The sequence below is a fragment of the Micromonospora lutea genome (genome assembly GCF_016863535.1).
GTDB lineage: Bacteria > Actinomycetota > Actinomycetes > Mycobacteriales > Micromonosporaceae > Micromonospora > Micromonospora lutea.
This window is the reverse complement of record NZ_BOPB01000031.1, coordinates 1-112,867: the sequence shown is the minus strand read 5'-3', so window position 1 is coordinate 112,867 and position 112,867 is coordinate 1. Positions and strand designations below refer to the sequence as shown.

The following is a 112,867-nucleotide window of genomic DNA, read 5'->3' as shown; positions in this document are numbered from 1 at the left end:
CGGTCGACTTGCTGGCGAAGTTCACCAACTGGTCGAAGGCGAGCGTGACGAAGTCGGCGAACATGACCTCCGCGATGGCGGTGTCGCCGGCCAGCGCCAGGCCGCCGGCGACACCCACCAGCGCACCTTCACTGATCGGTGTGTTGCGGACCCGGTGGGGATACCGGGTGGAGAGTCCGCGGGTGACCTTGAAGGCACCACCGTAGGGATCGCAGACGTCCTCGCCGAGCAGGATGACCCGCTCGTCCTCGGCGAACAGCCGGTGCAGCGCGGTGTTGAGATCGTTGGCCACCCGGGGGGCGGTCACCGTGGGCTCCAGTCCGTCAGCGGCCGGGCGAGCACCTCGGCGACGACCTGTTCGACGCGCCGCGACTGCTCCGCGTCGATTCGTTCGAACTGCTCAGGGTGTGCGGCGGCGTACCTGAGGGCCCAATCCGCCGCGCGGACCGCGCGCAACTCGGCCGGGGAGCGGGAATCGTCCCCCTTGCTGTGTGGGCCGAGGCGGTGGGTGACGAACTCGACGACGAGCGGCCGTGACATGTGACGCACCTGCTCCACCAGCGGCTGCAGTGCCGCTCGCAGCCGGGTCACATCGGTGTCGGTGAACCGCTCGTACGCGATACCGAAGGCCGCCGCCCGGCCGCGGACGTCGCCGGCCATGTGTTGCCCGGTCGGTGTCGACTGTGCGATGCCGTTGTTCTCCGTGACGACCAGCAGCGGCAGCTCCCACAGGGCGGTGATGTTCAGGGCTTCGTAGACCACGCCCTCACCCCATGTGCCGTCACCGGTGTAGACGCACGCCAGCGCTCCCGGCGTGGACCGCTTCAGATTCCACGCCACCCCCGCGGCCACCGGCAGGCTCTGCCCCTGCACGCCGGTGGAGAGGAACCGTTCGCGGAGCAGGTGCTGGCTACCGCCGACGCCGCCGCAGACCGCACCGGCGCGGCCGAGCAACTCGGCGAGCAGGCCCTCTGCGTCTGCGTACCGGGCCAGGTAGTGGCCGTGGCCGCGGTGATTGCTGAAGACGTGGTCAGCGTCGCCCAGCAGGGACGTCACTGTCACAGGCACGTACTCCTGCCCCAGACAGGTGTGTGTCGTGCCGTGCAGGAATCCCTGCTCGAAAAGCTTGAGCAGGTTCTTCTCGAAGTGCCGAATGAGCAGCATGGACGACAGGTCCGCATCCGACAGTCGGCTCAGCGATGGCGGACCGACGCCCTCGTCGAGCACCGCGGCGCTATTACTCGGCCCAGCATTGTTGATCATGCGCCTTCGTTCCCCCGTCGGCGTTAAGTGATCTGTCGAAGCGCGCGGGACGTCCGATGACAGCGGCTGGATACGTATATCGCCGCCTACCGCGGTGCGGACCGACCGATGCGCGGGCTTCCGGTTGACAATAGCCAGCCCGTCAAGACACCTCGGTGGTCCACTTTGATTTTCCGTGGTCCCGGGGCGTGTAGGGATAGGTGCTTCTCACTGCGCGGGATGCTGGTTGACGATCTGACGCCGATCACGGTTCCATCATCGAGGCGTTGCGACCGACTGTCACAACGTCGCACCGGAGGCTCAACAGAGACAGGTGGCTGCCGTCTTCAGGCGACGCCACACCGGTCGTTCAACGGGGGAATCAAATAGCACACATCGCGTACGCCCATGCCGTCGCACCACAATTGGCGACCGCAACGAGGGCTTGGCCAACAACTGCGCAGAAGTGACTCAAGGTGCGCCGGAGCGCACCCTGACGACATTGTCGTGTGACCTGAACAGACGCCGGGAGACAATTCGCGTCCTCGGTCGCCCTGACACGAAATCACACCCCGACCGCCGTCGGGAACGGTTTGCCGCCGCCTAATGACGCCCTATTCGTGCGGCTGGTGCGCGGTGCGCCTCGACCGGCGGAACAGGAGCACTCGATGAGTCGGTCCACCATTCGTACGCGGCGGCGTTCGCCGTGACGGCCACCCAACTGAATTTCGGCTTCAAGGTCGCGCAGCAGTTGACCAGCTGGTCCGATCTGCAACGGCTCTGGTCCGCCGCGGATGCTGACGACGTCTGGCGGGACGCCTGGCTCTACGACCATTTTCAACCTGTCAACGCCGCGCCCGACGGAAGTTGTCTGGAGGCGTGGACCCTGCTGGCCGCGCTGGCGACCCAGACCGCACGGCTGCGGATCGGCGTCCTCGTGACCGGGAACGTCTACCGGCATCCCGGCGTGCTGGCGCACATGCTCGCCACCGTCGACCACGTCTCCGCCGGGCGGGTCGAATTCGGCTTCGGTGCGGGCTGGCACGCCGAGGAATGCCGACGACTCGGCATACCCCTGCCCGCCCCGGCGGAACGGCTCGCCCGCTGGGACGAGGCATGCGCCGTCGTGCACCGGCTCTGCACCCAGGACACCGTCCACTTCGCCGGCCGGTACTACCAGCTGGAGGGCGCCAGTCTGAACCCGCGCCCGACCACCCGCCCCCGCTTCGTCCTCGGGGCCTCCGGACCGCGCGCCCTGAAGGTCGTGGCCCGGCACGCCGACGTCTGGAACGTGGCCGACGGTCAGGTCAGCACGCTGCGTCGGGGCCGCGACATCCTGGCCAGGCACTGCGTCGACATCGGACGTGACCCCACCGAGATCACGGTGTCGACCCAGCTGCACGTCGCGGCCGGGGATCTGCTCGCGGCCCGGTTCTGGACGGCGCGCCTGGTGGCCGCCGGGGCCCGCCACGTGGTCTTCAGCCTGCCCCCCGAGACGTCACCGGCCCTGTTGCGCCAGCTGGCAACCGAGGTCATCACACCGGTACGGGACCAGTGGCAGGCCACCTCCCGGCCCGACCCGTCGGAGGAGACCCCATGACGACCCGCACCGCGATGCCGGTCCGCGCGCAGCGTGCCTTCGACCGCGCGTCCGAACTCGGTTTTCAGGGTGCTTGCGAGGACCCCGTCGGCCCCCTGCTGGCGACGTTGGCGGCAGCGGTCCCACCCGACGGTCGGATCCTGGAACTGGGCACCGGTACGGGTGTCGGAACCGCCTGGCTGGTCGATGGGCTCGGCCGGCGCGACGACGCCCGGCTGGAAACGGTCGAGCTGGACGAGGTGCTCGCCGCGGCCGTCCGGGCCGACGACTGGCCGACGCACGTCACGATCCACACCGGTGACGCCGAGGCGTTGCTGCCCACGCTTGGCTGGTTCGACCTCATCTTCGCCGACGCCGTGGCCGGCAAGTGGACCGGACTGCACCTGACGATCGACGCCCTGGCCCCCGGTGGGTTGCTCGTCGTCGACGACATGGACCTGGAGCGCTACACCGATCCGGAGCACCGCGCTGCGGTGCGGCGGGTGGAGCGGACGCTGACCGACGACCCCCGGCTCGTCACGGCACGGATCTCGGCCGGCACCGGTCTGATGATCAGCACCCGCCGACACAGCCTGCCGCAGGACAGACGAGATGAGGAGACCTTATGACCATGGCCGTCGCCCCGGCCAGGAGCGCCGGACCGGCCGCGCCGGACCCGGTCGCGATGTTCACCAGCATGGTGCTGATCCGGGTGTTCGAGGAGCGGATGATGGAGCTCCGCACCGCCGGTGAAGTGATCGGGCCGGTGCATCCGTACGTCGGTCAGGAGGCCATCGCCGTCGGCGTGTGCGCGGCGATGGCCCCGGCGGACTTTCTGGTCAGCCATTACCGGGGGCATGGGCACGCGATCGCCCGCGGGGTGGACCTCGACGCGCTCACCGCGGAACTGTTCGGCCGTGCCGGCGGCCTGTGTGGCGGCAAGGCGGCCGCGCTGATCAGTGACAGACGGACCAATCTGCTGATGTCCAGCGGCATCGTCGGCGCTGGCGTACCCGTCGCCGCCGGCGCTGCCATGGCCGCCCAGGTACGCGGTGAGCCGGCGGTCAGCGTGGCGTTCATCGGCGACGGTGCGCTGGGCAGCGGTGTGGTGCACGAGACCCTCACCATCGCCGCCGTGCAACGGCTGCCGTTGGTGCTGGTGTGCGAGCACAACGGATACCAGGCGGGCAACCGCACCGAGGAGGTCTACCCCGAGGTGTCGCTGCTGCGCCTGGCAGAGGCGCACCGGGTCCGTGCGGTGGGGGTCGACGGCAACGACGTGACGGCGGTCGCGGCGGCGGCCCGAGACGCGGTTGAGTTCGCTCGCGGCGGTGGAGGCGCGACGTTCATCGAGGCGCAGACCTACCTGACCCGATTCCACCTGCAGTTCGAGCGCCCTTCGCCGGAGGTGCGGCCGGCCGACGAGATGGCCGCGTGGCGAGCACGGGATCCGATCGACACCGCGCGACAGAGTTCTCCCCTTCGGGACAGGCTCTCCGACGCGGACGTCGAAACCATCTGGGAACAGGCCCGCGAGCGGGTGGAGCACGCCGTCGAGACCGCCCGCAGCTGCGCGTGGCCGGCACCGGAAGACGCGGCGACGCATGTCTGGGCGGAGGAATCGTGAACGAAGTCGGTCTGCTGGATCTCGTCCTCGAGGAGGAGTTCACCCGGGATCCGAACCTGGTTTTCCTGGCCACGAACTCGCCGGCGTCGCTGCGCCGGCGCTTCGGCTCGGACCGGGTACGCATCTGCCCGATCTCCGAACAGGCGATGACCGGCATGGCGGTCGGCGCGGCGATGAGCGGTCTGCGGCCCATCGTCGACCTGAACCGTGCCTCGTTCGCCATGCTGGTGATGGACCAACTCGTCAACCACGCCGGCCGGATGCACTACCTCTCCGGCGGCCAGTACCGGGTGCCGATGATCGTCACGTCGGCGACCCGCGGGCGGCAGCAGCTCGGCCCGCAGAACGAGCAGTGCCCGTACGGCATCTTCATGCAGACACCGGGTCTCGCCGTGGTCGTACCCGGCTCGCTGCGGGACGCGTGCGCGTTGCTCCGTGGCGCGACGCGTTGGCCGGGCCCGGTTCTGTACTTCGTCGCACCGGAGCTGAACCGTCAGCGAGGGTTGAGTGCCGCGCTCGCCGCCGGTCCGCTGCCGTTCGGCGAGGCAGCACACCTGCGCCACGGCGATGCGGCCACGATCGTGGCGATCGGTGGCGCTGTCAAGGTCGCGGCGGACGCGGCCGACGCACTCGCCGCCGACGGTGTGCACTGTGACGTCCTCGACCCCCGTACGCTGGTCCCGCTGGACACCGCGGCGCTGGCCGCATCGGTCCGCCGTACCGGGCGACTGGTGTTCGTCGACGACGGCCCGCGCTCCGGCGCGCCCGCGCAGATCCTGTCCCGGCTGCTCGACGAGCCCGGGGTGGCGGTCGCGGTCGGTGGACGGATCGGCTTCGTCTGCCAACCCGACGTTCCGGTGCCGTCCTCTCCCCCGCTCGAAGAGGCGATGTGGCCGACCGAGGGACGAATTCGCGCCGAGGTACAGCGGGTGCTGGGCGAGCCGGAATGACCGAAGCCCTGCGTACGTTGGCGACTGCGCCGTCGACGTCCCGCATCGCGCCGGCTAAGCCCCCGCTGCACAGCCTGCGGCGGCACTCGGCGTTCGCGGTGCAGCGTCAGGCGGACGAGTTGGCCGCCACCGGCCGAGACGTCATCCATCTCGAACTCGGCGAGCCTGACCTGCCGACGGCGACCCACATCGTGTCGGCCATGGTCAGCAGTGCGCGCGACGGTTGGACGCACTACACGGCGCCCGCCGGTGATCCGGAGGTACGCCAGCACCTCGCCGGACACTACGCGCGGCTGCTGCGGATGCCGGTGGCCGCCGAGCAGGTGCTGCTCGTGCCGGGCAGCAACATGGTCCTGCATTTCGCCCTGCTGACCCTCGTCGCTCCCGGTGACGAGGTGCTGCTTCCGGATCCGGGTTTCCCGGTCTATGCCGAGCTGGTGCGGCTCGCCGGCGGGGTACCTGTCGGCTATCCGTTGCGCAGCGCCGCAGGCTTCGTCCCCGACATCGCTGATCTGGCCGCCCGGGTCACCGCCCGGACCCGCCTGCTGGTCATCAACTCACCGCACAATCCGACCGGGGCCGTCATGCTTCCGCAGACCGCCCGGGAGTTGACGGACCTCGTCCGGCAGCACTCCTTCTACGTGCTGCGCGACGAGGCGTACCGGGGGTTGAACTGGTCCGGTGCGGACACCGATGCGATGCTCGCCGAGCTGCCGCCGGAACGGGTCATCGTCTCCGAGACACTGTCGAAGAGCCACGCGATGTGCGGCTGGCGGGCCGGGATCATGGTGTCGCCCCCGCACCTCGCCGCCGACTTCGCGGTACTCCTGACCAACACGAACTGCTGCATGCCGGCGTTCGTGCAGCGGGCGTTGCCCGCCGCGCTGACCGCGCCCGAGACGGCCGTCTGGTCGGCGAGGTACGCCGCCGAGTACCGCGCCCGTCGTGAACTCACCGTCGCCCGGCTGCTCGACATGCCCGCAGTGCGGCTCACCCCACCATTGGGTGCCTTCTACGCGTTTCCCGACATCAGCGACGCGGGCCTGCCGGACGCGGTCTTCGCACAACGGTTGCTCGCCGAGACGGGAGTCGCCGTCATGCCGGGCAGTAGCTACGGCCGGCACGGCAGCGGCCACGTCCGGCTGTCGTTCACCCAGCCACCGCATCGCCTGGCGGACGCACTCGACCGGATGCACCGGTTCATGGAGACGCTGGCCTGACGTCCGGGCCACGACCGTCTCCCGGTCGTGGTCCGAGGTCGTTCAGCACCCGGCGCCTGCGGCGACCCAGGCCGCGCGACGAACCGCGGGATCGACCGAGAGTCGACCGGTGCTGCCCTCGGTTCGCCGTCCCGTCTCCTCGGCCAGCACCGGGCACTTCGCCCACGCCTGCCGGTCGTCCGGATCGTCCGGTCCGTGGGCACACCGGACGTAGCGGGCGGGTGCGCGCACATCCGTCCGCTCGCCGAGCGCGGCGACGAACGCCTCGTGCAGGTCGCCGACATCACCGACCGGTGGCCCGGCAAGATAACCGACCAACCCGGACCCGATCAGGGCCGGGTCCTCGTCCAGGAAGACCCCGCCCACGGTGCCGTCGGGAAGCAGGTCGCGCCAGAGTGCGCGGGTACCGGCCAGATCGACCCAACCGTCGGGGCCGCGCACCCAGCCCGGGCCGCGCGCGACCGGCGGCACGCCGATGGTTTCGGAGAGCAACTGCGCGCTGAGGTCGTCGGTAGCCGCGGCGATCACCACCCGTTCGATGCCGCGCAGGAGCGCGACGATGTCGTCCGTCGGCACGTACGCGGTGTCACAGAGCATCGACAGCCGGGTCGACGAGCCCGCGGCGGCCACCGTCAGGAACACCCGGGCGTCCATCAGACCCCAACCGCCGGACTCCTCGATCCTCGTCGCGGCGGCGATCCGGCGAAGCGACTGCCCGTCCACCGGGTCGGTTGGCCGGACGGACGAGACACTGTCGCGTACGTCGTTGAAGTAGACGCCGATGCCCAGCACCGCGCCACGGGCGAGGTGCTCCGCGGCCCTCATGCGCCAGGCCGCCTCGGGGTCGTAGTAACCGAACCGGTACGCGCCCACCGCTGCCAGGAAGGTCCGCCGGACGATCCGCGCGAAGGAGTCCTGGGCCAGATCGACCCGGACGACACCGTCTCCGGCGACCGTGCCGACCAGCCGATCCCGCTCCGCGTCGCGGTTGGCGCAGATGAGCTGCACGGGCACCACCTCGTGGCCGGTGTACCGGCCCAACACGAGGGCTTCCGCCGCCAACAGCACCGCCGACGAGGTGACCCGCAGGCGTGCGGCCGCAACGGCGGCGGCGACGGTGACCGCCTCGCTATACATGATCATCCGGCGGAATCGGTGTTCCCCGGTCTCGTGGGTGCGGTAGTCGAAGATGGAGGCGGGGATGCTCCTGAGGACACGGACCCAGTGCCGCAGGGCTGCCGCGCTCGTCGCCTGCCCCGCCGCGGACCGTTCGTACTCGGCCTGGTCGATCGGCTGGCGCTCGGGAAGCGGCGGCCGCCGCCCGGCCAGCAGCTCCGCGAGATCCGCCATGACGAGGTCGGCACCGGTGTGGTCGACCGCCAGGTGGCTGAAGACCATCGCCACGAACCGGGGCCGGTCGTCCTCGGTCAGCACCGCGATCCGTACCGGCCACTCGCGCATCCGAAACGCGAGACCGGCGAGTTCGTACATCCGAGCCCACGCGGCCCCGTCCGCCGAGGCGTCTCCGGCGTTGGACAGCGGCTCCACCGCGACCGGAAGTTCGCCGGCGCCCTGCACCGTCTGCCGCAGCGTCGACCCAGCGGGCTCGAACACGGTCCGCAGGGTCTCGTGCCGGCGGAGCAGCTCACCGAGCGCGTCGGCGACGTCGGTCAGGCCGCACCGCTGCGGCACCGGCAGGACCCGCCCCGCATTGAAGTACGGATCGTGTTCCCCCATGAACTGGATGCAGGACCAGATGGCCCGTTGCCCCCAGGTCGCTTCCGCGTCGACGGTCCGTTGGTCCGCCACCCTGACGACAAAAGAGTTCGGCACTGTTGGTCATCCCCCATACGGCATACGTGGCCTCTTTCGAGACTCGGCGGGCTACCGGTGCCGATCGGCGCGTCGCAGGCCTGGCCTCGCGGCGTTCGCTCGGCGGGCCGGCCCACGTCCGGGTGTCGCGGTCGTCCACCGCGGTCGTCCACCGCGGTCGCGGGCCGGCGGACCGCGGTGGGCCTCATTCGGCCGGCATGAACCGCTTACGGATCCGGCCGAGGGTCCGGAAGTCATCGACGCTCAACTGCTGCAGGTCGATCGAACTGCCGGAGACCTCTTCGAGGAGGTAGACGAAGTCCAGGAAGTCCAGTGAATCGATCAAGCGGGCCTCGATGAGGTCGTCGTCCTCACCGATGTCGCCGGTCAGCGACGGGTTCCTGCTCCGGATCCACTCGCGGATCTCATCCATGTGGGTACTCCTCGGTCGTGTCGGGTTCAGCAGGCCCGGCCACCGCGATCGCCGCGGCCCAGCCGTCCTGATGGGTGATGCTGACCGCGACCGACCGCACGCCGCGGTGCTCGGCATGCCGGCCGGCCCGGCCGGACAGGCGCACCACGGGAGCGCCGTGCGGCAGCCGCAGCACCTCGATGTCGTGCCAGGCCACCAGATCGTCCGGGCGCAACGCCTTGACGATCGCCTCCTTGGCGGCGACCCGGCCGGCAGCCCGTTCGGGAAGATCGCCGCGGACGAGTCGCAACTGTTCCAGTTCGGGTCCGGTGAACATGTCGGCCAGCCAGCGGTCGCCGTGGTGGTCGATCGCGCGGCGGACCCGCTCGACCGCGACCAGGTCGAGCCCGACGTCCGGCGTACCGCCGACCAGCCGGCGAAGCGCCTCGGCGGGCCCGCCGCCCGGACCGCGACCGTCGAGGTCCGGACCCGGCAGACTCCGACGCTCCAGGTCTCGGCCCGCGAGGTCCCCGCCGTGCGGCGGGTCCGGCGGAGCCACGCCGATCACGGCGTACTCCCGATCCGCGCGATGGGCGGGCTGGTGTCCGCCAGACCGGTCAGCCGCGACACGATCTCCGCGGCCGGCTGCACGGCCGTCACCCAGCGCGAACCGGTGCCCGCATAGCGGGCCATCTCAGCGATCCGGCCCTGCGTCTCGACGGTGGGTACGGCGGCGGACCCGCACGGTACCGGCAACCGACGGCCGGTGACCGTGGTCCAGGCGACGAACCGTCCGGCCGGCGGTTCGGCCGCCTGCGTGACGCCCGAGCGCAACACCCGGTGCCGACGACCCGGCCAGCCGATCGCGAACCGGTCGGTGACGGTGGTGGCGTCGTCGTCGGCTTCGACGATGGCGGCCTGGTAGTCCGGATGCGCGGTCGCCTCCGCCGCTACCACGAACGCCGTACCGCACAAGCATCCACTCGCGCCGGCCCGGAGGTGCTCCGCGACCTGGTCGGCACGCTGGATGCCACCGGCGGCCAGCACCGGCACCGGCACACCGCGGTCGAGCACCTCGGCCAGCAACTCGGCCACCGGTTGATCCCCCAGATGGTGTCCGCCGGCCTCGACGCCCTGAAGAGCGAGCACGTCGGCGCCATCGGCCGCAGCCCGCTCCGCGTCGGAAGCGGACCCGACCTGGACGAGAACGGTGTGCCCCGCGTCGTGCACCCGGGGTATCAGCCACGCCGGCGGCAGGCCGTACACGTTGATCACCAGTCTGCGGTCGGCCGCGTCCAGCACCGAGGCGATCTGAGCGGGCAGCGTCGCGCCGGCCACCTCCGGGATCACGTTGACGCCGAAGGTGGCCGAGGTGTTCACCGCCGTGCGACGGACCAGTTCGGCGGCGGTCATGGGGTCGAAGCGGTACAGCGCCACCGTGCCCAACGCACCGGCTTCGGCCACCGCCGCGGCCAGAGCCGGGCCGGTCACCCCGCCCATGCCGGCCTGCACCAGGGGCAGCCGGACGCCGAGCACACCGGCCGTGGCCGGAACGTCAACCACTGGCCCGCTCCGCGACCGCGAGCGCGGCCGGCACCGACCCGTGCGCGCACGCCATCGCGTGGACCCAACGTTCGACACCGAAGGCGGTGCACGAGCTGTACGCGTTGTCGGCACCGACCCGGATGCCGAGCCGCTCACCGAAGAAGTTGCGGTGCCGGTTCACCGAGGCGATGGCGGTGCCGTCCACGGTGACGAACTCGTGCTTGACCGGGTCCAGCATGGCGAGGCGCGCCCGGGAACCGGTTCGGTCGTAGAACGGGTCGTTGGCGGCCTCCACGGTGACCGGCACGCCGAGCCGGTTGGCAAGGTCGAGGATCATCTCGCGGGAGACGGCGAGGTGCTCGGCGGCACCGTCCTGGTCACCGACGAAGAGAATTTCCCGCATGTGGAAGCCCCAGAGCCGGCGCAGGCCCTCGAATCGCTCCTCGTTACGGAAGCAGCGACCGGTCGCGGTCAGCCGCACCGAGGCGTCGAGGCGTACCCCCGTCATGGCGGTGAGCAGCCCGTAGCAGGTCGCGGAGGGAAGGAGGTAGCCGGTCGGCACAGCGGTCAGCGCGGTGGGGTCGGCGCCGGCGGCGGCCTCGGCGGTCGCCTCGGGCGTCAAGCGGGCGGCCAGCACGCCCAGGTGCGGGAAGTTGCGGAAGTAGTCGAGTCGGACGAGATCCGCCACCGGCAGCAGCGGCGGCCCGACGACGGGTGCGGCACCCAACTGATCGGCGACCTCGACGAAGAGCCGGTCGAGGAGGTGGAAGAGCCGCGCCTGGTCGGGATCGAGCACGATCAACCCGGGGCCGGGGTCACGCAGCGGCGGCACCGCACCCGGGCGGGCTGCGGTCGGGCCGGCGGTCATGCCAGCACCCCGATCCGTCGGTAGAAGCTGTACGCGCGCCCCGCGAAGGCGTCGTGCACCGCGCGGCGTCCCGGGTCGGCCAACAGTCGCTGGCGGAAAGCGGCGGGACGGTCGATACCCGCGTCCCGGTAGGCGTCCACGCTGTACATCTGATGCAGTGACGACTCGATGTACCGGGCCACGTACCGGCGGGCCTGCTCGACTTCGGCCGGCTCGCAGGTGGCCCGCAACCGGTCGAACAGGACCCGGACGAGGTGGCAGCCGAACGCGATGTGCCGTGACTCGTCCTGGTGGTGCACCCGGTTGATGGCCCGGATGGTCTCCGGAAGCGTGGTGTCGGCGGCCATCCGGCTGTTGAAGTAGTCGACGATTATCTCGAAGATCAGAATCCGGCTGAAGACGATGAAGTGGTCGACGACCGGGCTGGCCGGCTCCCGTGGGAAGGCCATCGTCCGGTCCGGATAGATCTTCCCGCCGTAGCGCAGGCAGAACTCGGCGAAGAACCACATGTGCTCGTTCTCCTCACCGAGGAAGTGATGGAAGAACGGCGTGGGAATCTCGAACCCGGGGGTGTGGATGCGCGCCACGACCTCCGTCATGAGGTCCCGGATCCCGTGCACGTTGAGGCTGTAGAAGTGGATGCTCTCCCACTTGGCCAGCGCCAGTCGTTGCGCCGACGACAGGTCGGCGGCGGCCTCGGTGCCGTGCACGGTCATCAGGTCGGCACTCATCCACGGGACACCCTCGTCGATGTGGTCCGGCCACTCGAACGTCTGGTACGGGTTGTAGTAGTTCTCCTCGGCGGTGTGCGTGAGGCGGTCCACCACGCTCCGCATCTCGTCGTCCCAGGTCAGTTCGGTCACAGCGGTCATACGGCGCCTCCGGTGGTTGAAGACCTCTGCACGATGTCGGGCGTGTCCTGCGGTGCTCCGGTGGGCGCTTCGCGGCGTACCCAGTCCGGACCGCGGCGGATCCAGCCAGGTCCGCGTCGAATCTCGGTGAGCCCGGTGACCGCGGCGAGGTCGGAGATCCGCAGATCGTCGGCCTCCACCGCGGTGATCAGGGTTTCCTCGGCAGCGCGCAACAGGGCAAACGCCGTTTCGCGCGGCAGGTGTGCGGTGTCCGCGAGCAGGTACAACTGGCCGGTGTCGGGAGCCGCGCCGGTGGCGAAGAACGCCTTGGCGTCCACCTTGGCGTGCGATCCGACCACGAAGGTGCGGGTCTGCGAGCTGAGGCTGCGCGGACCATCGGGTGCGGCCGGCAGCCGGGGCCAGGTGCCGGAGCCTCGGATATCGTTGAAGTACGCAGACAGGTCCATCGGGGCACCCCGGACGGCGCCTGCCTCTTCCCGCAGCTCACGCACGATCGCCGGGTCGTAATGCCCGTACCGGTACGCCGCCATCGCCTGCATGTGGCCCCGCCGCACCGTCTCGGCGAAGGATTCCCCGTCCAGGTCCAGCAGCACCAGTCCGTCCTGGGCGGCCGGGCCGACCATGGTCCGGAACCGCCGGTCGTGCCGGTTGGCGACAATGAGCTGCAGTGCGACGCGGTCGTGGCCGGTGTGGACCCCGAGCAGGGTGCCACACGCCACGGTCAGCACGCTGGCCGTGCTCACCCCCCACCGGTGCGCGAGTTGCGTGGCGGCCACCGCCAGGGCCGGCGACTCCATGCCGACTCGGACGAACCGCAACGTCTCCGGTTCCTGGGACGGGAAGTCGAACAGTGTCCGTGGTGCCTGCGCCAACGTCCGGGCCCAGTACGCGACCGACTCGGCACCCCGGCCGGCGCCGGCACCGTCCCGCTCGAACGCCACCCGGTCCAGCGGCTGTGTCGGCACGTCACCCGGCTCGGTACCGGCGACCAGGGCGGCCCAGTCGTCGGTGAGCACCCGGATCGACCAGGCGTCCACGGCCAGGTGCGACAGGGCCAGCGCCAGCTGGGTGGCCACGCCGTCGCGGAGCACCACCGCGCAGCGGAAGGGCAGCTCCTCGGCGTACCGGAAGGCGCGGGCCGCGAGGTCTGCAGCGACCTGCTGCGCCACCTGTGCCGCGTCGTCCCCGGCTTGGTGCACGTCGACGACCAGCTCACCGGCCGCCACGACGGTCTGCCGGGCTCCGTCCGGGGTGTCCGTGATCGTGGTGCGGAGCGCCTCGTGCCGCTCCACCAGCCGGCGTAGTGCGTCACCGACCCGGTCCAGGTCGGGGCCCCCGACGATCGGCAGTACGTACGGGATGTTGAAGTAGGGGTCATCCTCGTCGAGCCAGCGTACGGTCCGCCAGATCGACTCCTGCCCCCAGCTCAACGCCGCCTCGGCGGTACGGGTGCCGACGAAGGACACAGTCATCGGCGTCATCATGTCGACACCCGCGCCTGCATGCCGAACAGCTCCGCGTACAGACCGCCGCGCGCCATCAGCTCGGCGTGGCTGCCGCTCTCGGCCACCTGGCCACCGTCCAGGACGACGATCAGGTCCGCCATACGTACGGTGGAGAACCGGTGCGAGACGAAGAGCGTGACACCGCCGTCGACGGCACCGACCCGGCCGGCGGAGTCTCGGTACCGCTCGAAGATGGCGTGTTCGGCGGCCGCGTCCAGGGCCGCCGCCGGCTCGTCGAGCACCAGCAGCAACGGTCGGTCCCGCATCATCGTCCGGGCCAGCCCGAGCCGTTGCCACTGACCACCGGAGAGTTCCGCGCCGTCGCCGTACCCCTTTCCGAGCAGGCCGTCCAGCCCTCCGGGTACCGCGGCAACCGCGCCGCCGGCCTCCGCCCGGTCGACGGCGTCGCCGACTGCGGCGCGGTCGTCGACGCGCGCCACGTCGCCGACTCCGACGCTCTCCCGCACCACCAGCTCGAAGCGGGCGAAGTCCTGGAACAGCGGGGCCACCCGCTGTCGCCACTCGTCGTCCGGCACGTCGGTCAGATCGCTGCTGTCCAGCAGGATCCGCCCGGACACCGGCCGGTACAGCCCGCAGAGGAGCTTGACCAACGTGCTCTTGCCGGCGCCGTTCTCACCGACGATGGCAACCGAGCCGCCCGCCGGCAATCGCAGGTTGATGTCGCGGAGCACGAGCCGGTCCGTCCCCGGATAGTGGAAGCTGACGTTCTCCAACACGATGCCGTCGTTCAGACGCTGCGGAACCCCATCCGACGACCCCGCGTTCCCGGTGCTCGCCGCACCGGTCGACTGACGCAACCGGGTCAGCCGGGCCACGGTCCTGCCGACGCCCTGCAACAGCGCGAGCAGGTTGAGAGCGCTCGCCACCTGCACCGCCACCTGCACCGCCAGGGTGATCACCAGGACCACGTCACCCACGTCGGCTCGCCCGTCGCGTACCTGGGAGATGATCAGCACCACTGCGCCGCCGTACGCCAGCGCGAACACCGACTGACCGGCGGAGCGCAGCGTCGCCGCCCGGCGGTGCGCCCGCCACAGCAGTCGGGTCGACGCCGACCAGGCTCGTTCGTGCCGATGCAGCAGTTCCTGTTCGCCGTGGAACAGCCGGACCTCCTTGATCGCGGCCGGAGTGGTGGCCAGTTCCAGCAGGTGCCGTGCCTGGCGGGTGGATTCGGCGGAGTTCTCCTTGGCGCTGTCGATGATCGCCTGGGCCCGCTTGCCGATGAACACCGGCGCGAGCGCCGCGACGGGCAGCAGGAGCAGCCATGGGTTCAGCATCGCCAGCACGACGGTCGTGACGAGAACCTGGAGCAGCAGGCCGGCGAGCTGCAGCACCGCCTCCAGCGCGACGCGGGTGCGAACGAGTTCCTCCTGCACCATCGTCACGCCGTCGGCGAACTCCGGGTCGTCCACCCGTTCCAGGCCATGGCCCGCGTTGACGTGCCGCAGCAGCTCCTCGTTGAGTGCCACCTCGGCCAGCTCACCGACCTCGAAGTACGACAGGTGCGCGAAGTGGCCCAACATCAACTCGAAGGTGAGCAGCACCGCGACGACCAACGCGGCGATGGTGGCCGCCGAGACGTCGCCGCTCAGCGCGGCGTTGGTGAGGTCCCGCAGGCCCAGCGCGATGAACGGGGTCGCGGCGTAACCCAGGAGCATCAACACGCCCGACCGGATGAGCCGGCCACGGTCCAGGCGGGCAGCCAGACCCAGCATGAAACGGGCGGTACGCAGCAGCCCTATCATGCGATCACCTCCACGAGCGGCTCGTCGTCGTCGGAGAAACGCCTCGCCTGGAGGCGGAACAGCTCCGCGTACTGGCCGCCGGCCGCCATCAGCTCGTCGTGGCTGCCCTGCTCGGTGACCCGGCCACCGTCCAGCACGATGATCTGGTCGGCGCGCCGCACGGTCGAGAACCGGTGGGAGATGATCACCGTGGTGAGCCCACGGGTCAATTCGAGGAACCGGTCGTAGAACTCGACCTCGGCGCGGACGTCGAGCTGGGCAGTAGGTTCGTCGAGCACCAGGACGGACGCGCCGTGCCGCACCGCGAACAGCGCCCGCGCCAGGGCGACCCGCTGCCACTGGCCGCCGGACAGGTCGGTGCCGCCCGCGTACTGTCGGGACAGGATCGTGTCCAGGCCGTGCGGCAGGGCGGCGATCACTTGCTCGGCGCCCGCCCGGCGGGCGGCGGCGAGCAGACCTTCCCGGTCGTCGAGGTGGTCGGCCGCACCCAAGCCGATGTTGGCCGCCGCGTCCAGCTCGTAGTGCACGAAGTCCTGGAAGATGACGGCGAGCCGTTGTTGCCAGTCCCGCGTCGAGTACTGACGCAGGTCGACGCCGTCGACCGTGATGGCGCCGCTGGTCGGGTCGTAGAGCCGGGCGAGCAGTTTGACGAGGGTGGTCTTGCCGGCACCGTTGAGCCCCACGATGGCGGTGCTGCGCCCCGCCGGCAGGGTGCAGGAGACGCCGTCGAGAACCGCGCTGCCGGCTTCGCTGTAGCGGAACGCCACGTCGTCGAAGCGGATCCGGCCGACCGGGCCGGCCGGCAGCGGCAGGTCACCGGCGACGTTGGCCCGGCCTTCGGCGGCGGTCCGCTCGAATGTGGTCAGTGCCTGATAGGCCTGCATGCCGTACTGGGTCTGCACGTCCGACTCCGGGAAGAAGACCCCGAACCGGATCGGAATCAGCACACCCTGGATGGCGATACCCAACTGGGTCAGCGTCAGCGTGCCGCTGGCGGCAGCGCCCGCCAGCCAGTACAGCACGATCGCACCACCAACCAGCGCGACGGCGGCGTACGCGAGGAACGGACGCAGCAGGATCCGACGCCGACCGGACCACAGCGGATCCAGGTAGGCGTGTGCGTCGGTCCGATGCCGGCGCTGGTACCAGTCCAGCAGCCCGAACATCCGCATCTCCTTGGCCACCTTGGTGCTGGTACCGAAGGAACGCAGGTACATCACCCGCTGCCGGCTCGCCAGCAGACTGACCCAGAGGGCGCCGAAGCGACCGAGGGAGCCGCGCTGGCCGTACCGGACGATCAACGCGGTCGCCCCGATCAGCAGCGCGGCGGGTACCGAGAGCACGATCCCGACCAGGACGACGGCACCGGCGAGCTGGCTGTACCGTGCGATCAACGCCAACGCGCCCGCGACCGCGTCGCCCGGCGTCGGCAGCACCCGGTCGTAGCCGCCCCGCGCCTCACCGAGCAGGCCGCTGATGTCGGGCCGCTCGAGCACCGCGATCGGGGCTTCGGCAAGGGCCGCGCGACCCAGCCGTCCGGCGCAGAAGCCGTCGACGCGGCGGATCACCACCTCCCCCAGAGCCGACTGGAACGGCACCAGCATCTGCTGGAAGACGAAGGCGGCCACCGCGATCGCCAGGCTGAGCACGACGGTGCGCCAGGCGTCCGGAGCGCCACCGGCGACGGCCGGAAGGTCACCGAGTACCCGACCGGTCCAGATGATGAAGACCATCGGCAGCACACCGATCAGCAGGTTGAGCAGGACCGCAGCGATGATCACTCCGGCACCGGCCCGGGGCAGCAGCCGGAAGATGGCCGACCACCGTTCCCGCGTCGGCCGCGTCCAGACGCGTAGACGTTCGGTCAGGCTGGGAGACACCGCCACCTGCTTTCTGTCGGTCATCGGTGGGCCCGCCGGCCGATGACGGCGGTGCGGTCGGCTGCGGTCGGCCGGCAGTCCACGTAGTCGAACCCGGCCTCGGCGAACATGCCGCGGAGCTCCGCCACGGACCAGCACTTGCCGGGGGTCGAGTGCATGAGCAGCACTGAGTACTCCGCCACCTGCAACGGCCCTGATCGCTCATCATCGATATGCGTGTCGTGCACCACCACCCACCCTCCCGACGGCAGGGCGGCGGCCGAGTTCGCCAGGAGCCGGCGGACCTCGCCGGGTCCCCAGTCGTGCAGCACGTGTGAGTACAGATGGGCGTCGTACTCACCGGGCAGGCCGGTGAACATGTCACCGGAGACGACACCGACCCGTTCGGCGTAGCCGCGCGTGGCCAGCAGGGTGCGGGCGACGTCGTCCACCGGTGGCCGTTCGAAGACGTCGACCCGCAGACCGGGGAGTCGCTCCACCAGCGCGGAGCCGTAGATCCCGGAGCCGCCGCCGAGATCCAGGACCGCGCGTGCGGGTAGGTCCGCGATCGTCTCGGCCAGGGCCGGGCCCAGGTAGGCGCCCCGCGCGTCCATCGCGGCCGTGATCGACGCGGCGAACTCCGGCGACGCCAGCCGATCCGACCACGCCTCCTTGCCTGCGGCGCCGGCCCACGCGGCGGGGCGTCCGGAACGAAGGACCGCGAGCAGATCCTTGCAGGTGGGCCGCTCCCGCAACGAGGCGTAGTAGGCCCGCAGGTCGTACGGCGAACCGGCGACCAGGTGCTCCCGGGCAACCCTGGTCGGCGTGATCCGGTCGCCGACGCGGGCCAGCAACCCACGCGCGACGAGGTAGGTGATCGTCACGTCGGCCGCCCGCGGATCGAGTTGGTGCGCAGCGCACACCTGCTCGACTCCGGCCGGGTCGTCGTGCTCGCGCTCGTACCGGTCGAACCAGGTGAACAGGTCCAGCTCCGCGACGACCACGATGAGCAGGTCGGCGGCGTACACGCCGTCGCGGAGCCGGTACAGCTCGGTGGGATCGGTGACGACCGGTTCGAGACGCACCGTCACTCCGGCTTGCGCGCGATCAGCACGTGCGACGAGGCCCCGGCGATCGGCTCCACCTGAGGCTCGCCGAAGCCGTTGTCAGTAATCAACCGGCTGAGCTCGGCGACGCTGAAGTCCCGTCCGCCCTCCCACAGCACCATCGACGAGACGTTGTGCAGCGCGGAGAAGAGGGGGCCGGTGCGGTCCTCGTTGAGCAGGTTGCCGTTGATGATCAGCCGGCCGCCGGGGGCGAGCGCGCGGTGCGCCCGGCGGAGCATGTCGGCGGCGGTCTCCCGACGCTCGGAGTGCAGCATGTTGGACATGAGCACGGCGGCGAGGCCGGTGCCGTACTCCTCCCGGGTGTAGTCACGCCCGACCACGCTGACCCGGTCTGCCATGCCGTGTTCGGCGATCACCTTGCTGGCCAGTGGCACCGCGTCCGGTAGTTCCCAGATGACGGAGGTGAGCCCGGGATGCCGCCGGCACAGCGCCATCGAGTAGGCACCACAGCCTCCGCCGAGATCGACGAGCGCACCCTCCAGAGGGCCCGGTACGCACCCGGCCAGCTCCTCGGCGAGCCGGGTGGCGTACCGGAAGAAGCCGACCTCCAGATCGGCTAGGTAGGCCGGATCCTCGGTCAGCCGGATGTCGTGACCCAGGGCGGGACCGCCGTTGCGGACCACGTCGGTCAGCCGCGCCCAGGCCCGGGCCCAGCGGCCCATGGTGCGTACCCACTCCACCAGGCAGTCGTCGGTGTCCCCGGTGAGCAGGCGGCTGGACAGCTCGGTGTTGGCGTACACGGCTCCGGTGCGGCTCAGCAACCGCAGTGCCACGCCAGCGTCCAGCACCGCCTCGGTGGCTTCCGGGTGCCAGCCGCGGGCGGTGGCCAGCTCCGCGGCGGTGGCGGGCTGGTCGGCGAGCGCGGCGAAGACGTCCAACTCGGCGAGGGTGTAGAGCACCTCCGCCTGCCAGGTGCCGACGGTCAGCTGCGTCACGTGCCGCATGCCCAGGTCCATGTGTCTCTCCAATCGCTCAGGTCATCCGGCCGCGTCCTGGGCCAGTTGGCCGCCCAGGACGTCCCGCTCCGGCCGGCCGATGAAGTACGCCGACTGTTCGTGGTTGGTGGTGGCCACGAACGCGGCGAAACCCACCTTGTAGTAGAAGGAGGTGACCAGTCGTCGCGGTTCGATCGGCACGGTCTCGCCGCGTCCGATCGCCTCCACCAGGCGCGGCACGTCGAAGTCGAACTCGACCGGCGCGCCACGCAGGAATGCCTCACCGTCGACGTCCACCAACTCCAACCCGGCCGCCTCCGGGCTGCCCGGCTCGGCACAGGTGGGCTGGGTGACGATGTCGTATCGGAACGCCTCGTCCAGGCACTGGCGGGCCGTCTCCGGCACCAGCGGGCGCACCGCCTCCTGCCACCACCGGCTGAGCACCGTCTTGGCGCGTGGGTCGCCGTACATGTAGACCAGTGCCGGACTGACCGCGCCGAACTCGGCGGCGGCGTTGGCGGCCGCCTCCCGCAGCGGCGCCGAGTCGGTGTCGTCCTGGCGTTCCAGCCAGTCGGCGAAGTTCAGCAGCAACGTGGACTGACTGAGCCCGGCGAACACCCGGGCCGGTGCCCACACGTGCCGTAGCACCAGGTTCTCCGCCAGCACCCGGGCGTAGAAGATGAACCGGCGGGCCTCGAGATTCTCCCGCAGCGGCATGGTGTGGTGGGCCAGGACGTACTCGAAGTCGTCGGTGTCGCCACGCACGGTCACGAAACCGTAGGATTCCTTCTTGTCGAAGTACTCGGTGTTCGGCAGCAGCAACATCGGATAGACGGCAATCCGGGACACATGTTCGGCGAGGCGGTCGTAGCCACGCAGGAACGACTGCAGGCTCTCCCCCGGCGCTCCCCAGATCAGCTCCGCGTAGCAGTCCAGTTCCTCCGCCTTGAGCCACTCGACCAGGTCGCGCCAGTCGTTGACTTTCATGTTGCGGCGGTTCATCAGCTTCAGGGCGTCGTCGGAGAGGGTCTGCAGGGCAAGGGTGAACGAGCTGCGCATCCCGGCGTTCTTCATGTCCCGGACGATCTGGTAGAAGACCTTGGACTTGTTCTTGGCCCAGGAGGTCTCCAGCGTGCGCGGGTAACCGTAGCGCTCCCGGATCTCCAGTAGATCCTCGACGAACTCCGCGTCGATCGGCAGCATGCCGAAGTTCGCGTCGCAGAGCACCACGGTGTGCACCTTGTGCTGGGCGAGGAACTCCAGTTCCGCACGGAGACGTTCGCGGGAGAAGGCCCGCACCCGCTGGCCGACCGCGCCGCCCCAGTAGCAGAACGAGCACTTGTACGGGCAGCCCCGGTTGGTCTCCATCAGGGCGACGTCGTACCGGAACTCACCGGCGTCGTCGAGCAGCGGGATGGCCCCGGTCAACAGGGGCGACGGGATGACGTCCAGATCCTCCAGGCGCGGCCGGTCCGGTGTGGTCACCACCGCTCCGTCGGGCCCCTGGTAGGAGATGCCGTCGATGTCGCCCAGCGACCTCGGCGAGCGCCCATCGAGGTAGGCCTTGACCAACTCGGTGAAGACGAACTCGCCCTCACCGTTGACCACCACGTCGACCTCGGGAACCATCGCGAAGGTTCGTTGGGCCCGGTTGGCCACGTGGGTGCCGCCGAAGATGACCCAGCCGTCCGGGCGAAGCTGCTTGAACGTCTCCGCCAGGATGCCGAACTCGCGATAGTTCCAGCCGAGCACGGAGAACGCCAGGACATCGGGTGCCCCGTCCCGAAACAGATCCTGGGAGAGCGCGGAAAGCTTCATCCCGCCGCGGTAGTTGCGTATTTCCACCTCGGTTTCGCGCGCGATCCGTTCGTCGGCGAGCGCGGTGGCCTTGAGGTAACCGGCGGCGAGGGGCATGGATTCCATCGGCGTGTCCCAAACGCCTTGCTGTACGAGCCAAATCTGCCGTTTGGCACTGTCAACGGGCACGCGAACTCCTCATCGGGCACAACTCACAGCCGTTAACCGCGGACCGTACGGCCGAGTCGGCACGACGGTCAGAACGGAGTTGGAGAGTGGGTGGCGCTCACCGACACGGAGGCACGAACACCCGGCCACGAGATCGTCGCGACGCGTCTGCAGCAAGCCCCCGTTGTTCGGCACCGGTCACCTGTTTGCCATCGGCGACCAGCCCATCTGTGCTCACGGTCGTGCGATGGCCGACCGTGGGCACGCTCCCATGGTGGGATAGCGACATGACGCATGTCAATGCTGCCAGCGTTCCCTGACTGCCGACACGCCTCCCACCTGTGGCTCTGCCAGCGCCAAGGTGTCCGCATGCTGGAACGGGACCCGTCCGGATGGACGTCGCGCGGTCCGCACCGGCAAACGCCCGACCCTGATGCGGCAGTCCATCCGATCTCCGAAGGCGGTGGCGCGGAGACGACCACACGAAGGCGCTTAGGCAAAGCAAAGACGCCCGGAAATGCGACACCATTTCGGTTGACCGTACGCGCCGGGTTGGTCTAGCGTCTGTCGCGTGTTCGGGTGGTTCGGGGGAAACACCACGACTTCGCGTTCATAACGGGCGGCCATCTCCTTTGCACCGGCCAGGCGCGCAATCCGCGTCGGTGTCAGGTGCGGCCCAGAAGCTCTGCGTCGATCTCAGCCGGCCAACGCGCCCTGCCCAACTGCGGGCCCATCAGGTCACGCCGTTGAGCCCGTCCGCCGGTCACTGCCCTTCGGCGTCGACGGCATTCACGCACGTCACTGCGGGCAACCGTGTCCGGGACCTCCTTGAGGAGTGTGAGCCTGTGAGCAACGCCGTACTGGACCGCGAGACCACCTCATATCTCAGCCGGCTCGACGAGGGCGGCGTCCTACCAGGCCGGTATCTGCTCATCGACGCGGAAAACGCGACGCTACAGCTGGCGGACCCGACCGGCCGGACCCGGACGTGCACCGACTTCATGTCCGCGTTCGCCGCGGTCAACTTCGGCCATCGCAACCCGGCCATCGTGGAGGCGTTGCGACAGCCGTCGGATCTCGCCGCCCCCTTCCAGACGGCCGACGCCGAACTGGTCGCCCGTTGGCTCTGCCACCGACTCGAGGGCACCGCCGATCGGCGGGTCCTGTTCCAGATCGGTGGCAGTTTCGCGGTCTCCACCGCGTTGGCCCTGGCCCGCCGGCACCGTCCGGGACGGGTGCTGGGCGTACGGGGTGCCTTCCATGGCCTGGGCGTGGACGCGGCCGCCGTCACCACCGTCCAACGGGAGTTCTCCCTGCAGGACACCGGGTTCGTCGAGCTGCTCGACACCGAGGTCGGGCACCTGACTCCCGGCGAGGTGCCCGACGACTGGTCCGGCGTCTCCTGTGTCATCTACGAACCGGTGCAGGGCGCCAACGGGTACGTGCCGCTCGACGTCGACTGGCTGCGCCGGCTCTCCGAGTCGGCGCGCTCCGCCGGCGTGCTGCTGATCGCCGATGAGATTCAGTGCGGCTTCCACCGGCACGGTCCGTTCAGCCCCTCCACCGCCGCCGGCCTCGACCCGGACGTGGTGCTCTTCAGCAAGTCACTGACCAACGGGATGTACCCGCTCTCCGCCGTGGTCTACAAGCAGCACCTGGAGCGCGATGCGGCAGATGTCTATCTGGCGCACACCTTCCAGACCGGGACCATGGGCCCGGCCGCGGCGGTCGCGGTGGCCGCCTACCTCGACAGTCACGACATCGCCGCGATGGCTGCCGCCGTCGAGCGTCCGCTGCGGGAACTGGCCGACCGACTCATCGCCGCCGGGCTCGCCGACGCGGTGCACGTCACCGGCCCGGCGCTGTCCTTCCGGCCGATCGCACGCACCAGCCGTGCGGTGGTGGCGGCCGCCTTCGAGGCGGGCGTACTGGTGTTCGCCGGTGGCCGGCGCGGCGAACGGATCCGGATCGCACCGCCGCTGACGGTGCCGGACGATCAACTGCGCGCTGGCGTGGACACGCTCTGGAACGTACTCAAGGGATGACCGGGAGGCAGCAGATGGAACGAGAACAGTTCTACCGTGAGGTGGTCGGGTTCCTGACCCGAACGGCCTCCGACGCGGGCACGACTGCGCCGCCCGCCGACATCGATCCGGACGACAACCTGTTCGATCTCGGGCTGGTGAACTCCTTCTCGATGATCCGGATGATCGTCTTCGTCGAGGAGACCACCGGCGTGGCGGTCGATCTCGCCGACCACGAGTTGGAGACGTTCTACACCCTCCGCGGCCTGTACGACGTCGTCGCCGGAACGGAAGAACGGGTATGACCGTCACCGAGCAGCGACCCACCGACGAGGAACACATCGACCGGATTCGCCGTCGCTTCGCGACCGTCGGCTGCGCCCAACTCGCGGACGCCGCGCCCGACTTCGTGGTGCCGCTGCGCCTGCCAGCGATGCCACGCAACGGCAGGCCACGCATGTGCGGGCCGGTCTTCCCGGTGGCCACGAACGACGACATGCTCCCGGCGCTACAGGCACTGGCAGAGACACCGCCCGGACACGTGCTGTTCATCCACAACACGGTCACGCCCTCCGAGGCGATCGTCGGCGACATCTTCCTCACCTCCGCGGCGGTGCAGCGGCTCGGCGGGATCGTCGTCGACGGCGCGGTACGTGACCTGACCGACCTCGTCGCCATCGACGTGCCGGTCTTCTCCACGCAGGTGACCTTCGTGTCGGCGCGCACCACCAGCCAGCGCGCCACCGACCTGCCGCAGACCGTCGAGGTGGCCGGCGTGAGCGTGCGCCCCGGCGACTGGCTGTTCGGTGACCCGGACGGTCTCCTGCTGCTTCCCGCCGAACGCGTCGGCGCGGTGTTCGCCGCGGGTGCGGTCCTACGAGACCGCGAAGAGGCGCTGAAGAAGGCCATGCAGCACGACGGAAAGAGCCTCGCCGACCTGACCCACTTGGGCGACTTCCTGGACGGCACCGGCGACCTGGGCTTCACACCCTGAGGAGGCTTCCATGCCGACGGTCGATCTGACCGCCGGGCCGGCCGGTGAACTGAACTTCGCCGACCCGGTCTTCCAGACCAACCCGTGGCCGCTGTACGACTGGCACCGCGAGCACCAACCGGTGTCGTTCGTTCCCGCCCTCGACTCGTACTTCGTGGTCGGGTACGACCTGGTGCGTCGGGTCGTCACCTCGTCGGACTTCACCGTCTACCATCCGTTCCGCACCAGCCGACGGGCGTTCGGGCCGTCCATGCTCGACCAGGAGGGAGCGGCGCACACCCGGGCACGGGCAGCGACGGCCGGGGTTCTGCGTCCGCGGAAGGTGGCCGAGTTCGCCCGCGACATCATCGCTCCGTTGGCCGCGGCCGCTCTGGACGACCTGCTGGCCGACGCCCGCCCGGATCTCGTCGACCGGCTGGCCACTTCCCTGCCGATGCGGGTGGTGTGCCGCTTCATGGGGCTGCCCGACGCGGACGCCGAGTGGCTGCACGAAGCGATGCGGCCCCTCGTCGAGTACGTCGACCACGCGCCGGTGCCGCTGGCGGCGGTGGTGCAGCGGCGGCGGGAGCTCGCCGCGTACTTCCGCAGCCGGATCGCCGCCGGCCCGGATCACGGAGGCATCCTCGCCGTCCTCGCCGCCGAAGAGGTGTTGACGGAAGCCGACGTCGTCAACAACGCGATCCTGCTGCTGGCCGCGGGCACCGAGACGACGGCGGCGGCGATCACCAACCTCTTCGCTCGGCTGGCCGGGGATCCCGCGCTGTACGCCGCGGTCGCCGCCGACCACGCACTGGTCCCGGCGATCGTCGCCGAGACGCTGCGGCACGAGCCGCCGCTGCATGTGACGTTGCGGTTCGCGGCCTCCGACGTCGAGTTGGCCGGGGTACCGATTCCACGGGCAACTCCGGTCCAGGTCTGCCTGGCCGCCGCCAACCGGGACCCGGGCATCTATCCGGATCCGCACCGGTTCGATCACACCCGCCGGGACCGACCGTCCCTGGCCTTCGGCGCTGGCCGACACGTCTGCCTCGGGATGGGTCTCGCCCAGGCCGAGCTGGAGGTCGTGCTGGAGGCGCTGGTGGAGCGGGTGGCGGAGATACATCCCCTCGGTTCCATCCCGCCGGTACGAGGACGCGGCTTCCGCGCCGCCACCGGCCTACGGCTGGACTGCCGGCCCGGAAGCCGACGATGAGCGCTCCGATCGTGACGCCGGCACCGCGGGTGTGGCAGGCGGATGTCCGCCTCACGCCGGACGGCCGGCGATGCTTCGACGATCTGCTTCCCTACTGTCTCGACGAGGCCTGGTCGTGGGAGTGTGATCACGCCGACCAGCTCACCGTGGTCTACCACGTGGACGACAGCGTGGCAGAGAAGGTCGAGCAACGGCTGAGCGAGGCCCTGGAGCGTTCCCGCGTCGTGCCGGCACGGCAGGCCCGGATCGTGTACGACTCCTGGTCCACCGACGTGGCCCCGGTCACCGGTGCCGACAGTGGCCCGGTCCGCTTCACCGTCGGGCCCGGCCTGGCCGTACACGGCCCAGGTTCGGCCCGGCTCGTCCGTGCCCTGGACGGGCTTTTTCTCGATCTGGCCCGGCGCTGGGGGGCCGACGAGTACCTGGTCCCCCACCTGGTGGCCTGGGAAACCATCGAGCGGGCCGGTTACGCCCGCACCTTCCCGCAGCACCTGACCACCTGCGCCGTGGTGGCCTCCGACCTACCGGCGCTGGACCGATTCGCCCGGGCCCGAACCGCCGCCGAGCGCCGGGCCGACCTGCGGGAGGCACCGGTGGCCGTGGCGCCGACCGTGTGCCTGCACCTGTTCGCCGCGCTCAACGGAACCCGGCTCACCGAACCGCTGATCGCCACCGCCCGTCAGTCGTGCGGCCGGTACGAGGCCGGCACCACGACCGAGGCCACCCGGCTCTGGTCCTTCGACATGCGCGAGGTGGTCTACGTGGGTGATCGGGCCGGTGCCCGCCGGTTCCGCGATCGGGCACTCACCGATCTCACCGAGCTGGTCCGGGAACTGGGGCTGCCAGCACGGATCGGTTCGGCCAACGACCCGTTCTTCACCGACAGCCGTGCCGACCTCGCCGGTTACCAGGCCACCTGGGATCTCAAGCAGGAGGTGTGCGGGCGGATGGCGAGCAGCGGTGCGGCAGTCGCGGTCAGCTCGGTCAACCTGCACCAGCAGCACTTCGGTCAGGGCTTCGCGATGACCGAAGCCTCCGGAGCGACGGCGTCGTCCGCGTGCGTCGGCTTCGGCATGGACCGCTGGCTGCACTGGATCCACGGCTACCTCGGCGACGATCCGCAGCAGTGGCCCGCGATCCTGCGGCGCGGTCTGCCCGACACCCGCTGACCGGGGTACGGAACGGGCCGGCGGCGCGGCCGCCGGCCCCGTCCCCGGATGTCAGGAACCCAGTTTGATCCGGACCCGCCGGTTCTGCCGACCCTTGCTCTCGACCTTGGTGACGGTCACCCGCCCGATCTGGCCGGTCGACGCCACATGAGTGCCCCCGTCGGCCTGCACGTCGAGCCCGACGATGTCCACCACCCGCACCTGAGGTAGCTCCGGCGGCGCCTTGAACTGGGTCCGCACCAGGTCGGGAGTCGCGTTCGCCTCCTCTCGGGTGAGCATCCGAACAACGATCTTGCGATCTGCGGCGATTTCAGCATTCACCGCATCCTCCAGGCTCTGTTTGAAGCCCGGCGGAACTTCCGGCAGGTTGAAATCCATGCGGGCCTCGCCGGGCTCCATGTTGCTACCGGTCACCAGGACGTTGAAATCGCGGAAGACGGTGCCACAGAGCACGTGCAAACCCGAATGGGTACGCATGAGCGAGGTACGGCGGTCGTCGTCGATCGCACCGGTCACCGTGGTGCCGACCGGTGGCACCGGATCCCCGGGCGCCGGCAACAGATAGAGGTCGTCGCCCTTGCGGGTGCCGACGATCCGCGTCTGCACGCCCTGCCAGATCAGCACGCCGTGGTCCGGCGGCTGACCGCCACCACCGGGGTAGAACGCGGACCGATCCAGCACGATGCCCTGGTCGGGATCCGCTGGATCCGACCACAGCACCGTGCAGTCCCATTCGCGAAGCGTGACGTCTGCCCAGTCCAGGCGTTGAGTCCGGCCATGGTGATCAATACCCATAGGTAAATGGGGAGGGCGTCCGTTGGCGGCCCGCCACTCCGTCCCCCTTCAGCGATCGTGTGGTCATCTGCACCACGATTATTCGTGCGCTGGACACCGAGAACAAACACCCGGGTGGCGCTAAAAACGACCGGCAATAGGACGGTGGAGGCGAGCCGGTTCCTGGCCGAGGGCGGCAAGGCGGAGGTCGCGCTAAGTGATCAGACGCAGCACGGCGGCGGTGCCGGCGCCGAGGGCGACGACCAGCAAGAATGGTGCCCGCAGCAACGCCGCGACCAAGGCGACGGCGAATCCGGCGGCGCGCGCGTCGATCACCAGATCATGGCCGGCGGCGAAGGTCTGCACCGCCACCAGGGCAGCCAGCAACGCCACCGGCAGCAACGCCGAAGCCTCCTGCACCTGCGGCTGTTCCAACACCGACTTGGGCACGCAGAGCCCGACGAGCTTGAGCAGGTAGACCCCGAGGGTGCCGAGCAGGATCGCGGTCCACATCAGCGGTCACCAGCCCGACGGACGGCGAACGCCGCGACGATGGCGGTCAGCCCGGCCACCAGCACCGGCATCCCAGCGGGCAACAACGGCACCATGATCAGCGCGATCACCGCCGCGGCGACGGCGAGTGCCCAGAGCCGCCGGCCACGCAGCCGCGGTAGCAGCAGGGCGACGAACGCCGCCGGTGCGGCCACGTCGAGTCCGAGTGCTTCCGGGTCGGGCAGCACGTGTGCGCCGAGCGCACCAGCCAGCGTGGCGATGTTCCACAGGACGAAGACCGAGATGCCGGTGGCCCAGAACGCCAGACGGGCCTCGCGAGGGTCAGTACGGGCCATCGCCATCGCCGAACTCTCGTCGAGCACCAGGTGCGCGCCGACCAGACGCCGCGCTCCACGTAGCCGCAACAGGGACGCCAGATTCAGGCCGTAGAGGCTGTTCCGCACCCCCAGCAGGGTGGCCGTGGCCGCGCCGGTCAGTGCCCCACCCCCGGCACCCATCACCCCGATCACGGCGAACTGCGACGCGCCGGAGAACATCAGCAGCGACAGCGCACAGGTCTGCGCGACGGTGAAGCCGGCCAGGACCGAGAGCGCGCCGAAGGAGAGCCCCAGCGCGCCGACGGCCACGCCCACCCCGACGGCGTCGCGCAGGACAGCGGCACGCGCCTGCGGCCAACTTCGATCCGTGATCGTGCCTGTCGTACTCACGTCGGCATCCCTCCGCGTACCTGCTCGCGCAGCTCGGTCATCCCTTCGCCGCGCCGGCTCGTGTGCCTGACGACAGCGGGCACGGTGGATAGTCGGCGACGCCGAGGGTTCGGAAGACCCGCACCTCACCGGGCAGTTCGGCGCAGCGGGCGAGGGCGGCAGTGGTCCGCTCCTCACCCTCTCGGTGTTCGCCGAGCAGGATACCGAGGTAGGTACCGCTGTGCGCGATCGCCAGCCCCAGGCCGCCGACCTCATGGCACAGCCGACGCATCTGGGCGAAATCGGCACGAGGATGCCGTTGCACGTGCAACTCGGCGCTACGGGTGGCAATTCGGCCGACCGTGGCCAGGTCACCGGTGCGCACGGCGGCGCTCATCTCGTCGAGGAGCGTCCGGTACTCGTGACGGACCCGCATCGGGGGCAGAGCGGTCGACCGGTTGAACCGGATCGTGTCGACCATGCCGCCGACGTCGTGCGCCAGGATGGTGAGCGGCGGCAGGAATCCGAGCTCTTCCCGCACCCGGACCTCTCGATGGTGGTAGCTGACGATGCCGGGATACATCACCCCGTCGGAGGGTTCCACGTCACGTAGGAGACACTCGATCGCCGCGGCGTCGAGGAAGATGCCGATGGCGTCGGCGATGGCCCGGGCGGTGGCCACCAGGTCCGCCGAGGAACTGGCCAGGCCCTTTCCCTCCGGCAGCGCACCGTCGAGTTCCACCATGCCGCCGCCGGATATCCCGTACGTGCGCAGCAGGCGCGTCGCCAGCCGGCGGGCCTTGGTCTTGTGTGACGGCCGTACCGCCACCTCCGGACTGTCCGGGAGGTAGTGGAACGCCGCGTGTGCCCAGCCCGCGATCGGGAGGGTCACCAGGAAGTGGCGTTCCTCCTCCGGCAGGACACCCTGCAGCAATTCCCCGAACGTTCCGTTGGCTGTCCCGAAGCCCGTAACCTTCCCCAGATACATCGAGCCCCCGTTTGAATGATGTCAATTGTCGGTGGATTGGAGAATGGGCGGTCGGTCGACGCCGGAAGGGGCGGCCCTGACCACTAGTGCGGCGTCACCGCCTGGTCCGCTTCCGAATGGTGAAGGCGAGACTCTCGTGCTCGTGGAACCAGGGCCGGTATCCGGCATGCGGCGGCTCCGTCCAGCGCAGCAGTTCCACCGTGGCGACCTCGTCGCTGACCCCACCGGCCTCCAGATACGCCGTCAGATCGTCGCGGTCGTAGAACTTGCAGTAAAAGCCGGCGTGGTCGAGGTACTCCTTGGGCCCGGTCTCGACCATTCCAGGATCGGTGACCTGGCAGTCGTTCATGGTCCACATGTTCGCGACGATGTGTCCGCCGGGTCGGCAGATCCGGTACAGCTCCTGGAGCGCCTTGACCGGCTCGGTGAGGTGGCCCAGCAGATCCCAGCAGAAGATGCCGTCGACGGCGTCGTCGGGCATGCCGGTGGCGAAGACGTCCACCGCGCGGAGGACGACATTGTCGGCGTTGGCTTTGGCGATCACCCGTCGGGCGAGGTTCATCGCGTTGACGGAGGTGTCGCCACCGATCACCACCGTTGCCGCCTGCGCCAACGGGGACAGATTCCGTCCGTCGCCACACGGCAGGTCCAGCACGACCATCGCGTCGTGGTCGGCGAAGAGTTTTGCCGCGTTCACCACGTACGGCACCGGCGGATCACCCCAGAGGTTGGGGTGCCCATCGAGCTGATACGCGTCGTTCCACTGGTGCTTGGCAGCCTCGTCGGCCTCGGCCAGAGTGCTCATGACTGCAGTCCTTTCTGCTGGTGGAACATTTCCGCGACGCAGCGGTGCGCGTCGACGAATGCGCGGGAGTATCCCGGGGTCGGGATCAGGTGGTTGTAGAAGGTGGGGCCCTCACACAGCGGACCGATCAACCAGAGACGCGGATCGCTACCGTCCGCACCCACCGGATGCAGATTCGCGTCGACGTCGGCGGCGTGCACCACGGCGCTGCCGGGTGCGTGCCGGCGGAGCCGTCCTCGCCGGTACAACGAGCGCACCAAAGGGCTGGCTGAGGAGTGCACGGCGGGCCAGGGTGAACTGCCGGCGCAGAGCCAGTCGGCGTGTTCGCGGTGCACCCTGGCCAGGCGGGTGGAGGTCAGTTCCCAGCGACCCGTACGGGGGTCGAAGGCGGTGCGCGGCGCGGGTCCCAGGGGAAACCGGATCAGACCGGCCTCCGCCAGGGTGACCAACTCGTGGTGGCGATCCTTCTGCGGGCCGACGACGGCCCGGTTCATCAGGGGCACGACCCGCCCGAAGAAGTGCTCCCGGCAGCCTGGCGTGAGGCCGTGGGCAGCGACCGCGTCGCGCAGGAAATCCCGGACGTCGCGGATCGCCTCCAAGGCGGCCTTGACCGGGCTCCCCAGCACTCCCCGGTCGGCCTCGTCGAGGTCGGCCCGGATGGTGGCCAGCAACCAACGCTGGTACGTGTCGCTGTCCTCCAGGCGCGCGGCTGCTGCGTTGTCCCAGAGTTCGGCGGGATCGATTCCGCCCTGCAGCCGGTCGAGTGAGTCCACCGCAGCGACCAGCGTGCCCTCAGCCTCAGCCTTGGCCAGATCGGCGGCCAATTGCTGCTGCGCGTCCGGTCCGTCCCTGAGCAGGGTGCGGCACCGGTGGTAGGCAATCCGCATCTCGATCATCAACAGGGGCAGAATCGCCTGGTCGACGTCGATCGGCCCGGCGTCGCGCAGCCGGCGTACCGCGGCCCGGGTGAGCGCGATCGGTGGGAAGGCGGTGGAGATCTCGGCCCGGTCCGGCCGTGCCCGGAACGGCATGCCGGATCGGGAGTACAGCAGGATTCGCGGTTCGGCACCGCTCGACCGGTACCGCAGAGCACCGCCCTGCCGCTCGAACCTCCCGCCGCGTCCGACCGTGAGGGTGGCGATGACGTCCATCGCCGACAGTCCGAAGCCGGCCACGGCGACGGTCTCCTCCGCGCCGATCACGTCCAGCCGCCGGGGCAGCGGGTACGGGTCGATGATCCGACGGTCCGCCCCGGCATCGTGGGCACCCTCCGGCGGCGGTTCGTTGCTGGTGTGTCCGATCGTCAGGAAGGCGTAGTCGGTGCGGACGTGGGAGCCGTCCGCCAGGGTGATGGTCACGCCACCGCGCTGGTTGGAGTCGAGGTCCACGGCGGCGGAACGATGCACCGTGACCTGCATGCCGGCGGGCACGCCACGGCGTACCTCCGCAAAGAACCAGCGCAGGTATTCACCGAGGACGCGTCGGGGAAGGAAGTCGGTGGGTCGGATCGGTCGGCCGGCGGGCCCGAGGGTGTGTCCGTCCTCGGCCAGCCGCAGGCCGCGCTCGGTCACCCAGCTGTGCAGATCCGGGCCGACCGGCCCACAGTACGACCCGACCGACTCGTCGTCGGGATACATGGAGATTTCACCGCAGAGCGTATTGAGCAGCAGGTAATCCGGCTGGTCGATGTCGTGCAGGCCCTGCCCGCCGGATAGCGGGTCGATAATCTCCACCCGGGTGGGCGCACCAGGTACACCGAGCCGGGCCAGCGCGACGATACGTTCGAATACGCTGCACCCTCTCGAACCCAGACCAACAATTGCCACCGCGTACTCGGACGGCATTCGGCACTTCCCCCGTGACACGAAACGATGATCGCCACCATCACGATGTTCAAAAAGGACTCGCTGCGGCCTCATTCACGGCAGGCGAAAACTCCGGATGAACATTCGGCGCACTTCAGCGAGGCGACGCCAACCTGCCTCGACCTTGCGAACAACAGAATCCACGGTCAAGCGGACGCAGCAGATGTTTCCACCGAATCCTATATCGACGTGACGGCGGCCCGTCAATGGACATCCACATGTTGGACACGGCTCATGGTGGCGCGTACAGAGACTTTGCACATGCGCATTTGCATTTGCGGTGCGGCAGACGTTACCGGGCCCGATCCGGGCCTGTCAATCCGGTAGATCATAGAGCTTGTCGTTATGCGGGCATCCCCCACAGGACGAGTCCGTGATCATTCATAGCGGTCGCGGGATCGCCAACAGCGGTCGAAGCTTCCCTGTGAATTTTGCACGCCACCCGTTTGCGCTGGCAGTAGTCCCGGCCCGAGATCGCCCCGAGCGTCGACTTCACAAACAGGTACGCCGTCAGGGACGTGCGCGGCGCCGAGCTCGACCATGGTTGAACCGCCGCGGAGAATAAAACGATGGAGACGACCGAGGTCATCCTCTACCGCTTCCGGATCGAGCTGCCACGAGGCGACACGATTGTCGAACGGGAGGCCAGGACGACGGTCACGCGGTGGGACAACGAGCCGGTCGCGGTGCTGACTGCGGTGTGGGTCGACCGTTCCCGGTCTCGCACGTTCATCGACCGTGACCTGGCCGACCGGTTCGGTCTGCGCCCTGCCCAGCGGGACTGGCTGTTCCTCACGATGGACCTCGACCCAGCGACGGCCACGCAGTGGCGTGCCGCAGCGGAGAGCTACCTGACCGCGATCCAGGCCGCCGAGCGTGACCGGCACGCAGCCCGGGAGCATCCACCGCTGTTCCGGCGCAAGGCCGCCGCCGAGCGCGCACGGGTGCGGCACCGCGCGGCGCTCGATGCGGCGGACAATGCGTACGCGCCGGTGCGGGAGGCGGCCTCGCGGTTACTCGACACGGTGTACGCCCCGATCGCCGCGCGGGAGAAGGCCATCGCGGCAATCAGGGGTGCGCCGATCTGGAGGTACGTGCGCAAGGGCGACACCGCTCATGTGCACGCGGCCGCATCGGACGGCTCGACCGCCGACCAGCTCATCTCGGCGATGGAGCGGCAGAAGGGGATCACGGCGTTCCGGTGGGAAGCTGATGCCGTGGCGAAGGCCGTGGAACTGCTCGGCGACGAAGGATTCGAGCTGTGGTGGCACCGGTTCGCCGGGAACTGGCAGTACCGGCTTGAGCAGAAGAAGGAGCAACCACGGCGGCCGGGCGGCACCGGCCTCGCCGGTACCGGCGGCTTCGGGATCTGAGTGCGGCAGCAACGTCCTGATCCTGCGGCGTCGGTCTGGATTCTGGCTGGGCCCGCTGACCAGAACCTGCGTGCCGGCGACAATGATGGTCGGCGGGGTACGTCGCGACAGCCTACGGTTTGCGGGCCAGCAGTCCGACGAAGGTGTGGTAGGTGTCGGTCTGCTTCGGAGCGGACGTGCCCGGATCCGGACGCCACTCGCCCAACGGCACCAGCCCCGGCTCCAGCAGCGCCAGCCCACCGGCGAAGGAGAGGATCTCCTCGTCGGTACGCCAGCGGCCGGTGCCCAGCGACTCGTTGAAGACCCGCTCGACCTCACGGGCCTTACGCGAGCCTTCCGGGTCCCGCTCGCCCGGATCACGGAAGTGCGAGATCGCCACGTAACTGCCCGACGGCAGCGCGTCGATCAACTCCGCCGCCACCGCTCGCGGCTCCTCGTCGTCGCCGAGGTGATGCAGGATCGCGAAGAGCAGCAACCCGATCGGCCGGTCGAAGTCGAGGAACCGGCGGGCGTCCGGATCATTGAGGATCTCCTGCGGTCGCCGGATGTCGGCCTGGATCACCGTCGCCGTGCCCTCCGCGGAGAGCAGCGCCCGCCCGTGCGCCAGGACGATCGGGTCGTTGTCCACGTACACCACCCGAGCGTTCGGGTTGTGCGCGGCGGCGACCTCGTGCACATTGCCCTGGGTGGGCAGTCCTGACCCGATGTCGAGGAACTGGTCGATGCCAGCCTCGGTGACAAGGTAACGGATCACCCGGCGCAGGAAGGCCCGGTTCGCCTGGCCGGCGGCCGGCCCGTCCGGGGTGATTCGCAGGGCGTGCTCGGCGACCTTACGGTCGACCTCGAAGTTGTCCTTGCCGCCCAGGAAGTAGTCATAGACCCGGGCCACGCTGGGAACGGTGAGGTCGATTCCGGGAGGTGCGGCCTTATCGCGGGTCAATGGCTTCTCCATCCGATTCTGATCACCGCACCGGGCGCTGTGGTTGGTGGCCCCGAGCTCTGTCCGGGAGTGTAGCGATCGGACGGTCCAGATTGTCACCCCGGTGGTATCGCTCCCAGCGGATTGGCCCAGCGCAACCCCGCAACCACGCGAAACGTCGGTGACGCAGTGGCCACCAAACGAACACCGTGCGTGCTGAGCTACTCGGATTCGGACCGCAACCCGTCGCAGCGAACTCAGGGACAGCGGTCCTGGCCGAGGAAGCACGACAACAGCTGCCGGAACTCGTACGGGTACTCGACTGCCGGCACGTGCCCGCAGTGGCCGAGCACGTGCAGACGGACATCGGCCAGGTGCTCGAGCAAGGGCCGCGTTGCCGTCTCGAGCGGGGTGACCCGATCCTCGGCGCCGTGCACAAGCAACACGGGCACGCGGACCGCTGCCAGCATCTGCGCCGAGATGGTGAGCTCGTCGACCCATCGTGCCCTGGGTGGAGGAAACAACGACGCGTACGCGGTCGCCCCCGCTCGCATCGCCGCTGCCCGGGCCTCGACGGCCGAATCGGTCACCAGCGCCTGGTCGAGGACGAGGCGAGTCAGCATGTCTCGTGCCCCGGCGGGGTCGGCGGAGGCGGCCCAGACCGCGTCGAGCTCGGCGGAGAGCGGCGCCCCGGGGGCGCCCATCGTGGAGACCGCCACGACCCGCGTGACCTGCCGGGGACGCGCGGCCGCCAACGCCAACGCCACGGCACCGCCCATGGAGTGACCCACCACCGCGTATCGGTCGACACCGAGAGCATCCATCAGGCCTGCGGCCTGCTCCGTCCACAGCCGGCGCCCACCCCTGCTACCCGCCGGGACAGGTGTACGGCCGAACCCCGCCTGGTCAGGAGCCACCAGGTGCCAGGACGCGCCCAACGCCTGCACCGTCGTCGCCCAGGCGCCGGACCCGGTCGTGCCGGGCCCGGAGCCGTGCAGCATCAGCACCGCGGGCCCGGTGCCGCTCTCCAGGACGTGGACAGGGGAGCCGTCGACGGTGACGGTCCGACGTGTCGTCACCGGGGCGGGCCAGGTGTGCTCATGCCGATGCGGGACTGACGGACTTCGAGAAGACCTCCATCATCGCCCTGCCGAACTGCGGCATGTCGGGCCACCCCCGGCAGGAGACGAGGTTGCCGTCCACGACGTCGGGGGCGTCGATGACGGTCGCACCGGCGTTCTCCATGTCACCGGTGATGGGTGGGAAGCACGCCGTCTTTCGACCCTTCAGCAGCCCATACACCGCTGGTACCTGCGCGCCGTGACACACCAGCGCGATGGGGAGGTTGCGCGCGAAGAAGTGCTCGGTGATGCGCCTGACATCGTCGTGCACCCGGATCCACTCGGGTGCACGTCCCCCGGGAATGATGAGGGCGTCGTAGCGCTCGACGTCGACCTCGGCCCAGGGCACGTCGACTGGCAGCTTCCGGCCGTTCTTCTCCACGTAGGCGTCGGAGTTGGGGTCGAACTCGTGGATGACCAGTTGCACGTCACGCATCGTCAGCGACGAGACGTCAACGTCCCAGCCCCCCTCCTGCACGCGATAGTAGGGATACATGGTGTCGAGCTCTTCGGCGGCGTCGCCGGTCAGGAGCAGCGCTCTGGGCACCTGCTTCTCCTCGCATCGGGGGGACGGGTGAAGTCGATCAAAATCAGATACGATCCGATTGGGCTAGCATTCCTCGGCCCGGCCCGCCCGTCAACCCTCCACTGCCACCGCGTCCGCGTCCTTGACCTCGTCGAACAACCGTCGGAAACGCTCGCCGGACCGCAGGATGTGTCGACGCATCGCGTAGGCGGCGGCGTCGGGGTCACGCGCGGCGATCGCGGCCACGATCTCCTCGTGCTCGGCCATGGCCAGGTGGGTGACCTGGGCGTCGTGGTGCAGCCGAAAGAGGTGCACGTGGCTGTGCAGGCGAGCAAGCGCCTCACGGATCACCTGGTTCTCCGCGCTCAGGGCGACGAGATCGTGGAAAGCGGCGTCGCGGAGACCGAAGGCGCCGTAGGCCGTGGGCCCACTACCCCCTTCCAGTTCCGCCATCTCCTCCAGCATTCGCCGCAGGCCGGCCACCTGCTCCAGGGACGCGCGTTCGGCCGACCTACGCGCCGCTGCCGGCTCGAGGAGCAGACGGACCTCCAGCATGTCCTCGAATCGCTGGCGGGTGATCTGGGGCGGAATGCGGTAGCCGGCATGGGGCACCCGCACGACCAACCCCTCGGCCTCCATCCGGTTCAGAGCGTCGCGGATCGGCGTCTGCGAGACCCCCAGCTCTCGCGCCAGCACGTCGATCGTGACGCGGGAACCAGGCTCGATCCGTAGTGACATCAGCTGTCCGAGCAGCGCGTCGTACACCTCGTCGGCAAGCCGGCCGCCGGATCTTCCCGACGGCGTTCCGCCCGTCACGGCCCGACGGCCCCGCGCGATCATTCCTTCGTCGTCCATCGTGACGTGAGGTCCCTTCTTGCGTCTTCGCGTACCTGTTGACATCAGTCACAACTCTGCGACATGCTGACGCCCCAACCGGATCGTATAGGAAATCAGGCGATGACCCGCCGACCTGCACCGGCGGTACGACGATCCAGCAGAGCGCGGCGTACGCGTGACACCGGGCCGCCGGTCGGCCCGCGCGACGCCTGAACAACCAGCACCTGATCGGCGAAGCACATAGCGAGGTTGCAGAAGTCCCCACCCAGAAAGCAGGCGAGAATGCGGCATCCGCAGCAAATAGGAAGAATGTCCGCTCCCCGGCGAAAGGTGCAGCTGGCGACGGCAGCCATGCTGCTGGTGGCCACGACCATGGCGGCCTGCGGCGATGGCCAGGACGACGGCGGGAAGGCGAGTGCCCCCAAGGCGCCGGCGACCATCCCGGAGCTCACCACGGACCCGCTGACCCTCAGCTTCATCTGGTTCGACTGGCCCCCCGCGCAGGCGCTGGAAACCTTCGCGAACACGGAGTACAAGAAGGAACGACCGAACGCGACGATCAAGGTCAACACCGTGCCGAACGCGAACTGGCACGACGCGATGTTCACCCAGTTCGCCGCGCGCAAGACCGACTTCGACATCGCGATCCTGGACTCGCAACACATCGGCGAGGCCGTGACGAACGGCAACATCCTCGACATCACCGACTTCGTCAAGACCAACATCGACGTCGCGGCCTACGACCCGTACCTGCTGGCGGCCTACGGCCAGTTCCCCCAGGCGGAGACCGGCAAGCGCGACGAGAACGCCAGCCTGTACGGGTTGCCGCTGCTCGGCGACACCTGGACGATGATCTACCGCAAGGACCTGATCGGCGACAAGCCACCGCAGACCTGGGATGAGATGATCTCAGTCGCCGAGAAGTGTCAGGCGGACAACCCTGGCGTCAGCGGGTTGGCTTTCCACCAGGCCAACGGCTCCGACGCCGCAGCCGTCACCTACAACACGGTCAACGGCGTCTACGGCGGCAACCTCTGGGATTCCAAGACCCGCAAGATCGACGGCGTCCTCAACGACGCTGCGGGTCATGAGGCGATGGACGTCCTGGTCAACAAGATGAAGCCGCTGACCGCCAGGGGCTCCGGCAACTGGTTCATCGACGAGGTGAACGCGGCGGTCGCCCAGGGCAAGGCATGCATCGCGTTCAACTGGATCGCCGCGAGTGGTGGCCTGCTCGATCCCAAGCAGTCGACGCTCGGCACCACGCGGGAACAGATTCTCGACAAGCTGGGTTTTGCCACCCTGCCGAGCCAGAAGACCGACCTGGTCCCTCTCGGCGGTATGGGGATGCACGTGTCGGCCTACTCCCCCACGGCGAACCAGACTGAGGCACTGAACTTCATGAAGTGGTTCCAGCGGGCCGATGTCCAGAAGAAGTGGGCCGCGGCTGGTGGCGTGCCGTCGCGTACCGACGCCCTGAAGTCGCCCGAGTTCCTCAATGCCGGGCCGTTCAACCAGGTGTACGCCGACTCGGTACCGCGGATGCGGGACATGTGGAACGTGCCCGAGTACGCGCGCCTCGTCGACATCGAGAACACCAACGTGAACGCGGCCCTCAACGGCGCGAAGAGCCCGAAGGAAGCGCTCGACGACATCGCCAAGGAGCAGCAGAGCGTGCTCGACTCCAGCAGCCGCAAGGGCGGCGGCGGACTGTGAGTGACCCCGTCCCTTCGACGACCGACCACCCCGGGCAGGTGGCGTCCGCGACGCCACCTGCACCGGGCCGGTCCCGCCGGCTGAGCGACCGCGTGCTCGCCACGGTCTTCATCTCGCCCGCGCTGCTGCTGTTGCTCGCGATGTCGGTGTTCCCGTTGCTGTGGGCGTTGTACCTGTCCTTCACCGACTACTCGGCCACTCGCGGAGGGCCCGCCCGTTTCGTCGGGTTCGGGAATTACACCGCCATCCTGACCTCGGCGCAGGTCCACCAGCGGGCCTTGACGACGTTGATCTACGTGGTCGGGGCGGTCGCCCTGCAGACCGTGCTCGGCTTCGGCATCGCCTACCTGATCTCACGGCGCACGCACGGGCGGGGACTGCTGACCACCCTGTTCCTGGTGCCGATGATGCTGTCGCCGGTCGTGGTCGGGCTGTTCTGGCGATTCATGCTCGACGCGCAATTCGGCGTGATCAACAGCATGCTCGGCTCGCTCGGCCTGGGGCAGGTGGAGTGGCTCACCCGGCAGCGAACGGCGTTGATCTCCCTGATCGTGGTGGACACCTGGCAGTGGACGCCGTTCATCATGCTCATCGCACTTGCCGGCCTCACCGCGGTTCCCAAGTACCTGTACGAGGCCGCCTCCATCGACCGGGCGTCCGAGTGGTTCCGGTTCCGCACCATCACTCTGCCGCTGGTGTGGCCGCTGCTCCTCATCGCCGTGATGTTCCGGGCCATCGAGGCCTTCCGACTGTTCGACCTCGTCTACATCCTCACCAACGGTGGTCCGGGAGTCTCCACCGAGACGTTGTCGTTCCACGTCTACAAGGTGGCGTTTCTGGGCTTCAACACCGGAACCGCTTCGGCGTACGGGATCCTCATGGTCCTCGTCGTCATCGTCCTCACGCAGCTCTACCTGCGCTACCTGAACAAGCTCAAGGAGGGCTGATGGCCGTCTCCGTCGACGAGGCCGTGTCCACCGGTCCCACCCGGGAGCGCACGCCCCCCACACGCCGCCTCGGCGGCCGGGGCCGCTCCGTGCTGGAGATCGCGCTGCTGACCGTACTGGCCGTCGTGATGCTCTTCCCGGTGCTGTGGATGATCGAAACGTCCATCAAGGAGAACCGGGACGTCTACGCCGTTCCGGCCCAGTTCTTCGGCTTCTCGGTCACCATCGACCACTTCAAGGACGTGTTCGTCGCCCCCGGCGGCGGTCGTTCGGACCTGTCCGTCGCGTTCCTCAACTCCGCCGTGGTCGCCGGGGTTTCCACGGTGCTCGCCACCGTGCTGGGGGTACCAGCGGCCTGGGCCTACTCACGCTTCGCCGTCAAGGCCAAGAAGGACCAGCTCTTCTTCATCCTGTCCACCCGCTTCATGCCGCCCGTGGTGGTCGTGATCCCGATCTTCCTCATGTACCGCCAGGTCGGACTCATCGACAGCAAGCTCGGCCTGATCCTCATCTACACCGCGTTCAACGCCCCGTTCACGATCTGGATGATGAAGGGGTTCGTCGACGAGGTGCCCGCAGAGTACGAGGACGCCGCCATGCTCGACGGCTACACCCGGCTGCAGGCGTTCTGGCGACACACCCTCCCCCTGCTCGTGCCCGGCATCGCCGCGACGGCGGTCTTCGCCCTCATCTTCTCGTGGAACGAGTTCGTGTTCGCCATCTTCCTCACCTCCAGCGACAGCGTGCGGACGGCCCCACCCGCCATCGCCGGCCTCATCGGTGGCACCACGACGGACTGGGGCCTCGTGGCCGCCGCCTCCGTGGTGTTCGCCCTACCGGTGCTCGTCTTCGCCTACCTGGTACGCAAGCACCTCATCGCCGGTGTGACGCTCGGGGCGGTGCGACGCTGATGGCCGGCATCGAGGTGACCGCCCTGCACAAGCGCTACCCGGACGGAACGGTCGCAGTTGACCACGTGGACCTGTCCATCGACGACGGCGAACTGTTCGTGATGCTCGGCCCTTCGGGTTGCGGCAAGACGACCACGCTACGGGCCATCGCCGGCCTGGAGAGACAGACAACGGGCGACATCCGCATCGGCGACACGCTGGTCAACGACCTGCCGCCCGCCGAGCGCGACATCGCCATGGTGTTCCAGTTCTACGCTCTCTACCCGCACCTGAAGACCCGCGACAACCTGGCGTTCCCCCTGCGGGCCGAGGGACTGCCCAAGGCGGAGGTACGCGAGCGGGTCGCCGAGGCCGCCCGGCTGATGCGGCTCGGGCCGCTCCTGGACCGGCGACCGCGCCAGTTGTCCGGCGGGGAGCAGCAACGCGTCGCGCTGGCTCGCGCCCTGGTGCGACGACCACGCGCATTTCTCATGGACGAACCTCTTACCAATCTGGACGCAGAGCTGCGGGCGGACATGCGCACGGAGATCAAACACCTGCAGGGGGAACTGGGGGCGACCATGGTCTACGTCACCCACGACCAGGTCGAGGCGATGTCGCTCGGGCACCGGATCGCCATCCTCAACAAGGGTCGCGTCGAGCAGATCGGCACCCCGCTGGAAGTCTACGACCGCCCGGCGAGTCTCTTCTGCGCCGCATTCATCGGCTCCCCGCCGATGAACCTGATCGAGGTGGAGGTGGCCGACGGGAAGCTGCGCGGTCAGGGCGGACTGGCCCTCACGCCACCGCCCGGTCTGCCGCGTGACCGTCGCCTGGTCGCCGGCGTCCGACCGGAGGCGTTGGAGGTCACAGAACCGGGGGCGAAACACTCGGTCCCGGCCCGCGTGGTCTCGGTGGAATGGCTGGGCGACGAGATCATCTACGTGATCGACCACAGCGGCCAGCGCGACGTCCGGGTTCGGATGCCCCCGACGGTCCGTTTCGCCGCCGACGCAGCGGTCGGGCTACGGCACACCGGCAAGACCCCGGTGGTCTACGACGTGAGCACGGAAGAGCTGGTGGCCTGATGGGAACCGTGGCAGCACACGGGCTGTGTAAGTCCTTCGGCAAGGTCCAGGCCCTGGACGGGGTGACGCTGGACGTGCCGGACGGCTCGTTCTTCGTCGTGCTCGGGCCCTCCGGGGCAGGCAAGACGACGACCCTACGAGCAATCGCCGGGCTGGAAAAGCTTGACGCCGGGTCGGTGCATCTGGACGGGAGAGACGCGACCGGTGACGCCCCGGCCGCGCGCGACCTGGCCATGGTCTTCCAGAACTACGCCCTCTACCCGCGACACACGGCGTACGAGAACATCGCATCGCCGCTGCGGGCACGCCGCTGTTCGTCGAGCGAGATCGCCGCTGCCGTCGAACGGATGTCGAGCCTGTTGCACATCGAACGCCTGCTGCAGCGTCGTCCCGCGCAGTTGTCCGGCGGTGAGATGCAGCGGGTCGCCCTGGCCCGGGCGCTGGTCCGACACCCGCGCGCATTTCTCATGGACGAGCCGCTGACGAACCTCGATCTCAAACTCCGGGTCGAGATGCGCACCGAGCTCACCCGCATCCACCGAAGCCTCGGAGCAACCTTCGTCTACGTGACCAACGACCAGGTCGAGGCCCTGTCCATGGCCGACCACGTCGCGGTCCTCAAAGAGGGAAAGGTGCAACAGGTCGGAACACCGACCGAGGTGTACGAGCGTCCCGCCAACAAGTGGGTCGCCGGATTCGTCGGCAGCCCGCCGATCAGCCTGCTCGCCTGCCACGCCGAGGGTGACCGCCTGGTCGGTGCGCAGGGCTGGACACTGCCGCGGCCTCGCTGGACCACCGCGGAGGACGGTCGTGCGCTGCTGCTGGGCCTGCGCGCGGAGGACCTGTCCGTTGAGCAGCGTCGGGACGCGTCGTTGTCGGGGGAACTCTACGGTATTGAGCCGCTCGGTGACCGCACGGTGGTCGACGTCCAGGTGGGGACGGAGATCCTCAAGGTCAAGGCACGACCCACCGTCACCGGAACGCCCGGCGAGCGGCTGCTTGTCACGGTCGACCTGGACCGGGCGCACCTGTTCGATGCGGACACCGGACTGTCGCTGTCCGAGGCTGGGCGGTAACCGCGCGGGCGGCGACGGCACCATGCGTCCGCACGGCCATCGAACCTCAGCGGACCGTCGCCGCCGGGCACGGCCTGACAACGCTGAGACGGCCGTGGCGGCGAGATCGGTGGCGCGGGGCCGTCGCCCCGCGGACCGGAGCCACTGCCCCATTCGACCCGCTCGACACCCCTCGCCCGGACGAGGCGGGTGAGCCGTCCGGCTACCCGCACAGCGCGATCACTGAGGCACACCAGAGACCACCAGGAAGATCACAGGAGGCGAGGCATTGAGCGACCCGATGAACGTCCTGGCCCCCGAGCACCGGCGGCTCCGGATCGGCGAGACGTGGCGCGACGCCGCAAGCGGAGCCACCTTTGCCGTCGAGGACCCGGCCACCGGCAAGACCATCGCCGAGGTGGCGGACGGCGACGCCGTTGACGGGCTCGCCGCTCTGGACGCGGCGAGCACGGCAGCGGCCCCGTGGGCGGCGACCCCGCCACGGAAACGGTCAGAGCTGTTGACCGCGACGTACCGGGCACTGACCGAGCGGTCCGAGGAGATCGCCCGGCTGATAACGCTCGAAATGGGCAAACCGCTCGCCGAGGCTCGGGCAGAGGTGACCTACGGCGCCGAGTTCTTCCGCTGGTTCGCCGAGGAGGCGGTACGCGTCGAGGGGCGCTACAGCGCCGCTCCCGCAGGCGGATACCGCATCCTCACCGTGCCGAAGCCGGTCGGACCGTGCGTGTTCGTGACTCCCTGGAACTTTCCGTTGGCCATGGGCGCCCGCAAGATCGCCCCCGCGCTGGCCGCGGGCTGCACCACGATCACCAAGCCAGCAGGCCAGACGCCACTCACCATGCTGTTGCTGGCCCGCATCATGGAGGAGGTCGGCGTTCCCCCGGGCGTCGTCAACGTGGTGACCACCAAGCGTTCCGGCGCGGTGGTCTCCGCGCTGTTGGCCGACAGTCGGACCCGCAAGCTGTCGTTCACCGGGTCGACCGAGGTCGGGCGCGTGCTGCTCCGACAGGCTGCGGACAACGTGCTGCGTACCTCAATGGAACTGGGCGGCAACGCGGCCCTGATCGTCTGTGCCGACGCCGACCTGGACGTCGCGCTCGACGGTGCCATGGTGGCCAAGATGCGCAACATCGGGGAGTCCTGCATCGCGGCCAACCGGATCTACGTTGAGGAGCCGGTGCGCGAGGAGTTCACGGCGCGCTTCGCCGAGCGGATGGGCAGGCTCTCGGTGGGCCATGGTCTCGACGACGGCGTGGACGTCGGGGCGTTGATCGACGAGGCCTCGGTCACCGCGATCGACGAGCTCGTCGCCGACGCGGTCGATCGCGGCGCCCGGGTCCTGGTGGGCGGCGAGCGTCCGGAAGGGCCGGGCCATTTCTACCCGCCTACCGTCCTCGTCGACGTGCCCGACGATGCGCGGATGCTCCGGACGGAGATCTTCGGCCCGGTCGCGCCGATCATCTCGTTCACCTCCGACGACGAGGTGCTGGTGAAGGCCAACGACACCGAGCACGGTCTCGTCGGATACATCTTCACTCGGGACCTCCAGCGGGCGCTCCGGTTCACCGAAGGTCTGAACACCGGGATGATCGGCATCAACCGTGGCCTGATCTCGGACCCGGCAGCTCCGTTCGGCGGCGTGAAGCAGTCCGGGCTCGGCAAGGAGGGGTCGCACGAGGGCATCCTCGAGTACCTCGACGTCACCTACGCGGCGATCGACCTACCGTGACCGGCCTACCGCTCCGGACGCCCGCCGAGAATCACCTCGCCGACGCCATCCCGGTCCCGCAGGTGACCTGGACGTGCGTCCGGCACATCGCCGCCGACGTTCCGGAGAGGCACTGACATGCTTGAGACCGTCCGCGGACCACGCCAGCTGATAGTGGGCGAAGGGGTCGCACAGAACATCCCACGAGTGGTGGCCGAGAATGGCTCGCGCGTCCTCATCTTGACCGATCAGGTGCTGCTGAGGCAGCCGGCCGTGGCCGAGATCGTCGCCGCCGTGCGGGAGAAGGTCGAGGTCGTCGAGGTCTTCTCCGACGCGACTCCCGACGTGCCGCTTGCCGACGTCGCGCTGGCTGTCTCGGTCGCCGCCGAGGTGGACGCCGACGTGATCCTCGCCATCGGGGGTGGCACGGTGATCGACCTCGCGAAAATCGTCGGCGTCATCCGACGACACGGTGGGACGCCGCGCGACTTCTACGGCGAGTCGAAGGTGCCGGGGCCGACCATTCCTCTCGTCGCGGTCCCCACGACGTCAGGCACCGGCTCCGAACTCACCCCCGTCGCGGTGTTGACCGACCCGGACCGCGAACTGAAAGTGGGAGTTTCCAGCGTCCACATCGTCCCTGACTTCGCCATCGTCGACCCGGAACTCACGTACACCTGCCCTGCGACCGTCACCGCCCACTCCGGCATCGACGCGTTTTGTCACGCGGTGGAGAGCTACACCGCCCGGCCCCGGGCCCACGGACCGCGCGACCCGGTGGAGCAGGTGTTCCTCGGCCGCAACTCGATCACCGACCATTACGCGCTCCTGGCTGCTGAGCGGATCGCCCGGAGCCTGCGCCGTGCGGTCAGGGACGGAGGCGACACGGACGCGCGCGCGGACATGTCCTACGGGTCCATGCTCGCCGGGCTCGCCTTTTCCCACGCGGGCACCGCGGCCCCGCACGCCCTCCAGTACCCCATCGGCGCCGCCACGCACACGCCGCACGGCCTGGGCGTCGGGCTGCTGCTGCCCTACGCGCTGGATGCGGCCAGGGACGCCATCAGTGACCGGTTGGCCGTCCTCGCCGGGGTGTGCGGGCTCGACGTGACCGACGCATCGGATGCCGAGGCCGCGGATACGTTCCTCGCCTGGCTCGACGGGTTCCTTGCCGACATCGGTCTCCCGCCCACCTTGGCGGACATCGGGGTGGCACGCGCCGACCTCCCCCGCTTCGCGGAGATGGCCGCGGGTGTCACCCGCCTGATCCAGAACCATCCAGGCCCGAACGACACCGCCAGCCTGACCGCGATCCTCGAAGCGGCCTGGACCGGGGATCGAACCCGACACCTCCTGCCTCCGAGCAGAGATGGTGACCGGGGCCCGGATCGCCCGGTCAGCGCTCAAGCGGGTTCCGGGTGAGACAGAGCAGGGCGATGTCGTCGCGCCGCGGCCACGGTCCGACGTCACTGGCCAGGATGTGATCCAGGATCTCCGCCGGATCGAGCCGGGGCGCGTCGTTCACTGCCGCGCACAACTCCGCCAGGCCCCGGTCGAGCGGATGGCTGCGGTCCTCCACGAGTCCGTCGGTGTACAGCACCAAGGTGGCGGCCGGCGGGAGGTCGAAGTTGTTCTCGCGGTAGACAACGGAGTCGGAGACACCCAGGGCAGGGTGGGTGGAGAGGCGGACCAGGCCGGTGGTTCGTGCGTCGCGCAGGATCGGGGCTGGATGCCCGGCAAGCACTCCGGTCACCGCGCCCTCGGCGACGTCCAGCTGCAGGTAACAGCAGGTGGCCATGGTGTTCAACCGCAGAGCGCGGATGAGGTGGTTGACGTTGTTCATGACCATGGAGGGCCGCTGCCCGGCGATGGCGTACGCGCGCAGAGCGTCACGGACCTGACCCATCGTCGCCGCAGCCGCGGTGTTGTGGCCGGCGACATCGCCGATCACCACGGCGACACGGTCGGCACTGATGGGAATGATGTCGTACCAGTCGCCGCCCACCTCGGCGCCGCGCGTCCACGGCAGATACCGGGCCGCGTGCCGCAGCCCCGCCGTCTGCGGCAGCGTCGCCGGCAGCAGGGCATGCTGCAGCTCGGAGGCGATCGACACGCTGGTCTCGAAGAGCATCGCCCGCTGAAGTGCCTGGGCTCCCAACCCCGCCAGTGCTGTCAACGTCGACCTGGTGTCGGGATCGAAGTCGCGCGGTTCCCGATAGCCGACGACCAACGCGCCCAGCACCTCACCGGCCACGGTCAGCGGGAGAAAGGCCCACGCCTGGCGGGACCCGGGCGGGACGGCTGTCTCTGGGTCGGGCTGAGCGGCGTGAAACTGCGCCAGTGAGGACAGGTAGCGCGGCTCTCCGGTGTGGGCGACGGTCGCCGCCGGGTAGGGATGCTCGATCGGCAGATCATGCAGTCGCGCGACGACCTCCGGTTCGTACGCGGCGTGGTAGGCAAGGCGCAGGGACTGATCCTGGCGCAGGAGCAGCGCCAGCGACTGCCCGCCGGCCGAGGGCCGCAGCACCGATCCGATGGCGGTGTACACCTGCGCTGTCGTGCTCGCCGCCACCAATGCCGCGGTCACGCTCTCCAAGCTGCGGGCGCGGGCGGCGGCCTGTTCGGCGCGGGCGGCGCTTTCGGCCATCTGTCGCTGCTTGTCGACCTGCTCGGTGATCTCTCGAAAGGACACCGCGACATGACCGCCGCTCGTACGCCCAACCTTGATCTCCCACACCTGGCCGATCTCGGGATACGTGAGCTCCTGCCGCCACGGTTCTCCGGTCTCGGCCACCGTGCGGTAGCGATCGAACAGCCCGCTGGCCCAGCTGTGCGCAGAAATCTCGCTGAGCCGGTGACCGATCACATCCTCGACGCTGCAGCCGGTCAATTTGGCCCCGACCTGATTGACGAATTCACAGACGAAGTCCACGATTTCGTCACTGCCCTCCCGCACGGGACGAAACACCGTGAACCCGTCGAACGCGGTGTCGAGCATGTCGTACAGGCGTACCGCACCTGCCGACTGCGGAGACACCGTCACCTGGCGCAGGTCCACGCACCGAACGATGATCCCGTCGCGGTACGGACCCACCCGGAACTCGAAGTGTCCGGCGATGGACTGTCGCTCGTAATACACGTTGCGTAGGGCCGGGTTCCCCGTCTCCACGACCGACCGGTAGAACGGAAGCGTCCCGTCGTGCACGGTCTCCGGCCACAGGTCTCGGTAGCGGCGGCCGACCAACTCGCCGCGCGGCCGGCCGACCAAGCGGCAACCCGCGTCGTTGATGTAGACCAGCTCGAAGTCAACGATCAGGCTGCCATCGTGCACCGCCCGGGCCACCATCCAGCCCTGCGGCTCCAGGTCCAGCATGGCGAGCACCTGAACGTCAGGCAGCCAGTCGTCCACCTCGCCACCTCCCTCACGCGCCACCGCCGCGCGCACAGGCATCATCGCCTGCCGACATCACCTTCACCTAATGTCGTAGTCCCTCCGACGCAGCACGAGCGGAGACGCGCCCTCAACCGTTCTCAGCGGGGTAGGGCGTCGGGGAGGCGAAGGCCTCGGTGGTCATCGTGAAGCCCCAGCAGTTCCGCGCGTTGAAAATCACCGCATCCTTGCAGTAGGCCGGGCTTGAGGTGGCGGTGGCGTCGGTGAGGAGCACCGCGTTGTAGTCGAGGAAATAGGCGTCCTGCATGGTCGTCGTCACGCACTGGTCAGTGTTCACACCGCTGAAGAAGAGCGTCGAGATGCCCTGCGTACGCAGCACCTGCTCCAGGTGGGTGCCGACGAAGCCGGACATCCGCACCTTCTCGACATGGATGTCGTCCTCGTCGGCGTAGGGCTTCAACTCGTCGACGATCTCCGCGCCCCACGAATCGCTCAGCAGGACCGGGCCGTGGTCCAGGTCCTGCCCGATGCCGGCCTGGTCCGGGGAGTGCTTGAACGAGTACAGCGTAGGGGCACCGAGGTTGCGCAGGTCCGGCCGGTTGTGCCAGTACACCCAGATGATCCACATGCCGTGTGCCCGCGCCGCCTCGATGGCCCGCTGCACTCCCGGGATGGCTTCCCGGCAGGCCTTGTGGTCCAGTCCGGAGCGGTGCGTCCAGCCCCCGGGAGAGCAGAAGTCGTTCTGCATGTCGGTGATGATCAGCGCCCCCCGGCTGGGGTTGTCCACGATCGGCAGGAGCTGGGCGTCGAAGCGCATCAGCCGGCCCTCGGTGTGATGCGGGGACAGGTGCACGTGGTCGTCGGTGAGATACCACCGGTCGGCGCTGGCGGCCAGTTGCACCCCGCCCTCCGGGGAGCGGGCGTAGATCTCGCGGTGTGGATGCGTCATCATCTCTCCGGTCCGGTGGTCGGGGTCGGATCAGAATCCGAGCGCGGCGCCGTCGCCGCGCGGGTCGGCACCACCCTCAAGGAAACCGTCGGGATGGATCCGGATGGCGTGGGCGTGCCCCAGGTTGTCGTCCCAGTCCGGCAGCATCCGGACGGGTTGACCGAGCCGTTCCAGTTCGTGCACCACCGGGTCAGGGATGCGGCCCTCCAGCCAGAGGTCTCGCGACTCGGCTCCCCAGGTGCGGCCCATCAGCCAGCGCGGGGCCTCGATCGCCTGCTGGACGTCGTAGCCGAAGTCCACCATCCGGGTCAGCATCGCGACCTGCGTCTGCGGCTGGCCCTCCCCGCCCATCGTGCCGAGCGCCGCGTACGGGGATCCGTCCTCGCGCAGGACCATGCCGGGCATGAGGGTGTGGAAGGTGTGCTTGTCGGGGTCGAGCCGGTTGTGGTGCTCCTCGTCGAGGGAGAAGAACGATCCACGGTTCTGCAGCAGGATGCCGGTGCCCTCGGGGACGACGCCGGAGCCGAAATCGTGGTAGATCGACTCGATGAAGGAAACCACCATGCCGTCGGCGTCCACGGCAGCCAGGTAGCAGGTGTCGCCGGCGGGGACGGGGCGAACACCGGTCCAGCCGCCGGGGACTCCGCTGTCCAGCGCAACCGCGTCGAGCGCGGCCGTCGGGTCTATCCGACGACGACGCTCGTCGGCGTAGTCCTTGGCCAGCAACCGGTCCAGCGGGATGTCGTGATGCTTGGGGTCGGTGAGCCAGGCATCGCGATCGGCGAAAGCCAACTTCACCGCCTCGGTGGCGTGATGGACGTACTCGACGCTCAGATCACCCCATCCGGCGACGTCGTAGCCTTCGAGGATGTTGAGCATCTGCAGGGCCGCGAAGCCCTGCGTGCTGGGCGGAAATTCGAGCACCGTCAGGCCCCGGTACGTCGTCTCGATCGGCGCCACCCAGGACGCCGTGAACCCGGCGAAATCCTCCGGCACCAGCGGGGACTCGGCGACATGGCAGAGCCGCTGCGCCAACTCGCCCTCGTAGAACCCCTCGCGCGCACCCCGGCGGGCGATGGCCTCGAAAGCACGGGCGAGATCCGGGTTGACCAGTCGGTCCCCCTCCCGAGGGACGCGACCTCCCGGCAGGAAGATGGACGACGCGCCGGGGTCCTGGCGAAGCATCGCGGCGTCCTGCGGTAGCCACTGAGCCAGGGATCGGGACACCGGGAAACCGGAGCGGGCCAGGTGGATGGCGTCGTCGAACAGTTCGCCCCACGGCAGGCGACCGTGCCGCTCGTGCGCCTGACGCCAGCCGTCCACCGCCCCGGGCACCGTCAGCGCGGCGAGCGGGCCCCGGCTGGGAATCTCCTCGGTGTGTCCGGCGCGCTCGTAGTGCTCGCGGGTGGCCTTCGATCCCGCCGGACCGGCGGCGTTGAGTGCCTCGACCGGCCGGCCCGGCGGACGGATCAGGGCGAAGGCGTCACCACCCAGGCCGGCCATGTGCGGATAGACCACACACAGCACCGCGTTCGCCGCGATGGCCGCGTCGGCCGCGCTGCCGCCGCGGCGCAGAGCGTGCAGGCCGGCGCTGGAGGCGAGCTGATGAGGGGCGCTCACCATGCCGCGCTCGGCGCGGGCGGCGGGCCGTCCGGTGGCCGGTCCGTTGGCGCTGGTCATGACTCTCCCTCAAGGTTGACGAAACGCAGGGCGGTCAGGGTGATCAAGCCGGCGGCCAGCAGGACGGCGCCGACGACGGTGGCGACGTCCGGCCCGCCGGTGGAGCCCCAGCTGATCAACGGCATGGCGGCCAGCATGGCGATCAGTGCCGCCCCCTCGATGTGGAGCTGGGTCACGGTTCTCCTCTCAGATCAGGGCGATGGTGGCGACGCCGGTGAGCACGGCCACGACGGCCGCCCACGGGATGGTCTTGCGCAGGATCGCGCCCTCCTGGCCACTGATGCCGGTGGTCGTGGTGCCGAGGATGAGGTTCGTCGGTGCGACGACGTTGCCCACGGCCCCGCCCGCGCTCTGGGCGGCGAGCACGGCGGCCTGCGAGACGCCCTGGGTTTCCGCGATGGTGGTGTGCACGGGGGCGAACAGGACGTTCGAGGAGGTGCTGCTGTTGGTCACCAGCGCGCCGATGATGCCGATGATGTTGGCGAGGAAGGCGTAGACCAACGGTGGCGCCACCGCGGCGATGCCCAGCGCGAGCACCTCCGTCTGGCCGGTGTGGCTCATCACCGACGCCAGGACCAGGAAGGTGACCACGGCGGTCAGGGCCGGCACCGAGTCGGAGACGGTCGTCGACAAGATCGGCGGTGGATCGGCTCTGTCGCGCCAGGCCTGGAAATATCCTCGGGCCCGGTAGACAGGCCAGCTGACCAGGGCAGCGAGCAGCAGGAAGCCTCCGGGATCGGACAGCGGCGTGAGTGGCTCGTACGCCGCCATGCCCTCGTTGACGACCCCGAAACCGGTGCTGACCTCGGGGAAGGACGGCGCGAAGCTCACCTGTTCGAGCAGCGCAGCGACCGGTTCGACGAGCAGGACGAGCACCGAGACCACGGTGAGGACCGCGTAGGGGAACAATGCCCAGCCCAGGCCCATGACCGGCGCCGGCTCCTCGGTGTCGTCGGCGGATTTCTCCGCGCTCATGGCGGGCAGATCGTCCAGCGGCGCCTCGTTGCGGTAGCGCGACCAGCGGGAGAGCGGATAGAGGCAGAGCAGGGCGAGCGTGGCGGCCAGGAACGAGGAGAGCTCCGGGCTGACCAGGACGAACCCGATCTGCCCAGCACCCAGGACGGTGCCGATGATCAGGATCATCGGCAGGGCGTGCCGCACACCGGCCAGCCGTCCCATCATCCAGGCGATCGCGATCCCGGCCGCGAAGATCGGGATGAGCAGCAGCAGGGCGGTGAGCAACGCGGTCATCTGCGGGTCCTCGACATCGGTGACCTGCAGGGTCGCCACCCAGCCGACGCCGAGGGTGCCGAAGAACTTGGCCCACGCGTGCCCGATCAAGGGGATGACGACGGCGTACACCGGCCGGACCCGCAACGCCAGGAGGATCGGTGCCACGATCGCGATGGGCGCGCCGAAGCCCGCGATCCCCTGGGCGAACGAGGCGAAGACCCAGCCGAAGCCCAGCACCAGGAAAACTTCGTTCCTGCTCTGCTGCTGAACGCCGATCCGCAACGCGTGGAAAGCGCCGGCCGCCGTGCCGACCCGGTACAGCAGCAGGGCCGCGACGATGACGAGCAGAATCGGGACGGAGTCCCACACCCCCTTGGCGCCCGCCACCACCAACGTCTGCAGAGGTGCCTCGAACGCCACGACCGCCGCGACCGCGCTGAGGACCACGGCAAGCGGACCGGCCTCGGTGGCCCCCCACCCCAGCACGACCAGGAGTACGAGCAGCAGCAGGATCGGCGACAGCGCCAGGAGCCAGCGCCAGAAATCCACCGGCACATCGCCGGTCTCTCCGCTCGCTTGCGCGAGTACGTGCAGGTGCGCCGGCAATGACGACATGGACGGATGCTCCCGGGTTCGACTGCTGTGCCGAAACCTGCATACCCGGAGTTTTCCGGTCCACACGCCGCGCCGAGCATGCTAATGGTCAGAGGTGACGCAGGGCATCAGATTCCAGCGGTCGCATGGCGAGCGGCGCGGCGGGTAAGCGCGTGGCAGAGCGGACACGGGGAACTGCCCTGGCTGCCGGTGAGCGGCACGGTCCGGCATCCAGGGCCGGAATGCCTGGCCCTGACACCTGGGGGGCGACGTCATGCGGATTCCGCGCAGCATGATCGACGATCTCCGTCAAGGCATCGTCGCGCCGCCGACCCCGAGTCCGAGTCCGATGGACGCTGGTCGGCCGGGTGGTCGGCTCGTTCTGCGTCCGGCGAGGCGGACGGATCTGCCGGGGATGTCCCGCATGCACGTCGAGCTGCTTCCGATCGGACTCTTTCCCTCGCTCGGCGTGCGTTTCGTCCGCCGCTGGCAGCGTGCCTTCGTGGACTCGCGGCACGGCGTGGGTCTGGTCGTGATCGACACCGCTGCTCCGCAGGACGACGAGGTGGTGGGGTTCGTGCTGGGTACCAGCGACCACGCCGCTCACACCACCGAGCTGGCGCAGGACCGGCGCGCGACGGCGGCCCTCGCCATCGGCGGTCTCCTCGCACTGCTTGTCCGGCCTCGCGTCGCCGTCCGTGCCCTGCGAACCCGGATCCGACCATGGACCCGCCGAGCGCTGCGCCTACGCCGGACCGCGGGGGCGGCAGCGCGCACCGGGCCGCTACTGTCCCCGCAGGTGGCGGTCATGACCGCCCTCGCGGTACGGCCGGACTGGCGCAAGAGCGGCATCGGGGTGCTACTGGTCACGCGTTTCGTCGAGCTGGTCCGCGAGGCCGGCGCGACGTCGGCCGAGGCGCAGACGTCGATCGGCCCGCAGGGTGCGGTCGGATTCTACGAGCGGCTGGGCTGGACGGCTGGAACCCAGCGGCACACGCCAGGCGGCGACTGCGTACGCACGTACCACCTTGCTCTCGGCGCACGGCCGGCACCCTGACGCACGCCCGGTCACGTGCGCAGCTTCTCGAACGCGTCCAGGGCGATTCCCCGGGCGGTGGCCGGCTTCCCGTGCGAGGTCAGTACGCGAGCGGTATGTCGTTCAATCACTGTCCCTGGCTGTCGTCGGGTACGCTCCCGAGTTCGGCGAGCACGCGCTGCCTCAAGATCTGGTACTGCTCACGGCACCGACGCGGGGGACCCGGTGGCCGCTGCTGCGCCTGACCGCCGACGACAACTTCTCCGGGCCGGAACTGGTCAGCCGTCAGGTCCACGTGCTGGCCGCTGGGCAGCCGATTCCAGTAGTGGTGGCCGGTCTTGACATCCTGAACGAAGACCTCGCCGAGTATCAGCTCTCCTCCGAGCAGATCCTGAATGACCAGCGCAGTTACTCCGCATTGACCCCGAGCGGGGTTGTCTGGCCGCCAATCCTGCACGTCGTGCGGGTCGCAGGTGTCCGCCCCCCAGCTGGCTCGAAGTATCGGGCGCAGTACTTCCAGGTCGAGCATCTGGACCTCCTCATCACACGCATGCAGGACGCTGCCACGGAGCCTGAGCCCTCGACCAGGTCGAGAGTCAAGGGCTGCTGCCTTTGCTCCGTGATCGGACGTCTGGCCCTGCCGAACTGCCGAGATCAGTGCGTTGGCGGGACCTGCTCATCCGGCCAGTCAGCCACAATGATCAAGGGCATCGAGTCAGGCGACCGGTATGTGTCGCCGGGGTAGTACTCGATGTGTTGGTGCCGGTTGACGCGCCGCTTCTCGGTGGTCTCGGCATCCTCGGCCACGTCATCGAGGGCGTCCCAGATGATGTCGAGGTGTGCCGGGCTGCCGCCGAAATGCAACGTGGTCATGTCCCGCAGGCTGACACGCAGAGGACCGCTGGTCACCTGCTGCGCAACGGATCCACCGGTGATTGACACCTCGCAGGGCTCCGCGTGCTGACGGAGTATCCGGCTCAGGCTGCGGAGGGCGGCCGGCGGGCCAGCGAGTTCCAGTACGCCGTCACTGGCCGAGAAGCGGCAATGCCGATGATCAGTCATTCGCAGCATTCTTCCCGGTCCGCTGCCGTCTGCTCTGGAGCCCCGGTGGGCGAAGTGCCCGGAGCCAGCGGGTGTGGATACCCTGGTAACGGAGCGCACCCGCAGCAGGCGCGATAACGCCGCCCCCGGCTGCTCTGAGCAGAACTTCTCGCTTTCCGATCATGCTGCCGGCAGGCTCGGGGCATGGGAGCGGGCTTCAGCGGTGAGGTGGCCAGGCACTACGCGCCGTACCGGCGCGGCTACCCGCCCGAGGTGCTCGACGCGATCGTCGGGGCGTTCGGCCTCAGCGCGAACGACACGGTCGTCGACCTCGGCTGCGGCACCGGTCAGTTGAGTCTGCCCCTCACCGCCCGGGTGGGAGCCGTCGTTGGCGTGGACCCGGAACCAGACATGCTGGCATTGGCCCGGCGTGCCGCCACGAAGGGCGGAAACAGCAATGCCACGTGGCTGCTCGGCACAGACAGAGACCTGCCCCGGTTGAGCCGGTTACTCGGCGACCGAACGGTCGGGGCGGTGACCATTGCCGTCGCTATCCACTTCATGGACCGCGACACCCTGTTCCGCGCCGCCAGGCCGCTGTTGCGTCCCGGTGGCGGCATCGCCGTGATAACCAACGGTACGTCCCTGTGGTTACCGGACGCCGCATGGTCTCGGACGCTGCGCGAATGCCTGGAGACGCTGCTCGGGCACCCGGTCACCGCGACGTGCCAAACCGACGAGGCGGGCCGCCAGCGAAACCGGGATGCTCTTGTCGCCGCTGGTTACCGATTCGTGGAGTCCTCGGTGCAGTACGACGCACCGCTCACCGTCGACGACATGGTCGGCGGCGTCCTCTCCGCGATGTCGGCCGACCAGTTGCCCTCTCCCGAGCACCGAGCCGCGTTCGCCGCTCAGGTCCACGCCGCCCTCGACGGGCGGGACGTGGTCACCGAGCAGGTCCGCGTCTGGCTGCAGTTCGGCCTGCCCATTCAGGGCTCAGGTGACCGGCTGTACCGCCTACAACTTGCGCACCCGGGGTTTTGGCGGCATCCGCGGGGGAACGACCCGTTGATTGAGCGATTCCGAGGATTCGGGGGCAAACCCGGTAGCAAGGAGGCGCACATGGAACAGCCGCCATCGCCGGTGGGTGCAAGGTATGTCGACCCCTCTGCCGAGGAGGTGTTGATTCCGGGGGTGAAGATCTCAGACCTCTACCGGCGGAACATGACCCAACCGTACGTCCTGCAGCGGCTGTCGGAGCGGGCGTGGTGGGTCCAGTCGTCCCACTACGGCACGGTGTTCCATGTCGGTGACCAGGGAGTTCTGATCATGGACACCCTGGAGGGTGTCTACGACAACATCGTGCAGGCAGTCGCCTCGGTCACCGACAAACCGATCACCGCCGCGGTGTACCCGCACTACCACGCCGACCACATCGGTGACATCGGCAAGTACGTCGAGGCTGCCCAGCAGCAGGGCCGGGAGCTGCGGATCATCGGCAGCGCGAAGACCGCCCAGGCGATGGAGAAGAGCCGAAGCTCCTTTCCTCCGCCGACGGAGGTGGTCGACTGGCCACGGGGAGAGTTCGACTTCGAAGGGCTCACCGTGCAGCTGCACGGCTTCGAGTGGGCCGCGCACACCGACGATCACGCCGCCTGGCTGCTCGTCGACGATCGGATCATCCACGCCCCAGACCTGATCAACCCCGACCAACCGCCGTTCTGGCGGTTCGCCGGCAACGAGCGGTTCCGCTGGCACGAGGACAACCTCCGGCAGATCTATGATCTGGGCTGGGACCACCTGTCGGGCAGTCACGGCAACGTGGGTATTCGGGTGGACATCGACTTCGAGCTGCAGTTCGTCGCGGACCTGAAGCAAGCCGTCGGCAACGCGATGGAAGCGCACCCCTTCAGCGGCTTCGTCGACCCGTCAGCCAACGCTCACACCAGCTTCTTGGCCAACTTCTTCGGTACCGTCGCGCGCGAAGCCACCGAGGCGTTGCGGCCCAGGTACGGACAGCTGTACGGCTTCGACCATGCGACCCCGCCCAACGCCGAGATGGTGGCGTGGGCGATGTACGAGTACCGCTGAGAGCAGGGAAGGGCGATGACAGAAGCTGCGGTGCGGATCGTCGCCACCGGGCTGTGTCATACCGACCTGGTGGTCCGCGACCAGGTCTACCCGGTGCCGCTACCGGTCGTCCTCGGCCATGAGGGCGCCGGCGTCGTCGAAGCGGTAGGCGCCGCCGTGGAGAACGTGGCACCCGGCGACCACGTCGCCCTCAGCATCCTGCCCTGCGGTCGATGCCGACCGTGCCTGGACGGCCCCCGCCAGCTGTGCGAACTTCAACGACATCAACTTTGCACGGTCGCTGCACTTCGCTGCTGTACTTCCGCCGGCTGCCTGGTCCAGCCGATGAAGCGGCGGTGCAGCGCGCCAGCCGGTGCCCAGGGCATGTCCTCGGCCGCCTGCACGAGAGATACGCACCGAGGTAGAGAGCAAGCGACACCGGCGCATCCGCGTACTCCGCCCGCAGCTCCCGCCGTCGGCTCGGGCAGGGCCAGGGCAGGTTGCAACCGCCGCAGCTCCAGATCGGTAACACCGGGCCGTGGGTGCTCACCGCACACCGGCCAGGAACCGGGCGACGCTCGTGCGGGCCTGCCGGCGACGGACCTCCACCATTTCCACACCCGTCCCGTCTGCGGCGGCCCCGGGCTTCCCGCTCTCCGCACCAACCGCCAGGGCGTGTTGCGTGGAGTCGGAGCGCCAGCGGAGCGACGGACTCGCGCCCAGGCGGCGGCGCGTGGGGCCCGTTCATAGACGTACGGGAGGTCCTCCCACGCAGGCCGGCAGCCGATGTCGTACTCCGATTGACCCATGACGGTTTGGCTGCACATGATGGGCGACATGATCAGTTGGCGTCGGCGTAGGCTGACCCCAACGCCTCCGTGGCGCAGAGCGACGTATGTCGACGCTTCGCGGTCGAGTCAACGCCGCCCTGCCAGGGGACGATGGTCGGCTTCGCGCTGTCGCGTCCACGCGAGCTGGAACCGCTCAACGCCCTGCGGCACCCGATCCGGGGCAACGGCAACGGCTGGTTCGTATGGCGAGGTCCTGAGATCCCTCGGGAGGATGATCAGTTCTTCACTGCCCTGCATGTTGAGCACCTGGACGAATACGCCCCGGAGCTTGAGCCGTACCTTGCACTCCCACCGGGCTGGGGCGTGGTGCTGGCACCCGACTACGAGGACGTCTGGTACGACGGGACTCTCCTCGACGTCTGACCTCCGCACTACACCAATCCCGGGGTAGGTCGGCCGTAGTACTCCAGCCGACGCTGTTACGGATTGACGGTGTTCTGCACGTTGCTGTCGCGTGTGGCGCAGCGGTGTTGTAGCCACTGGGTTGCGGCTGTTGCGAGGCGGAGTTTCTCCTTGGTGATAGCTTGCAGCCCGGTGGGCATCGGTGCCAGTGCGCCTGCCATCAGGAAGCCGGTGTGCGCGGCGAGGATCGCGTCGAAGGAAGCCGGTGGGCAGTTCAGAGCGGGCAGGGCTGTGTGAAGGTGCGGTTCGGGATCGATGCCGTCGGCTGCCATGCCGGTCAGCAGCGCGATGAGGTCGATGACGGGGGTACCGAGCCGGGCGTGCGGCCAGTCGACGAACGTCACGCGGTCGCCGCTGAGCAGGACGTTGTGTGGGTACAGGTCGCAGTGCACGAGTGAGTCGCCCTGTGCGGCTTGCAGCCCTTGCTGTTCGATCGCGGTCAGTTGCTCGAGGTGGTGCGATGCCCAGGTCGAGACGGTGTGCAGCCGGGCGATGCTGGACGCATCGAGGGAGATGCCAGCCCAGCCGCCGAGCCGCGGGTGGTCGTGCGGGAGTTCGATCGGGGACGGTGTGGTCGCCTGAGCGAAGGCGACTGCCTGCGCGACGACACGACGGATCTGCGAAGCCGTCCAGGGCTGCCCCGGTGCGACGCCGTCCACTTGCTCGAAGACCAGAATCACCCACCGGCCGTCGTCGTGCCTGTTCAGTAGTCGAGGCACGGGCAGGCCCTCTGGTAGCCGCCCGGCCACTTCGGCCTCGGCGCGGTAATGCGACGCCTCGACCGGCCACAGCTGTGCGTCCACTGCCTTGACGAAGGCCCGGCGGCCACCCCGCAGAGTGAGCCGGGAGGCGAAGCCGGGCGAGAAGCCGCCGACACAGCTCTCGGCGAACTCCACAACGCCACCCAACAGACCTTCGATACACCCTCGAACCGACGCCGGCAGTTCGGCCCAGCCGGGTCGTTTCCTACTCGCGGACAAGGCCGTACTCCTCACCTGTGAGCAGCGATCTCATCGCCGGCAAAACGAACTACCGACCAGCGATCGGGTAGGCACAATGCGTTCAGCGTCGACCACGCAGGGCCTGTGACTGCCGGAAACAAGGATGCCGCAGTGCCATGATGACAAGGTGATCGTCCTCGGAAACCTGGACGAGTATGAACCGCCGATCCTGCGATCGCCGCTGGTCGACGGATCTGACGTGATGTCGCACGCGCTGTTCTGGCCCGCTTTCCTTACACCGTCGGCGGAGCCGCGTCGGCACCGAACCCCTTCGATATCGATCCCGCCGACCTGGAGCAGATCGTCGACGTCCTCGTCGACCCGCACAGATGGCCGGTGTTCTCCCTACCACTCGCCGAACCCCGTCCCCTGCACGTCATCATGCGCAACGACGAAGACGAGGGCGGCATCGACTACGTGCTCGATCCCGACACCGGCGACACGCCGATCCCCCTCGCCGCCATGGAGGGACACTTCCGAGGGCCGGCGTTCGCATGGCCGGAAGTCGTCGCCGCAGCGCATCAGCCGGATCCGGATCACACCCCGGCCGAGCGGCTACTCCTGCTCGCTCCGGCCTGCGCCGACAGCAGCCGCCCGCACGAGGCCGTCGACCTGGTCGCGGAAGCCCTGGCTGCTGTCGGCACCCGGTCCGGCGTGCGTCAGGTCAGCGAAGAACTGCTCAACAGCCGCAGGTACTGGACGCCGTACCGATGGGAATACGTCGACGACGTCCTCGTCGGCCTCGGACCACACACCTACCGCCACCACGGAGGTGACCTGTCGCCGGAGCAACTCCACCTCTTCGCCGCTATCCTCCAGCCCGCACCGAACCCCGCACATCGGTAGCCCCTCGGGCAGGGCAACCGGTTGAACAGACGTAGCCGGGACAGGCGTCCCCTACGGATCTCATTGTTCGTTGCTGGTTGAATGCCGTCGTGACCAAGGACTGGCTCCGGTGGCACCAGGATTACGACTCCCCGAACTCGTCGCTGGCGCGCAGGCTACGCGTCGTCCAGCACGACCTTCGCCGGGCATTGACCGAAGCACCCCACGATGCACACGGCCGCCGACGGTTGATCAGCATCTGCGCAGGTGACGGACGCGATGTGCTGCCGATCCTTGCCGAACACGACGGCGGTCGCACCATCGAGGCCCTGCTCATCGAACGTGACCCGACGCTGTCACAACGCGCCCGCACCGCAGCCATCGGTCTCGGCCTGCCCCGGACCGACGTGCGCACCGCGGACGCCGGCGCGACGGACACCTACCTACACATCCAGCCCGCGCACCTGCTCCTGACCTGCGGCGTGTTCGGCAACATCACGATCAACGACGTAGGCCGGACCATCGCGATGCTGCACACCCTTGTCCTCGCCGATGGCATCGTGATCTGGACCCGAGGACGCACCGACGACGGACACGACCCCAGTCACGACATCCGCGCCTGCTTCGCCGAGCACGGCTTCATCGAGATGTCCTTCACTAGCCCCGCCGACGCCAGGTTCCGGGTCGGGATGCACCGGCTCACCGCCCGCCCCGCAACTGTCCCCCCGATGCCGCCCGGCACAAGAATGTTCAGCTTCATCTGACTGCCGCCGCTCCCCCTGGCCGTCCAACGACAACAACCAGTGACAGGTGAGACATCGGCTCGTCCCGGAACCGCTACCGCTAAAGCGCCCGAGACCAGCCGATCGACACCAGCTGCTCCGGGTAGAAGCGGTAGCTGACCGAGCGCGGCCAGCGGCAACAAACTGGCACCCGCATCACCTCCAGTGACGAGCGCTTCGCGGCGTAGGCGGATGTCCAGTACCCACCGTCGGCGACCGCAGGCAACGCGGATCCACGGACGCATGCGGCGCCCCGAGTTTCTACTCGCTCGATCACGGAAAACCCCTTATTTGGTCGGCGTGACGCGCCTCGTGGACGGAAGGTAGGAGCGAGTCGACCGGAGAGCGATGACCTCCTTGATGCGCGAGGGACGCTGCCTCCGGCCGTTCAGGGGCGGCGTGGCTTTCCGATGTGTCAGATCCGGGTCATGCTGGAGGCGTACCCACCTCCGCCGGGGTAGGTCCATTCGCCGGTGACCGTGGTGCCGTCGGCGCTGAACGTGCCCTCGTAGTAGGCGGGGCCGCCCTTCGCGCCGGCCCAGATGGTCAGCTTGTCGCCGACGAGTTCGTAGACGTAGTCGAAGGTGTTGCCGGTCGCGTCGTAGAACCGCGACACCACGTCCGCGCCGACCGGCTCGCCGAACGGGTGTAGGTGTCCGATGACCTCCAGGCCGGTGACCGGCTGGTCGAACTGGCTGAGTTCCACGTGCTGGAGCAGGAAGAACCGGCCGGCCATCCACTCGTACCGCACGGTTCCCTCGGCGCCGCCGGTCACCGACCAGGTGCCGACCAGGCGGTCCAGGACGGTCAGTTCGACGCTCGGCTGGGTGTTCTCAGACATCGTGTCCTCCTCGGTGAGTGCTTGCCGATACCTCGGAGGGGACACTCGCACTTTGACACTCATTGGGCATGACTCAGGTCACATCGCGGTCGTGTCGGAATCCCCGGATCAGCCACGAGGTAGCGGCAGGAACTCACAAGGAGGAATTCATGACCACCGTCGCCGCCACCGTTCCCGCCGTCCGCCGCTCGTCCGACTGGCTGCTCCTCGCTGGTGCCCTTGCCGGGCCGGTCTTCTTCGCCTCGGCCGTGGCGCAGATGCTCACGCGTGAGGGCTACGACATCACCCGGCACCCGATCAGCCAGTTGGCCACCGGAAGCCTCGGCTGGATCCAGATCACCACGTTCGTGCTCGCCGGCCTCGGCGGCCTGGCGCTCGCCGCCGGTATCCGACGCACGCTCACCGAGGGCACCGGCTGGCGTGTGCTGCCGATCTTCGTCGGGATCTTCGGTGCCGGTCTCGTCGCGGCCGGCGTGTTCACCATGGATCCGGAGTACGGCTTCCCGGTAGGGACCCCTGAGGGGCCGGTCGACGAGATGTCCTGGCACAGCATCGCGCACTCGACGGCGGCCGCCGTCGCCTTCACCGCACTGGCCATCGCCGCCATCGCGCTGACCGTCCGGCACGTCCGCCGTCGGGCCACCCTGCCGGCGGTGCTGAACGGCCTCGCCGCGCTCATCCTGCTGATGCCGATGTCACCGAGCCACATGAGTATCCAGATCGCCGTGAACGGCATGGTCGCCTTCACCTGGACGACGGTCCTCGCCCTCTCGCTGCACCGTTCGCCCTCACCGGCGTAACGTGATCCAAGCCCGCGCGACAACAAGGATGACCATGAAGTATCTGCTGCTCAGCTACACGCCGGCCGCCGCCTGGGACGCCGCGACCGCCGACACCCCGTCCGAGGAGGCGCTGGCCGCGTTCGCCGCGTACCAGCGGTTCGAACAGGAGCTGATCGAGACCGGCGAGTTCGTCAGCAGCGAGGGACTCGGTCACCCGGCAGTCAGCACCACGGTCCGCAGGACCTCGACCGGCGTGGTGGCGACCGACGGGCCATTCGTCGAGCTCAAGGAGGTCCTGGCCAGCTTCGCGGTGATCGACGTGGACAACCAGGAGCGCGCCGTCGAGATCGTCTCGCGGATGGTCGAGGTTCTGGGCGAGCCGATGGAGATCCGGCCGATAATGGGCACGGACTTCGCGACATGACCCGCCGCATCCAGCGTTACCGGACGGCAGCACCGGCGTGACACCGGATGTCGAGCACCTACTGCGCACCGAGGCACCGCAGGTCCTCGGCGCGCTGGTGCGGCGCTTCGGCCACTTCGATATCGCCGAAGACGCGATACAAGAGGCACTGCTCGTCGCGAGCCGGACGTGGCCGACGGACGGCGTGCCGGATAACCCGCGCAGCTGGCTGATCCGGATCGGCTACCGGCGGATGGTCGACCTGCTCCGCACCGACCAGGCCCGACGCCGCCGCGAGCGGCACGCCGGCATGAGCGAGCTGGCGATGCGGGACCCGACCCGCCAGGCAAATCTCGCGCTGGAGACCGACGACAGCCTCACCCTCCTGCTGCTGTGTTGTCACCCCACGCTGAGCTCCACCTCCCAGGTGGCGCTCACGCTCCGCGCAGTCGGCGGCCTGACCACCAAAGAGATCGCACACGCGCACGGGACGACCGAGAACACCATGGGCGCCCGGATCAGCCGAGCCAAGCAGCAACTGGCCCGCGCCGGAGCCAGGTTCACCCCGCCAACCGACGCCGACCGCGACAGCCGGATGAACGCCGTCATGCAGGTGCTGTACCTGATCTACAACGAGGGCTACACCGCCTCCACCGGAGAAGAACTCACCCGCGTGGACCTGACCCGCGAGGCAATCCGGCTGACCCGTATGCTCCACGACTCCCTGCCGGACGACCCGGAGGTGACCGGGCTGCTCGCCCTGATGCTGCTCACCGAGTCGCGACGCGCTGCTCGTACCGACGGCGACGAGTTGGTGCCGCTGGACGAGCAGGACCGGACACGGTGGGATCCCGAGCTGATCCGCGAGGGCGCCGACCTCATCGACAGCGTCTGGCGGCGGCGCCAGGTCGGCACGTACCAGCTACAGGCAGCGATCGCGGCCGTGCACGCCGCAGCCGCGTCGCCGGACCAGACGGACTGGCCCCAGATCGCGGCCCTGTACCTGGGACTAGAACGACTCAGTCCGACCGCACCGGTACGCCTGAGCCGGGTGGTCGCAGTCGCGCACGCGTACGGGCCGGCCCGAGGGCTGGCCCTGCTCGACGACCTCAACCGGAGCTACCGCCTGGACGAGGAACCGCTGACCCGGCAACACGAACGCGCGATCCGCGCACATCTGCTCGAAATGACCGGTGACACGGCCTGCGCGGCGGCGCGGTACCGCGAAGCAGCCTCCCTAACCCAGAACCAGGTCGAACAGCGATACCTCCAACGCCGAGCCCACCGCCTCGGCTGACCGATCGCCGGGGCCCCCTTGATCTCGATCAACACCCGCAGACTCAAGCTGAACGTGACGCCGCGTAGCAACACTCAAAAAGTTAGGAGCTCTTACACCCGTACCTACCACTGCACTCGACCTTTACGCCGACAGCGTCCAACGTCGTCGTCCCTTGCCGGGTAGAGGCCCGGCGCTACAGCGCCAGTCAAACCGGTCGGGTCACCGCCTGCCGGGGAACCTCACGAAGACGGTCTCCTCCCCGAGGGGCGCCCAGGTGACGATCAGCGACATGGTCGCTACGCAGGCGGCGGGCGGACGTGGAACCCTGTCAGTCGGTGCGTCGAACTCTGGCTCAGGCAAGGATCCAGCTGAAGGTGGCCAGTACGAGATAGGCGACGGGGATCGCATAGGACGGCACGAGGACAATCCATCGGGCGCGTTTGCCGCGTGCTTCGGACGCGGGAGCAAGGGGTGACGTGACGAGGTTGTCGTCCACGTCACGGGTCAGCTCCCGATGCTCGACAAGTGCCAGCACGAGCACCACCACGAACAGCCCGATGGAGATCACCGCCGCCGGGAGGGTCAGGACGGCCGGCAGGTTCAGCTCGCCGGAGACCGCGGCCCCCACGGCTACGAGGGGCATCAGCAGGCCCAGGGGAACACCGACCGCCCAGGGGTGACGCAGCAGGGGTGCCAGCAGTTTGGGCAGACTCAGCAGCACCAGCACGAAGAACGTGAGGCAGGCAAGCTGGACCACGTTGTAGCTGAACTGCTCGCCGCGCGCCCAGGGGGTGACCGCTGCGGTACCGACGAGCAGGGCCAGTACCTGGGCGGCCGAGAGGACCGTGATCTTCCAGGTCCCGGACACACGCGCCGGAGAACCCTCCGCGTCGAGCTGCCGGGCGTAATCGGTCGGGTCTCCGAAGGCCTCGGCAGGTGTCTCGCCGATTTCGGCGCAGTGGGCTTCGACCTCGCCCAGGCGTTCGCCGATCACCGGGCCGGGCACGTCTCGCATACGTAGCTCGAGAACGAAGTCATTGCACCACTTCTGGTGGGCCTGCACGAACGGGCGTTGCCATACCTCATGGGACCCGGCCTGGGTGTGCGGGGTGGTGTTCACGGGGTCCTCTTCTCGAAGCTGCGGGGATGCGGCAGTGCCAGGTCGTCGCCGGTGCGGAGGTGGTTGGCGACCCTGGTCGAAAAGGTCTGCCACTGGGCGAGACCCTGCGCCAGTTCCGTCCGGCCGGTCTCGGTGAGCGTGAAGTATTTGCGCCCCGGGCCGCCGTCACCGGCTCTCCACTCGGCGGTGACCAGGCCGTTCTTCTCAAGGCGAGCCAGCAGCGGGTACAGGGTGCCGCCCTTGATCTCTCCGAAGCCCACGGCGGCCAGTTCGGCGGCGATCGCGTAACCGTAGGTCGGACCGGCGGCCATGATCCGGAGGACACACAGCCCAAGGACTCCACGGAGCCACTCGCTCGGCTGGGTGATGGCGTTCATGCCTACATAGTCTCTCTACCTAGACAGTCTGTCTAGTGGCGCCGGGCGGACGACCTACCGGCGCGGTTCACTTCCGGACTCCGTAGCGTCTTCCGGAAGGTTTCCGGAAGTTGTTGACAGGGCGGCCGGCCGGTATCGACACTGACCCTCCAGTGACATGCATATGTGTCGATTGCTGATGTCAAGCGTCAAGGAGGTCCCGTGACCAGCGACCTGAGGCAGCGTCATAAATTTGCGCGAATAGCTGTGCCAGCGGCGGTGTTGTTGCTGGTGGGCGGCGCGGTGACGGTCCAGTCCAGCGCCCCGGCCGCTGCGGCCGAGACCACGCTACGGGCCGCAGCCGCCAAGGCCGGCCTGTTCTTCGGCGTCGCGGCCTCCCCCAACCGGCTTTACTCGATCGTCGGTCAGGAGTTCAACCAACTGACACCCGAGAACGACATGAAGCCGGACAGGATCGCCACCTCCAGCGGCGGGCTGCAGAACACCAGCGGTGCGGACACCTTGGTCAACCACGCCCAGAGCAACAACATGCTGGTCCGTGGCCACACGTTGGTCTGGCACTCGCAGGCCGGCGCGTTGCAGGGTGCCAGCCAGGCGACGCTGAACACCTTCATCGGCAACGCCATCAACCGCTGGGGCAGCAGGATCGCCTACTGGGACGTCGTCAACGAAGCGCTGGAGGACAACAACACCGGCCGGCGTCGCAACCAGTGGCCGCACACCATGAACCGGGACGCCAATGGCGACGGTGACTACTTCGACGCCGGCGACACCGACGTCATCCGGGACTCGTTCATCCGGGCCAAGCAGGTCGTGCAGGCCGGCGGGCTGACCACCAAGCTCTGCATCAACGACTACGACGTCGAGGGCCTGACGGTCCAGGGCGGCACCCCGAACCGCAAAGCCGACGCGCTGTACGACATCGTCCGCAACTACCGGCAGTACATCGACTGCGTCGGGTTCCAGGCGCACTTCAACGACAACCCGAACAGCATCATCACCGACGACCTGCAGGCCAACATCCAGCGCTTCGCTGATCTCGGCGTCGAGGTGCACATCACCGAGCTGGACATCGACGACGACCTGAGCAACAACGACATCGGTACGGGCCAGGCGGAAAACTACCGCAAGGTCGTTAGGGCCTGCCTGAACGTCGCACAGTGCACCGGCATCACCGTCTGGGGCATCTCCGACAGCGAGTCGTGGCGCTCCTCGGAGCGGGGCCTGCTGTTCACCGGCGGCAACGGAAGCTATCAGAAGAAATCCGCCTACCACGCGGTACTCGACGAGCTGAACAAGGGCCGGAACTCAACCCCACCGCCGAGCACACCGCCGGTGACACCGTCCGTTTCGCCGAGCACGCCGCCGGTCAATCCGACCACTCCGCCACCGACCACGCCGCCGCCGACCACGCCGAACCCGACCACCGGGTGCTCGGCGACGGTCTCGCTGAACTCCTGGACCGGCGGCTTCGTCGCCACCGTCCGGGTCACCGCCGCCGCCGCGCCGATCAGCGGGTGGAGCGTCCAGCTCACCCTGCCCTCCGGTGCCACCGTGACCAATACCTGGAACGCCAACCGCACCGGCAGCAGCGGCACGGTGCAATTCAGCAACGTCAGCTACAACGGCTCGGTCAGCGCCGGCCAGTCCACCGAGTTCGGCTTCCAGGGCGTCGGGACCGCCACCGGCCTGACCCCGGTGTGCACCGCCGCCTGAGCACCACCTGTCCTGAACGGGCGTGCCGCCCGTTCAGGACAGGCAGGGCGGTGATGACGCTCCGACCCGATAGAAGATCCGAATGCGCTGTCCGATCACCGCCAGACGACAGTCCTTCTGTCGACCAGGCTTTCCGTCATGAAAAAGGCACTTAGAGCGACCGGCAATAGGGCTGGCGGGGCTGCGGCGCGTCCTGGCACTTCGGCTGGCGGCGTTGTCGTCGTCGGCCATGCAACACCGGCATGGCCTCCTCCTCCGCCTTGCCACCCTCGGCCAAGACCCGCCTCGCCTCCACCGCTCTACTGCCGGTCGCTCTTAACGGCAAGGTAGCTCTGGTTACCGGTGGCGGTCGCGGCATTGGCGCTGCTGTAGCGGTACGCCTGGCGGAAGAGGGCGCCGACGTGGCGCTGACGTTCCAGCAGAATCAGCAACGCGCTGACGACGTGGTGGATCGGATCAAGGCTGCGGGACGGCGGGCGATCGCCGTCAAGGCGGACAGTTCCGACCCGGCGGCGGTGGTCGAGGCGGTGAACCGCGTCGCCGGTGAGCTGGGTCGATTGGACATCCTGGTCAACAACGCCGGCGCGTTTCTGCTCGGACCGCTGGAGCAACTGAGCCTCGAAGACTTCGAACAGACCGTAGCGGTCAACGTCCGAGCACCGTTCATCGCCTCGCAAGCCGCAGTGCGCCACATGTCGAGCGGTGGGCGGATCATCAACATCGGCAGCAACATGGCCGAGCGGGCGGTTTTCCCGGGCTTCTCCCTGTACTCGATGAGCAAAACGGCCCTGATCGGCCTGACCAAGGCGCTCGGACGCGAACTCGGCGGCAGAGCGATCACCGTGAACCTGGTGAATCCAGGAGCCACGGACACCGAATTGAACCCGGCCGACGGCCCCAACGCCGACACGATCAACGGGTTCACGGCCCTCGGTCACTACGCTGATCCGGCCGATGTGGCCGCCGCGGTGGCGTTCCTCGCCAGCCCGGACGGGCGCTACATCACCGGAGCGACGGTCAACGTCGACGGCGGTTTCACCATCTGATCATCGGCCCACCGCTGCCCTGTCACGGTTGCGTACGGCACGGCCCGTTCCTTCACCGGGAACGGGCCGTGCCTACGCCAGTCGGTTGGCACGCCATCCGACTCCCCTGTCGGCCGACATGGCAGCGCGCATCGGGTTAGCCGCAGACGCCAACCGCCGAGGGCGGCGGATACCCGGCCATCTAACGCAGCGACCGGAAGGCGGTGCGAAGCTCTTCGGAGAAGACCTTTGGCTGTTCCCAGGCTGCAAAGTGCCCGCCGGTGTCGAGCTTGTTGAAGTAGATGAGGTTGGGGTATGCCTGCTCGGCCCAGCTCTGCGGCGCCTCGTACAGCTCGTCCGGAAAGACGCTCACGGCGACCGGGACGTTCACGCCCTTGGCGGCGAAGAACGACAGCTTGTTCTCCGCGTACAGCCGAGACGCGGAGACCGCGGTGTTCGTCAGCCAGTAGAGCGAAATGTTGTCCAGGATGTCGTCGCGAGTGAGACCCGCCTTGGCGCCCTCGAAGACCTTCGCGATCAGCGCAAGGCTCTTCGCATCGTGATCGAGCAGGAAGGACGCCAGACCCACCGGGGAGTCCGCCAGGGCGGTGAGTGTCTGCGGACGCGTCGCCATCATGAGGGCGTACGCGACGTGCTTCCACACGTAGTCCAGCTCGGTGGCGGCCCGCATCTCGTCGTCGGACAGACCCGCCGGCAAAGAGCCCATCGCGTTGTTCGCGCCGGTGGTGTCCCCCTGGAACAGGTTGTCGATCTCAGGTGGGACCGCGCCCGGCATGTTGGTGTGGATGCCGAGCAGTTCCGGAGGGGCCTGCACCCCGAGTTGGTCCACGACGACCGCGCCCCAGTCGCCGCCCTGGGCGACGAACCGCGTGTAGCCGAGCCGCTTCATCAGCTCGACCCAGGCGGTCGCGATCTTCTGCGGGTTCCAGCCCGACTCGGTCGGCTTGCCTGAGAACCCGTGGCCAGGCAACGACGGGATCACCAGGTGGAAGGCGTCCGACGCGTTGGCGCCGTGGGACGTGGGATCAGTGAGCGGCTCGATGATTTTCATCTGCTCGATCACCGACCCGGGCCACCCGTGGGTGACGATGAGCGGCAGCGCGTCCTCGTGCTTCGATCGCACGTGGATGAAGTGGATGTCCACCCCGTCGATGGTTGTCATGAACTGCGGCAAGGCGTTCAGGCGCGCCTCGATGTTGCGCCAGTCGTACTCCTTCTCCCAATAGCGGGCGACGGCCTGGATCGTCGCGAGTGGCACACCCTGCGACTGGTCGTCCACCGTCTCCTTGTCCGGCCACCGAGTGGCTTTGATGCGCCTTCTCAGGTCGTCAAGGTCGGCTTGGGGAATGTCGACCGAAAATGGCCGGATCTCCGTGGTGCCGGGACGGGTCTTTGTGGTGACAGCCATGCGTGTTCCCTTCCGATTCAGGTTCGCGCCCGGCGAGGAGAAATCATCGGCCCAGCCGGCATTTCGAAGCGGGCACGCCGCCGCAGTATCTCGGATCGTAGAGTGGGGCACCCCCGGTCCGTGGCGATACAGCCGGTCAGCCCATGCGGCGGGGTTGCGACGGCGTTCCCGACGGCGCGGCTGGCCAGCCCCCAGCCCGCCTACGTGCCCATCCGCTGGTGGGGCTCAGGCATGTCGGCTGTTTGATGAGCTGCGCGCGAGGGACACCCGTCAGACAATCGAGAGTTGTCGTCACCGTGCGGTGGACACTTCCGGGTAGCTCGCACGGGGACAAGCTTCTCCGGAGTCCGGTAAGGACATCGCGTCGGTGAGCGGGAATATGTACGTCAGCGTCCGTCGTCGGCGGCAGGGCCACGCTCATCGATCGGGAGGAGTTCGAACACAGGGTGGCGATTAGCCTCGGCCACGAAGTCCTCGACCGGCGCGTCTTTGTCCGCGCTGAAGTAGGGCCGGGTAGCCGCGGCGACGGCGACGTAGTGCTTGAGTACCGGTCCGGCCTCCGCCGCCGTAACCTCACGAACGGTATAACTGCGCCGGTCTGACCGTCGGGCCAGGCCGACGCGTCCGGCGGCGCGGGCGTTGTGCACCCATGACACCGATTGGTCCCCGCACGGTGTTGACCCCGGCTGCCTAGCCTTGTTCGTCGCGGTCCCGACACCGACGGCAGTCACATCACCCGGCTTGGGCTGTGGCCGGTCGCGGTCTGGGTTTCCAGACCGTGATCTTCGGCATGCCTTGCATCCTGTACCTAGGTACAGGTTTACCGTCGTGGCATGACCACCGCTGATCAGGGGTGGGTGCCCGAGGCGTGCACCCTGCCCACCGTCGAGCGGCCGCTGCGGCTGGCCGAGTTCGACGACCTGTTCGCCACCGCGCTGCGCGGGCAGCAACGGTTGTCGCCGACGGTGCTGCGGTGGCGACTCGACCCGGCCGCCGAGGCGACCGCCCGAGATCTGACCGGCCGAGAGAGTTCCTGCTGCTCGTTCTTCACATTCACCTACACCGACGATGGCGACACGGTGCGCCTGGACGTCGAGGTGTCGACCGCGCACGTCGATGTGCTGGACGCGCTCGCCGGGCGGGCGGCCGCGAGGGTCGCGACGTAAGCGGGCTGCGCAGCAGCCAGTGGTCACTGCTGGTCGGGCTGAGCACTGACTACTCCAGCGGGTCGCCACCGACCCCACCCACCTCTGGACGAGTGCTTCTGATTCTGATCACTGGTCGTAGCAGTCAGGGGCACGGCACGGGGGGCAGCAGCGCTGCTCGCTGCCATGACTCGCCCGGCCTCAACGCCCAGAAGGGCTCATCGCAGTCAAGTCGTCTCCTCCCTCATATCCACCACAAATAGGTCCGTAGGCGTCACCAGAGGCCCACGTCATGTCATGAACGGCAGGTGGTTGGGGCGGGTGCTCACCACGAATGCTGGTGTGCGGCGGCGGGTAGGCAGCGGTGACAGGGAGAGGAGAAGATCATGGAACTGACTGAGCGGCAGGTGAACGCGCTGTACGGCCAGAACGTCCAGGATCGGACGGGTTCCAAGATCGGCAGCGTTGGTCAGGTGTGGGCCGATGCTGCGGGCTACCCGACCTGGGTGAGCGTGCAGACCGGCGGTCGTCGGGAGGCGATGGCTCCGCTGGGCAATGCCCAAATGACGGACGGGCAGCTGATGGTCGCCTACGACAAGGCGACGGTCACCAACGCCCCGACCGTGGATGCTGGCACCGACGTCCCGTTGGACGCTGAGCAGACCGCGCAGTTGTACCGGCACTATCAGATGGAGCGGAAGCAGACGTCACAGCGGGCCCCGCAGGGCCGCGAGGACCTGATCCGTTCCGAGGAGCGGTTGCGGGTCGGTACCGAAAGCCAGCAGGTCGGCAAGGCGGTGTTGCGCAAGTACGTCGTCACCGAGAACGTGCATACCAGTGTGCCGGTTGAGCATGACGAGGTGTACGTCGAGCGCGAACCGATCACCGCCGAGAACGCGAGCGGCGTTCGCGCCGACATCGGGGAGGCGCAGCAGGAGATGCCGCTCCGCGCCGAGCGTCCTGTGGTGGCCAAGGATCGGGTGCCGGTCGAGCGGGTCCACCTGGCCAAGGACGAAGTGGTCGAGGACCAGCCGATCGACGAGCAGGTCCGCCACGAGGAGATCGAGTCGAACATCCCCGAGCTCAGCCGACGCCGCCGGTAACGGCGGATCATCCCTCGAACTCCGAGGTTGAGTGGGCGGGTGGGTCACGACGACCCGCCCGCCCGCACACCACCGAGTCTGCGGCACGTACGTCGCCACCGTCGCGGCGCCGAGGGCCGGCGCCGACGGCGTCGGCCGGCTGCGGTTCCGCCTCGCCGTCGTCGCCGTCCCAGCGTCGGCCGTACCGGTCGGGCAGATCACCCCAGCCGAAGTACGGCATTGCGGTGCTCCTAGCTGCTAGAATACGTGGGTATTACACTGCATCTCGTGCCGTACGAGTGGGAAGAATGGGCGCTGCACGCCTTGGCGGGTATTCAGGCTCATGAGGTCCGCCAAGTCTTGGATGCCAAGCAGCGGTGGCCCCGTTCCGCAACTGATGCGGCAGGTTTGCGGGTGCTGACCGTGTGGGCACGCACCCGCGACGGGCGACCCCTGATCGTGGCCGTGCACCACGTCGACGGATTCACCTGGAAGATCATCGGCGCGCGAGACATGAGTGACGCCGAACGCGCCGACTTCACCCGATGGGAGCAGACGCAATGAGCGACAAGCAGCACCTGCCGTGTACCCCGGAAGAGGCCGCCGCACTGATGCACAAGCTCAGCTTCGACCCAGCGCCGGCCACTGCGGAACAGGAGGCCGAGCTGCTTGCCTCCCTCCCACCAACAGGCTCCGAGGTCATGGTCGTACGCTCCCTGCGCATGCCAACCGACCTCGACGACGCCGTCACCGCGGCAGCCAAGGACGCCGGCGTCACCAAAACCGCCTGGATCCGCCAAGCCATCGAGATCGCGTTAACCATGCAATCGGACGACGATCAGCCCATCTCCCGCGCCGACGCCCTGCGAGCACTCACTCTGCTTCGCCCAGTACGCCGCGCCGCCTGAGCACGTAGGCGAGCTTCCTGCCGCTGACCCGTCGCCCCGGTGGCCTGCAGGCGTTCAAACAGGCCACGCAAGAATCCGTCCGACGATAATGGTCGGCGTGGAAGAGGTCACGGTCGTCGTCGCCCACAACGAGCGTGCGACCCTCCGCGTCGGCGATGTGTTCCTGAAGGTCGACAGTGATCAGGCACGCATCGACCTCGAGGTCGAGGCGATGCGGCTGGCGCCTGTCCCGACCCCCGAGGTCCTGTGGCGCAAACCGCCCGTACTCGCGATCGCCGCCGTTCCCGGCCAGGCACTCGGCCTTCTCGGCGAGCCGTCGCCCGCGTCACCGGCAGCCTGGGCTGCGGCGGGTGCTGCCATCCGGAAGCTGCACGACGCGCCACCGCCACCGTGGGTTGGCAAGAAGCTCGTCGGGCTGGACGCGGAACTCGAGCGCGAATGCGCGTGGCTCGTCGACAGCGGCGTCCTGCCGGCCGATCTGGTCGACCGCAACCGCGAGATAGCCGAGGCCGCGATTCGGCCGTGGACGCCGGTGTTCATGCACGGCGACCTGCAGATCACTCACATTTTCACCGACGGCGACGAGGTCACCGGCGTGATCGACTGGTCCGAGGCGGCACCTGGCGATGCGCTGTACGACCTGGCCGTCCTGACCCTCGGGCACGAGGAACGTCTCGACGACCTCCTCGCCGGTTACGGCACCGACGTCGACCTGGACGTGATCCGCGCCTGGTGGTCGCTGCGCAGCCTGCTGGCGTCCCGCTGGCTGATCGAGCACGGCTTCGACCCGTCCGCACCGGGCTGCGAGTTCGACGTACTGAGATCACGGATGTGAAGCAGCACGAACCCGACGGCCACGAGCGGTGAGCAACTATCGCGACGCAGTCGCCTGACCGGCGGTCTGCACATGCGAGAGCGCCTGGCCTGTCGGTTGTCTTTCGTGGCTGTCGCGGCAGGCCGGCGGTAGATTCGCCGCCACGACGGCGATCGACGGGAGGGCAACCTGGGAATGGACGGCAGGACCGAGGAGTTGCGGCACGCGCACGACGTGCTGGCGGAGTGGTACGCGCAGAACCTGGCCGGAGTGCTTGAGCGCATGCCGGTCGAGCGGGCGATGCTCGACCTGTTCGCCGAGATGACACTGGCTGTCGGTCCGGAAGTCGCGGATGTGGGTTGCGGCACCGGACGACTTCTGCCGTACCTCGCCGCCCGGGGTCTGTCGCCTCGTGGGATAGACCTATCGCCAGGAATGGTCGAGGTGGCGCGGCGGGAGAACCCCGGTTTCGTCTACGAGGTCGCCGACCTGCGCGAGCTGCCGTTGGAGGATGCGTCGCTGGCCGGAGTGGTGTGCTGGTTCTCGCTGATCTACCTTCCGCCCGGCGCCCGGGCTCCCGCGTTCGCCGAACTCGCCCGAGTCGTGAAGCCGGGGGGCTACCTGGTAGCGGCCTTCAAGCACGGCGACGGCAACGCGCACCGTAACGGCCCCGGCAGCCGCGTCAGCGCCCTCGGCATCGACTTCGACCGCTACTGGCTGCCAGCCCGAGAAATGGCGGACCGCTTCGTCGCCGCCGGGTTCGCCCTGGTCTTCCAGGGCAGCACCCCGCCTGAGGAAGAAGAGCCCCCGTACGGCTACATGCTGGTCCGCAAGACCGACGCGGACACCACATAGCCGTACCCCCGCAGATCAGGGACCGCGTAGCTGACTCCTTCGATGCCACGGTTGTGCGGCATCCTCGACCGCCCCTTGCGCTCCTATGGGGTGATCGGCTTCCACGGGGCGCCGGCGACCTGGGTGATCAGGAAATCAATGGGCGGCCGAGATCGCGGGTCCGGCGTACGCAATCGACGACCAGACGGCCATCAAGGTGGCCGGCAGCACCGTCGAGGTCGTCTCCGAGGGGCACTGGAAGCAGTTCCCCTCGTAGCTGCGGCCACCGGTGATCGGCGTGGCGAAGTGCCCGCTCATGGCACCCGGAGCGAGCTGGCGTTCGCCGGCGGCGATCACGTCGTCCAGAGTTGAGCAGGCGCTCGTCGTACCCTGTCGTACGTGGAGCAAGGGTGCGACGAGTGAGCCTGGGCGTCGCCGAGGTCAGTCGTGCCGGTGTTTCGGTAGCAGCAGGCTGACTATCGCGACAGCTAGGCCGATCCCGGCCGCCATGAGAAAGACCAGGTTGTAGCCGGCGGCGAGGGCGGCAGGAGAGCCGGCGTGGGCGGCGTCTGTTCCAGCCTTGGCGCTGGCGGCTGTGGCGAGTACGGCTAGGGCTACCGAGCCGCCTATTTGGCTGGCGGTGTTGGCCAAGCCGCCGATGATGCCCACGTCACTTTCGGGTACGTCGGCGGTGGCCGCGGCCATGAGGGTGGGGAAGGTCAGGCCGATGCCGACGGCGATGAGCAACGTAGGTCCGAGCACGCCGGTGACGTAGTCGCTGCCGGTGTGGGCCCGAGCGAGCCAGCCGAACCCGGCTAGGAAGCAGGCGCTGCCGGTCAGTACCAAAGGACGTACACCGGTTCGGGGCAGCAGGTTGGCGGCGTATCGCGCGATCACCACGAACGTCACCGCCGCAGGTGTCTGCCCGAGCCCGGCTTCGAGTGCGCTGTAGCCGAGTGCGTTCTGCATGAACAGCGAGGTGAAATACCACATCGCGATGGCAATCCCGCCAAACAGCAGCAGCATGCCATTGCTGACGGCCACGGTCCGGATCGTGAACAGCCGTAGGGGCACCATCGGGTGGGTGGCGAAACGCGCCTCCACCACGGTGAAGACGACGAGCAGGAGCAGGCCCGCCACCGCTGGCCCGAGAACCCGCACGGACGTCCAGCCATGGTCGGCGCTTTGCATGACCCCGTAGATCAACGCGGCCAGCCCCGCCGTGCCCGTGACCGCGCCGATGAGGTCAAGCGATTCCCGCCGGCTGGCTCGCGTGCCGACCAGCGACATCATGGCCAGTACGATCAGCACGGCGCCGATCGGTACGTTGATGAGGAAGACCCATCGCCATGACAAGCCGGTGGTGATGGTGCCGCCGGCGAGCGCGCCGGCCATCCCGCCCACACCGCCCGAGGCGGACCACGCGCCGAACGCCCGGGCCCGCGCCTGCGGCTCGGTGAAGTAGGTGTTGATCACAGCCAACGTCGCCGGAGCGAGCATCGCGGCACCCACGCCCTGCGCGACGCGGGCGCCGACCAGGATCTCCGGAGCGGTTGCCAAACCGCCGACCAGACTCGAGGCGGAGAACAGGAACAGCCCGGCGACCAGCATCGGGCGCGGACCGAATAGGTCAACGGCACGGCCACCCAGCAGCATGAAGCCTGCGAAGGTAAGCACGTAGCCATTCACCACCCACGCCAGACCGGTGGCAGTGAAGCCAAGCTCCCGCTGGACCGAGGGCAGCGCGACGTTAACGATGGACACGTCCAGGATCACCATGAATTGGCAAGCACACGCCAGCACCAGGACCAACCAGGAGGGTCCGACCTGCGAACTGGTCCGCTGAGTTGCGGTGCTGGTGCTTGTCATGACTCATCTCCTTGCGAATCCACCGTTCACGCGGTCCGGGAGGCTGCTTCGGCCAGGTCTCCGTGGCTGTTCTCGTTGCCCACAGCGGCATCGGCGACGACGTCGCCCCTCAGCAACTGGAGCGTGATCCTGGCTAGCCGAAGCCCCTGGTACCTGGCGGCTTCCAGCGCCGCGGCATCGGGACCGTCTCCGGTTGGGCTGGTCACATGCGACGTGCCGTAGGGGTTGCCGCCTGCGGCGTACACGACCGGATCGGTGAATCCCGGCGGAACGATCAGCGAACCCCAGTGGTAGAAGACGTTGCCCAGCGACAAAATGGTGGCCTCGTTGCCGCCGTGCCGGTTGAAAGCTGAGGTGAAGGCCGTCACCGGCTTGTTGGCCAGCTTCCCCTCCTGCCACAGCCCGCCGGCTTGATCGATGAACTGCTTGAGCTGCGCGGCCGGCGCGCCGAATCGGGTCGGCGTCCCGAACGCGTAAGCGTCGGCCCACGCCAGGTCCTCAGGTGATGCCTGGGCGATCGACGCGGTCGCGTCGGCGTGCCGCCGCCACTGCGGGTTCTGGTTGATCGCGCTGTCGGGTGCCAGCTCGGCGACCCGCCGCAGCCGCACGATGGCCCCGGCCGAGGCCGCTCCCTCGGCGACGGCCTGCGCGAGGGCGTGCACACTGCCTGTCGCGCTGTAGTAGATGACAGCGACCTTCACGGTCATGTCCGGCTCCTCGGTGTTGCTAGAATTAGTTATCCGCATAATGTTATGCGGATAACTAAGCTGTCAAGGGGAGCCCGTGGACTTCGAATATGCCGACGCTCTCAACCAGGCCATCCGCCTGCTGAGCCTGCGCCACCGTGCCAGGGCCGCCGCGTTGCTAGCTCCGCTCGGCCTGCATCCCGGCCAAGAGGCACTCCTGCTCGAACTCGACCGGACCGGGCCGAGAATTCAGGCCCAGCTCAGCGAGGCGCTCGGCTGCGAGCCACCCAGCGTCACGCTCATGACCCGCAAGCTCGAAGCGTCAGGTCACATCCGCCGCGAACCCGCCCCCTCCGACAAGCGCGCCAGCATCGTCGAACTCACCGACAGCGGCAAGGCACTCGCCGACCAGGTCAAGCAGCTGTGGCACGCTCTGGCGGAGGAAACCGTCACCGGCCTGCCCGCCCAGACCGTGGCCGAACTACCCGCCATCCTGAACACCATGACCGGCAACGTCGACTCCAGGCGTCCGGCCACCCACACCACCGCCGGCACGGTCTAGTGCGGCACTACTAGCTGTTCGATCGGAGAGGTTTGACGGTTGCGCCGCTCCGTCCACCAGCGACATCCGTATCCGTATGTATCAGCACGCTCAGGGCACGCTGATCGGAATGACCACCTCCGGGTCGTTGATGGTGACCTGCCCGTTGAACGGTGGCAGCTGCGAGATCGACACATAGTGGTTGCCGAGGCTGATCGGATCGTCGAGCGGTACCGGCTTGTCGACTGCCACGAAGGCGAACGGCACGGAGATGTGCGACTGCGCTCGCGGTCCGGAGACGGCGCAGATCAGAGCCGTCTGATCGGTGTGCGGCTGATCGGTGTCCGGACGAACGGCGCAGCCATCCCAGTCGTCACCCGCCGGCCGAACCTCGCTGGGCAGGATGAGCAGAATCTCCAGGCGCGCGACGTCCACGGCGCCGTCATTGCGTACCGTCACCGTCAACTGGCCGGTGAATCCGCTGCTGACCGGTCGAAACAGCAACGTGGAGGGAACGACCGACAACAGGGCCGCCGGTGGCTGCGCAGGGAGCGTCTTTGGGCCCGTCACCTGCCGGAACCGGCCGTCCTGCCAGGCATACGTACGCCACTGGTTCGGCACCGTGTGCTGCCCGCCGTCGGTGTACTCCTCGGAGACCAGCACCGCCACCCGGCTACCGCCATGGACCTCGAAATGGTCCATCATCGCGAGCCCGTCCTGCGTGCCGATGATTCGACCGATCGGCAGCAGTTCCTGGGCGCTGCGGCGGAATGCGACGATCTGGCTGCCGCCCGCCTCCGGTCCTTCGCCACACTTCAGATGCGCCACATAGTCCTCGGCCCCGTCCTGGTCGACGTCCGTCGCCGCGTACGACAAGATGTTCACCGGCCGGTGCACGGCATCATGCTGGGACTGGCCGTTGTTCAGTTTGGTCCGGCCCTTGGTGCAGGTGGCATCCGCGGTGGGGCCCCACGTGGGTACCGTGATGATGGCCGACCTGAACGGGCCCAGGTCGGACTGCCCGCCTGGTTCCTTGGTCGGCAGCATGGTCGGTGACGGTGCGGTGGGTGCCGGGCTGAGTCCGGGCAGTGTGGGTGAGCGGTCGGTACGGACGTTGACGGCGGTACTCAACACCACGGCGGCGACGGCGAGCCCTACCATGACGGTCGCCACCGTACGACGAACCCGGATGCGGTGAGAGGTGGCCAAGGCCCGCTCGCGCAGGTCGACGGCATCGACCTCGGCGGCGATGTCACTCAGTCCTCGGCGCAGCTTGTCGATCTCGATCATCGCGCCCCTCCGGTCATGTTGAGGCCGTCGAGCTCCGGTGCCAGGACGCGCAACCGCTCGAGCGCCTTGGCGGTCTGGCTCTTGATGGTGCCGACGCTGACCCCCAGAGTCTCCGCCGCCTGAACCTCGGTCAGGTCGTCGAAGAACCTGAGGACGACAACTGCACGCTGCTTGGGCGTAAGACGGGACAACGCGCTGCGCAACGACAGTCGCAGCACCGTCTGCTCGGCATGGTCGGCCTCCACACCGGACCAGTCAGGGACGTCACCAGCGAACGCCTCGACGACGCGACGACGCCGCCAGCGGGACACCTGGAGGTGGTACATCGTCTTGCGGGTGTACGCCTCTGCGTTACCGGTGGCGTGCAGGTTTTTCCAGGCACGATGGGTCAGGCCCAGCGCGCTCTGCACCAGATCCTCGGCCAAGTGCTGGTCGCCGGTGAGCAGATAGGCCGAACGGAGCAACGCTGGCGTCCTGGCCCGGACAAAGGCGTCGAAGTCAGGAGCAGGAACGTCCACGTCCGCCTCTTCCCGGCCGAACATTTGGAGGTGACATACCAGCCAAGACGATGACTAGCGGGAAAAGGTTGGGGCGAGTCGAAAATTGGTGTACTCACCGAATGCTCAGACAAACCGCGACGCGCGGAGAGTGAACCGATCCTGGGTCGGCGGGAGTCAGAGGATGGCAGGCGCGGCTTCGCGGGGCTGGAAGAGTTCGACGAGGTTGCCGGCCGGGTCGCCAAGCAGGATTTGGCGACCCCCGGGCCCGGAGACCACGTCGCCGCGAAACGTCAGGCCGACGTCGCGGAGTCGGTTGATCTCGGTGTCCAGGTCGTCGACGATGAGGTGAATGCGGTTGCCGCCAGGACCGGTGGCGTCGCGCGGGGTGGCCCGGGCACCGGAGCTGGCGGGCCCGGACAGGAGCAGTCGCAGCGGACCACGGACGACGTCGGCGAAGGCGGGCGCGGCGTTGGTCCTGAGGTGGAAACCGAGGTGACCGGTGTAGAAGTCGACGGCGGCTTGGACATCGTCGACGAGGTAGCGGACGCTGGCGTACGACTCGGTCGTGGTCACGGCTTGAGCTCCTTGGCATCGGTGGAGGCGAGTACGGGCAGCAGGTGCCGCACGCGGGAGTCGATGTCGGCGGCAGTCCGCACGAAGGCCGGGTAGTCGTCCGGACCGCCAGCGGCGGGATCGGGGATGCTCCAGTGCAGTCGACCCGCCGGGTCGGCGAAGTCGGGGCAGAACTCCCGGGCCTTGTCGCACAGAGTGATCACGTAGTCGAAGCGGCGATCGGTAAGGGTGTCCAGGTGCCGAGGCTGCTGGCCGGCGATGTCGACGTCGAAGTGATCGCGCAGCACCCGTACGGCATGGGGGTGGAGCTGCGACTTGGGGTGGCTGCCAGCGCTGATCGCCGCCACCTGGCCGGCGGTGTGGCGGCGCAGCTGCGCTGCGGCGATGGGGGAACGTGCGCTGTTGCCTGTGCATACGAACAGCACGGTGGGCGGTGGCTGCTGCACATCGGCGAGCGGGGCGAGGGTGGTGTTGTCCGGCCGCAGGGCGGGGTGCAGCGCGGCGCCGGTGGCCGTCAGCGCGTGGGCACAGCTGTCGACGTTCAGGTGGTAGTAGCTGTCACGGCCGTCGTAGCTGCTGCGGGCAGCGGTGACCAGGCCGCCGTCGCGAAGCAGCCGCAGGTGGTAGGAGATCAGGTTCTGCGGCTGGTCGAGCAGGGCGACAAGTTCACGAACCCGGAGGTCGCTGCGGGCGAGCGCGGTCATCAGTTGCCAGCGCAGCGGGTGTGCGGCCAGGTGGACGAACGGCGGCGCGGTTTGACTCGGCGACCCCATGAGGCGAGAATACATCAAATCAGCTTGATTGATGGCGGAGGCGGTAGCGCATCGGTATCCGATCGGCCGGCGGGATGTCGAGCCGGCCGATCGGTCCTCGGAAACTCGGAGCGCGCTGCGGCTCCGCGGACGCGTGATGTTTGTTCAGCTCGTCGACAGAGTCTCCGGCGACTCGGTGCCTATCACCGGTCGCACCGAGGTAACACGGCAGCCGGGAGGTTCATGGTGAGCGGGACGTCCAAGGCGGCCGGCGGTCAGCTGGCGAGGCGGCTCGGGGTATTCGATGCCGTGGTCATCGGCCTGGGGTCGATGATCGGCGCGGGAATCTTCGCCGCGCTCGCCCCGGCCGCCGCAGCAGCCGGGTCCGGGCTCCTGCTGGGTCTGGCCGCGGCGGCGCTGGTGGCGTACTGCAATGCCACGTCCTCGGCGCGGCTGGCCGCCCGCTATCCGGCGTCCGGCGGCACCTACGTCTACGGCCGCGAACGGCTCGGTGCGTTCTGGGGCTACCTGGCCGGCTGGGGTTTCGTGGTCGGCAAGACCGCCTCGTGCGCGGCGATGGCGCTCACGGTCGGATCGTATGCCTGGCCAGAACACGCCCACGCTGTCGCGGTGGCGGCGGTGCTGGCGCTGACCGCCGTCAACTACGTGGGGGTACAGAAGTCGGCGTGGCTGACCCGGGCCATCGTCGCGGTCGTGCTGGCGGTGCTGGCCGGCGTCGTGGTGGCCTGCCTGAGCGCGCCGCCGGCCGACCTCGGCCGGCTCTCCGCAGGTGGTGACGTCACCGTCTCGGGCGTGCTGCAGGCGGCCGGGCTGTTGTTCTTCGCCTTCGCCGGTTACGCACGCATCGCCACCCTCGGCGAGGAGGTCCGCGACCCGGCCCGCACCATCCCCCGGGCGGTGGCGCTGGCGCTGGGGATCGCCCTGCTCGTCTACGCCATGGTGGCGGTCGCGGTACTGGCGGTGCTCGGCGACCGGCTCGCCGGCTCGGCCATGCCGCTGGCCGACGCCGTACGCGCCGCCGGCTGGCCTCACCTGGCTCCCGTGGTGCGGGTCGGTGCGGCCGTCGCCGCGCTGGGCTCGCTGCTCGCCCTCATCCTCGGGGTCTCGCGCACCACCCTGGCGATGGCCCGTGACCGGCATCTGCCCCCCGTACTGGCTGCCGTGCATCCGCGGTTTCAGGTGCCGCATCGCGCGCAGCTCGCCGTCGGCGCGGTCGTGGCCACGGTCGCGGCCACCGCCGACGTCCGCACCGCGATCGGTTTCTCCTCCTTCGCGGTGCTGGTCTACTACGCGATCGCCAACGCCAGCGCCTGGACGCTCTCCCCCGCCGAGGGTCGCCCACCGCGAGTGGTCCCGGTAGTGGGTCTGATCGGCTGCCTGGTGCTGGCCCTTGCGCTGCCGCCGCACTCCGTGATCACCGGCGCCGCGGTGCTGGCCGTCGGTGCCGTCGCCTACGGCGTACGGCACCGGCTGTCCCGACACTGACATCCGGCCGCCCTCGGCAGCGACTCCTGCCCTGGGTGTACGCCGGTCACCCAGCGTGTGAACTGACGATACGGGACGATTCGTCCAAGCTGTCGGCGTTTGCGATGTGGGGCCGGGGGAATCAGACGAAGGTGGCCCCGTAGAAGGAGGATCGTCGTGGGTGACTTCATGAACAAGGCGAAGGATCTGGCCGACAAGCACGACAAGCAGGTTGACCAAGGGCTGGAGCGGGCCGGTGACATGGCCGACAAGCGCACCGGCGGCAAGTACGACCAGCACATCGACAAGGGCGTGGACCAGGCCCAGGCGCGTACCGGCGAGGGTGACCAGGTGCGCTGACCCCACCGCCGGTCCGGGTCGTCGAAGGGGTTACCCGGACCGGCGCTGCCAACGGTCAGCCTGGTCAAGTCAACATCGAACGACGTCCACTTCTGCCGAGGACGATGCGACGGAACGAACGTCGCCACGCTGCTGCGGGTGAGCTACGACCTGTACTTCTGGCCGTCCGGAGCGGCAGAGAATCCCGGCCGGCTGGCAAATCGGCTCGCGGACGAGAAGGCCGACGGTCTGGTATCGAATGAGCGCGTCCTGGCTTTCCGCGCCGAGCTGTTACGCCGCTGGCCGGACCTTGTCGACATGATTGCTCCGTGGCATCACGATCTGGTCGGCCGGCAGCCATGGGGCCGCACCGATCTCGCCGATCGATACCTCGGGGTGACTCTGCGCTACGGCTGGGAAGGCACCAGCGCACTGCCGTTTCTGGCTGGTGCGTACGGGCTCGACTCGTACGACCCTCAATCGGACCAACTGCTGACGCCTTCGTCGCTGCCAGCAGACAGCAAGGTCCACGACGACGTGGCGCAGGTCGAGGGATGGGTGGCCGAGGAACACGTCGTGCAGGTGCTCCGGCGCATCAGCACCTACATCGGCTACGCGTATGACGATCTTGACGAGACGGCACTGATCGGCGCGCTCGATGACACGAGCGACGACGCAGTCGACGGCTGGTTCGAGTACCCGCTGGCAGGCACGCCCCCGCTGGTCATCCGATTGGCGCAGCCACCGGGTAGCGCGGTGGTCAGTGTCCATATCGAAGGCACCATGGATCTGGTCCTGGCCACCCGGATAGAGACTCTGCTGGACCTGCTGTAACGACTCACAGAGCAACGAGCCGTACACGTCAGGATCTGTGCCGCGTATGGGTCGCAACCTTGCTGCTGCCCATCAGGCCGGGGCTGGGAGCGGCGTCGTTGCCGGTGGCTGGTTGACTCGCTGGATGGAGTTGTTCATCGATGCTGGCGACGTGTCCCTACCAGCCACGCTGGACGTGCCGGTGGACAGACCAGTACGTGGCGCGGTCGTCGTCCTGCACGGCTCCGGCATGCCGCAGCGCTCGTACTTTCTGTACGAGCAGTTGGCGCGGGCGTTTCCCGCCGTGGACGTGGCGGTGCTGCGCTTCGACCGTCGTCCGCGTGAGCAGGGCGACGTGCCGTACGCCGTCCAGGCCGACGACGCCGTGGCGGCTATCGCAGAGGTGCGCCGTCGCATCGGCGACGTCCCGGTGGGTTTGTGGGGCTGGAGTCAGGGCGCCTGGCCCGCGTCCGCGGTCGCGGCCGGTCGGCCGGACCTGGTCTCCTTCCTCGTGTTGGTCGCCAGCAGCGGTGTGAGCCCGGCGATCCAGATGCGGTACGGGACAGCGCAGCAGCTGCTCCTCAACGGCTACGGAAGCGCGGAGCAGGCCGATCTGACCCGCCTGCGAGAAGCACTCGAGAGCGTCGTACGCGGGCACATCGACCGGGAAACCGCTCAGGCGATCATCGACCGGTACGCCGACCGGCCGTGGTTTCCCCTGGTGTACGTCCCGCGCTACCTGCACGATTACCCCGGCACCTGGGACGACATGGACTACGATCCGGAGCCGGTCATCGCGCAGGTGCGCTGTCCGACACTGCTGTTCTACGGAGAGAACGACGAATGGACTCCCGCCGAGGACAGCATCGCCGTGTGGCAGCGATCCGCCGCCACCAGCGACCTGACCATCCACCGGCTTGCCGGCTGTACTCATCTGCCGGCCCTCGGCGGAGCCGATGTCCTCGCCTCCATCAGCTCCGACTACAACGACACGATGCTCGCCTGGGTCCAGGACCGAATCAACCGGTGAGCGATTGGGCAACCCAGGATCAGGCTGGCGGCGTGCCGAGCAGCCGTTCGATCAGCCGCCGTTCGCCGGGCCAGGCCGCCAGGACGACGTCGCGAGGTACCTGGCGTGCGGCGTAGCGCAGGGCGAGCGCGACGACGACGATGTCGTCGAGGGGGCCGATGACGGGCAGGAACTCGGGGATCAGGTCGATGGGGCTGGCTACCCAGATCCCGGCGATCAGCACGGCGATCTTCGCTCGGCGGGGCACCCGGGGGTCGGTGCGCAGTCGGCGGACGGTGGTGACGCAGTCGGGGATGAAGGCGGCCAGGTCGCGCATGATCCCGGGTGGCAGCCGGCGGGCGAGCAGGATCAGCAGCGCCCAGGAGGCAAGCAGCAGCACGACCGCGATGGCCAGGCCGAGGAGCCAGTCACGCACGCTCACGCGCTCAGCATGCCACCGGCGTCACAGACGGTGCCGATCACGCTATGGGTGGTTACTGCTGTCGGGATGCGTGCAACTGCCGGAGCGCCAGTTTGGAGACCTTTCCGGTGGGCGTTCTGGGAATCTCGGGCAGTACCCAGACCTGCTCCGGGATCCACCAGGAGGCGACCCGTCCGGTCAGGTGGGCGCGGAGCGCGGCGGCGTCGAAGTCGGATCCGGCTGTGGTGAGCACGCAGGCGAGGGGACGCTCGCCCCACCGGTCGTCCGGGATGCCGATGACCGCGGCCTCCACCACCTCGGGATGCGCCATGATCTCGTTCTCCAACTCGACCGAGGAGATCCATTCGCCGCCGGACTTCACCAGGTCCTTCGTGCGGTCGACGATGCGCAGGTAGCCGTACCGGTCGATGGTGGCGATGTCACCGGTGCGCAGCCAACCGTCGTCGGTGAACGCGGCGGCGCCGGGCTCGGCACCGAAGTAGCCCGCAGCGATGGTGGGCCCGGCGACCTGCAGCTCGCCGGGGGTGACGCCGTCGTGTTCGACGGGATCGCCGCTGTCATCGATCAGGCGCGCTTCGGTCAGCGGGACGGTCGGGCCCGGCGTGCCGAGCAGTGCCCGCTGCTCCTCCTGGCCGAGTCCGTCGTGGACGGTCGCGAGGCGCGAGCAGGCGACCAGTGGGCTCGCTTCGGTCATGCCCCAGGAGCTGGTGATCATCACGCCGGTGGCCTGATGCCAGGCCAGAGCGAGCGACTCGGGCAAGGCGCTCCCGCCGGAGACGACCATGCGCAGGGCTGAGAGGTCGGTCTGAGGCAGCAGCGGGAGGAGCCCGCGCCAGATCGCCGGGACACCGGCGGCGAAGGTGACCCGGTGTCGGGACATCTGGCTGGCGAGCGCGGCCGGACTCATCGCCGGGCCGGGCAGCACGAGGTCGGTGCCGGCGAGCATCGAGGCGTACGGCAGGCCCCAGGCGTTGACGTGGAACATCGGCACGATGGGCAGCACCACGTCACGTTCGCTGATCGCGAAGCTGTCCGCGCCCAGCAGCAGCAGCGCGTGCAGGACGATCGAGCGGTGGCTGTACAGCACACCCTTGGGGCGGCCGGTGGTGCCCGAGGTGTAGCAGAGGCTCGCCGCGTCGTTCTCGTCGACGGCCACCGGCGGTGCGGGGGCGGGCACCTCGTTCAGCAGCGCCTCGTAGTCGCGTACCCGGGGGTCGTCGGGTAGTGGCTCCGTACCGCCGTCGTCCATGACCACGACGTGCCGCACGGTCGGGAACTGCTCGATCAGTGGCCAGACGGTCGGCAGGAGCGACCGGTCGACGAAGAGCACGTCGTCGGCGGCGTCGTTGACGATGTAGGTGAGTTCGGCGGCGTGCAGCCGATGGTTGAGCGTGTGCAGGATCCGACCGCTGGTCGGCACGGCGAGATACAGCTCGACATGGCGTTGCGAGTTCCAGCCGAAGGTGCCCACCCGCGCCCGGGGCGGCACGTCGAGCAGGTCGAGGGCGGCGGCGAGGCGACGCGCCCGGCCCACCACCTGGTGCCAGGGGGTGACCATCTCGCCGTTCGTCGTGGCGGTGATGACCCGCTTGTGACCGAACATTCGCTCGACCCGGCGCATGAGCGTCGCGACATCGAGCGGTCGGTCCTGCATCAGACCGCGCATGGGCACCTCCAGCACTAGCCGGCGTTCGTGGACCGCCGCGGTGACGGTGGGTCGAGGATCGTGTCGTTGTCGGAGGGTGGGGTCGGGCCCGGGTGGGTGACCAGCTTCAGGGCGAGATCCGCGTAGTACTCGCCCAGTTGCTCCGGCGAGTCGGACCCTTCGAGGCGGTACCAGCGGACCAGGTCGATGCTGAGGGACAGCATCGCGCGGGTGATCCGCTTGACGTCGACCGGCGCGAACGAGCCGTCGGCCATGCCCCGTGCCACGGCGTCGCGGAGGAACTCGTTGGTCTGGTGGCGCAGTTCGAGCACCTCGGCGTAGTGCTCGGGGGTGAGGCCGGCGAGTTCGTACTGGCTGACCCGGGCAGCCACGTGGTGCCGGGCGTGCCAGGTGGTGTACCGGGCGATGATGGCCCGCAGCCGCTCGGCGGAGTCGTCGACGGCGGTGACCGCCGGATCCTGGATGTACGCCAGGGCCCGCTCGTGACCGGTTCGGATGATCTCGAAGAGGACCAGTTCCTTCGAGGGGAAGTGAACGTAGAGGGCAGCCGGGCTGAGCCCCATGCCCTCGCTGATGTCGCGGGTGGTCGTCGCGTGGAATCCGTTGGCGGCGAAGCAGCGTACGGCCGAGGTCAGCAGACCCCGGGGGACCTCGCCGAGCTGCGTGTTCCACAGGTCGGGGGAATCGTCGCGCAGCCGTACGTCCTCCGCCAGATCCTGCGCCGTGAACCGGGCCTGCCGTTTGGCCATGCGTGATCCTCGCCTCTTCGTCCTCGCCGGTGGGTGTCACTGCCGCTGGTAGTGCATGCGATCAGACATTCGGCGCAGTTGCAGGTCACGCGCCCTGTGACCCTTGACACCCGACAGCCTAGTGGATGACTATGCGCTTAGTCACCACCGCTCATCTCGAAAACTCCGACCGACACAACTCGACGGAGCCGGCGTCCCGGGCAACGCTCCCGCGCCGGCCGCACGGCACCCCCCTGACGCTTCGCACCCACCCCCGACCCAAGGGAGAGCGCATGCTCCGCACCGGAACAATCCGCGTCGGTCTCACCGCCGGCGCCCTCGGACTGACCCTGCTGGCCACCGCGTGCGGCGACGGCGCCGGTGCGCCGCCCGGCGAAGGCACCGGCTCCTCCCTGGCCGGCAAGACGATCGCCCTGGTCGGGTACGGGAACTCCAACCCCTGGGGCGCCTACTTCAACAAGGTCTACGGCGAGGAGCTGGCCTCGACCGGCGTCAAGATCAACGATATGACGACCATGGACCCGGGCACCCAGGTCCAGAAGTTCAACCAGGCTGTCGCGCAGAAGCCGGACCTGATCGCGCTCTCCATCCTCGACACCCAGGCGATGGTGGTGCCGATCCAGAAGGCCAAGGCCGCCGGAGTTCCGGTACTGGCCTTCGACGGACCGCCCGACCCATCGGTGGCCGACGACGTGATGTCGGTCCTGTCCGACAACGAGAAACTCGGCGAGTACGCCGCCCAGAACATCATCGAGGGCCTCCAGGCCCAGGGCCGCGACTCCGGCAAGATCATTGTGCTCACCGGCACGAAGTCCATGCTCGTCACCCAGGACCGGATGAAGGGCTTCAACCGGGTGCTGGCCGGCGCGCCGCAGTACCAGGTCGTCGACGAGCAGGACGCCAACTGGGATCCGCAGCTCTCCGGCACCATCGCCCAGCAACTGTTCGCCAAGCACGGTCGTGACGGGGTCCAGGCCGCGTTCGGCATGGCCGACTACATGGCCCTGCCGATCATCCAGGCAGCCAAGCAGGCCGGTATCCCGGTGGGCGGCAAGGACGGCCTGATCGTCACCGGCGGCAACTGCTTCAAGGCCGGCATCGACTCCATCCGGGCCGGGGAGATGTACGGCACCGCCACCGAGGATCCAGGCACGATCGCCAAGCAGACCGCCGATTACACCGTACGGTTCCTGACCGGTCAGAACCCGCCGCAGCGCGAGGTCATCGAGGAGGGCCGGGTCACCGCCGCGACCCTGGACCAGTTCGCCGAGCAGTGCAGCAAGGTATGAGCGGATCCGCCGCCCGGCCGGCCCTCGACCGCGTCCAGGTACGCGTCGAGGGCCTGGCCCGGGCCTTCAACGGCGTACCGGCGGTCCGGGACGCCTCCTTCACCGTGGGCCCCGGCGAGATCCACGGACTCTGCGGTCACAACGGCGCCGGCAAGAGCACCGTCGTGAAGATGCTCTCCGGACAGCTCACGCCGGACCACGGGCGCATCGCCATCGGCGGCACACCGGTCGAACTGCCCAGCCGGCAGGCCGCCCAACGGCTGGGCGTGGCCCTGGTCGACCAGGAGCTGAGCGTCGTACCGGCGCTGACGGTCGGCGAGAACATGCTGCTCGGCGACATCGACGCGCCGCTGGTCAACCGGCGGCGGACCGCCAGGGCCCGGTGCCGACAGATCCTCGACGGCATGGGCCTGGAACACATCCGCCCCGACCAACCGGTGACCACGCTCGGCATCGGCGAACGGCAGCTCGTCGAGATCGCCAAGGCCCTCAGTCAGAACGCCCGAGTGGTGATCCTCGACGAACCCACGGCGACCCTCAGCGACGTGGAGAGCGCCCACGTGTTCGCGGCGATCCGACGGGTCGCCGCCACCGGCTGCTCGATCATCTTCGTCTCGCACCGGCTGTCGGAGGTCCTCGACCTCTGCGACCGGGTGACCGTGCTACGCGACGGCAGCACCGTGGCCACGACCGCGGCGGAGCAGCTGACGGTCGACGAACTGATCGTCCAGATGCTCGGCGAGACCCCGCACCGGCTCGCCGCAGTCGCCAAACCCGCCACCAGCCAGGCGTACGCGTTGCGGATCGAAGGGCTCTCCGTGCCCGGGCGCCTGGTGAACTTCGACCTCACCGCTCGGGCCGGGCGCATCCACGCGCTCGCCGGTCAGCTCGGCAGCGGCGCCTCGGACGTGCTGCGGGCACTGGCCGGGCTGCATCCGAAGGCCACCGGAAACGTGCGGCTGCGCGACCGTACGGTGCCCTACCGCGACCCGGTGGCCGCCGCGCGCGACGGCATCGCCTTCGTCTCCAACGACCGCAAGACCGAGGGACTGTTCCTCGACAAGTCGGTCGCTGGAAACCTGGTCGCCACCCGCCTACCGCACCTCGGCCGCGGCGGCGTGCTGCGACCGGGCCGCGAACAGGACGCCGTCCGGTCGATCGCCGACCTGGCCGGGCTACCGGCCGGACGGCTGCGGGAGCCGGTCCGCGCCCTGAGCGGAGGAAACCAGCAGAAGGTCTTCGTCGCCCGGTGCCTCGGCCGGAACGACGTCCTCGCCCTCCTGCTGGACGAGCCGACCCGGGGTGTCGACATCGGTGGACGTGCCGCCATCCATCGGCTGCTGCGCGAGGCCGCCGACGCCGGGCTCGTCGTCATCTTCGCCTCCACCGAACTGGAGGAACTGCTGGAACTCGGCGACGAGATCATCACGATGCGGGACGGCCGGATCGTCCGCCGCTACCAGGGCGACGCCGACGGATCCGCGTTGATGCGGGACATGACGCACGGAGTGGACCAGACATGACCTCAGCCGACGGATCACGCCACAGCGCAGCGCTCGCCACCCATCCCGACCCCGCCGACCCCACGCCAACCCCGGGCGGTCGGCTTCCCCGACGGCCGGGCCCGCTCACGGTCGCGTCGGTCGTACTGCTGCTGCCCCTCGCCGTCCTCGCGGTGACGACGGACCGCTTCCTCACTCTCGACAACGCACGCGCGATCCTCGCCTCCGCCGCCTTCGTCGGGATCACCGCGATCGGCGCGACGCTGGTGATGATCGTCGGGTCCGCGGTGTCGCTGGCCGTCTCCCAGACGGCGACCGTGGTGGCGATGGTCTTCCTGGTGACACAGCATCTGGGCCTGCTGCCCGCAGTGCTCGTCGCACTCGTCTGCGGGGTGGTCCTCACCGCCGTTCAGGGGGCGGCCGTCGGCTACTGGGACGCGAATCCCATCGTGCTGACCATCGCCGCCGGTTTCGCCGTCGGTGCCGCCGCGACCTGGTTCAGCGGCGGCACCCCGGTGTATCCCGCCAGCGACGCGTTCGTCGTGTTCAACCGGACCCTGCTGGGTCTGCCGCTGTCCGTGTACGCGCTGCTCGCCGTGACCGTGCTCGCGCACTGGCTGCTGCGCCGCACGACGGCCGGACGGCAGATGTACCTCGTCGGGGAGAACCGGGCCGCGGCCCGCGCCGCCGGCCTGCCGGTCGGCCGGGTGACCGTGCTCGCCTGGGCGTTCTTCGGCGGGTGCATCGCGGTGACCGGGATCTTCCTCGCGTCGTTCAACACCGCCGCCACGGTCACCCTCGGCGGCACCCTCACCCTCGACGCCATCGCGGCCGTCCTGGTGGGTGGCACCGCGATCGCCGGTGGTCGCGGATCAGCCCTGCAGACCCTGGGCGGTGCGCTGCTCATCTCCGTCATCTCCGATGTCCTGCTGCTGCGCGGCTACTCGACCGGCATGCAGATCCTCGTGAAAGGTCTCCTCGTGCTCGTCGTCGTCATCGCCGTGCATCTGCGTACCACCCGGGGTTGGCGATGAGCCGGGCGTGGCTGGCCCGGCCGGAGCGGCTGATGCCGGTCGTCTCGCTGGCCGTCGTGCTGGCGGCCTTCGTGGCCTCGCCGCTGGTGAGTGGCCGACAACTGGAGCTGTTCGACGCCTACAACGCGTTGCAGGGCTTCGCGCAACTGGGGCTGCTGGCCCTGGCCATCGGCATCACGATGATCGCGGGCGAGTTCGACCTGTCGGTTGTCGGCACGTACGCCCTCGGCGGGATGCTCGCGGTCAGCGCTGGGGCGACCTCACCCCTGGCGGGCGTCCTGGCCGCGGTGGCCGCCGGTGCCGCCATCGGGGCGGTGCAGGGCGGCTTGATCGCGGGACTGCGCATTCCGTCCATGCCGGTGACCCTCGCGACCTACATCGCGTTGCTGGGTCTGACGAACGTGCTCTCCGGCGGCTTGAGCGTGACCTACCCCAACAGCGACGCCACCCTGTGGGTGGACAAGACCATCGCCGGGATCTTCTCGCCGCGCAGCCTGGTGACGCTCGGGGCGTTCCTCGCCCTGGCGCTGCTGCTCGGCGGCACCAGGCTGGGCCGCGAACTGCGGGCGATCGGTGGGGACCGCCGCGCCAGCCGCGTCACCGGCGTACGGGTGGACCGCCGGCTCGTCGGGCTGTTCACCCTGTCGGGGGCGCTCGCGGCCCTCGGCGGCGCACTGCTCGCCTACAGCTACGCCTCGGCCAACCCTGATCCGGGGCTGCAACCGCTGATCCTGGCGGCGGTGGCCGCCCTGCTCGGCGGGGTATCCCTGGCCGGCGGCCGGGGCGCCCCGCTCGGCCTGCTGGCCGGCGCGCTCTCGGTCGCCCTGCTCGCGCAGATCGTGGTGACCACCGCCCTGCCCGACTACTCCACCCAACTGCTCTACGCGGCCCTGCTCGCGGTGATCGTGGCCATCGAGAGCCCCGGCCTGCACCGGACCGTCGACCGGATCCGCGCCCGCCGCGCGGACTCGCCCAGGAGGTACCCGTGCCCGAAGCCGTGATCGTCGCGGCGGCCCGCTCACCGATCGGCCGCGCCCGCAAGGGATCGCTCGCGCAGCTGCGTCCCGACGATCTGACCGTGCAACTGGTGCGGGCCGCGCTCGCGCAGGTGCCGGCGCTGGACCCGACCGAGATCGACGACCTGATGCTGGGTTGCGGGCTGCCCGGCGGCGAGCAGGGCGACAACATGGCTCGGGTGGTCGCCGTTCTGCTCGGGCTGGACGACGTGCCGGGCACCACGGTCACCCGCTACTGCGCCTCCTCGGTGCAGACGACCCGGATGGCGCTGCACGCCATCCGGGCGGGCGAGGGAGACGTGTTCGTGTCGGCCGGTGTGGAGACGGTGTCCCGGCACGACCGGGGCACCTCCGACTCGTGGCCGGACACCCACAACCCGGCGTTCGCCGAGGCGGAGGCCCGTACCCGCGACGCGGCAGAGTCCGGTGCCGACGGCTGGACCGATCCTCGTGCCGACGGCCGCCTGCCCGACGTCTACATCGCCATGGGGCAGACCGCGGAGAACCTGGCCCGCGCCCGGGGCGTCACCCGCGAGGAGATGGACCGGTTCGCGGTGCGCTCCCAGCACCTAGCCGAGCAGGCGATCGCCAGCGGCTTCTACCGCCGCGAGATCACCCCGGTGACCCTGCCGGACGGTTCTACCGTCGACGCCGACGACGGCCCCCGCGCCGGGGTCAGCTACGACGCGGTGGCCGCCCTGAAGCCGGTGTTCCGGCCCAACGGGCTGATCACCGCGGGCAACTGCTGCCCGTTGAACGACGGTGCCGCGGCGCTCGTCGTCATGTCCGACACCAGGGCCCGCGAACTGGGCATCACTCCCCTGGCGCGGATCGTCGCCACCGGCGTCACCGGCCTCTCCCCGGAGATCATGGGTCTCGGGCCGGTCGCCGCATCCCGGCAGGCGCTGCGGCGTGCGGGCATGACAATCGACGACGTCGACCTGATCGAGATCAACGAGGCGTTCGCGGCCCAGGTCATCCCGTCCGCCCACGACCTGGGCATCGACCCGTTCGGCGACAAGCTGAACGTGCACGGCGGGGCGATCGCTCTCGGCCACCCGTACGGCATGACCGGCGCCCGGATCACCACGACGCTGATCAACGGACTCCGTGCCACCGACCGGACCATCGGACTGGAGACCATGTGCGTCGGTGGCGGGCAGGGCATGGCAGTCATCCTGGAAAGGCTCTCCTGATGCGCAACATCACCTTCGACTTCACCGGCCGCGCGGTCGTGGTCACCGGCGCCGCCCGCGGTGTCGGCCTCGCCGTCGGCACATACTTCCGGCAGGCGGGTGCCACCGTCTACCTGGTCGACCTGGAGGCGGGACCGGTGCAGGAGGCCGCCGACGAGATCGGAGCGATCGGACTGGCCGCCGACGTCACCGACACCGGTCAGGTCACCGAGGTGATCGAACGGGTGGTCGCCGAGAGTGGCCGGATCGACGTCCTGGTCAACAACGCTGGCAATCTCCGCGACGGCGTGGTGTGGAAGCTGAGCGATGACGACTACGAGTCGGTCATGGCGGTGCACGCCGGCGGCACGTTCCGCTTCACCCGCGCGGTGGTCCCCCACTTCCGGCGGCAGGGCGCGGGACGCATCATCAACGTCACCTCCTACACCGGTCTGCGGGGCAACCCCGGCCAGTCGAACTACTCGATGGCCAAGGCCGGGATCATCGGCTTCACCCGCACCACCGCGAAGGAACTGGCCCGGTTCGGGATCACGGTCAACGCCATCTCACCCAGCGCGCAGACCCGCATGATCGCCTCGGTGCCGCAGGAGAAACTGGCGCAGCTCACCGCGGCCATTCCCATGGGTCGATTCGCCGACGCGTCGGAGATGGCGGCCGCGGTCGCGTTCCTGGCCTCCGACGAGGCGTCGTACATCACCGGCGTGGTCCTGCCGGTGGACGGTGGCATGGCCATCTGACCGATCCACCGACGCACACCAGTCCCCTATCCACAGCTCAGTGACGTGCAGCACGATCAGAGGAGGAAGACACATGACCACGGCGACGACCACCCTGGCGGAGGGTTTCCACTTCCTGGAGGCGCCGCGCTGGCGCGACGGGCGGCTCTGGTTCTCCGACTTCTACGGATACCGGGTCCGCTCCATGCACGAGGACGGAACGGACCTGCGGGTGGAGGCCGAGGTGCCGGGGCAGCCCTCCGGTCTCGGCTGGCTCCCCGACGGTCGGCTGCTGGTCGTCTCCATGCGGGACCGCAAGGTCCTCCGCCGGGAGCCGGACGGCACACTGACCGTCCATGCCGATCTGAGCGGACACGCCACCGGACACGCCAACGACATGGTGGTGGATGAGCACGGTCGCGCGTACGTGGGCAACTTCGGCTTCGACCTGATGTCCGGCGCACCGCTGGAGCCGGCGGCGCTGCACCGGGTCGATCCCGACGGCCGGGTCACCCAGGTCGCCGACGACCTCTGGTTTCCCAACGGCGCTGTGCTCACGCCGGACAACGTCCTGCTGGTGGTGGAGACGTTCGGGAACCGGGTCACCGCCTTCACCGTGACCGACGACGGCGAACTCACCGACCGCCGGGTGTGGGCCGAGTTCGGGCCGCTGCCGACCGACCGCGACGTCGCGGCGATCCTCGGCCAGGTCAGGGTCGCCGGTGACGGCGCCTGCCTCGACGCGGAGGGCGGGCTGTGGATCGCCGACGCCACCGGAGACCGGCTTGTGCGGGTGATCGAGGGAGGAACCATCACCGACGAGATCAGGCCCGGCACACCCGCCTACGCCTGCGCCCTGGGCGGTGCCGGGGGCGACACCCTGTTCGTCTGCGCCGCACCCGACTTCCACGAGCAGGCCCGCAAGGCGGCCACCGAAGCCCGCATGCTCGCCGTCGGTGTCCGCGTCCCGGCACCCTGACGCCCCGGCTGAAGCGTCCGGCTTTCGGTCCGAGCCCCCTCACGACACATTCGAGCTCGGGCCCGTCCGGACGCGGTGACCGGCACCGGCGTCACTCTGGCAGGGTCTGTCGGCCGATGACACGATGCAGTAGTGCTTCCGACCCGGCGTTCTCGCCATGATCGCGTCGCGGCGTCGCTGGCAGCCCGTACCGACGGCGAACTGGCGGCGTTGGTGCAGGCCGGATCACTCACCGGCGTGGGTGTGGGCGGCGGCTCACTGACCGCCGACGTCGACGGCGTGCCCGTCTTCGTCAAGCGGGTTCCACTCACCGACCGGGAACTGGCGCATCCGCACAACACGGCGAACCTGTTCGACCTGCCGGTCCGCTGGCAGTACGGCATGTACCGCCTGGCCGGCCCGAGCTTCAACGCGTGGCGCGAGTTGGCCGCAAACCTGAGCGTCACCGAGGGCGTCCTCGCCGGCGAGACGGAATCGTTCCCGCTGCTGCACCACTGGCGAGTGCTGCCCGGACGCCCGCCGGTCGCACCCGAGCACGTCGACATCGACGCCGTCGTCTCCCAGTTCGGCGACAATCAGGCCGTGCGTGCCCGACTCGACGCGCTCGCCAATGCCACCACGAGTCTTGTGCTGTTCCTCGAACACCTCACGGACGGGCTGTCCAGGTGGCTTGACGACCCCGTCGGCACGGCCGCGACGGTCGAGCGGCAACTGCTCGAGATGGCAGCGTTCCTGCGTCACCGCGAGGTGCTGCACCTGGACGGACACTTCGGCAACATCCGGGCCGACGACGACCGGCTCTACCTCGTCGACTTCGGCCTCGCCACCTCCCCGCGCTTCGACCTGTCCGACTCCGAGCGTGACTTCGCCGCCCGCAACGCCGGCCACGACGCCGACTACGCCGCGATGAGGTTGGTGAACTGGCTGGTCACCGCGGTGTGCGGTGTGCCCGTGCCAGCCGGCAGCGGTCCCATCGCCCGAGACCGGTTCGTGCGCCGATGCGCGACCGGCGACATTCCACCGGACGTGCCGCCGCCCGTCGCAGAGATCATCGCCAGACACGCACCCACCGCCGCCCGGATGAACGACTTCTGCTGGCGGCTGTTCGACGGCGACCTGCACGCGCAGTATCCCGGCCCACAGCATCGCTGACGTACCGCCGCCAGTGTCGGTCAGACCGGGGCGGGCGCCGCCAGAAGCTCGCGCAGTTCGCGTACCGCTGCCCGCCCGGCGCGGTTCGCGCCGACCGTGCTCGCGGACGGCCCGTAGCCGACCAGGTGGATCCGGGGGTCGGCGACCACCCGGGTGCCGTCCACGACGATGCCGCCGAGGGGCCTGCGCAGCCGCAGCGAGGCCAGGTGATCGAGCGCCGGCCGGAAACCGGTGCACCAGAGGATGACGCCCACGTCCTGTGCCGCGCCGTCGCGCCACCGGACGCCATCGGGCACGATCCGGCTGAACATCGGCCGGCGTCGCAGGAGACCGGCGTTCCGGCACCGCCTCAGCTGCCGGCTCGTCCGGCGACGAAAGGTGAAACGCATGCCAGGCAGGTCGAAGATCCCGTGCACCGTCGCCATGCGCAGCGTCGGCCACCGGTGCTGCCAGGCCCCGCCCGGCACCCGGTTGGCGTCCAGAACAGCAAAGTCAAGACCGGAAGAGCGCAAGTGGTACCCGCTGGACAGCCCTGCCTGCCCAGCCCCGACAACCACCACATCCTTCTCCGGCATATACGAGACAACGCCTCGCACTCACCTGGCCCTTCCCACCGGCGATCTCACACCACCCGGACGGATGTTGGAGGACCAGCTCAGCCCTTCACCGCGCCCGCGGTGAGTCCCTCGGTCAGGAAGCGCTGTCCGAAGGCGTACATGATCACCACGGGGATGCTGACGAGCAGCGACGCCGCCGCGAGTTGCCCCTGCGGTACGACGTCCCCGGCGATCATCGACTGCATCCCCACGGGAAGCGTCTTGTACTCGTCCTTGGTGATGAACACGAAGGCGAAGAGGAACTCGTTCCAGGCATTGGTCAGGGTGAACAGCGCGACCGCCAGCAGACCTGGCTTGGCCAGGGGCAGCATCACCCGGCCGAACGCCTGCAGCCGGGTGCAGCCGTCGACCAACGCGGCCTCCTCCAGGTCGACGGGAATCGAGGCGAAGTACCCGGCCAGCAGCCAGGTGGCGAACGGAAGCGTGAAGGTCGGGTACGTCACGACCAGCGACCACAACGAGTCCGTGAGCCGCGTCTCGATGAGCAGTTGGTACAGCGGGATGAACAGCAGGGCGCCCGGCATCACGTAGGTGATCAGCACCGTGACGGTGAATCCCTGAGCCCCGCGGAACCGCAGCCGGGCCAGCGCGTAGCCCGCCAGGGCCGCGCAGACCAGTGCCACCACGGTGGACGCCGCGGACACCAGCACGGTGTTGAGGTACCAGCGGCCGAAGGGCTTGGTGGCGAAGAGGTCGGTGAACTGCTGCACGGTCCACGGCGTGGGCCACAGATCGTTCACGCGCATGACGATCTGGCCGTCGGACTTGAAGGCCGTGACGGCGATCCAGTACAGCGGGGCCAGGACGAAGAAGAGCAGCACGGCCAGTGCGAGTCCGGACGCCAGTTTCGACATCAGGGACGACATCCGGCGATGTCCCCGATTCTGGAAGGCCGAGACCACCCGACCGGCCGCCGCCGCGACCAGCAGGATCACCCCGAGGACCACCGCCGCCTTCCAGAAGATGTGGGGCGACGTCCAGAGCAGCAGACCGGCGATCACCGCGCTGACGACCCACGGCAGCGCCTTTCGCGCCGTCCCCGGCGTGCCGGCCTTGCGGGCGCGCCGGGTCAGCTCGGCGCCACCGTCCCGGCGCAACAACCGAACCAGGAAGAAGATGAACACGCCGACGACCGGCAACATCACGAGGGTGACCGCGGCTCCCGCGCCGTACTGGAGTTGCAGGATCGCCTTCGAGTAGGCGACCAGCACGTACGGTGCGGTCGCGTTGCCCGGGCCGCCCTGGGTCAGCAGCCAGATGAGGTCGAAGTTGTTGAACGTCCAGATCGACGACAGCGTCACCGTGACGGTGATGACGTGGCGCAGTCCAGGCAGCGTCACGTGGACGAACTGCCGCCACGGCGAAGCGCCGTCGACGGTCGCCGCCTCGTACAGCTCTGCCGGGATGGCCTTCAGCCCGGCAAGGAAGGCGACGGTGAAGAACGGCACCCCCTTCCACACGTTGACCATGATCACCGACGGCATGGCCAGCGACGCCTCGGACAGCCAGCCCGCCGGCCAGCTGTCGACCAGGTGCAGTGTTGCCAGCAGCGGCCCGATCCCCGACTCGGTGAGCAGCATGTTGACGCTGCCGAAGATCGGGTCGAGCAGCGAGCGCCAACTGAACGCCGTGACCACCGTCGGCACCACCCACGGCAACAGGAGCAGACCAGCCAACAGGGCCCGTCCACGGCGCAGATGGTGCAGCAGCAGGGCCGCGGACAGCCCCAACACCACCTTGAACACCTCGGCGTACGCGGTGAAGACGAACGAGTTCAGCACGCCGGCGTGAAACTGGTCGTCGTCGACCAGGGCGATGTAGTTGGCCAGGCCGACGAAGACGCTTTCCTGCCCGTGTCGTTCCGTGGTGCTGGTGACGACGGACCAGGCGATCGGCACGAGCACGAGCCCGCCGACCAGCAGGGCGGTGGGCGCCAGAAACAGGGCCGCCAGCCGCCAGTCGCGACCCAGCCGCCGCTGGGTCACGCTGCGGCCGTGCCCCGGCGACGTTCCTCCCGTCGCCGGGGCCGGTGCTGGACGGACCGACCTCACTGCGGCAGCCCCTGCTGGGTGAAGATCTGCACCATCTTCGTGTGGGCTGCCTGCACGGCCTGCGCGGGCGCCGTTCCCTGGATGACCTGCTGCATCATGTCGGTCAGGACGTATGCTCCGACGGCCGCTTGCTGGCCCGCGCTGGCCTGCTGCGGGAAGTTCAGGCCGTTCTTCGTGACCAGCGGCAGCGACTGCTCGGTGATCCTGCGCATGATGGGGAACGCCGGGTCGCCACTGGTGAAGAACGGGTCGGCGTCCCACACCTTCTCCCAGGCGGGCAGCGCCAGGCCGGGAGCCTCCTTGGCCACCCCGAGGAGCGCGGGCGCACTGACCAGGTACTGCGCCAGGAGCTTGGCGAGTGGAGCGTTCTTGGCGCCCCTGAAGATCACGAAGGCCTGGGACTGACCGAGCAGCAAGGGATTGTCGGTGGCCGGCCCGATGCAGTCGGCGAAGACGTGGGTGTTGTCGTAGACCGGGTTCTTCTTGGTCTTGGAGTCCGCGTAGACGCTGAACTGGTTGCGGGTGTAGCCGAGGATTCCGGCGAGCCAGTTCTCGTTGTTGCTGGAGTCGGTCCAGGCTGCCAACCCCGGCGGCAGCATCGGCGTGTACCTGGGGTTGGTGTAGATGTCGCCGAGGAAGGTCACCGCCTGTACCGTCTCGGGCGAGTCGAAAGTGACCTTCCTGCCGTCGTTGGAGGCGATCGCCCCGCCGTAGGAGTTGATCACTGCTTCGATCAGGCCGTTGGCGTCACCAGACCGGTTCACGGTCATGCCCCAGCCAAACCGCCGTTTGGACGGATCAGAGATCGCCAGGCACAGGTCGCGAAGCTCCTCCCAGGTGTAGATGTCCTTCGGGGAGATGCCTGCGTCCTGCATCCAGTCCTTGCGCAGGAACGACCCGATCCCGATGAAGTGGTAGGGAATGGCGAACCACTTGCCGTCGAAGACACAGAAGTTCTTCGACTCCGCGGTGGGCTCTCCGTACTTGGCCGTCAGCGCCTGGACGACGTCCGTCACGTCCTCCAGATCGCCCAGTGCGTGGAACTGCGCGATGAATCGCGAGTCGGTCATGAACGCAAGGTCACGCGCCACGCCGCCCTTGACCTCAGCGTCGATCTTCGCAACCACGTCACCGGCGTCGGCCTGGACCAGACTGTTCCCGATCTTCGTACCGGTGGTGTCGGCGAAATTCTTGATCGAGCTGTCGAGCGCCGCGTTCGCCGCCTCCGAGTACAGCTTCTGCGACAGCATCCCCATCGACGAGCCCTTCAACGATGCCGCTGCGTCGATCAGCTCCTTCGGGACCTCGGCCTGCACCCCCGGAGTCGACGGCGAACTGCCGCCGCACGCGGCCAGACCGGCCGCGCCGAGCAGCCCCACCCCCATTCCCAGAAAGCCGCGCCGGGACCGCAACGGATTGTCCTCCATGGCCATTTTTCCTCCGCTCGCCTCACCGCTGCACGCCGAAGAGGGCCGGAGCGCGCCGCCCCTGGCGACGCCTGGGATCCGCACACGAGGACAGATCGCCCGGTCGAGGGCACAGCCCGTCTCTGCCGCGCAGTCATCGGAAAGTTGGCCCCGGTGCGCGGCGGGCCGTCACCCGACGTGCCCCGGGTATGCGCGCCGCCAGCCCGGGTCGTCGGCCTGCCCGGCGGTGCGCTCACTGTACATTTCTCGGAAAGTCGCGCCTAGGGGTCGAACGAGATCTGGGCGGAACAATCACATTTGTCGACATCAATCGGCAAATCGAGGTCGTGGCATGGGAAGTACCGGTCAGCGTGCGGGCTGCTCACGCTGTTTGCGACTTGAGAGCGGGTTGCGGTTCCGGAACGAGTCCCGGCTCCGCAGCAGGCGTCGACTCCGGGACGGACGGCTCCGGGACGGGCTTCGACTGCTGGGTGGGTTGCGGCTCCTGGCGCCTGGGCCGTAGCCGGTCGGCGACGGCGCGGAACTCGTCGGCTGGCGCGGACCAGGCTGCTCCGAACGGAATCGTCAGGAGCACGACCGCGGCGAACATGGCCAGCGCGAAGCTCCACAGTCCCATCGTCACCGCGATGCCGAGGTGCAGCACGATGCCGGCCGGCAGGAGGCGTAGCCGTACCCGGGCCGGCAACAACACGGCGATCGCCAGCGCGAACTCGATCACCAACGGTGACCAGGTCAGCCCGGCCAGCAGAAGCGGGACATCGGTCATCCAGTCGGTCACCGGCTGGAGCCATCCGGGTGCGCCGAACGTGCGGTGGTTGAGCCAGTAGTAGAGCGCCGTGCCGTCGGCCCACTCGGCGTGACTGAGCTTGGCAACAGACGACTGGAAATAGATGCCGGCGACCTGGATGCGGATGGCGACCAGTAGGCAGACCGCGACCGCGACGCGCGTCGCCGCAGCGGCTATGTCGGGAGCCGGCGTCGGTGACCAGTGCCATCGACGCGGATCGGTCAGGCAGACGGGAACGAGCAGCAGGACCAGCACCTGGGTGACATGGTCGCCGCCGTCGGGCACCGAGATGCTGCTGGCAACGCTGAAGGAAATCCACCAGTGGGGAATCGCGGTCCATCGAGGTTGCCATCCGCTCGCCACCAGCAGCAGCACGGCCACGCAGGCCCAACGGACGAGATCCAGGTACGGCTTGTCGACGAGGCAGAAGACGCCGAGCCCGGAGGCCGCGTCGCAGTAGGGGCTCTCGGGTCGGTCCGGTACCGGGATGAAGAGCGCTCCCGCACTGGTGAAGGCGAGTGTTCCGGCCGTACCGAGCGCGAGCAGCGAGCGGGCGACGCCCAGCCAGGGCCCCCACGGCACAGGCCAGCCCGCGGTTAGCACGAGACCTCCGCGCGCGCCGCGAACGTCGCTCGCTTCTCGTCCGGCACCAGGTCGCGGTAGGCCCAGGGCACCGGCTCCGTACGGACGAAGACGATGTCGCCGCAGATCGTCGGAGCGTCGATCGCGTTTCGCATCCTGGTCGTCGACGACTCACGTGCGCAGGAGAGCACGTCGTCCGTACAGGGCTGCCAGGCTTCGGAACGTAACTGTTGCACCAGAGTTGCCATCTCCGGACCCTGGGCTCTGGCTTTCCGATTCAGCCCGAAGGCATTGCGGGGCTCAGCGAGCGCGCCGGCACTCACGTTCCGCAACGAGCCGCCAGTCAGCGCGTAGATCTCGACATCCTCCGAGCGGGCCGATTTCGTGAAGAACGCCCACCCCTGGGGAAGTACTGGTCTGAGATGCCCCGACACCGCGTCCTGGTAGGGCAGTCGAACGACGTTCGCGGGAAGGAATGCCTGCAGGTCGTACGCCGCGAGCAGCACCAGGATCAGGGTGATCGAACCGACCAGACGTGGCGACACGCGGACCCGGTTCGTGCCGTCGGAAGTCATGGACGAGGTCCTTTTCAGTAAGACGCCGGGTGACCGCAAGGGCCACCCGGCGCGCCCAATCAAATCGTACGAAGAACCTGAGTCAGTTCTGCGACGGCCCGTTCCGCCGCGAGTTGGTCGTTCGGCATCCGGGGCGTTTCTCTGACCACGGCAAGGACAACAATGACAGCGGCTACCGCGACAACGACCGCTGCGGCGACAGCCACCGCGCCAGCGTTGACGACGGCGATTTCCGTGTGGACGATCACGCCTGCAGCTTCTGACTGCAGAGCCGGCCGCAACTCGGCCACCTGCCTCAGTGCCTCTCCGGCACCACGGAGCGCCTTTTCCACCTTGAACGGATCACCGCTGCGCATCTGGGTGGAAAAGTTACCGAGCAATCCTGGCTTCACATCTTCGATCGCGGCGATAACATCATCGACGACCGCGATTGCTTCGGGGCTGCGGTTGCGCTCGAAGTCTTCGTTCGACAGGTGGAAATACGGCAAGCTGGCAAGCCTGCTGCCGATCTTGCCCTGCACGAAGAACACGCCGCGCAACAGTGCGGCACCGTCCGCGGTGCTGCCGACACCCTCGGTCACGACCTTGCTCGGCCCCGCCTGTTCGCGTGCGCTGGCGACACCCTGGATGCCGGTCAGCGTTACGGCGAGCAGCGCGGCAAGCGTGACAAGTACGCCTCGTCGCTTGAACATCGAACTCCCTCCATCGGGAAATGGCCGGGTGATGATATACCCAAGGCTTACGCAAAGATCAAGCTCGCTTGGCAGGGCGGAGTTCCACCGGACGGCGATGAATCGGCCACTCCTAGAATAGTGGCCGTGAGCTGCATAAACATCACCTACCGACGGTAGGGGAATTCCACACACCGACGCCCGTCGTCACTGGACCACTCGACCACATATGGTCGGAGTCGAGGGACTTTGGTCGAATGACTTCAGTTACCCGGTTCATAGAGGTAAGGGTTGATCTAGCAGACCTGGCACTCCGGCACGCAGGTCAGAATGTCACCCTCCGGTAGAACGCGCGAAAACGGCTATCACGCGACGCCCCGTCAGAGGATGAACCGCGCCGCATCCAACTCCAGCTAGGCTCGCACCACTCGCGACACATCATGCTGCCAGATATTGGTCCACGTCATGAGTCAGTGAGCGGGTACCGAAACACAGACCCCGATCTTGGTTAGTAGGTTTCAGCGGCTGGAAAGCGGTCGCTGAAGGTGACGGCGAAGGCGTTCAACTCCTGCAAGAACGGGATGTCACCCGCCGCCAGGCGCGTACGCCTCCGGCGGGACGCGGGTGCGGACGACTGGGATCATGGGCCGATGATGCATTCGTTCCATCTCGCACTGCTTCCGCCGGCCTTGACCTTGCGCGCACTACGTCGTCGGCCTCAGGCGGCTGGGCTGCGGCACGCCGAATGCCTCGCGCTCATGCGACTCGGCTCCCCGGCGTTGTCGGTGGAGCGGATGCAGCTGCGACGCCTTGCGATGTTCGCCGAATGGGACGACGAATCGGCGTTGGAACGGTTCCTCGCAGACGACGATCTAGGGCGGCGGCTCAACGGCGGATGGCATGTGCGTTTGCAGTACCTGCGGCGTTACGGCGAGGTGGCCGCGCTCGCCGGCCTGCCGGTGCGGGCGGGCCGGTGGGATCCGGAGGAACCGATCGTGGCCGTCACCCTCGCCCGGCTCAAGGTTCTCGAACTACCCCGGTTCCTGAAGTGGGGGCGGCCCGTCGAACGCCTGGTCGCCGGCCACCCCGGCACCACGTTCGCCACCGCAGCGGTACGCCCGCCCCACACGTTCTCCACCTTCACGATCTGGCGCAGCGTCCGCGAGATGACCGACATGGTCCACGGCCGCAGCGCCGTTCCACAGGCCCATACACACACCGTCGCCATGGCCGAACAGCATCGCCGGGACTTCCACCACGAATCCGCGTTCATGCGGTTCCGTCCGTTGTCCGAACACGGAACCTGGGAGGGGCGCACCCTGCTTCCCTGAGCGACTCAAGACCCATGCGTGATCAGCCGTACACACTGCCGCAGACCGAGGTGTCGTGACGAGCGGACGAGATCGTAGGCCCGCGCCGGAGCGGCGTTGTCCACACTCGGACGGTGTACTGGGGCCACGGGGCGGTGGACACTCTGGTTGGATCGGCGTTCATGCAGATGGTGGAACACCCCTGGGGCATCACCGCGTTCGGCGCGGCGAGCGTGAAGGCCGTACCGGATCTCGTGCGCGTGAGGTTCAAAATCATACGCGTTGAGCAGACCCCGGCCGCCGCGTTCGAGGCGGCCCGCGCAGCCGTACGGGCCGTGCGCGGCGCGCTGCGCGAGCACGGGATCGCCGATGCGGCCGTCGAGGCTTCGCGGCTGGACCTGAAGACCGCCGTCGAGTACGTGGACGGGTCACGCAAGTTCGTCGGCTACCAGTGTCAGGCCGCCTTCGCGGTCCAGTCCGGCGTACTGGACGACGTCGAAGCACTGCTGATCGACATCGTCGCAGCGGGCGCCAACGAGATCGAGGGCGTCGACTTCGACGTCACCGGCAAGCGTGAACTACGGGCCGAGGCTCGGCGCCAGGCAGTGGCCGCAGCCCGTGCGAAGGCCGACCTGTACGCCGAGGCCGCCAGCGTACGCGTCGGTGCGGTCCTGCACATTGAGGACATCGACCCGGAACAGCCGAACGCCACCCGCTACCGCAGTCACGCCGAAGCCGCCGCGACGAGCGCTCAGGACCTCGCCCCAGGCCACGTTGTCGTGTCCGCCGCCGTGGTGCTTGGCTACGCCGTAGCCCGCGACTGATCAACCACGCCAAGGCACAGGTGCAACTGCACGCTCATGCCACCCACCGGTGTGCGTCCCTGCATGGCCCGTCCCTGCCGGCTGAGGCCGTTAATCTACACATATGGTCCGGGATGAACTGCTGCGGCTGCGAGCGAGGGCGGAGGCTGAGGCGGCGACGTTGGCCCAGGATCTGGAGGCGCTGTTCCTGGCATCGCGGGATTCGAATGCCGACGACGAACACGACCCGGAGGGTGCGACCATCGGCTTCGAACGCGCCCAGTTGACCGCGCTGCTGGCCGGGGCGCGGAAGCGGATCGCCGACGTTGACGACGCCCTGCGTCGGGTGGACGCGGCGACCTACGGCTTCTGCGAACGATGCGGGCAGCCGATCGGCGACGAACGGCTCACCGCGCGGCCATTCGCCCGTTTCTGCATGGCATGCGCATAGGGCATGCGAGAGAGCAAGACTGGGAGCGCAGCTTTGCTTCGACCTTCGGTCGTCTGAAACTGCTGGCTACACTCCCCCGCACCTGAGCCCTCTTCCACGAAGAGACCGACAAAGGCAGCGCGGGGCCGGGCGTCCTGATCTGCCGCCGGTCGCGCTCAGTTCGCGTACGCCTGCATTGATGTGATCATGGCCTGGTCGTCGAAGATCATGGTGTCGATGACCTCTCTGGTGGGGCCGTGAGCCGGTGATCGGGGCTCCGCCAGCGGGGTCGTACAGGCGGGCATCCGGTGTGTAGAGACTTGCCAGGGCGGTAGCGTCGGCGGTGCCGACGACGGCGGCGGTGGCGAGCCTCGATGGTGGCGCTGATCTGCTCCGTGCTGACCACGATCAGTCGTCGCTTTCCGCCGAAGGACCCGCAGCCGAGGCAGGTCGCGCTTGCCGGTCGAGGACGACGCAGAGGACCCCGGTGTAGCCGGTCGTCGGATCTCCTTGCAGGTCCAGGATCATCTGCTCACCGCCGTCGGCGAAGATGCTGTCGGTGGCGTTGGTGGTGTCGCGCTGCGGACGGCCCCGATAGGGCGGGCGACGGTAAACCTCGTCGGTGACCGTGTCGGGAAAGTAGAGCTGCGTGGTCACCGAGCGGTCGCCGAGGTGCGCGATGAGGTGGATGTGCACGGTGCGGCTGGCGTACCAGCCCGGGTAGATCGTGTTGAACGCGCACATCCCGCGCTCATCGGTGCGCTGGCTGCCCCGCAGGTACGTCTCACCGGCGGCGATCACATCGCGTGGCACCGACTCCGAGGTGACCACCTGTCCCGGCCTCGCTTCGAATGACGGGAAGCCCGAGTATCGGCCCACGTGGTCGGCCTGCCAGACCTCCACGAGGACGCCTGCGAGAGGCGTGGCGCCGTCCGCCGCCAGGAAGCGGAGCCCGATGCGCAGCGGGAGACCATCGCGATCCTCGGTGATCTCCCGACGCTCGGGATGCACCGCGCGGTGGTACGGGCCCTGCGTCTGCTCGACCAACAACCGGCAGGTGACTCGGGTCGAGGCCAGCAGCTCGACGAGGTCCTCCTCCACCGTGCCAGTATGGTCCGTCGTTCGTTGCGTCGCCTGCCGTTCGCCGCACGCGACCGGCGGTCGACTCGCCGACCCGCCGCCGGTCTACTAAGCGACTGTTGGTAAGCGTAGGGCGACCTAGCGTTGTGGGAGACACCCCTTCCAGCAGAGAGGGCGTTCCCATGCCATTCGCCCCCAGAGACAAGGCAGCGCTCGACGACTACTTCACCGCGTTGGGGGCCGTGCATCAAGCCGGTACCGGCATCGGTGGCCACAGCCAGACGGCCACGCAGATGTCCGCCCTGCGTCAGACGTTCCTCGCACTGGATGGCGTAAACAACGTCAGCTTCACGGTCGCTGCGGTCTGGCCTGCGGTCCAGGACGTCACCGCCCGGGTCAAGCTGCTCGCCACGCAGCTGATGGCCGCGCCGCCCGTGGGCCTGAACCCGGGCCGGGTCACCCTGGCGCTGCAGCAGTTGGACGACGCGCACAACACGGTGTCCAACCTGTACGGCATCTCGCAGTCCACCGGCATGCAACTGATCCTGGACTACCTGTAACTGGCCGCGCATCACGTGTGGTCGACGTCAGTGAATCCACGTTCCGCGTGCTGGAGCACGCGCCGACGACCGCACTCGCTTGACAGCGGTTCGTACCCGCGTGACAAGGCACCGCTCGTGGTGCGATCTTTGGCCGGTGATGGAGGACGCGCGGCGCGAGCTGGATCGGATGCGGGGCTCCTCGGTGGTGTGGCGGGAACTGCGCTACGAGCGGGCCACGGGCGCCGATGGCTATGACTACGACGGTCACGCGGCGCGGCGGGCGACGGTGTTGTGGGCGTTGCAGTATGACCGGCGGGCAGCGGATCTCCCGCTGGTGCGGTGGTTGGCCGAGCAGGAGGCGTGGTGCCGACGCGAGGCGCCGTTCCAGGGGTTGACCGAAGAGACCGAGTTGGCTGGCTTCCTGCTCGCCGAGCATCGACGAGTGCAGGATGTGTGGCGACACTGGGAGGTGAAGCGGGCCAACTTTGACGCTTGGTGTGGCTATGACATTGAGCATCTGTTTGCTGCCGGGGTGCAGGCCACGGTCGGTTTTGTGCGCGACAGCGAGCATGCCGAGCGGAACGATGTGCTGGAGCGCCTGCTCGACGAGGACGGCCAGCCGTACATGTCCGAGGAGGACGTGGCGCAGTGGTCGCAACGCAAGCGGTCGCGTTTCCCGGCTGACCCGACCGCGGAGGATCCGCTTCGGTGGGTGCACCGGGCCAAACTGATTGGTGACGGTGTGCTCGCCCGCCAGTGGCTGGACCGCTGGGCATCCGGTCGCCCGCGAGACGCGCAGACACTGAGCGAACTTCGATACCAGTTGGCCGACCTGGGAGCTTTCGCTGAGGCAGCCCAGGCGCAGCGGGAGAGCCTGGCGTTCGCCGACAACCCCTGGGACACCGCATCGGCGTGGCAGTCTCTGGCCCAGCTCGAACGTCAGGCCGGCGGCCACCATGCCGCTTGGGAGGCGCTGCGTGCGTGCCGTCGAGCCCTGGATGGCGTGGCCGGCTGGAGGGCGGTGGGCCTTGGCCGAATGTATGTAGAGGAGTTGTTCCTCCTGGCCGGCACCGCAGACGGGGAGTTGGCTGATGTAGTGTTCGCCGAGGCGGACCGGCAGGCACGCCGGGTCCCCAGGTTGCCTCTGGTGGTGTTACAGGCCGCCGCGGAGGCGGCCAGCAAGATCGGTAACCCGACCAGGGCGGAGCACTACCTGATACTCCGCGACGCGGAGCAACGGCGCATCGACGCAGAGATGAGCCGACCCCCCTCCTGATACCGGCAGCATCCCCGCCCCGACCAAGAACAACATGCGCGCTTGTTGGAGCACAGAGGAGGGCTCGCGACCTGCGGTAGCGGTCCTGCCCCGGGGACAGGGTTGCCGGGTTTCGCAGGAATGCATCTGGTCTTCAGTCCTGAAAAATGAAGACCGCTGTCGTTTCAGCGGAGTTGTTCGGCCAATCCGACGAGGATGCCCTCGGGCCCTCGGACGTAGCAGAGCCGATACCTGTCCTCGTACTGCGCCAGCTCGCCGACAAGTACGGCGCCGTGTGCGCGCAAGCGGGTAACGACGTTCTCGATGTCGTCGACGGCGAACATGATGCGACGAATGCCCAGCGTGTTCGCCGGCGCGTCCTTCGGCTCGGCGCGGATCGCCTGCGGCGTGTGAAATCTCGCCAGCTCGATCCGGCCATGACCGTCCGGGGTGCGCAGCATTGCGACGTCCTGCCGTACGTCATCGACTCCGATGACACGTTCCACCCAACGTCCCTCGATCGGCCCCTTGCCCTCCAGCTCCATACCAAGCTCGACGAAGAAGGAAATAACAGCATCAAGATCGTCAACAACGATGAGGACGTTGTCCATCCGCTTGATCATGTCGGGTCTCCTTGGTGCCGTATGGCGACGGTCGCCGCGCTCGCTCCTGAGACGGAGCAGCCAGGCCGTTCTCGACATCCCTTGCAACATTCTCGTCGGGAGCCACACTCAGCGTGACCGAAAGCCCGGCGGGGACCAGGTGCACCGACGACCCGAGGGCACCGGCACCGGCACCGGCACCGGCACCGGCACCGGACACGGTGCCCGACGAGGCTGTCGACAGGAAGAGTCTGCGCAGTGAGCGGACGTCCCTGATGCTTGCCTCAATTCGCTGCGCTAGCGCTGCCGGCTGAATCAGCCATAGGGTTGCCGTCCATGGACATGCTGAGGGGTGAACAGATCGCCGAGGCTAACCTGACTGATTGGCGCAAGCTCGCCCAGGGACTGCATGCCCGCTACCTGGTCGACGATTTCGGCACCGGCGCACGGTTCGTCGCCGCGGTGGGCGAGGCGGGCGACGCGCTCGGTCACCACCCGCGCGTGTCGATTGGCAATGGGTACGTCGACCTCAAGTTGGTCAGCGACGACGCCATCTTCCGCGACGACGAGGGCACCGAGCATGTCGTCGAATGGGTGACCCAGCAGGACGTCGACCTCGCGCGCCGGATCACCGAAATCGCCGCCGACCACGAGGTCAACGCCGACCCGGCCTCGGTCAGCGACATCGAGCTCGGCCTCGATACGGCGCGCTCCGCGACGATCGCACCAGTGTGGGCCGCCCTACTGACCGGGAGCGCCGAGTCCCAGGGACGCGGGTCTCCCAGCGACGAAATCAGGGACGCCACGGGGCGGGTACCTAACCTTTGGTTCGGGGACGCCGACCAGCACGAGACCGCACGTCAGCGGTTCCACATTGAGGTCTATGTGGCACCCGAGGCAGCCGAGCAACGGATCGCCGCCGCCCTCGCCGCAGGCGGGACCGTCGTCGACGACAGCAACGCGCCCTCGCTCACCGTTATCGCCGACCAGGACGGCAACAAGGGAACCGTCTGCGTCGACGTGTCCGCTGCGAAGAAGGATTGAAGCGCCAACTTGTCGCTGGTCGGTGGTCCGTCCGAGGTCAGCGTCGACACGATCCGCTCCGGCTTTTACGCCCGGGGCATCTTCACGGCACTGCCCCCCGACCACCAGGGCGCAGGTCTCACCTAATGCCCAGGGCGACCCGGAGCTCATATCGACTGTAAGCGGACGTCGTCGGCCCACAAGCCCGAGCCACGGGTACTGACGCTTCCGGGCACGCCCTAGAAATCAGCGAGCAGGAAGCCCTTGTCAGCGGGTTGCTGGTGGGATTCGAGTCTCAGCTCTCGGAATCGATACCGGGCCCGCACGGCAGGACCCAGAGGCGTAATCGATGGGGTCAGGCGGCACGCGATCGATTCGCGGCGATTGAGGGTGCCGGTGAGCTACCTGATCTGTTGCCGTTGTTGTCTGTCTCGGGAACCAGCCCGGTTGCAAGCACCACGGGCAGGCAGCAGGCAGGGCCTTCTTCCTCAGCCGTCGGAACAGCATGGCGGCGCGATCCGCTCCGCCGGCCCCTGAGGAGCGGATCTCCTGGGCCTGCGGCTCCACCGGCAGCGTTCGTACCCCCGCACCGACCCGCCACCGAGCGCCGAGCCGCCGCAGCACCGCGAGATCGTCCGGTGGCAGCGGCGGCAACTCGGCGGACGGGCTGAAGGCGGGTGAGCCTGCCTCCCGTTCCGAGCTGTCCCCCGCCGTTCCCATGTGCCTCCGCCTCACCCCCGCCGCCGACAGCACCGACGATTCCAAAGACGCGACGACGAGAAGACGGATCGGCGGAACCCACACCCGCGGAGCAACCGGCTTGACCGCGATCTCCGTGGCGCTGACCGAACCGACGCACCAGCCGAACAAGCTGCGCGACCTGTTCGGGGTCATACCGCAGGCAGCCGGGAGCCTCTCGGCGCGGAAGGGTGCGCGTCTTCGTGAGCCGTGCGCAATCCTCGGTGACGTACGTCAGTCCGCGTAGTGGTCCACGGCGAGCGTCCGCGCCACCGTCGCACTCAACAGCCGCACGCCGACGGTCGAGCTGGGATCGATGCCGGTGACCTCCCGCACCCGACGCAGTCGATAGTCCAACGTGCGGGGGTGGATGTGCAGGGCGGTGGCGGTGCTGGTGCGCTTCATGTCGTGGGCGTAGTAGGCGCGCAGCGTCGCCACCAGGTCAGGGCCGGTGGCGAGCGCCCTGGCGTAGCGGCGCAGCCACCCGTCGACCGCCGGTGCGCGCGCGACCGCCATCTCCACGAACAGGTCGGTGATGCCGGGTAGCCGGTCCGGACACTCCTGCGGCGGCGCCACCTGGCTCGCCTCCCGAGCCCAGGCGAGCGTCTCGGCCAGCCCGCCCACCGCACCCTGCGCCGCGCCGACGCCGCACGGTTGCCCGATCAGCGGCACCACGGCCCGTACCCGCTGAAGGATCTTCGTGTCGGAATCGTGGCCCGGGGTGAGCACGACGACCTCGTCGGCGGCGAGCCAGGTCACCGGGATCCGGTCGGCGGCGAACGCGGCGACCACCTCGACCTGCGCCTCCGCGGCCACCGGCCGCGCCGTCTGCAGCACCGTGAGGTGGTAATGCGCGGCCAGGCGCAGATCCGCGACGAACGGCTCCACCGGCTCATCGGCCAGCAACGCCCGGGCCAGGATCTCCAGCCGCGTCGACAACAGCCGTGCGGTGCCCACCCCCCGGGTGTAGCCGCTCAGGTAGGCGCTCCGTGCCAGGAGGCCCTGGGTGCCGAGCCAACCGACGAAACGCAGCAGGTCGGTGACGTCCTCGGGGCGGGCCAGCTCGTGCACCTCGCGCACCATCATCGCGGTGTGCAGACCGAGCACCTGCTGCTGCGACGGCACGGACAGGCCGATCTCCGCCCGCTGTCGGCCCACCGCGGCGATGCCGGCCAGGTCGGCCTCGCTCAGCGGCAGCTCGGCCACGGCGAGGTCAAGCGAGCGGCGCCGGATGAAGACCGCGAAGTCATACATCCCGATGCGCTCGTCGGAGCCCGGCGACATGGTCTGGTATTCGTCGACCTCGCGGGTGAACGTCTCGACCGCCTGCCGAGCGTTGACCTCCACCCGCTCGCGCAGGCCCTGGAACAGCGCACTCATCCGGCCCCTCCCCGTCGAACACGCTTCGGAACAGCGACGATCACCGGTGGGTCGTTAATCCGTATTGACGGTAACAGATGCAAGCAGGTCTGTTGAGGACGCCGCCATGGTCGGTTACTACGCGAACTGACAAACGCCGGCACCCATTTGCACACCGCTCACGAAGACGCGCGCCGCAGGCGCTGACAAACTGACCCGCCATGGGAGCCAACTGTCACGGGCATCGTGGCCCGGCATTGGCGCTCGCCATGTCACGACCGGGTGCGGCCCGGCAAGGGACTACAGGGTCGAAGACCGGTGCGTGGGGGGCCGGTCGGCATCGAGGCGCTCAGGCTCGCAGCAGCGGCGGAAGAACGGAGACCGACATGACCGTACGATTTCGGCGACTCCTGGTCGCAACGACCATGGCAGTTGCCATCGGGGTGACGGGCACGACGCAGGCTGCGCCAGCTGCCCCTGCTTCCGCTCAGACTGCCGCCGGCACCGCCGCCGTCGCACCACAGCTGTTCACCATCAACTGGGCCTCGCTGATCGTCAACCTGGCAAGCACCTACCTCAACAACGGCAGCGAGGTCGCACTCCAGGCGGCGGTCAACCAGATCATCGCGGCTGTCGAGTCGGCCAAGACCGAAATCCTCAACCACATCGACGCGATCGCGAGCGCTGATGTGCAGGCGTGCGCCCGGCAGCACACCATCGAGTTCGCCGACATCAATCGGATGAGCCCCAGCGTCCTCGAACTCTGGGCGCAGAACGCGACCTCCTGCGCCACCCGTGCCACGTCGTACTTCCACGCGGTCCAGAGTCTGAGCGCGGCCGACCGGATCGGCTTCATCGTGCCGGAGATCTACGCGATCGCGATCGCGGCTCGTGCCACGGCCGGCTTCAGCATCTCGCTGCTCAAGGAAGACCTGATCCGCACCACGGAAGCCATCATCGTCAAGCTCAAGCCAGACTGCCGGGACGTGCCCCTCATCTGGTGGGAACCCTCCGAAGGAACCTGGTACATGGAGAACCATTACCATTGCACCGCGTACAACGGTCGCAAGGCCAGCCAGTACGAGGCCTGGATGGGAACTGTTCTGCTCACCGACCCGCTTGACCGCGCCTGGGTGGAAGCGGAGGCCAGCAAGGACACGAGCCGACCATTCGCCATCGCCGCACTGCCACAACTGCGGACGATCCCGGCCTGACGGCAAGGTCCACACTCAAGGCGTCTCTCAGGTAGCTCTGACCACTTGAGAGACGCCTGGACCTCGCCGCGAAACCGCCAACGATCCTGGACACCGCA

Annotated in this window: 111 protein-coding genes and 2 pseudogenes (1 of these 113 cut by a window edge); 55 read left to right on the top strand and 58 right to left on the bottom strand. The window is 68.6% G+C overall.

Features of this window, described 5'->3' with window-relative positions; translation table 11 throughout:
* Window positions 1–307, bottom strand: the 5' portion of a protein-coding gene (locus Vlu01_RS24535; protein ID WP_204003752.1) for an alpha-ketoacid dehydrogenase subunit beta. It extends 698 nt beyond the left edge of the window; the window shows 307 of its 1,005 coding nt (coding positions 1–307); it begins with the start codon at window positions 305–307; the stop codon falls past the left edge of the window.
* The gene (locus Vlu01_RS24530) at window positions 304–1,263 is read right to left on the bottom strand and encodes a thiamine pyrophosphate-dependent dehydrogenase E1 component subunit alpha (protein ID WP_204003749.1); all 960 of its coding nucleotides are present in this window, start codon (window positions 1,261–1,263) and stop codon (window positions 304–306) included. Before Vlu01_RS24530 ends, Vlu01_RS24535 begins: the two co-directional genes overlap by 4 nt.
* Before the next feature lie 685 nt (window positions 1,264–1,948).
* Here Vlu01_RS24530 and Vlu01_RS24525 point away from each other — a divergent pair.
* From Vlu01_RS24525 to Vlu01_RS24505, 5 genes are read left to right on the top strand one after another with little or no spacing between them, the layout of a single operon-like run.
* Complete coding sequence (locus Vlu01_RS24525; RefSeq protein WP_204003746.1) at window positions 1,949–2,842, top strand: LLM class flavin-dependent oxidoreductase; 894 nt, start codon at window positions 1,949–1,951, stop codon at window positions 2,840–2,842.
* On the top strand, window positions 2,839–3,450 hold the full coding sequence (locus tag Vlu01_RS24520; protein ID WP_204003744.1) for an O-methyltransferase: 612 nt from the start codon (window positions 2,839–2,841) through the stop codon (window positions 3,448–3,450). Before Vlu01_RS24525 ends, Vlu01_RS24520 begins: the two co-directional genes overlap by 4 nt.
* Window positions 3,447–4,448, top strand: coding sequence for a thiamine pyrophosphate-dependent dehydrogenase E1 component subunit alpha (locus Vlu01_RS24515; protein ID WP_204003743.1), 1,002 nt, complete (start codon window positions 3,447–3,449; stop codon window positions 4,446–4,448). The genes Vlu01_RS24520 and Vlu01_RS24515 overlap by 4 nt, the downstream gene beginning before the upstream one ends.
* Window positions 4,445–5,398 (top strand): transketolase C-terminal domain-containing protein, encoded by a 954-nt coding sequence (locus Vlu01_RS24510; RefSeq protein ID WP_204003742.1) that lies wholly within the window; start codon window positions 4,445–4,447, stop codon window positions 5,396–5,398. The genes Vlu01_RS24515 and Vlu01_RS24510 overlap by 4 nt, the downstream gene beginning before the upstream one ends.
* On the top strand, window positions 5,395–6,618 hold the full coding sequence (locus Vlu01_RS24505) for a pyridoxal phosphate-dependent aminotransferase (RefSeq protein WP_204003741.1): 1,224 nt from the start codon (window positions 5,395–5,397) through the stop codon (window positions 6,616–6,618). The genes Vlu01_RS24510 and Vlu01_RS24505 overlap by 4 nt, the downstream gene beginning before the upstream one ends.
* 42 nt (window positions 6,619–6,660) lie before the next feature.
* Here Vlu01_RS24505 and Vlu01_RS24500 read toward each other — a convergent pair whose 3' ends face one another.
* From Vlu01_RS24500 to Vlu01_RS24445, 12 genes are all read right to left on the bottom strand, one after another.
* Window positions 6,661–8,427: a condensation domain-containing protein gene (locus Vlu01_RS24500; protein ID WP_204003740.1), complete on the bottom strand. Its 1,767-nt coding sequence runs from the start codon at window positions 8,425–8,427 to the stop codon at window positions 6,661–6,663.
* 208 nt (window positions 8,428–8,635) lie between these two features.
* Window positions 8,636–8,863 carry a hypothetical protein gene (locus Vlu01_RS24495; protein WP_204003738.1) on the bottom strand — a complete coding sequence of 76 codons (228 nt, stop codon included), beginning with the start codon at window positions 8,861–8,863 and terminating at the stop codon, window positions 8,636–8,638.
* Window positions 8,856–9,410: a holo-ACP synthase gene (locus Vlu01_RS24490; RefSeq protein WP_204003736.1), complete on the bottom strand. Its 555-nt coding sequence runs from the start codon at window positions 9,408–9,410 to the stop codon at window positions 8,856–8,858. The genes Vlu01_RS24495 and Vlu01_RS24490 overlap by 8 nt, the downstream gene beginning before the upstream one ends.
* On the bottom strand, window positions 9,407–10,405 hold the full coding sequence (locus tag Vlu01_RS24485) for an NAD(P)H-dependent flavin oxidoreductase (RefSeq protein WP_204003734.1): 999 nt from the start codon (window positions 10,403–10,405) through the stop codon (window positions 9,407–9,409). Before Vlu01_RS24485 ends, Vlu01_RS24490 begins: the two co-directional genes overlap by 4 nt.
* Window positions 10,398–11,255 carry an aminoacyl--tRNA ligase-related protein gene (locus Vlu01_RS24480; protein WP_204003730.1) on the bottom strand — a complete coding sequence of 286 codons (858 nt, stop codon included), beginning with the start codon at window positions 11,253–11,255 and terminating at the stop codon, window positions 10,398–10,400. Before Vlu01_RS24480 ends, Vlu01_RS24485 begins: the two co-directional genes overlap by 8 nt.
* Window positions 11,252–12,127, bottom strand: coding sequence for a diiron oxygenase (locus Vlu01_RS24475; RefSeq protein ID WP_204003727.1), 876 nt, complete (start codon window positions 12,125–12,127; stop codon window positions 11,252–11,254). Before Vlu01_RS24475 ends, Vlu01_RS24480 begins: the two co-directional genes overlap by 4 nt.
* A complete protein-coding gene (locus Vlu01_RS24470) occupies window positions 12,124–13,599 on the bottom strand; it encodes a condensation domain-containing protein (RefSeq protein ID WP_204003724.1) in 1,476 nt (491 codons plus the stop codon). The genes Vlu01_RS24475 and Vlu01_RS24470 overlap by 4 nt, the downstream gene beginning before the upstream one ends.
* Window positions 13,600–13,607: 8 nt before the next feature.
* On the bottom strand, window positions 13,608–15,398 hold the full coding sequence (locus tag Vlu01_RS24465; protein WP_204003721.1) for an ATP-binding cassette domain-containing protein: 1,791 nt from the start codon (window positions 15,396–15,398) through the stop codon (window positions 13,608–13,610).
* The gene (locus Vlu01_RS24460; protein WP_204003710.1) at window positions 15,395–17,278 is read right to left on the bottom strand and encodes an ABC transporter ATP-binding protein; all 1,884 of its coding nucleotides are present in this window, start codon (window positions 17,276–17,278) and stop codon (window positions 15,395–15,397) included. Before Vlu01_RS24460 ends, Vlu01_RS24465 begins: the two co-directional genes overlap by 4 nt.
* A gap of 20 nt (window positions 17,279–17,298) precedes the next feature.
* Entirely contained in the window at window positions 17,299–18,342 is a 1,044-nt protein-coding gene (locus Vlu01_RS24455; RefSeq protein ID WP_204003709.1) for a methyltransferase, read from the bottom strand.
* A gap of 2 nt (window positions 18,343–18,344) precedes the next feature.
* Window positions 18,345–19,340, bottom strand: coding sequence for a methyltransferase (locus Vlu01_RS24450; protein WP_204003707.1), 996 nt, complete (start codon window positions 19,338–19,340; stop codon window positions 18,345–18,347).
* Between the two features lie 21 nt (window positions 19,341–19,361).
* Window positions 19,362–21,305, bottom strand: a complete 1,944-nt coding sequence (locus tag Vlu01_RS24445) for a KedN5 family methylcobalamin-dependent radical SAM C-methyltransferase (RefSeq protein WP_275409482.1) — start codon at window positions 21,303–21,305, stop codon at window positions 19,362–19,364.
* A gap of 824 nt (window positions 21,306–22,129) precedes the next feature.
* Here Vlu01_RS24445 and Vlu01_RS24440 point away from each other — a divergent pair.
* Genes Vlu01_RS24440 through Vlu01_RS24420 form a run of 5 tightly spaced genes read left to right on the top strand, consistent with a single transcriptional unit; the run spans window position 22,130 to window position 26,663 of the window.
* A complete protein-coding gene (locus Vlu01_RS24440) occupies window positions 22,130–23,329 on the top strand; it encodes an aminotransferase class III-fold pyridoxal phosphate-dependent enzyme (RefSeq protein ID WP_204003704.1) in 1,200 nt (399 codons plus the stop codon).
* 14 nt (window positions 23,330–23,343) lie between these two features.
* Complete coding sequence (locus tag Vlu01_RS24435; protein WP_204003702.1) at window positions 23,344–23,613, top strand: acyl carrier protein; 270 nt, start codon at window positions 23,344–23,346, stop codon at window positions 23,611–23,613.
* On the top strand, window positions 23,610–24,302 hold the full coding sequence (locus tag Vlu01_RS24430) for an RraA family protein (RefSeq protein WP_204003700.1): 693 nt from the start codon (window positions 23,610–23,612) through the stop codon (window positions 24,300–24,302). The genes Vlu01_RS24435 and Vlu01_RS24430 overlap by 4 nt, the downstream gene beginning before the upstream one ends.
* A gap of 10 nt (window positions 24,303–24,312) precedes the next feature.
* Window positions 24,313–25,494 (top strand): cytochrome P450, encoded by a 1,182-nt coding sequence (locus Vlu01_RS24425; RefSeq protein WP_204003698.1) that lies wholly within the window; start codon window positions 24,313–24,315, stop codon window positions 25,492–25,494.
* Window positions 25,491–26,663, top strand: a complete 1,173-nt coding sequence (locus Vlu01_RS24420) for a class-II aminoacyl-tRNA synthetase family protein (protein ID WP_204003696.1) — start codon at window positions 25,491–25,493, stop codon at window positions 26,661–26,663. The genes Vlu01_RS24425 and Vlu01_RS24420 overlap by 4 nt, the downstream gene beginning before the upstream one ends.
* A 51-nt stretch (window positions 26,664–26,714) precedes the next feature.
* Here the strand turns inward: Vlu01_RS24420 and Vlu01_RS24415 are convergent, their stop codons facing one another.
* The 6 genes from Vlu01_RS24415 to Vlu01_RS24390 form a co-directional block, all read right to left on the bottom strand.
* The gene (locus Vlu01_RS24415; RefSeq protein WP_204003693.1) at window positions 26,715–27,458 is read right to left on the bottom strand and encodes an alanyl-tRNA editing protein; all 744 of its coding nucleotides are present in this window, start codon (window positions 27,456–27,458) and stop codon (window positions 26,715–26,717) included.
* Between the two features lie 192 nt (window positions 27,459–27,650).
* Window positions 27,651–27,950 (bottom strand): AzlD domain-containing protein, encoded by a 300-nt coding sequence (locus tag Vlu01_RS24410; protein ID WP_204003690.1) that lies wholly within the window; start codon window positions 27,948–27,950, stop codon window positions 27,651–27,653.
* Window positions 27,950–28,657, bottom strand: a complete 708-nt coding sequence (locus Vlu01_RS24405; protein WP_239096102.1) for an AzlC family ABC transporter permease — start codon at window positions 28,655–28,657, stop codon at window positions 27,950–27,952. The genes Vlu01_RS24410 and Vlu01_RS24405 overlap by 1 nt, the downstream gene beginning before the upstream one ends.
* Before the next feature lie 37 nt (window positions 28,658–28,694).
* Window positions 28,695–29,570, bottom strand: a complete 876-nt coding sequence (locus tag Vlu01_RS24400; RefSeq protein WP_239096101.1) for a GHMP family kinase ATP-binding protein — start codon at window positions 29,568–29,570, stop codon at window positions 28,695–28,697.
* Window positions 29,571–29,718: 148 nt separating this feature from the next.
* Window positions 29,719–30,429: a class I SAM-dependent methyltransferase gene (locus tag Vlu01_RS24395; protein ID WP_204003685.1), complete on the bottom strand. Its 711-nt coding sequence runs from the start codon at window positions 30,427–30,429 to the stop codon at window positions 29,719–29,721.
* Window positions 30,426–32,273 carry an FAD/NAD(P)-binding protein gene (locus tag Vlu01_RS24390; protein WP_204003682.1) on the bottom strand — a complete coding sequence of 616 codons (1,848 nt, stop codon included), beginning with the start codon at window positions 32,271–32,273 and terminating at the stop codon, window positions 30,426–30,428. The genes Vlu01_RS24395 and Vlu01_RS24390 overlap by 4 nt, the downstream gene beginning before the upstream one ends.
* Before the next feature lie 590 nt (window positions 32,274–32,863).
* Between Vlu01_RS24390 and Vlu01_RS24385 the strand changes: the two genes are divergently transcribed.
* Entirely contained in the window at window positions 32,864–33,667 is an 804-nt protein-coding gene (locus Vlu01_RS24385) for a hypothetical protein (RefSeq protein WP_204003680.1), read from the top strand.
* Between the two features lie 112 nt (window positions 33,668–33,779).
* Here the strand turns inward: Vlu01_RS24385 and Vlu01_RS24380 are convergent, their stop codons facing one another.
* The 4 genes from Vlu01_RS24380 to Vlu01_RS24365 form a co-directional block, all read right to left on the bottom strand.
* On the bottom strand, window positions 33,780–34,607 hold the full coding sequence (locus Vlu01_RS24380) for an SAM-dependent methyltransferase (protein WP_204003678.1): 828 nt from the start codon (window positions 34,605–34,607) through the stop codon (window positions 33,780–33,782).
* Between the two features lie 236 nt (window positions 34,608–34,843).
* On the bottom strand, window positions 34,844–35,665 hold the full coding sequence (locus Vlu01_RS24375) for an alpha/beta fold hydrolase (RefSeq protein WP_204003676.1): 822 nt from the start codon (window positions 35,663–35,665) through the stop codon (window positions 34,844–34,846).
* A gap of 19 nt (window positions 35,666–35,684) precedes the next feature.
* A complete protein-coding gene (locus Vlu01_RS24370; protein ID WP_204003674.1) occupies window positions 35,685–36,254 on the bottom strand; it encodes a DJ-1/PfpI family protein in 570 nt (189 codons plus the stop codon).
* A gap of 90 nt (window positions 36,255–36,344) precedes the next feature.
* Window positions 36,345–37,088, bottom strand: coding sequence for a GntR family transcriptional regulator (locus Vlu01_RS24365; RefSeq protein WP_239096100.1), 744 nt, complete (start codon window positions 37,086–37,088; stop codon window positions 36,345–36,347).
* A gap of 312 nt (window positions 37,089–37,400) precedes the next feature.
* Between Vlu01_RS24365 and Vlu01_RS24360 the strand changes: the two genes are divergently transcribed.
* The 7 genes from Vlu01_RS24360 (at window position 37,401) to Vlu01_RS24330 (ending at window position 45,917) form a co-directional block, all read left to right on the top strand.
* Window positions 37,401–38,786, top strand: coding sequence for a sugar ABC transporter substrate-binding protein (locus tag Vlu01_RS24360; RefSeq protein WP_239096099.1), 1,386 nt, complete (start codon window positions 37,401–37,403; stop codon window positions 38,784–38,786).
* A gap of 38 nt (window positions 38,787–38,824) precedes the next feature.
* Window positions 38,825–39,733: a carbohydrate ABC transporter permease gene (locus Vlu01_RS24355; protein ID WP_239096098.1), complete on the top strand. Its 909-nt coding sequence runs from the start codon at window positions 38,825–38,827 to the stop codon at window positions 39,731–39,733.
* The gene (locus tag Vlu01_RS24350) at window positions 39,733–40,644 is read left to right on the top strand and encodes a carbohydrate ABC transporter permease (RefSeq protein ID WP_204003665.1); all 912 of its coding nucleotides are present in this window, start codon (window positions 39,733–39,735) and stop codon (window positions 40,642–40,644) included. Before Vlu01_RS24355 ends, Vlu01_RS24350 begins: the two co-directional genes overlap by 1 nt.
* On the top strand, window positions 40,644–41,711 hold the full coding sequence (locus Vlu01_RS24345; RefSeq protein WP_204003663.1) for an ABC transporter ATP-binding protein: 1,068 nt from the start codon (window positions 40,644–40,646) through the stop codon (window positions 41,709–41,711). Before Vlu01_RS24350 ends, Vlu01_RS24345 begins: the two co-directional genes overlap by 1 nt.
* Window positions 41,711–42,787, top strand: coding sequence for an ABC transporter ATP-binding protein (locus Vlu01_RS24340; RefSeq protein ID WP_204003656.1), 1,077 nt, complete (start codon window positions 41,711–41,713; stop codon window positions 42,785–42,787). Before Vlu01_RS24345 ends, Vlu01_RS24340 begins: the two co-directional genes overlap by 1 nt.
* A 268-nt stretch (window positions 42,788–43,055) precedes the next feature.
* Window positions 43,056–44,516, top strand: a complete 1,461-nt coding sequence (locus tag Vlu01_RS24335) for an NAD-dependent succinate-semialdehyde dehydrogenase (RefSeq protein ID WP_204003655.1) — start codon at window positions 43,056–43,058, stop codon at window positions 44,514–44,516.
* 117 nt (window positions 44,517–44,633) lie between these two features.
* Window positions 44,634–45,917 (top strand): iron-containing alcohol dehydrogenase, encoded by a 1,284-nt coding sequence (locus Vlu01_RS24330; RefSeq protein WP_204003654.1) that lies wholly within the window; start codon window positions 44,634–44,636, stop codon window positions 45,915–45,917.
* Here Vlu01_RS24330 and Vlu01_RS24325 read toward each other — a convergent pair.
* The 5 genes from Vlu01_RS24325 to Vlu01_RS24305 form a co-directional block, all read right to left on the bottom strand.
* Window positions 45,892–47,949 (bottom strand): SpoIIE family protein phosphatase, encoded by a 2,058-nt coding sequence (locus Vlu01_RS24325; RefSeq protein ID WP_204003652.1) that lies wholly within the window; start codon window positions 47,947–47,949, stop codon window positions 45,892–45,894. The two genes, Vlu01_RS24330 and Vlu01_RS24325, sit on opposite strands and share 26 nt — an antisense overlap.
* A gap of 67 nt (window positions 47,950–48,016) precedes the next feature.
* Window positions 48,017–48,835: a cysteine hydrolase family protein gene (locus tag Vlu01_RS24320; RefSeq protein ID WP_204003650.1), complete on the bottom strand. Its 819-nt coding sequence runs from the start codon at window positions 48,833–48,835 to the stop codon at window positions 48,017–48,019.
* Between the two features lie 30 nt (window positions 48,836–48,865).
* Window positions 48,866–50,515 (bottom strand): gamma-glutamyltransferase, encoded by a 1,650-nt coding sequence (gene ggt / locus Vlu01_RS24315; protein ID WP_204003648.1) that lies wholly within the window; start codon window positions 50,513–50,515, stop codon window positions 48,866–48,868.
* Window positions 50,512–50,691, bottom strand: coding sequence for a hypothetical protein (locus tag Vlu01_RS24310; protein ID WP_204003646.1), 180 nt, complete (start codon window positions 50,689–50,691; stop codon window positions 50,512–50,514). The genes ggt and Vlu01_RS24310 overlap by 4 nt, the downstream gene beginning before the upstream one ends.
* Before the next feature lie 10 nt (window positions 50,692–50,701).
* Window positions 50,702–52,363 (bottom strand): L-lactate permease, encoded by a 1,662-nt coding sequence (locus Vlu01_RS24305; RefSeq protein ID WP_204003644.1) that lies wholly within the window; start codon window positions 52,361–52,363, stop codon window positions 50,702–50,704.
* A gap of 394 nt (window positions 52,364–52,757) precedes the next feature.
* On the opposite strand from Vlu01_RS24305, the gene Vlu01_RS24300 reads away from it, so the two are divergent.
* Window positions 52,758–53,399 carry a GNAT family N-acetyltransferase gene (locus Vlu01_RS24300; protein ID WP_204003642.1) on the top strand — a complete coding sequence of 214 codons (642 nt, stop codon included), beginning with the start codon at window positions 52,758–52,760 and terminating at the stop codon, window positions 53,397–53,399.
* Between the two features lie 106 nt (window positions 53,400–53,505).
* Here Vlu01_RS24300 and Vlu01_RS24295 read toward each other — a convergent pair whose 3' ends face one another.
* The gene (locus Vlu01_RS24295) at window positions 53,506–53,907 is read right to left on the bottom strand and encodes a YunG family protein (RefSeq protein WP_204003641.1); all 402 of its coding nucleotides are present in this window, start codon (window positions 53,905–53,907) and stop codon (window positions 53,506–53,508) included.
* Window positions 53,908–54,032: 125 nt separating this feature from the next.
* Window positions 54,033–54,251: an Imm32 family immunity protein gene (locus Vlu01_RS24290; protein WP_204003640.1), complete on the bottom strand. Its 219-nt coding sequence runs from the start codon at window positions 54,249–54,251 to the stop codon at window positions 54,033–54,035.
* Window positions 54,252–54,623: 372 nt separating this feature from the next.
* On the opposite strand from Vlu01_RS24290, the gene Vlu01_RS24285 reads away from it, so the two are divergent.
* Window positions 54,624–56,510 (top strand): methyltransferase domain-containing protein, encoded by a 1,887-nt coding sequence (locus Vlu01_RS24285; RefSeq protein WP_204003639.1) that lies wholly within the window; start codon window positions 54,624–54,626, stop codon window positions 56,508–56,510.
* Window positions 56,511–56,525: 15 nt separating this feature from the next.
* A pseudogene (locus tag Vlu01_RS27670) lies at window positions 56,526–56,717 on the top strand (alcohol dehydrogenase catalytic domain-containing protein); the annotation flags it as partial.
* Between the two features lie 56 nt (window positions 56,718–56,773).
* Here Vlu01_RS27670 and Vlu01_RS27665 read toward each other — a convergent pair.
* A pseudogene (locus Vlu01_RS27665) lies at window positions 56,774–57,039 on the bottom strand (hypothetical protein).
* A 328-nt stretch (window positions 57,040–57,367) separates the two neighbouring features.
* Here Vlu01_RS27665 and Vlu01_RS24275 point away from each other — a divergent pair.
* Entirely contained in the window at window positions 57,368–57,703 is a 336-nt protein-coding gene (locus tag Vlu01_RS24275) for an immunity protein Imm33 domain-containing protein (RefSeq protein ID WP_239096097.1), read from the top strand.
* Between the two features lie 56 nt (window positions 57,704–57,759).
* Here the strand turns inward: Vlu01_RS24275 and Vlu01_RS24270 are convergent, their stop codons facing one another.
* On the bottom strand, window positions 57,760–58,638 hold the full coding sequence (locus tag Vlu01_RS24270; protein WP_204003637.1) for a phosphotransferase: 879 nt from the start codon (window positions 58,636–58,638) through the stop codon (window positions 57,760–57,762).
* Between the two features lie 441 nt (window positions 58,639–59,079).
* On the opposite strand from Vlu01_RS24270, the gene Vlu01_RS24265 reads away from it, so the two are divergent.
* Window positions 59,080–59,589 (top strand): hypothetical protein, encoded by a 510-nt coding sequence (locus tag Vlu01_RS24265; RefSeq protein ID WP_204003636.1) that lies wholly within the window; start codon window positions 59,080–59,082, stop codon window positions 59,587–59,589.
* Between the two features lie 89 nt (window positions 59,590–59,678).
* Window positions 59,679–60,332, top strand: coding sequence for an SAM-dependent methyltransferase (locus Vlu01_RS24260; RefSeq protein ID WP_204003633.1), 654 nt, complete (start codon window positions 59,679–59,681; stop codon window positions 60,330–60,332).
* 433 nt (window positions 60,333–60,765) lie between these two features.
* On the opposite strand, the gene Vlu01_RS24255 is transcribed toward Vlu01_RS24260, so the two are convergent.
* Entirely contained in the window at window positions 60,766–61,191 is a 426-nt protein-coding gene (locus tag Vlu01_RS24255; protein WP_204003630.1) for a hypothetical protein, read from the bottom strand.
* A gap of 149 nt (window positions 61,192–61,340) precedes the next feature.
* On the opposite strand from Vlu01_RS24255, the gene Vlu01_RS24250 reads away from it, so the two are divergent.
* The 3 genes from Vlu01_RS24250 to Vlu01_RS24240 are packed head-to-tail and all read left to right on the top strand — an operon-like array spanning window position 61,341 to window position 63,673.
* Window positions 61,341–61,991: a DUF998 domain-containing protein gene (locus tag Vlu01_RS24250; RefSeq protein ID WP_239096096.1), complete on the top strand. Its 651-nt coding sequence runs from the start codon at window positions 61,341–61,343 to the stop codon at window positions 61,989–61,991.
* A 34-nt stretch (window positions 61,992–62,025) separates the two neighbouring features.
* Window positions 62,026–62,397: a YciI family protein gene (locus tag Vlu01_RS24245; protein WP_239096095.1), complete on the top strand. Its 372-nt coding sequence runs from the start codon at window positions 62,026–62,028 to the stop codon at window positions 62,395–62,397.
* A 37-nt stretch (window positions 62,398–62,434) separates the two neighbouring features.
* Window positions 62,435–63,673 (top strand): RNA polymerase sigma factor, encoded by a 1,239-nt coding sequence (locus Vlu01_RS24240; RefSeq protein ID WP_204003621.1) that lies wholly within the window; start codon window positions 62,435–62,437, stop codon window positions 63,671–63,673.
* Window positions 63,674–64,007: 334 nt separating this feature from the next.
* On the opposite strand, the gene Vlu01_RS24235 is transcribed toward Vlu01_RS24240, so the two are convergent.
* Together Vlu01_RS24235 and Vlu01_RS24230 are read right to left on the bottom strand one after the other, a co-directional pair.
* Window positions 64,008–64,775 (bottom strand): hypothetical protein, encoded by a 768-nt coding sequence (locus Vlu01_RS24235; RefSeq protein WP_204003618.1) that lies wholly within the window; start codon window positions 64,773–64,775, stop codon window positions 64,008–64,010.
* Window positions 64,772–65,152: a PadR family transcriptional regulator gene (locus Vlu01_RS24230; RefSeq protein WP_204003615.1), complete on the bottom strand. Its 381-nt coding sequence runs from the start codon at window positions 65,150–65,152 to the stop codon at window positions 64,772–64,774. Before Vlu01_RS24230 ends, Vlu01_RS24235 begins: the two co-directional genes overlap by 4 nt.
* A gap of 201 nt (window positions 65,153–65,353) precedes the next feature.
* On the opposite strand from Vlu01_RS24230, the gene Vlu01_RS24225 reads away from it, so the two are divergent.
* Window positions 65,354–66,868 (top strand): endo-1,4-beta-xylanase, encoded by a 1,515-nt coding sequence (locus tag Vlu01_RS24225; RefSeq protein WP_204003612.1) that lies wholly within the window; start codon window positions 65,354–65,356, stop codon window positions 66,866–66,868.
* A 302-nt stretch (window positions 66,869–67,170) separates the two neighbouring features.
* Window positions 67,171–67,914 carry an SDR family NAD(P)-dependent oxidoreductase gene (locus Vlu01_RS24220; protein ID WP_204003782.1) on the top strand — a complete coding sequence of 248 codons (744 nt, stop codon included), beginning with the start codon at window positions 67,171–67,173 and terminating at the stop codon, window positions 67,912–67,914.
* A gap of 181 nt (window positions 67,915–68,095) precedes the next feature.
* Here Vlu01_RS24220 and Vlu01_RS24215 read toward each other — a convergent pair whose 3' ends face one another.
* Together Vlu01_RS24215 and Vlu01_RS24210 are read right to left on the bottom strand one after the other, a co-directional pair.
* On the bottom strand, window positions 68,096–69,322 hold the full coding sequence (locus Vlu01_RS24215) for an epoxide hydrolase family protein (protein WP_204003779.1): 1,227 nt from the start codon (window positions 69,320–69,322) through the stop codon (window positions 68,096–68,098).
* A gap of 386 nt (window positions 69,323–69,708) precedes the next feature.
* Complete coding sequence (locus Vlu01_RS24210; protein WP_204003609.1) at window positions 69,709–69,969, bottom strand: PNPOx family protein; 261 nt, start codon at window positions 69,967–69,969, stop codon at window positions 69,709–69,711.
* Window positions 69,970–70,155: 186 nt separating this feature from the next.
* Between Vlu01_RS24210 and Vlu01_RS24205 the strand changes: the two genes are divergently transcribed.
* Together Vlu01_RS24205 and Vlu01_RS24200 are read left to right on the top strand one after the other, a co-directional pair.
* Window positions 70,156–70,488, top strand: a complete 333-nt coding sequence (locus Vlu01_RS24205) for a hypothetical protein (protein WP_204003607.1) — start codon at window positions 70,156–70,158, stop codon at window positions 70,486–70,488.
* Between the two features lie 365 nt (window positions 70,489–70,853).
* On the top strand, window positions 70,854–71,570 hold the full coding sequence (locus Vlu01_RS24200; protein WP_204003604.1) for a YsnF/AvaK domain-containing protein: 717 nt from the start codon (window positions 70,854–70,856) through the stop codon (window positions 71,568–71,570).
* A gap of 7 nt (window positions 71,571–71,577) precedes the next feature.
* Here Vlu01_RS24200 and Vlu01_RS24195 read toward each other — a convergent pair whose 3' ends face one another.
* A complete protein-coding gene (locus Vlu01_RS24195; protein WP_204003789.1) occupies window positions 71,578–71,790 on the bottom strand; it encodes a hypothetical protein in 213 nt (70 codons plus the stop codon).
* A gap of 47 nt (window positions 71,791–71,837) precedes the next feature.
* On the opposite strand from Vlu01_RS24195, the gene Vlu01_RS24190 reads away from it, so the two are divergent.
* The 4 genes from Vlu01_RS24190 to Vlu01_RS24175 all read left to right on the top strand — a co-directional run bounded on the left by Vlu01_RS24190 (window position 71,838) and on the right by Vlu01_RS24175 (window position 74,126).
* The gene (locus Vlu01_RS24190; RefSeq protein WP_204003601.1) at window positions 71,838–72,113 is read left to right on the top strand and encodes a hypothetical protein; all 276 of its coding nucleotides are present in this window, start codon (window positions 71,838–71,840) and stop codon (window positions 72,111–72,113) included.
* Window positions 72,110–72,457, top strand: coding sequence for a YlcI/YnfO family protein (locus tag Vlu01_RS24185; RefSeq protein WP_204003599.1), 348 nt, complete (start codon window positions 72,110–72,112; stop codon window positions 72,455–72,457). Before Vlu01_RS24190 ends, Vlu01_RS24185 begins: the two co-directional genes overlap by 4 nt.
* Window positions 72,458–72,545: 88 nt before the next feature.
* Window positions 72,546–73,292, top strand: a complete 747-nt coding sequence (locus Vlu01_RS24180) for a phosphotransferase family protein (RefSeq protein WP_204003598.1) — start codon at window positions 72,546–72,548, stop codon at window positions 73,290–73,292.
* Window positions 73,293–73,466: 174 nt separating this feature from the next.
* Entirely contained in the window at window positions 73,467–74,126 is a 660-nt protein-coding gene (locus Vlu01_RS24175; protein WP_204003597.1) for a class I SAM-dependent methyltransferase, read from the top strand.
* 135 nt (window positions 74,127–74,261) lie between these two features.
* Here the strand turns inward: Vlu01_RS24175 and Vlu01_RS28015 are convergent, their stop codons facing one another.
* The 3 genes from Vlu01_RS28015 to wrbA all read right to left on the bottom strand — a co-directional run bounded on the left by Vlu01_RS28015 (window position 74,262) and on the right by wrbA (window position 76,681).
* Entirely contained in the window at window positions 74,262–74,462 is a 201-nt protein-coding gene (locus tag Vlu01_RS28015; RefSeq protein ID WP_204003596.1) for a hypothetical protein, read from the bottom strand.
* Window positions 74,463–74,546: 84 nt separating this feature from the next.
* Complete coding sequence (locus Vlu01_RS24165) at window positions 74,547–75,974, bottom strand: MFS transporter (RefSeq protein WP_204003595.1); 1,428 nt, start codon at window positions 75,972–75,974, stop codon at window positions 74,547–74,549.
* Window positions 75,975–76,000: 26 nt separating this feature from the next.
* Window positions 76,001–76,681 carry an NAD(P)H:quinone oxidoreductase gene (gene wrbA, locus Vlu01_RS24160; protein ID WP_204003594.1) on the bottom strand — a complete coding sequence of 227 codons (681 nt, stop codon included), beginning with the start codon at window positions 76,679–76,681 and terminating at the stop codon, window positions 76,001–76,003.
* 76 nt (window positions 76,682–76,757) lie between these two features.
* Between wrbA and Vlu01_RS24155 the strand changes: the two genes are divergently transcribed.
* Window positions 76,758–77,222 (top strand): MarR family winged helix-turn-helix transcriptional regulator, encoded by a 465-nt coding sequence (locus Vlu01_RS24155; protein WP_204003592.1) that lies wholly within the window; start codon window positions 76,758–76,760, stop codon window positions 77,220–77,222.
* A gap of 90 nt (window positions 77,223–77,312) precedes the next feature.
* Here Vlu01_RS24155 and Vlu01_RS24150 read toward each other — a convergent pair whose 3' ends face one another.
* From Vlu01_RS24150 to Vlu01_RS24135, 4 genes are all read right to left on the bottom strand, one after another.
* Window positions 77,313–78,491: a hypothetical protein gene (locus tag Vlu01_RS24150; RefSeq protein ID WP_204003590.1), complete on the bottom strand. Its 1,179-nt coding sequence runs from the start codon at window positions 78,489–78,491 to the stop codon at window positions 77,313–77,315.
* Window positions 78,488–79,033 (bottom strand): SigE family RNA polymerase sigma factor, encoded by a 546-nt coding sequence (locus Vlu01_RS24145; RefSeq protein ID WP_204003588.1) that lies wholly within the window; start codon window positions 79,031–79,033, stop codon window positions 78,488–78,490. Before Vlu01_RS24145 ends, Vlu01_RS24150 begins: the two co-directional genes overlap by 4 nt.
* A 132-nt stretch (window positions 79,034–79,165) precedes the next feature.
* Window positions 79,166–79,564 carry a VOC family protein gene (locus Vlu01_RS24140; protein WP_204003585.1) on the bottom strand — a complete coding sequence of 133 codons (399 nt, stop codon included), beginning with the start codon at window positions 79,562–79,564 and terminating at the stop codon, window positions 79,166–79,168.
* Window positions 79,561–80,337 (bottom strand): arsenate reductase/protein-tyrosine-phosphatase family protein, encoded by a 777-nt coding sequence (locus tag Vlu01_RS24135; RefSeq protein ID WP_204003582.1) that lies wholly within the window; start codon window positions 80,335–80,337, stop codon window positions 79,561–79,563. Before Vlu01_RS24135 ends, Vlu01_RS24140 begins: the two co-directional genes overlap by 4 nt.
* Before the next feature lie 222 nt (window positions 80,338–80,559).
* Here Vlu01_RS24135 and Vlu01_RS24130 point away from each other — a divergent pair, with 222 nt between their 5' ends.
* From Vlu01_RS24130 to Vlu01_RS24115, 4 genes are all read left to right on the top strand, one after another.
* Window positions 80,560–81,822: an APC family permease gene (locus Vlu01_RS24130; RefSeq protein ID WP_204003579.1), complete on the top strand. Its 1,263-nt coding sequence runs from the start codon at window positions 80,560–80,562 to the stop codon at window positions 81,820–81,822.
* 156 nt (window positions 81,823–81,978) lie between these two features.
* Complete coding sequence (locus Vlu01_RS24125; protein ID WP_204003577.1) at window positions 81,979–82,161, top strand: antitoxin; 183 nt, start codon at window positions 81,979–81,981, stop codon at window positions 82,159–82,161.
* Between the two features lie 138 nt (window positions 82,162–82,299).
* Window positions 82,300–82,974: a hypothetical protein gene (locus Vlu01_RS24120; RefSeq protein WP_204003575.1), complete on the top strand. Its 675-nt coding sequence runs from the start codon at window positions 82,300–82,302 to the stop codon at window positions 82,972–82,974.
* A gap of 124 nt (window positions 82,975–83,098) precedes the next feature.
* Window positions 83,099–83,983 carry an alpha/beta hydrolase gene (locus tag Vlu01_RS24115; RefSeq protein WP_204003573.1) on the top strand — a complete coding sequence of 295 codons (885 nt, stop codon included), beginning with the start codon at window positions 83,099–83,101 and terminating at the stop codon, window positions 83,981–83,983.
* 19 nt (window positions 83,984–84,002) lie between these two features.
* Here Vlu01_RS24115 and Vlu01_RS24110 read toward each other — a convergent pair whose 3' ends face one another.
* Genes Vlu01_RS24110 through Vlu01_RS24100 form a run of 3 tightly spaced genes read right to left on the bottom strand, consistent with a single transcriptional unit; the run spans window position 84,003 to window position 86,819 of the window.
* Window positions 84,003–84,398 carry a YkvA family protein gene (locus Vlu01_RS24110; RefSeq protein ID WP_204003776.1) on the bottom strand — a complete coding sequence of 132 codons (396 nt, stop codon included), beginning with the start codon at window positions 84,396–84,398 and terminating at the stop codon, window positions 84,003–84,005.
* Window positions 84,399–84,456: 58 nt separating this feature from the next.
* Window positions 84,457–86,070: a long-chain fatty acid--CoA ligase gene (locus Vlu01_RS24105; protein WP_204003571.1), complete on the bottom strand. Its 1,614-nt coding sequence runs from the start codon at window positions 86,068–86,070 to the stop codon at window positions 84,457–84,459.
* A gap of 14 nt (window positions 86,071–86,084) precedes the next feature.
* Window positions 86,085–86,819 (bottom strand): TetR/AcrR family transcriptional regulator, encoded by a 735-nt coding sequence (locus Vlu01_RS24100; protein ID WP_204003569.1) that lies wholly within the window; start codon window positions 86,817–86,819, stop codon window positions 86,085–86,087.
* 272 nt (window positions 86,820–87,091) lie between these two features.
* Between Vlu01_RS24100 and Vlu01_RS24095 the strand changes: the two genes are divergently transcribed.
* The 8 genes from Vlu01_RS24095 to Vlu01_RS24060 all read left to right on the top strand — a co-directional run bounded on the left by Vlu01_RS24095 (window position 87,092) and on the right by Vlu01_RS24060 (window position 95,703).
* On the top strand, window positions 87,092–88,108 hold the full coding sequence (locus Vlu01_RS24095; RefSeq protein ID WP_204003567.1) for a sugar ABC transporter substrate-binding protein: 1,017 nt from the start codon (window positions 87,092–87,094) through the stop codon (window positions 88,106–88,108).
* Window positions 88,105–89,631, top strand: coding sequence for a sugar ABC transporter ATP-binding protein (locus tag Vlu01_RS24090; RefSeq protein WP_204003565.1), 1,527 nt, complete (start codon window positions 88,105–88,107; stop codon window positions 89,629–89,631). Before Vlu01_RS24095 ends, Vlu01_RS24090 begins: the two co-directional genes overlap by 4 nt.
* Window positions 89,628–90,644: an ABC transporter permease gene (locus Vlu01_RS24085; protein ID WP_204003562.1), complete on the top strand. Its 1,017-nt coding sequence runs from the start codon at window positions 89,628–89,630 to the stop codon at window positions 90,642–90,644. Before Vlu01_RS24090 ends, Vlu01_RS24085 begins: the two co-directional genes overlap by 4 nt.
* Window positions 90,641–91,645, top strand: a complete 1,005-nt coding sequence (locus tag Vlu01_RS24080) for an ABC transporter permease (RefSeq protein ID WP_204003561.1) — start codon at window positions 90,641–90,643, stop codon at window positions 91,643–91,645. The genes Vlu01_RS24085 and Vlu01_RS24080 overlap by 4 nt, the downstream gene beginning before the upstream one ends.
* Complete coding sequence (locus Vlu01_RS24075; protein WP_204003560.1) at window positions 91,630–92,856, top strand: acetyl-CoA C-acetyltransferase; 1,227 nt, start codon at window positions 91,630–91,632, stop codon at window positions 92,854–92,856. The genes Vlu01_RS24080 and Vlu01_RS24075 overlap by 16 nt, the downstream gene beginning before the upstream one ends.
* Window positions 92,856–93,593: an SDR family NAD(P)-dependent oxidoreductase gene (locus Vlu01_RS24070; RefSeq protein WP_204003558.1), complete on the top strand. Its 738-nt coding sequence runs from the start codon at window positions 92,856–92,858 to the stop codon at window positions 93,591–93,593. The genes Vlu01_RS24075 and Vlu01_RS24070 overlap by 1 nt, the downstream gene beginning before the upstream one ends.
* Before the next feature lie 73 nt (window positions 93,594–93,666).
* Window positions 93,667–94,551, top strand: coding sequence for an SMP-30/gluconolactonase/LRE family protein (locus Vlu01_RS24065; protein WP_204003556.1), 885 nt, complete (start codon window positions 93,667–93,669; stop codon window positions 94,549–94,551).
* Window positions 94,552–94,683: 132 nt separating this feature from the next.
* A complete protein-coding gene (locus tag Vlu01_RS24060) occupies window positions 94,684–95,703 on the top strand; it encodes a protein kinase family protein (protein ID WP_239096092.1) in 1,020 nt (339 codons plus the stop codon).
* A 20-nt stretch (window positions 95,704–95,723) separates the two neighbouring features.
* On the opposite strand, the gene Vlu01_RS28105 is transcribed toward Vlu01_RS24060, so the two are convergent.
* The 6 genes from Vlu01_RS28105 to Vlu01_RS24030 form a co-directional block, all read right to left on the bottom strand.
* Window positions 95,724–96,278 (bottom strand): FAD-dependent oxidoreductase, encoded by a 555-nt coding sequence (locus tag Vlu01_RS28105; protein WP_204003554.1) that lies wholly within the window; start codon window positions 96,276–96,278, stop codon window positions 95,724–95,726.
* Window positions 96,279–96,358: 80 nt separating this feature from the next.
* The gene (locus tag Vlu01_RS24050; protein WP_239096091.1) at window positions 96,359–98,305 is read right to left on the bottom strand and encodes an ABC transporter permease; all 1,947 of its coding nucleotides are present in this window, start codon (window positions 98,303–98,305) and stop codon (window positions 96,359–96,361) included.
* A 62-nt stretch (window positions 98,306–98,367) separates the two neighbouring features.
* On the bottom strand, window positions 98,368–99,804 hold the full coding sequence (locus Vlu01_RS24045) for an extracellular solute-binding protein (protein WP_239096090.1): 1,437 nt from the start codon (window positions 99,802–99,804) through the stop codon (window positions 98,368–98,370).
* A 355-nt stretch (window positions 99,805–100,159) separates the two neighbouring features.
* Entirely contained in the window at window positions 100,160–101,167 is a 1,008-nt protein-coding gene (locus Vlu01_RS24040) for a sporulation-delaying protein SdpB family protein (protein WP_204003549.1), read from the bottom strand.
* Window positions 101,168–101,181: 14 nt separating this feature from the next.
* A complete protein-coding gene (locus Vlu01_RS24035) occupies window positions 101,182–101,742 on the bottom strand; it encodes an SdpA family antimicrobial peptide system protein (RefSeq protein WP_204003546.1) in 561 nt (186 codons plus the stop codon).
* Between the two features lie 59 nt (window positions 101,743–101,801).
* Window positions 101,802–102,434 carry a sporulation delaying protein family toxin gene (locus Vlu01_RS24030; RefSeq protein ID WP_204003543.1) on the bottom strand — a complete coding sequence of 211 codons (633 nt, stop codon included), beginning with the start codon at window positions 102,432–102,434 and terminating at the stop codon, window positions 101,802–101,804.
* 629 nt (window positions 102,435–103,063) lie between these two features.
* Here Vlu01_RS24030 and Vlu01_RS24025 point away from each other — a divergent pair.
* The 3 genes from Vlu01_RS24025 (at window position 103,064) to Vlu01_RS24015 (ending at window position 104,977) form a co-directional block, all read left to right on the top strand.
* The gene (locus tag Vlu01_RS24025; protein WP_239096089.1) at window positions 103,064–103,744 is read left to right on the top strand and encodes a hypothetical protein; all 681 of its coding nucleotides are present in this window, start codon (window positions 103,064–103,066) and stop codon (window positions 103,742–103,744) included.
* A gap of 113 nt (window positions 103,745–103,857) precedes the next feature.
* On the top strand, window positions 103,858–104,547 hold the full coding sequence (locus Vlu01_RS24020) for an SIMPL domain-containing protein (protein ID WP_204003540.1): 690 nt from the start codon (window positions 103,858–103,860) through the stop codon (window positions 104,545–104,547).
* A gap of 103 nt (window positions 104,548–104,650) precedes the next feature.
* A complete protein-coding gene (locus tag Vlu01_RS24015) occupies window positions 104,651–104,977 on the top strand; it encodes a TraR/DksA family transcriptional regulator (RefSeq protein ID WP_204003537.1) in 327 nt (108 codons plus the stop codon).
* A 387-nt stretch (window positions 104,978–105,364) separates the two neighbouring features.
* Here Vlu01_RS24015 and Vlu01_RS24010 read toward each other — a convergent pair whose 3' ends face one another.
* Window positions 105,365–106,057 carry a dioxygenase family protein gene (locus Vlu01_RS24010; protein ID WP_204003534.1) on the bottom strand — a complete coding sequence of 231 codons (693 nt, stop codon included), beginning with the start codon at window positions 106,055–106,057 and terminating at the stop codon, window positions 105,365–105,367.
* A gap of 161 nt (window positions 106,058–106,218) precedes the next feature.
* Between Vlu01_RS24010 and Vlu01_RS24005 the strand changes: the two genes are divergently transcribed.
* Window positions 106,219–106,596: a hypothetical protein gene (locus Vlu01_RS24005; protein ID WP_204003531.1), complete on the top strand. Its 378-nt coding sequence runs from the start codon at window positions 106,219–106,221 to the stop codon at window positions 106,594–106,596.
* 139 nt (window positions 106,597–106,735) lie between these two features.
* Window positions 106,736–107,854 (top strand): hypothetical protein, encoded by a 1,119-nt coding sequence (locus Vlu01_RS24000; protein WP_239096103.1) that lies wholly within the window; start codon window positions 106,736–106,738, stop codon window positions 107,852–107,854.
* Between the two features lie 164 nt (window positions 107,855–108,018).
* Here Vlu01_RS24000 and Vlu01_RS23995 read toward each other — a convergent pair whose 3' ends face one another.
* Window positions 108,019–108,456, bottom strand: coding sequence for a VOC family protein (locus Vlu01_RS23995; protein ID WP_239096088.1), 438 nt, complete (start codon window positions 108,454–108,456; stop codon window positions 108,019–108,021).
* Between the two features lie 315 nt (window positions 108,457–108,771).
* Between Vlu01_RS23995 and Vlu01_RS23990 the strand changes: the two genes are divergently transcribed.
* The gene (locus Vlu01_RS23990; RefSeq protein ID WP_204003528.1) at window positions 108,772–109,479 is read left to right on the top strand and encodes a 4a-hydroxytetrahydrobiopterin dehydratase; all 708 of its coding nucleotides are present in this window, start codon (window positions 108,772–108,774) and stop codon (window positions 109,477–109,479) included.
* A 951-nt stretch (window positions 109,480–110,430) separates the two neighbouring features.
* Here Vlu01_RS23990 and Vlu01_RS23985 read toward each other — a convergent pair.
* A complete protein-coding gene (locus Vlu01_RS23985; protein ID WP_204003525.1) occupies window positions 110,431–111,576 on the bottom strand; it encodes a PucR family transcriptional regulator in 1,146 nt (381 codons plus the stop codon).
* 404 nt (window positions 111,577–111,980) lie between these two features.
* On the opposite strand from Vlu01_RS23985, the gene Vlu01_RS23980 reads away from it, so the two are divergent.
* Window positions 111,981–112,769: a hypothetical protein gene (locus Vlu01_RS23980; protein ID WP_204003524.1), complete on the top strand. Its 789-nt coding sequence runs from the start codon at window positions 111,981–111,983 to the stop codon at window positions 112,767–112,769.
* The last annotated feature ends 98 nt before the right edge of the window (window positions 112,770–112,867 follow it).

Bases quoted from the DNA above. Each gene is read 5' to 3' on its own strand.
- Vlu01_RS24425 (WP_204003698.1), top strand. From the start codon at position 24,313: ATGCCGACGGTCGATCTGACCGCCGGGCCGGCCGGTGAACTGAACTTC.
- Vlu01_RS24515 (WP_204003743.1), top strand. From the start codon at position 3,447: ATGACCATGGCCGTCGCCCCGGCCAGGAGCGCCGGACCGGCCGCGCCG.
- Vlu01_RS24135 (WP_204003582.1), bottom strand. From the start codon at position 80,337: ATGGGGTCGCCGAGTCAAACCGCGCCGCCGTTCGTCCACCTGGCCGCA.
- Vlu01_RS24025 (WP_239096089.1), top strand. From the start codon at position 103,064: ATGATGCATTCGTTCCATCTCGCACTGCTTCCGCCGGCCTTGACCTTG.
- Vlu01_RS24150 (WP_204003590.1), bottom strand. From the start codon at position 78,491: ATGATCGAGATCGACAAGCTGCGCCGAGGACTGAGTGACATCGCCGCC.
- Vlu01_RS24385 (WP_204003680.1), top strand. From the start codon at position 32,864: ATGGAGACGACCGAGGTCATCCTCTACCGCTTCCGGATCGAGCTGCCA.
- Vlu01_RS24035 (WP_204003546.1), bottom strand. From the start codon at position 101,742: ATGACTTCCGACGGCACGAACCGGGTCCGCGTGTCGCCACGTCTGGTC.
- Vlu01_RS24030 (WP_204003543.1), bottom strand. From the start codon at position 102,434: ATGTTCAAGCGACGAGGCGTACTTGTCACGCTTGCCGCGCTGCTCGCC.
- Vlu01_RS24095 (WP_204003567.1), top strand. From the start codon at position 87,092: ATGCTCCGCACCGGAACAATCCGCGTCGGTCTCACCGCCGGCGCCCTC.
- Vlu01_RS24105 (WP_204003571.1), bottom strand. From the start codon at position 86,070: ATGCGCGGTCTGATGCAGGACCGACCGCTCGATGTCGCGACGCTCATG.
- Vlu01_RS24345 (WP_204003663.1), top strand. From the start codon at position 40,644: ATGGCCGGCATCGAGGTGACCGCCCTGCACAAGCGCTACCCGGACGGA.
- Vlu01_RS24205 (WP_204003607.1), top strand. From the start codon at position 70,156: ATGACCACCGCTGATCAGGGGTGGGTGCCCGAGGCGTGCACCCTGCCC.
- Vlu01_RS24290 (WP_204003640.1), bottom strand. From the start codon at position 54,251: ATGACCACGTTGCATTTCGGCGGCAGCCCGGCACACCTCGACATCATC.
- Vlu01_RS24395 (WP_204003685.1), bottom strand. From the start codon at position 30,429: ATGAGCACTCTGGCCGAGGCCGACGAGGCTGCCAAGCACCAGTGGAAC.
- Vlu01_RS24340 (WP_204003656.1), top strand. From the start codon at position 41,711: ATGGGAACCGTGGCAGCACACGGGCTGTGTAAGTCCTTCGGCAAGGTC.
- wrbA (WP_204003594.1), bottom strand. From the start codon at position 76,681: ATGACCGTGAAGGTCGCTGTCATCTACTACAGCGCGACAGGCAGTGTG.
- Vlu01_RS24325 (WP_204003652.1), bottom strand. From the start codon at position 47,949: ATGATGCCTGTGCGCGCGGCGGTGGCGCGTGAGGGAGGTGGCGAGGTG.
- Vlu01_RS24475 (WP_204003727.1), bottom strand. From the start codon at position 12,127: ATGACCGCTGTGACCGAACTGACCTGGGACGACGAGATGCGGAGCGTG.
- Vlu01_RS24495 (WP_204003738.1), bottom strand. From the start codon at position 8,863: ATGGATGAGATCCGCGAGTGGATCCGGAGCAGGAACCCGTCGCTGACC.
- Vlu01_RS24390 (WP_204003682.1), bottom strand. From the start codon at position 32,273: ATGCCGTCCGAGTACGCGGTGGCAATTGTTGGTCTGGGTTCGAGAGGG.
- Vlu01_RS23985 (WP_204003525.1), bottom strand. From the start codon at position 111,576: ATGAGTGCGCTGTTCCAGGGCCTGCGCGAGCGGGTGGAGGTCAACGCT.
- Vlu01_RS24250 (WP_239096096.1), top strand. From the start codon at position 61,341: ATGACCACCGTCGCCGCCACCGTTCCCGCCGTCCGCCGCTCGTCCGAC.
- Vlu01_RS24070 (WP_204003558.1), top strand. From the start codon at position 92,856: ATGCGCAACATCACCTTCGACTTCACCGGCCGCGCGGTCGTGGTCACC.
- Vlu01_RS24300 (WP_204003642.1), top strand. From the start codon at position 52,758: ATGTCCCGCATGCACGTCGAGCTGCTTCCGATCGGACTCTTTCCCTCG.
- Vlu01_RS24245 (WP_239096095.1), top strand. From the start codon at position 62,026: ATGAAGTATCTGCTGCTCAGCTACACGCCGGCCGCCGCCTGGGACGCC.
- Vlu01_RS24415 (WP_204003693.1), bottom strand. From the start codon at position 27,458: ATGGGTATTGATCACCATGGCCGGACTCAACGCCTGGACTGGGCAGAC.
- Vlu01_RS24000 (WP_239096103.1), top strand. From the start codon at position 106,736: ATGGAGGACGCGCGGCGCGAGCTGGATCGGATGCGGGGCTCCTCGGTG.
- Vlu01_RS24085 (WP_204003562.1), top strand. From the start codon at position 89,628: ATGACCTCAGCCGACGGATCACGCCACAGCGCAGCGCTCGCCACCCAT.
- Vlu01_RS23980 (WP_204003524.1), top strand. From the start codon at position 111,981: ATGGCAGTTGCCATCGGGGTGACGGGCACGACGCAGGCTGCGCCAGCT.
- Vlu01_RS24065 (WP_204003556.1), top strand. From the start codon at position 93,667: ATGACCACGGCGACGACCACCCTGGCGGAGGGTTTCCACTTCCTGGAG.
- Vlu01_RS24180 (WP_204003598.1), top strand. From the start codon at position 72,546: ATGGTCGGCGTGGAAGAGGTCACGGTCGTCGTCGCCCACAACGAGCGT.
- Vlu01_RS24045 (WP_239096090.1), bottom strand. From the start codon at position 99,804: ATGGCCATGGAGGACAATCCGTTGCGGTCCCGGCGCGGCTTTCTGGGA.
- Vlu01_RS24530 (WP_204003749.1), bottom strand. From the start codon at position 1,263: ATGATCAACAATGCTGGGCCGAGTAATAGCGCCGCGGTGCTCGACGAG.
- Vlu01_RS24420 (WP_204003696.1), top strand. From the start codon at position 25,491: ATGAGCGCTCCGATCGTGACGCCGGCACCGCGGGTGTGGCAGGCGGAT.
- Vlu01_RS24200 (WP_204003604.1), top strand. From the start codon at position 70,854: ATGGAACTGACTGAGCGGCAGGTGAACGCGCTGTACGGCCAGAACGTC.
- Vlu01_RS24470 (WP_204003724.1), bottom strand. From the start codon at position 13,599: ATGACTGTGTCCTTCGTCGGCACCCGTACCGCCGAGGCGGCGTTGAGC.
- Vlu01_RS24175 (WP_204003597.1), top strand. From the start codon at position 73,467: ATGGACGGCAGGACCGAGGAGTTGCGGCACGCGCACGACGTGCTGGCG.
- Vlu01_RS24320 (WP_204003650.1), bottom strand. From the start codon at position 48,835: ATGACGCATCCACACCGCGAGATCTACGCCCGCTCCCCGGAGGGCGGG.
- Vlu01_RS24090 (WP_204003565.1), top strand. From the start codon at position 88,105: ATGAGCGGATCCGCCGCCCGGCCGGCCCTCGACCGCGTCCAGGTACGC.
- Vlu01_RS24365 (WP_239096100.1), bottom strand. From the start codon at position 37,088: ATGGACGACGAAGGAATGATCGCGCGGGGCCGTCGGGCCGTGACGGGC.
- Vlu01_RS28105 (WP_204003554.1), bottom strand. From the start codon at position 96,278: ATGCCGGAGAAGGATGTGGTGGTTGTCGGGGCTGGGCAGGCAGGGCTG.
- Vlu01_RS24230 (WP_204003615.1), bottom strand. From the start codon at position 65,152: ATGAACGCCATCACCCAGCCGAGCGAGTGGCTCCGTGGAGTCCTTGGG.
- Vlu01_RS24465 (WP_204003721.1), bottom strand. From the start codon at position 15,398: ATGATAGGGCTGCTGCGTACCGCCCGTTTCATGCTGGGTCTGGCTGCC.
- Vlu01_RS23995 (WP_239096088.1), bottom strand. From the start codon at position 108,456: ATGATCAAGCGGATGGACAACGTCCTCATCGTTGTTGACGATCTTGAT.
- Vlu01_RS24015 (WP_204003537.1), top strand. From the start codon at position 104,651: ATGGTCCGGGATGAACTGCTGCGGCTGCGAGCGAGGGCGGAGGCTGAG.
- Vlu01_RS24450 (WP_204003707.1), bottom strand. From the start codon at position 19,340: ATGGACCTGGGCATGCGGCACGTGACGCAGCTGACCGTCGGCACCTGG.
- Vlu01_RS24195 (WP_204003789.1), bottom strand. From the start codon at position 71,790: ATGCCGTACTTCGGCTGGGGTGATCTGCCCGACCGGTACGGCCGACGC.
- Vlu01_RS24115 (WP_204003573.1), top strand. From the start codon at position 83,099: ATGGAGTTGTTCATCGATGCTGGCGACGTGTCCCTACCAGCCACGCTG.
- Vlu01_RS24100 (WP_204003569.1), bottom strand. From the start codon at position 86,819: ATGGCCAAACGGCAGGCCCGGTTCACGGCGCAGGATCTGGCGGAGGAC.
- Vlu01_RS24215 (WP_204003779.1), bottom strand. From the start codon at position 69,322: ATGGCTGTCACCACAAAGACCCGTCCCGGCACCACGGAGATCCGGCCA.
- Vlu01_RS24520 (WP_204003744.1), top strand. From the start codon at position 2,839: ATGACGACCCGCACCGCGATGCCGGTCCGCGCGCAGCGTGCCTTCGAC.
- ggt (WP_204003648.1), bottom strand. From the start codon at position 50,515: ATGACCAGCGCCAACGGACCGGCCACCGGACGGCCCGCCGCCCGCGCC.
- Vlu01_RS24430 (WP_204003700.1), top strand. From the start codon at position 23,610: ATGACCGTCACCGAGCAGCGACCCACCGACGAGGAACACATCGACCGG.
- Vlu01_RS24080 (WP_204003561.1), top strand. From the start codon at position 90,641: ATGAGCCGGGCGTGGCTGGCCCGGCCGGAGCGGCTGATGCCGGTCGTC.
- Vlu01_RS24295 (WP_204003641.1), bottom strand. From the start codon at position 53,907: ATGCTCGACCTGGAAGTACTGCGCCCGATACTTCGAGCCAGCTGGGGG.
- Vlu01_RS24145 (WP_204003588.1), bottom strand. From the start codon at position 79,033: ATGTTCGGCCGGGAAGAGGCGGACGTGGACGTTCCTGCTCCTGACTTC.
- Vlu01_RS24130 (WP_204003579.1), top strand. From the start codon at position 80,560: ATGGTGAGCGGGACGTCCAAGGCGGCCGGCGGTCAGCTGGCGAGGCGG.
- Vlu01_RS24330 (WP_204003654.1), top strand. From the start codon at position 44,634: ATGCTTGAGACCGTCCGCGGACCACGCCAGCTGATAGTGGGCGAAGGG.
- Vlu01_RS24255 (WP_204003630.1), bottom strand. From the start codon at position 61,191: ATGTCTGAGAACACCCAGCCGAGCGTCGAACTGACCGTCCTGGACCGC.
- Vlu01_RS24410 (WP_204003690.1), bottom strand. From the start codon at position 27,950: ATGTGGACCGCGATCCTGCTCGGCACCCTCGGGGTCTACCTGCTCAAG.
- Vlu01_RS24505 (WP_204003741.1), top strand. From the start codon at position 5,395: ATGACCGAAGCCCTGCGTACGTTGGCGACTGCGCCGTCGACGTCCCGC.
- Vlu01_RS24165 (WP_204003595.1), bottom strand. From the start codon at position 75,974: ATGACAAGCACCAGCACCGCAACTCAGCGGACCAGTTCGCAGGTCGGA.
- Vlu01_RS24350 (WP_204003665.1), top strand. From the start codon at position 39,733: ATGGCCGTCTCCGTCGACGAGGCCGTGTCCACCGGTCCCACCCGGGAG.
- Vlu01_RS24005 (WP_204003531.1), top strand. From the start codon at position 106,219: ATGCCATTCGCCCCCAGAGACAAGGCAGCGCTCGACGACTACTTCACC.
- Vlu01_RS24285 (WP_204003639.1), top strand. From the start codon at position 54,624: ATGGGAGCGGGCTTCAGCGGTGAGGTGGCCAGGCACTACGCGCCGTAC.
- Vlu01_RS24305 (WP_204003644.1), bottom strand. From the start codon at position 52,363: ATGTCGTCATTGCCGGCGCACCTGCACGTACTCGCGCAAGCGAGCGGA.
- Vlu01_RS24435 (WP_204003702.1), top strand. From the start codon at position 23,344: ATGGAACGAGAACAGTTCTACCGTGAGGTGGTCGGGTTCCTGACCCGA.
- Vlu01_RS24185 (WP_204003599.1), top strand. From the start codon at position 72,110: ATGAGCGACAAGCAGCACCTGCCGTGTACCCCGGAAGAGGCCGCCGCA.
- Vlu01_RS24480 (WP_204003730.1), bottom strand. From the start codon at position 11,255: ATGACCGCCGGCCCGACCGCAGCCCGCCCGGGTGCGGTGCCGCCGCTG.
- Vlu01_RS23990 (WP_204003528.1), top strand. From the start codon at position 108,772: ATGGACATGCTGAGGGGTGAACAGATCGCCGAGGCTAACCTGACTGAT.